At 52.1% G+C, this 115,343-nt stretch carries 100 protein-coding genes, 1 tRNA gene and 13 pseudogenes (1 of these 114 running past the window's edge); 30 read left to right on the top strand and 84 right to left on the bottom strand.

The window, feature by feature from the left end:
* The 5 genes from EB241_RS13810 to EB241_RS13790 form a co-directional block, all read right to left on the bottom strand.
* On the bottom strand, positions 1-873 hold the 5' portion of the coding sequence (locus EB241_RS13810; protein ID WP_124233716.1) for a fimbrial protein. The gene continues 141 nt to the left of window position 1, outside the view; the window shows 873 of its 1,014 coding nt (coding positions 1-873); its start codon is at positions 871-873; its stop codon lies off the left edge, out of view.
* A complete protein-coding gene (locus tag EB241_RS13805; RefSeq protein WP_124233715.1) occupies positions 873-3,404 on the bottom strand; it encodes a fimbria/pilus outer membrane usher protein in 2,532 nt (843 codons plus the stop codon). The genes EB241_RS13810 and EB241_RS13805 overlap by 1 nt, the downstream gene beginning before the upstream one ends.
* Positions 3,405-3,428: 24 nt before the next feature.
* A complete protein-coding gene (locus tag EB241_RS13800) occupies positions 3,429-4,127 on the bottom strand; it encodes a fimbrial biogenesis chaperone (protein WP_124233714.1) in 699 nt (232 codons plus the stop codon).
* Between the two features lie 49 nt (positions 4,128-4,176).
* Positions 4,177-4,776 carry a fimbrial protein gene (locus tag EB241_RS13795; RefSeq protein ID WP_124233713.1) on the bottom strand — a complete coding sequence of 200 codons (600 nt, stop codon included), beginning with the start codon at positions 4,774-4,776 and terminating at the stop codon, positions 4,177-4,179.
* A gap of 593 nt (positions 4,777-5,369) precedes the next feature.
* Positions 5,370-5,618, bottom strand: coding sequence for a GlsB/YeaQ/YmgE family stress response membrane protein (locus EB241_RS13790; protein WP_124233712.1), 249 nt, complete (start codon positions 5,616-5,618; stop codon positions 5,370-5,372).
* A gap of 173 nt (positions 5,619-5,791) precedes the next feature.
* Between EB241_RS13790 and EB241_RS13785 the strand changes: the two genes are divergently transcribed.
* Complete coding sequence (locus EB241_RS13785; protein ID WP_124233711.1) at positions 5,792-6,529, top strand: flagellar brake protein; 738 nt, start codon at positions 5,792-5,794, stop codon at positions 6,527-6,529.
* 145 nt (positions 6,530-6,674) lie between these two features.
* On the opposite strand, the gene emtA is transcribed toward EB241_RS13785, so the two are convergent.
* Entirely contained in the window at positions 6,675-7,310 is a 636-nt protein-coding gene (gene emtA / locus EB241_RS13780; protein ID WP_407644279.1) for a membrane-bound lytic murein transglycosylase EmtA, read from the bottom strand.
* 283 nt (positions 7,311-7,593) lie between these two features.
* Here emtA and ldcA point away from each other — a divergent pair, with 283 nt between their 5' ends.
* Positions 7,594-8,517 (top strand): muramoyltetrapeptide carboxypeptidase, encoded by a 924-nt coding sequence (ldcA, locus tag EB241_RS13775; protein WP_124233710.1) that lies wholly within the window; start codon positions 7,594-7,596, stop codon positions 8,515-8,517.
* A gap of 47 nt (positions 8,518-8,564) precedes the next feature.
* Here the strand turns inward: ldcA and EB241_RS13770 are convergent, their stop codons facing one another.
* A complete protein-coding gene (locus tag EB241_RS13770; RefSeq protein WP_124233709.1) occupies positions 8,565-8,972 on the bottom strand; it encodes a hypothetical protein in 408 nt (135 codons plus the stop codon).
* Between the two features lie 96 nt (positions 8,973-9,068).
* A complete protein-coding gene (locus tag EB241_RS13765) occupies positions 9,069-9,296 on the bottom strand; it encodes a YgdI/YgdR family lipoprotein (RefSeq protein WP_233592611.1) in 228 nt (75 codons plus the stop codon).
* Positions 9,297-9,404: 108 nt separating this feature from the next.
* Here EB241_RS13765 and EB241_RS13760 point away from each other — a divergent pair, with 108 nt between their 5' ends.
* Positions 9,405-9,650, top strand: coding sequence for a DinI-like family protein (locus EB241_RS13760; protein WP_124233708.1), 246 nt, complete (start codon positions 9,405-9,407; stop codon positions 9,648-9,650).
* Between the two features lie 324 nt (positions 9,651-9,974).
* Here EB241_RS13760 and EB241_RS13755 read toward each other — a convergent pair whose 3' ends face one another.
* From EB241_RS13755 to EB241_RS13740, 4 genes are all read right to left on the bottom strand, one after another.
* Complete coding sequence (locus tag EB241_RS13755) at positions 9,975-10,175, bottom strand: hypothetical protein (RefSeq protein WP_124233707.1); 201 nt, start codon at positions 10,173-10,175, stop codon at positions 9,975-9,977.
* A 345-nt stretch (positions 10,176-10,520) separates the two neighbouring features.
* A complete protein-coding gene (locus EB241_RS13750; RefSeq protein WP_124233706.1) occupies positions 10,521-12,272 on the bottom strand; it encodes an amylovoran biosynthesis protein AmsF in 1,752 nt (583 codons plus the stop codon).
* A gap of 147 nt (positions 12,273-12,419) precedes the next feature.
* The gene (locus EB241_RS13745) at positions 12,420-12,779 is read right to left on the bottom strand and encodes a DUF7940 domain-containing protein (protein ID WP_124233705.1); all 360 of its coding nucleotides are present in this window, start codon (positions 12,777-12,779) and stop codon (positions 12,420-12,422) included.
* Positions 12,776-13,243 (bottom strand): glycoside hydrolase family protein, encoded by a 468-nt coding sequence (locus EB241_RS13740; RefSeq protein ID WP_124233704.1) that lies wholly within the window; start codon positions 13,241-13,243, stop codon positions 12,776-12,778. The genes EB241_RS13745 and EB241_RS13740 overlap by 4 nt, the downstream gene beginning before the upstream one ends.
* A gap of 284 nt (positions 13,244-13,527) precedes the next feature.
* Here EB241_RS13740 and EB241_RS13735 point away from each other — a divergent pair, with 284 nt between their 5' ends.
* The gene (locus EB241_RS13735) at positions 13,528-14,217 is read left to right on the top strand and encodes an XRE family transcriptional regulator (protein WP_124233703.1); all 690 of its coding nucleotides are present in this window, start codon (positions 13,528-13,530) and stop codon (positions 14,215-14,217) included.
* Between the two features lie 727 nt (positions 14,218-14,944).
* On the opposite strand, the pseudogene EB241_RS22050 reads toward EB241_RS13735, so the two are convergent.
* The 5 genes and pseudogenes from EB241_RS22050 to EB241_RS21535 form a co-directional block, all read right to left on the bottom strand.
* Positions 14,945-15,268 (bottom strand): annotated as a pseudogene (locus EB241_RS22050) (phage tail tip fiber protein); the annotation flags it as partial.
* A gap of 211 nt (positions 15,269-15,479) precedes the next feature.
* Entirely contained in the window at positions 15,480-15,689 is a 210-nt protein-coding gene (locus EB241_RS21540) for a hypothetical protein (protein ID WP_124233701.1), read from the bottom strand.
* 581 nt (positions 15,690-16,270) lie between these two features.
* Positions 16,271-16,639: a DUF4225 domain-containing protein gene (locus EB241_RS13720; RefSeq protein WP_267431754.1), complete on the bottom strand. Its 369-nt coding sequence runs from the start codon at positions 16,637-16,639 to the stop codon at positions 16,271-16,273.
* Positions 16,612-16,800, bottom strand: a complete 189-nt coding sequence (locus EB241_RS21800; protein WP_267900669.1) for a DUF4225 domain-containing protein — start codon at positions 16,798-16,800, stop codon at positions 16,612-16,614. Before EB241_RS21800 ends, EB241_RS13720 begins: the two co-directional genes overlap by 28 nt.
* 69 nt (positions 16,801-16,869) lie before the next feature.
* On the bottom strand, positions 16,870-17,067 hold the full coding sequence (locus EB241_RS21535; RefSeq protein ID WP_233592610.1) for a hypothetical protein: 198 nt from the start codon (positions 17,065-17,067) through the stop codon (positions 16,870-16,872).
* Between the two features lie 81 nt (positions 17,068-17,148).
* Between EB241_RS21535 and EB241_RS13715 the strand changes: the two are divergent.
* Positions 17,149-17,631: pseudogene (locus EB241_RS13715) on the top strand (Hcp family type VI secretion system effector).
* Positions 17,632-17,686: 55 nt separating this feature from the next.
* Here EB241_RS13715 and EB241_RS22005 read toward each other — a convergent pair.
* A pseudogene (locus EB241_RS22005) lies at positions 17,687-17,941 on the bottom strand (antitermination protein Q); the annotation flags it as partial.
* Between the two features lie 30 nt (positions 17,942-17,971).
* Here EB241_RS22005 and EB241_RS13705 point away from each other — a divergent pair.
* A pseudogene (locus tag EB241_RS13705) lies at positions 17,972-18,387 on the top strand (tyrosine-type recombinase/integrase); the annotation flags it as partial.
* 255 nt (positions 18,388-18,642) lie between these two features.
* Here EB241_RS13705 and icd read toward each other — a convergent pair.
* On the bottom strand, positions 18,643-19,893 hold the full coding sequence (icd, locus tag EB241_RS13700; RefSeq protein WP_124233699.1) for an NADP-dependent isocitrate dehydrogenase: 1,251 nt from the start codon (positions 19,891-19,893) through the stop codon (positions 18,643-18,645).
* Positions 19,894-19,994: 101 nt separating this feature from the next.
* On the opposite strand from icd, the gene rluE reads away from it, so the two are divergent.
* From rluE to EB241_RS13660, 8 genes are all read left to right on the top strand, one after another.
* Positions 19,995-20,657: a 23S rRNA pseudouridine(2457) synthase RluE gene (rluE, locus tag EB241_RS13695; RefSeq protein WP_124233698.1), complete on the top strand. Its 663-nt coding sequence runs from the start codon at positions 19,995-19,997 to the stop codon at positions 20,655-20,657.
* Positions 20,658-20,685: 28 nt separating this feature from the next.
* Positions 20,686-21,162, top strand: a complete 477-nt coding sequence (locus EB241_RS13690; RefSeq protein ID WP_124233697.1) for an NUDIX domain-containing protein — start codon at positions 20,686-20,688, stop codon at positions 21,160-21,162.
* A 58-nt stretch (positions 21,163-21,220) separates the two neighbouring features.
* Positions 21,221-22,324 (top strand): tRNA 2-thiouridine(34) synthase MnmA, encoded by a 1,104-nt coding sequence (mnmA, locus tag EB241_RS13685; RefSeq protein WP_124233696.1) that lies wholly within the window; start codon positions 21,221-21,223, stop codon positions 22,322-22,324.
* Positions 22,325-22,387: 63 nt separating this feature from the next.
* Positions 22,388-23,032: a high frequency lysogenization protein HflD gene (gene hflD, locus EB241_RS13680; RefSeq protein WP_124233695.1), complete on the top strand. Its 645-nt coding sequence runs from the start codon at positions 22,388-22,390 to the stop codon at positions 23,030-23,032.
* Positions 23,033-23,051: 19 nt separating this feature from the next.
* Positions 23,052-24,422, top strand: a complete 1,371-nt coding sequence (gene purB, locus EB241_RS13675) for an adenylosuccinate lyase (RefSeq protein WP_124233694.1) — start codon at positions 23,052-23,054, stop codon at positions 24,420-24,422.
* 124 nt (positions 24,423-24,546) lie between these two features.
* Positions 24,547-25,215, top strand: a complete 669-nt coding sequence (gene phoP, locus EB241_RS13670; protein WP_124233693.1) for a two-component system response regulator PhoP — start codon at positions 24,547-24,549, stop codon at positions 25,213-25,215.
* Between the two features lie 4 nt (positions 25,216-25,219).
* A complete protein-coding gene (phoQ, locus tag EB241_RS13665) occupies positions 25,220-26,680 on the top strand; it encodes a two-component system sensor histidine kinase PhoQ (protein ID WP_124233692.1) in 1,461 nt (486 codons plus the stop codon).
* Between the two features lie 90 nt (positions 26,681-26,770).
* Positions 26,771-27,898: a ribosomal protein uL16 3-hydroxylase gene (locus EB241_RS13660; protein ID WP_124233691.1), complete on the top strand. Its 1,128-nt coding sequence runs from the start codon at positions 26,771-26,773 to the stop codon at positions 27,896-27,898.
* Between the two features lie 105 nt (positions 27,899-28,003).
* Here EB241_RS13660 and pepT read toward each other — a convergent pair whose 3' ends face one another.
* Positions 28,004-29,239, bottom strand: a complete 1,236-nt coding sequence (gene pepT / locus EB241_RS13655; RefSeq protein WP_124233690.1) for a peptidase T — start codon at positions 29,237-29,239, stop codon at positions 28,004-28,006.
* Between the two features lie 101 nt (positions 29,240-29,340).
* Positions 29,341-29,904 (bottom strand): helix-turn-helix domain-containing protein, encoded by a 564-nt coding sequence (locus EB241_RS13650; protein ID WP_124233689.1) that lies wholly within the window; start codon positions 29,902-29,904, stop codon positions 29,341-29,343.
* Positions 29,905-29,997: 93 nt separating this feature from the next.
* Between EB241_RS13650 and EB241_RS13645 the strand changes: the two genes are divergently transcribed.
* The 5 genes from EB241_RS13645 to EB241_RS13625 all read left to right on the top strand — a co-directional run bounded on the left by EB241_RS13645 (position 29,998) and on the right by EB241_RS13625 (position 34,770).
* Positions 29,998-31,188, top strand: coding sequence for a benzoate/H(+) symporter BenE family transporter (locus EB241_RS13645; RefSeq protein WP_124233688.1), 1,191 nt, complete (start codon positions 29,998-30,000; stop codon positions 31,186-31,188).
* A 147-nt stretch (positions 31,189-31,335) separates the two neighbouring features.
* Entirely contained in the window at positions 31,336-32,259 is a 924-nt protein-coding gene (locus tag EB241_RS13640) for a metal ABC transporter substrate-binding protein (protein WP_124233687.1), read from the top strand.
* Positions 32,256-33,062 (top strand): manganese/iron ABC transporter ATP-binding protein, encoded by an 807-nt coding sequence (locus EB241_RS13635; RefSeq protein ID WP_124233686.1) that lies wholly within the window; start codon positions 32,256-32,258, stop codon positions 33,060-33,062. The genes EB241_RS13640 and EB241_RS13635 overlap by 4 nt, the downstream gene beginning before the upstream one ends.
* Positions 33,059-33,928, top strand: coding sequence for a metal ABC transporter permease (locus EB241_RS13630; protein WP_124233685.1), 870 nt, complete (start codon positions 33,059-33,061; stop codon positions 33,926-33,928). The genes EB241_RS13635 and EB241_RS13630 overlap by 4 nt, the downstream gene beginning before the upstream one ends.
* A 2-nt stretch (positions 33,929-33,930) precedes the next feature.
* Positions 33,931-34,770: a metal ABC transporter permease gene (locus EB241_RS13625; RefSeq protein WP_324128831.1), complete on the top strand. Its 840-nt coding sequence runs from the start codon at positions 33,931-33,933 to the stop codon at positions 34,768-34,770.
* Positions 34,771-34,823: 53 nt separating this feature from the next.
* Here the strand turns inward: EB241_RS13625 and cobB are convergent, their stop codons facing one another.
* From cobB to lolC, 4 genes are read right to left on the bottom strand one after another with little or no spacing between them, the layout of a single operon-like run.
* Positions 34,824-35,657, bottom strand: a complete 834-nt coding sequence (gene cobB, locus EB241_RS13620; protein WP_124233746.1) for a Sir2 family NAD+-dependent deacetylase — start codon at positions 35,655-35,657, stop codon at positions 34,824-34,826.
* Between the two features lie 50 nt (positions 35,658-35,707).
* Entirely contained in the window at positions 35,708-36,952 is a 1,245-nt protein-coding gene (gene lolE / locus EB241_RS13615) for a lipoprotein-releasing ABC transporter permease subunit LolE (protein WP_124233683.1), read from the bottom strand.
* Positions 36,952-37,656 (bottom strand): lipoprotein-releasing ABC transporter ATP-binding protein LolD, encoded by a 705-nt coding sequence (lolD, locus tag EB241_RS13610; protein ID WP_124233682.1) that lies wholly within the window; start codon positions 37,654-37,656, stop codon positions 36,952-36,954. Before lolD ends, lolE begins: the two co-directional genes overlap by 1 nt.
* Entirely contained in the window at positions 37,649-38,848 is a 1,200-nt protein-coding gene (lolC, locus tag EB241_RS13605; RefSeq protein WP_124233681.1) for a lipoprotein-releasing ABC transporter permease subunit LolC, read from the bottom strand. Before lolC ends, lolD begins: the two co-directional genes overlap by 8 nt.
* A gap of 305 nt (positions 38,849-39,153) precedes the next feature.
* Here lolC and EB241_RS13600 point away from each other — a divergent pair, with 305 nt between their 5' ends.
* The gene (locus EB241_RS13600; protein WP_124233680.1) at positions 39,154-39,363 is read left to right on the top strand and encodes a hypothetical protein; all 210 of its coding nucleotides are present in this window, start codon (positions 39,154-39,156) and stop codon (positions 39,361-39,363) included.
* A gap of 75 nt (positions 39,364-39,438) precedes the next feature.
* On the top strand, positions 39,439-42,879 hold the full coding sequence (gene mfd / locus EB241_RS13595) for a transcription-repair coupling factor (RefSeq protein ID WP_124233679.1): 3,441 nt from the start codon (positions 39,439-39,441) through the stop codon (positions 42,877-42,879).
* A 127-nt stretch (positions 42,880-43,006) separates the two neighbouring features.
* Here the strand turns inward: mfd and EB241_RS13590 are convergent, their stop codons facing one another.
* The 22 genes from EB241_RS13590 to yceD all read right to left on the bottom strand — a co-directional run bounded on the left by EB241_RS13590 (position 43,007) and on the right by yceD (position 61,839).
* Positions 43,007-43,546 (bottom strand): glycine zipper 2TM domain-containing protein, encoded by a 540-nt coding sequence (locus tag EB241_RS13590; RefSeq protein ID WP_124233745.1) that lies wholly within the window; start codon positions 43,544-43,546, stop codon positions 43,007-43,009.
* A 286-nt stretch (positions 43,547-43,832) separates the two neighbouring features.
* Positions 43,833-45,137 carry an NAD(P)/FAD-dependent oxidoreductase gene (locus EB241_RS13585; protein WP_124233678.1) on the bottom strand — a complete coding sequence of 435 codons (1,305 nt, stop codon included), beginning with the start codon at positions 45,135-45,137 and terminating at the stop codon, positions 43,833-43,835.
* 392 nt (positions 45,138-45,529) lie between these two features.
* Complete coding sequence (gene ycfP / locus EB241_RS13580; protein WP_124233677.1) at positions 45,530-46,075, bottom strand: alpha/beta hydrolase YcfP; 546 nt, start codon at positions 46,073-46,075, stop codon at positions 45,530-45,532.
* A 26-nt stretch (positions 46,076-46,101) separates the two neighbouring features.
* Entirely contained in the window at positions 46,102-47,124 is a 1,023-nt protein-coding gene (nagZ, locus tag EB241_RS13575) for a beta-N-acetylhexosaminidase (protein ID WP_124233676.1), read from the bottom strand.
* A gap of 9 nt (positions 47,125-47,133) precedes the next feature.
* On the bottom strand, positions 47,134-47,982 hold the full coding sequence (thiK, locus tag EB241_RS13570) for a thiamine kinase (RefSeq protein WP_124233675.1): 849 nt from the start codon (positions 47,980-47,982) through the stop codon (positions 47,134-47,136).
* On the bottom strand, positions 47,963-48,556 hold the full coding sequence (lpoB, locus tag EB241_RS13565; protein ID WP_124233674.1) for a penicillin-binding protein activator LpoB: 594 nt from the start codon (positions 48,554-48,556) through the stop codon (positions 47,963-47,965). Before lpoB ends, thiK begins: the two co-directional genes overlap by 20 nt.
* A gap of 11 nt (positions 48,557-48,567) precedes the next feature.
* Positions 48,568-48,936: a YcfL family protein gene (locus tag EB241_RS13560; protein ID WP_124233744.1), complete on the bottom strand. Its 369-nt coding sequence runs from the start codon at positions 48,934-48,936 to the stop codon at positions 48,568-48,570.
* Positions 48,937-48,959: 23 nt separating this feature from the next.
* Positions 48,960-49,310: a purine nucleoside phosphoramidase gene (gene hinT / locus EB241_RS13555; protein WP_124233673.1), complete on the bottom strand. Its 351-nt coding sequence runs from the start codon at positions 49,308-49,310 to the stop codon at positions 48,960-48,962.
* A gap of 185 nt (positions 49,311-49,495) precedes the next feature.
* Complete coding sequence (gene ptsG, locus EB241_RS13550) at positions 49,496-50,929, bottom strand: PTS glucose transporter subunit IIBC (protein WP_124233672.1); 1,434 nt, start codon at positions 50,927-50,929, stop codon at positions 49,496-49,498.
* Positions 50,930-51,224: 295 nt separating this feature from the next.
* Positions 51,225-52,016, bottom strand: a complete 792-nt coding sequence (locus tag EB241_RS13545) for a metal-dependent hydrolase (RefSeq protein WP_124233671.1) — start codon at positions 52,014-52,016, stop codon at positions 51,225-51,227.
* A gap of 19 nt (positions 52,017-52,035) precedes the next feature.
* Complete coding sequence (holB, locus tag EB241_RS13540) at positions 52,036-53,022, bottom strand: DNA polymerase III subunit delta' (RefSeq protein ID WP_124233670.1); 987 nt, start codon at positions 53,020-53,022, stop codon at positions 52,036-52,038.
* Entirely contained in the window at positions 53,019-53,651 is a 633-nt protein-coding gene (tmk, locus tag EB241_RS13535; protein WP_124233669.1) for a dTMP kinase, read from the bottom strand. Before tmk ends, holB begins: the two co-directional genes overlap by 4 nt.
* On the bottom strand, positions 53,641-54,660 hold the full coding sequence (mltG, locus tag EB241_RS13530) for an endolytic transglycosylase MltG (protein WP_124233668.1): 1,020 nt from the start codon (positions 54,658-54,660) through the stop codon (positions 53,641-53,643). The genes tmk and mltG overlap by 11 nt, the downstream gene beginning before the upstream one ends.
* 11 nt (positions 54,661-54,671) lie before the next feature.
* Positions 54,672-55,610 carry an aminodeoxychorismate lyase gene (pabC, locus tag EB241_RS13525; protein WP_233592609.1) on the bottom strand — a complete coding sequence of 313 codons (939 nt, stop codon included), beginning with the start codon at positions 55,608-55,610 and terminating at the stop codon, positions 54,672-54,674.
* Between the two features lie 99 nt (positions 55,611-55,709).
* On the bottom strand, positions 55,710-56,951 hold the full coding sequence (gene fabF, locus EB241_RS13520) for a beta-ketoacyl-ACP synthase II (protein WP_124233667.1): 1,242 nt from the start codon (positions 56,949-56,951) through the stop codon (positions 55,710-55,712).
* Between the two features lie 79 nt (positions 56,952-57,030).
* Positions 57,031-57,267 (bottom strand): acyl carrier protein, encoded by a 237-nt coding sequence (acpP, locus tag EB241_RS13515; protein WP_124233666.1) that lies wholly within the window; start codon positions 57,265-57,267, stop codon positions 57,031-57,033.
* A gap of 154 nt (positions 57,268-57,421) precedes the next feature.
* A complete protein-coding gene (gene fabG / locus EB241_RS13510; protein WP_124233665.1) occupies positions 57,422-58,156 on the bottom strand; it encodes a 3-oxoacyl-ACP reductase FabG in 735 nt (244 codons plus the stop codon).
* Positions 58,157-58,175: 19 nt separating this feature from the next.
* Positions 58,176-59,099: an ACP S-malonyltransferase gene (gene fabD, locus EB241_RS13505; RefSeq protein WP_124233664.1), complete on the bottom strand. Its 924-nt coding sequence runs from the start codon at positions 59,097-59,099 to the stop codon at positions 58,176-58,178.
* A 16-nt stretch (positions 59,100-59,115) separates the two neighbouring features.
* Positions 59,116-60,069 (bottom strand): beta-ketoacyl-ACP synthase III, encoded by a 954-nt coding sequence (locus tag EB241_RS13500; protein ID WP_124233663.1) that lies wholly within the window; start codon positions 60,067-60,069, stop codon positions 59,116-59,118.
* Positions 60,070-60,074: 5 nt separating this feature from the next.
* The gene (gene plsX, locus EB241_RS13495) at positions 60,075-61,109 is read right to left on the bottom strand and encodes a phosphate acyltransferase PlsX (RefSeq protein ID WP_124233662.1); all 1,035 of its coding nucleotides are present in this window, start codon (positions 61,107-61,109) and stop codon (positions 60,075-60,077) included.
* Between the two features lie 23 nt (positions 61,110-61,132).
* Entirely contained in the window at positions 61,133-61,303 is a 171-nt protein-coding gene (gene rpmF, locus EB241_RS13490) for a 50S ribosomal protein L32 (RefSeq protein WP_016192161.1), read from the bottom strand.
* Between the two features lie 14 nt (positions 61,304-61,317).
* Positions 61,318-61,839: a 23S rRNA accumulation protein YceD gene (gene yceD / locus EB241_RS13485; protein ID WP_124233661.1), complete on the bottom strand. Its 522-nt coding sequence runs from the start codon at positions 61,837-61,839 to the stop codon at positions 61,318-61,320.
* Positions 61,840-61,981: 142 nt separating this feature from the next.
* On the opposite strand from yceD, the gene EB241_RS13480 reads away from it, so the two are divergent.
* Positions 61,982-62,566, top strand: coding sequence for a Maf family protein (locus EB241_RS13480; RefSeq protein ID WP_124233660.1), 585 nt, complete (start codon positions 61,982-61,984; stop codon positions 62,564-62,566).
* 147 nt (positions 62,567-62,713) lie between these two features.
* Here the strand turns inward: EB241_RS13480 and rluC are convergent, their stop codons facing one another.
* Positions 62,714-63,676, bottom strand: a complete 963-nt coding sequence (rluC, locus tag EB241_RS13475; protein WP_124233659.1) for a 23S rRNA pseudouridine(955/2504/2580) synthase RluC — start codon at positions 63,674-63,676, stop codon at positions 62,714-62,716.
* Positions 63,677-64,245: 569 nt separating this feature from the next.
* Between rluC and rne the strand changes: the two genes are divergently transcribed.
* Complete coding sequence (gene rne / locus EB241_RS13465; RefSeq protein ID WP_124233658.1) at positions 64,246-67,503, top strand: ribonuclease E; 3,258 nt, start codon at positions 64,246-64,248, stop codon at positions 67,501-67,503.
* Between the two features lie 599 nt (positions 67,504-68,102).
* On the opposite strand, the gene EB241_RS13460 is transcribed toward rne, so the two are convergent.
* Both EB241_RS13460 and EB241_RS13455 read right to left on the bottom strand, forming a co-directional pair.
* Positions 68,103-68,609, bottom strand: a complete 507-nt coding sequence (locus tag EB241_RS13460) for an Lrp/AsnC family transcriptional regulator (RefSeq protein WP_124233657.1) — start codon at positions 68,607-68,609, stop codon at positions 68,103-68,105.
* A 135-nt stretch (positions 68,610-68,744) separates the two neighbouring features.
* A pseudogene (locus EB241_RS13455) lies at positions 68,745-69,014 on the bottom strand (aminotransferase class III-fold pyridoxal phosphate-dependent enzyme); the annotation flags it as partial.
* Between the two features lie 64 nt (positions 69,015-69,078).
* Here EB241_RS13455 and EB241_RS13450 point away from each other — a divergent pair.
* Positions 69,079-69,471: pseudogene (locus EB241_RS13450) on the top strand (IS6 family transposase); the annotation flags it as partial.
* Here EB241_RS13450 and EB241_RS13445 read toward each other — a convergent pair.
* A pseudogene (locus EB241_RS13445) lies at positions 69,472-69,636 on the bottom strand (transposase); the annotation flags it as partial.
* 125 nt (positions 69,637-69,761) lie between these two features.
* Between EB241_RS13445 and EB241_RS13440 the strand changes: the two are divergent.
* Positions 69,762-69,884: pseudogene (locus EB241_RS13440) on the top strand (DDE-type integrase/transposase/recombinase); the annotation flags it as partial.
* Between the two features lie 264 nt (positions 69,885-70,148).
* Here the strand turns inward: EB241_RS13440 and EB241_RS13430 are convergent.
* Complete coding sequence (locus tag EB241_RS13430) at positions 70,149-70,439, bottom strand: helix-turn-helix domain-containing protein (protein WP_199737360.1); 291 nt, start codon at positions 70,437-70,439, stop codon at positions 70,149-70,151.
* A 66-nt stretch (positions 70,440-70,505) separates the two neighbouring features.
* On the opposite strand from EB241_RS13430, the gene EB241_RS13425 reads away from it, so the two are divergent.
* Positions 70,506-71,633 carry a DNA cytosine methyltransferase gene (locus EB241_RS13425; protein ID WP_124233656.1) on the top strand — a complete coding sequence of 376 codons (1,128 nt, stop codon included), beginning with the start codon at positions 70,506-70,508 and terminating at the stop codon, positions 71,631-71,633.
* Here the strand turns inward: EB241_RS13425 and EB241_RS13420 are convergent.
* The 17 genes and pseudogenes from EB241_RS13420 to nac form a co-directional block, all read right to left on the bottom strand.
* Positions 71,617-72,522: a type II site-specific deoxyribonuclease gene (locus EB241_RS13420; protein WP_124233655.1), complete on the bottom strand. Its 906-nt coding sequence runs from the start codon at positions 72,520-72,522 to the stop codon at positions 71,617-71,619. The two genes, EB241_RS13425 and EB241_RS13420, sit on opposite strands and share 17 nt — an antisense overlap.
* Before the next feature lie 269 nt (positions 72,523-72,791).
* Positions 72,792-73,157, bottom strand: a complete 366-nt coding sequence (locus EB241_RS13415; protein WP_124233654.1) for a hypothetical protein — start codon at positions 73,155-73,157, stop codon at positions 72,792-72,794.
* Positions 73,158-73,211: 54 nt separating this feature from the next.
* On the bottom strand, positions 73,212-73,658 hold the full coding sequence (locus EB241_RS13410) for a glycoside hydrolase family protein (protein ID WP_124233653.1): 447 nt from the start codon (positions 73,656-73,658) through the stop codon (positions 73,212-73,214).
* A gap of 890 nt (positions 73,659-74,548) precedes the next feature.
* Positions 74,549-75,463, bottom strand: a complete 915-nt coding sequence (locus EB241_RS13405; RefSeq protein ID WP_124233652.1) for a 2-hydroxyacid dehydrogenase — start codon at positions 75,461-75,463, stop codon at positions 74,549-74,551.
* A complete protein-coding gene (locus EB241_RS13400) occupies positions 75,463-76,305 on the bottom strand; it encodes a GNAT family N-acetyltransferase (protein WP_124233651.1) in 843 nt (280 codons plus the stop codon). The genes EB241_RS13405 and EB241_RS13400 overlap by 1 nt, the downstream gene beginning before the upstream one ends.
* A 168-nt stretch (positions 76,306-76,473) precedes the next feature.
* The gene (locus tag EB241_RS13395) at positions 76,474-78,138 is read right to left on the bottom strand and encodes an ABC transporter ATP-binding protein (RefSeq protein WP_124233650.1); all 1,665 of its coding nucleotides are present in this window, start codon (positions 78,136-78,138) and stop codon (positions 76,474-76,476) included.
* Positions 78,135-78,986: an ABC transporter permease gene (locus EB241_RS13390; RefSeq protein WP_124233649.1), complete on the bottom strand. Its 852-nt coding sequence runs from the start codon at positions 78,984-78,986 to the stop codon at positions 78,135-78,137. The genes EB241_RS13395 and EB241_RS13390 overlap by 4 nt, the downstream gene beginning before the upstream one ends.
* Positions 78,986-79,942 (bottom strand): ABC transporter permease, encoded by a 957-nt coding sequence (locus EB241_RS13385; RefSeq protein ID WP_124233648.1) that lies wholly within the window; start codon positions 79,940-79,942, stop codon positions 78,986-78,988. Before EB241_RS13385 ends, EB241_RS13390 begins: the two co-directional genes overlap by 1 nt.
* Before the next feature lie 14 nt (positions 79,943-79,956).
* Complete coding sequence (locus tag EB241_RS13380) at positions 79,957-81,561, bottom strand: ABC transporter substrate-binding protein (RefSeq protein ID WP_124233647.1); 1,605 nt, start codon at positions 81,559-81,561, stop codon at positions 79,957-79,959.
* A gap of 31 nt (positions 81,562-81,592) precedes the next feature.
* Positions 81,593-82,870: an NAD(P)/FAD-dependent oxidoreductase gene (locus EB241_RS13375; protein ID WP_124233646.1), complete on the bottom strand. Its 1,278-nt coding sequence runs from the start codon at positions 82,868-82,870 to the stop codon at positions 81,593-81,595.
* Between the two features lie 21 nt (positions 82,871-82,891).
* Complete coding sequence (locus EB241_RS13370; protein WP_124233645.1) at positions 82,892-83,560, bottom strand: haloacid dehalogenase type II; 669 nt, start codon at positions 83,558-83,560, stop codon at positions 82,892-82,894.
* 36 nt (positions 83,561-83,596) lie between these two features.
* A complete protein-coding gene (locus tag EB241_RS13365) occupies positions 83,597-85,066 on the bottom strand; it encodes an aldehyde dehydrogenase family protein (RefSeq protein ID WP_124233644.1) in 1,470 nt (489 codons plus the stop codon).
* 486 nt (positions 85,067-85,552) lie between these two features.
* Positions 85,553-85,900 (bottom strand): annotated as a pseudogene (locus EB241_RS21530) (aldehyde dehydrogenase family protein).
* Between the two features lie 105 nt (positions 85,901-86,005).
* A pseudogene (locus tag EB241_RS21525) lies at positions 86,006-86,301 on the bottom strand (aldehyde dehydrogenase family protein).
* Positions 86,302-86,333: 32 nt separating this feature from the next.
* Positions 86,334-86,534 (bottom strand): hypothetical protein, encoded by a 201-nt coding sequence (locus EB241_RS21520; protein ID WP_233592608.1) that lies wholly within the window; start codon positions 86,532-86,534, stop codon positions 86,334-86,336.
* Between the two features lie 170 nt (positions 86,535-86,704).
* Positions 86,705-87,667, bottom strand: a pseudogene (gene cbl / locus EB241_RS13355) (HTH-type transcriptional regulator Cbl).
* A gap of 118 nt (positions 87,668-87,785) precedes the next feature.
* On the bottom strand, positions 87,786-88,703 hold the full coding sequence (gene nac / locus EB241_RS13350) for a nitrogen assimilation transcriptional regulator NAC (RefSeq protein ID WP_124233643.1): 918 nt from the start codon (positions 88,701-88,703) through the stop codon (positions 87,786-87,788).
* A 455-nt stretch (positions 88,704-89,158) separates the two neighbouring features.
* Between nac and EB241_RS13345 the strand changes: the two genes are divergently transcribed.
* The 4 genes and pseudogenes from EB241_RS13345 to EB241_RS13330 all read left to right on the top strand — a co-directional run bounded on the left by EB241_RS13345 (position 89,159) and on the right by EB241_RS13330 (position 95,885).
* Positions 89,159-89,234 (top strand) — tRNA-Asn (locus EB241_RS13345).
* A gap of 172 nt (positions 89,235-89,406) precedes the next feature.
* Positions 89,407-90,677: pseudogene (locus tag EB241_RS13340) on the top strand (tyrosine-type recombinase/integrase).
* Positions 90,678-90,857: 180 nt separating this feature from the next.
* On the top strand, positions 90,858-92,915 hold the full coding sequence (locus EB241_RS13335) for a site-specific DNA-methyltransferase (protein ID WP_124233642.1): 2,058 nt from the start codon (positions 90,858-90,860) through the stop codon (positions 92,913-92,915).
* 9 nt (positions 92,916-92,924) lie between these two features.
* The gene (locus EB241_RS13330) at positions 92,925-95,885 is read left to right on the top strand and encodes a type III restriction-modification system endonuclease (protein WP_124233641.1); all 2,961 of its coding nucleotides are present in this window, start codon (positions 92,925-92,927) and stop codon (positions 95,883-95,885) included.
* A 564-nt stretch (positions 95,886-96,449) separates the two neighbouring features.
* Here the strand turns inward: EB241_RS13330 and EB241_RS13325 are convergent.
* From EB241_RS13325 to EB241_RS13250, 15 genes and pseudogenes are all read right to left on the bottom strand, one after another.
* Entirely contained in the window at positions 96,450-97,808 is a 1,359-nt protein-coding gene (locus EB241_RS13325) for a VasL domain-containing protein (RefSeq protein WP_124233640.1), read from the bottom strand.
* A gap of 73 nt (positions 97,809-97,881) precedes the next feature.
* Positions 97,882-98,352 (bottom strand): hypothetical protein, encoded by a 471-nt coding sequence (locus EB241_RS13320; RefSeq protein ID WP_124233639.1) that lies wholly within the window; start codon positions 98,350-98,352, stop codon positions 97,882-97,884.
* A gap of 38 nt (positions 98,353-98,390) precedes the next feature.
* Positions 98,391-98,840 (bottom strand): type VI secretion system baseplate subunit TssE, encoded by a 450-nt coding sequence (gene tssE, locus EB241_RS13315; RefSeq protein ID WP_124233638.1) that lies wholly within the window; start codon positions 98,838-98,840, stop codon positions 98,391-98,393.
* Positions 98,833-99,369, bottom strand: a complete 537-nt coding sequence (gene tssJ / locus EB241_RS13310; protein ID WP_124233637.1) for a type VI secretion system lipoprotein TssJ — start codon at positions 99,367-99,369, stop codon at positions 98,833-98,835. The genes tssE and tssJ overlap by 8 nt, the downstream gene beginning before the upstream one ends.
* Positions 99,350-100,450, bottom strand: coding sequence for a type VI secretion system baseplate subunit TssG (gene tssG, locus EB241_RS13305; protein ID WP_124233636.1), 1,101 nt, complete (start codon positions 100,448-100,450; stop codon positions 99,350-99,352). Before tssG ends, tssJ begins: the two co-directional genes overlap by 20 nt.
* A complete protein-coding gene (gene tssF / locus EB241_RS13300; RefSeq protein ID WP_124233635.1) occupies positions 100,405-102,168 on the bottom strand; it encodes a type VI secretion system baseplate subunit TssF in 1,764 nt (587 codons plus the stop codon). Before tssF ends, tssG begins: the two co-directional genes overlap by 46 nt.
* A 20-nt stretch (positions 102,169-102,188) precedes the next feature.
* Positions 102,189-103,784, bottom strand: coding sequence for a type VI secretion system protein TssA (tssA, locus tag EB241_RS13295; protein ID WP_124233634.1), 1,596 nt, complete (start codon positions 103,782-103,784; stop codon positions 102,189-102,191).
* Complete coding sequence (locus EB241_RS13290; RefSeq protein WP_407644278.1) at positions 103,784-107,002, bottom strand: ImcF-related family protein; 3,219 nt, start codon at positions 107,000-107,002, stop codon at positions 103,784-103,786. Before EB241_RS13290 ends, tssA begins: the two co-directional genes overlap by 1 nt.
* 181 nt (positions 107,003-107,183) lie before the next feature.
* The gene (locus EB241_RS13285; protein ID WP_233592607.1) at positions 107,184-108,092 is read right to left on the bottom strand and encodes a hypothetical protein; all 909 of its coding nucleotides are present in this window, start codon (positions 108,090-108,092) and stop codon (positions 107,184-107,186) included.
* 255 nt (positions 108,093-108,347) lie between these two features.
* Complete coding sequence (locus EB241_RS13280) at positions 108,348-108,614, bottom strand: PAAR domain-containing protein (RefSeq protein WP_124233741.1); 267 nt, start codon at positions 108,612-108,614, stop codon at positions 108,348-108,350.
* Positions 108,615-108,774: 160 nt separating this feature from the next.
* The gene (locus tag EB241_RS13275; RefSeq protein WP_124233631.1) at positions 108,775-109,542 is read right to left on the bottom strand and encodes a hypothetical protein; all 768 of its coding nucleotides are present in this window, start codon (positions 109,540-109,542) and stop codon (positions 108,775-108,777) included.
* On the bottom strand, positions 109,535-111,472 hold the full coding sequence (locus tag EB241_RS13270) for a lipase family protein (RefSeq protein WP_124233630.1): 1,938 nt from the start codon (positions 111,470-111,472) through the stop codon (positions 109,535-109,537). The genes EB241_RS13275 and EB241_RS13270 overlap by 8 nt, the downstream gene beginning before the upstream one ends.
* Positions 111,473-114,001, bottom strand: a complete 2,529-nt coding sequence (locus EB241_RS13265; RefSeq protein ID WP_124233629.1) for a type VI secretion system Vgr family protein — start codon at positions 113,999-114,001, stop codon at positions 111,473-111,475. It abuts the gene before it with no gap.
* A gap of 394 nt (positions 114,002-114,395) precedes the next feature.
* Complete coding sequence (locus EB241_RS13255) at positions 114,396-115,037, bottom strand: hypothetical protein (RefSeq protein WP_124233627.1); 642 nt, start codon at positions 115,035-115,037, stop codon at positions 114,396-114,398.
* Positions 115,038-115,039: 2 nt separating this feature from the next.
* Positions 115,040-115,343, bottom strand: a pseudogene (locus tag EB241_RS13250) (type VI secretion system ATPase TssH); the annotation flags it as partial.

Below are 115,343 nucleotides of genomic sequence, written 5' to 3'. Positions count from 1 at the left end.
GTGGATGTTCTCACCATTGAACATCAGCTGGATACCCACCCCGCTGGCGGCATTGCTTCCCTCTTCGAGAGCAATCACCGAATTTGCCTCATCAAGGAATCCTGAAACAGGTTGAAAAGCGATATCAATCTTTTTTTCCACTCCGTAGCATTTCTGTAGATCGATATAAAAAGGCACATTCGCTCCGCGAGTGCCAATACCCCTAAACGTTGATGTCGACACGGTTCCCATGGATACGACGGGGTTCGATTCAATAGTGCAGCCGCCGCTTTCAATGATGACATTGCCTGAAATATAGATCGTATATAACTGGCCAATCGCCACGCGATTCTCATCGGCTTCATCAACGCCGATAGATTGTGTGATGTTCCCGGCATTCTTGTATACCAGAGGCAATGAGGTTCTGACCACATAGAACTTATCCGTCAGGGTCGTCAAACCACGTCTGACCAGTCCCCTTCTTACTTTGCCTGCACCGATTAGTGCGCCACTCAGGCAAGACCAGCCATTCGAGCCTGAATTTCTTTGGATCCAGACCAGTCCCAGACCTGTCCCTTCCAGAGCAAATCCGCTGTCAACGATGGCACAGCTTATCCCCTCCGGCGTCATAAACGTTTCCCCCGTCGATCCCCAGACAAAATCAGGATCGCCCGGTTGCAGATAGGTAGAGACATCAGCGTCGCAGGTCACCTGAATATCTCTCTGTGACATGCTAACGATGTCACCGGTGGTGCTCTGCACTGGCACATAGATAGTGCCAAGCTCTATGGTATGAGCATCCACGGCTGAAGTGCAATAACCCGTCGCCAGCGCTGACCCGGAGTAGCAAAACACTGACAGGACAAAGAACGTGAACGCTAATTTTTTTTTCATTACTGACACTCCAGACTGGCGATGAGCAGGCCGCCCGATGTCCTGATGCCCGGACCACGTGTATCAAAATCAGCTTTACAGGATTTGCCGTCAGAGAGCGCTGCGGTGAGTACCGTTTTATCCGGCACGCCAGAAATAAACACCTGCCCATGTTCATCGGCAATGCCACTACTTTGACCGGCACTGACAACCGTGCCAAAAGGCAAAGGTTTACCCGCGTGCTGTAACCTGATGAAGAGACGATAACCAATCAGGGTCTGATAATCGGTCAGAACCAGCGCTTCACGAACCGGTACGGCACTGTGGGAAGGGTTAAGCAGGTCAACATTGTCAGAAAGCGTGCCCGTATCCAGACTGATTTCATTCTCACGGTAAGGCGTTAAAGTGGGAACCACGGCATAGCCACGACTGTCGGTGGCCACACCAGAACGGTTAAGCACTCTGACATCCTGTGCTCCCGGTGCGCGCACAAGGGCGTAGCTGCTACCCTCAGGCAGTGACTGAGCGAGCGTAATCCCGTAAGGATGGACCACCATCGAACCATTCACGCCCCACGTTAGCCGCTCATTTTGCCCATAAAAATTACTGTATCCGGCATTATAAGTGCCCTTATCACCCTGCCAGCTAAGTGACAGCGCGGTACCGTCACTGGTCTGGTTGCCGCTCTGCCGGGAACGGCTTTGCGCCAGTGAGTAAGAGAGGTTATTTTTCCCCAGCGTGCTGCCACTGAGCATGGTGGTCATGCTGGTCAGACCATTTGAGGAATGCGTGATGCGGTTACTCTGACGCAATGAGGTATTCTCACCACCCAGCCATCTGCCCAGAGGCAGGCTGATGCTTGCAGAGGTAACATTGTCCAGTTGTCGGCTTCGTGAAGACCGATTCTGGCTCTGGCTCAGACCAACTGCAATGCCATTGAAGTTTTTACTCCAGTTACCGGCAACCGATCGCGACGTGGGGCTATGCCTGCCGCGATATTGCTGTTGCCAGGCAGACAGGGATAGCGAGCCAAGCTGCCCCGCATTCTGGCTCATTGATATCTGGATCCTGTTTTTTATCTGGTTGCCGCTGTAACCCTGGGAAAAATAATTTTCGCTGGCCTCATCAAAGCTGTAGTACCCACCCGTGGAATACCGATAGCCGGCGACAGCGACATTGGTTCCGGTGGAATCGAAATTTTTGCTGTAGCGCAGGCGTAAAGATTGCCCTTTCTGCTGATTCTCATTAACAAATGTCGTCACGGCATGTGTGATATCCAGCGATAGCGCCCCTAAATCTCCCAGCCCCTGCCCTACGCCCAGTAATCCACTCTGGTAGTTGTCGGCTAAAATCGCACCGCCGTATAACGACGTGTTGCCGGAGATGCCATGCAACACCTCGCCCTGCCAGAAACGCTGAGTTTTGCCGGATGAGCGGGCAGATCCGGGGCTGTACTGCCCAAACGTGGTGGAAAAGCGGGTGACGCCGTTGCGGACTGAAACCGGCGGAGAGGCAAATGCCTGAGTAAATTCCCGAACGGTGCCATCTTCTTCGTGGACCCGTATCTGTAAGTCACCTGACGTTGAAGTGGCATACAAATCGTTGATCACAAAACTACCGGGCGTCACAAAGGTCTGATAAAGCAAATTACCATTTTGCAAGACTTCCACCATTGCATTACTCAGTGCAATACCCCGGATTTCTGGCGCGTAGCCCCTCATGCTGTCAGGGCGCATTTCGTCCTGAGAGGATAAAGACACACCATGGTAACTCATACTGTCAAAAACCAGCCCTGGCGTGATGGCTTCACCGACGGTCAGACGGGATTGCAGCCCCGGCAGATCGCGTTCAATCCAGGTCTGCATACTGTTCCATGATGTTCCTGCCGTATTGCTGTGTGCCAGATAACTGTAATTACGAATTCGCCATGCTCCCAGGTTAATCCCGTTACGCAGGTTCAGATACTGCATCCAGATGCTTCCCATACCCTCCCCGCGATATTTCGTTTGAGAACCGGTATAGCTGTATGATGAGAACAGCATTGGCAACCCATTCTCCCAGCGTGCGGGCGGAATATAACCACGGTGGCTGTTATCCATCACCGCCTGAGGGAAAGTGATGTTAAGCTGCTGCTGTTCGAAATCAAAAGATTCACGAAAGTCGGTAATATAGTCACCTGGATGGTTAAGCGGCTCATCATCGGATAAAGAAGAGAGTGCGGGGATGGCGGACAGCTTCACTCCCCATGTGCGCAACAGTGCCGGCGTCAGCATGGCACAGAGTTGATTTCCGCAGGGAAGAAAATGTAGCTTTTGCTTGCCAATATTGGTCATATTCACCCTCACACTGACGTCATATTCTCCCGGTAGCTGGGCATCCACGCTGGCCAGTCTGGAAAGGTCTGCCTGTTCCCGTTGCTGCTGATTAAGTCTGAGAGATTGCGTATTGAAATATAATTCGGCTCTGACGGAAACCGAACCACTCAAAAACAAAACAATGGCCGGCACGGCAATACGCCGTAGCCTGTACCATTGATTAGGCAATAGAGTCATATTAAATAAACGTATTCAGGATGTTTAAATATTGATGCTTTTCGCCGGAGAAAGACCGCCGTAATCATCAATAATGCTGAAAGTGACTGAACGAGGTGTTTTTATCTTCGTCTCTATCTTTTTCTCTGAATACGGCATAACCAGACCGGGCTTATCGATACTTTCATCGTTAATTTTCAGCCGGGTTAAGGTCACCACATAAGGTGTGGGATTGGCAACGGTAATATAATATTGTCCGCCGGAAATTTGCTGCTTATCCCATACACTGCCCGCTGCTCTGGCAGTTAACCCCTGAGGACGATAGATTAACTTAATAATATTTTGTGTCGACACGGTCATCCGGGTTGGATTAACCTGTTTTTCCACTGCCGGTATGGCACGAACATTCAGCAAAAATACACTTTCCCGATCCTGAGGTAACGCGTTTGCGGCATCTGGTAAATTAACCACGCGTACCACCGTTGACTTATTTTGCAGAAGTTTAAAGACCGGTGGTGTGGTGATAAAGGGAATATCTTCTGTTTTTTGCTCCAGATCTGATACCCAGGATTGAATCAAATAGGGGGTATTCTCTGAACCATTGGATAATGGTACCGTAGCTTCTCTGTTCCCCGCGGGATAAATCAACCGGGTTGCGCCCAAAGTTAATCCACCGGCATAAGAAAAAAATGAAGCGGCAAGTAACATGATACAGAATGATATTTTGGGGCTGTACAATTTCATGATTAGGTTACCAGTTTAATGCCGCACATTCAGGCGATGAGGCAGAACGTCAGGATTCTGTGTAATTGATGGTGAAAGTAACGTCTGTATCAATATCACCGGTTACCGTTCCCGTGCCGCTTGCCCTGACCAGATAGGCCCGAAATCCAGCCGTTGCGGAAGGGACCTGATCTTCACCATCATTAATATTAAGCACATTCAGTCCTGTGTTTGCCGTAGCAATACCGGGACGGTAGATCGTTGAAGTTGCGTCGGCGTCTTCAATTTGTATACCCACGCCCGTCACCTGAGTGGCAAAAAGGTCTCCGCTGGCTGAACTCACCGACTCGCCATTGAACGTAATGGTAGGTGCTGACGAGACCGCACAGTCAGTTAATACAATAGAAAAAGGCACGGCGGTTGTGGAATTACCTACCGCTGCCAGCGTTTTACTACTGACCACACCGAAATTGACAGTCCCCGCGCGTCCTGACGTTCCGGCAGTGGAGTCGACGGAACAGGCTGACGCAGAAACGGTGCCAATAAAATGAATAGTGCCATCGTCGTTAGCGCCAGAGGTAAAAACGGTTCCGATCCCGGCCAGCATAATAAGCGTGATTAGCGTTTTTCTTTGCAGCATATTTAAGCCCTGTTGATAAATTAAGTGCATATCGCACACCAGGATTTAATTCTACGAAATAAAATCGCCCTCAGAAAGCGGCAAGTATAAATATCAGATAAACGGATCGCGAGATTATAATTAACCACACTAATTCATAATAATAATGATTGATTCTTATATCAAAAAATCAACATCAGCACAATTTCCTCGGTCAATTCATGCATCATAACTGATAATTATATTTATAACTAACAATCATAATAAACGCAATTAACAAAGAGACATTCCTCATTTTAACTGACAGTACCCATCTTGAGTAAGATTAAAAAATGGACCTTATTTTTAGCATAAAAGACATTATTATTAAATGATTTCAGTGCCAGATAATTATCATAACAACCGACATATTATCCCTTTTAATAACATCCAAACCACCATCCTAATGACAGCTGTAAATAAAGCACGGCTGCAAACGCCGCTGCTAATGCTTCAGAACCGTGATAGGAGTATGGAAGACAATTATTGATAATAAATAAGATTATGCACATTTTTATCAAAGCAAAAATCCCGACCAGATGGCCGGGATTTGCCGTAACGAAAATGGAAACCTCGTCAACTTCAGTGCATCCATTACGCCTCGGTCAGCTTCTGACTTTACGATAGATCCAAAGCACAACGATGGCACCAATGATCGCCACCACAAAACTGCCAAAGTTGAAACCATCGACCCGACCAAAGCCAAAGAAAGTGCTGATCCAGCCTCCCACCACGGCCCCGACAATGCCGAGGATCACCGTGATAATAAAACCACCGCCATCACGGCCCGGCATAATCCATTTTGCAATAATCCCTGCAATCAAACCGAAGATAATCCATGACAAAATACCCATTTACTGCCCCTTTGTTCTGATTATTGAAACGCTCTAAGTATAAGCCAGGATCCTGAAACTTTGATGTAAATCCAGACTTTTTTCACCACAGACTAAAGGCCGTCGCGGTCGTGCCGATACTCTCACCTGATAGCACAGACAGCAGGTTTTTTGACATTCAGCGGGAGTTATAAGTGAAACAAGAAGAAAAAGAGAAGTATCTGAAACGGGGTCCGCTGGCCGTACTGGCTGTGTTAAAAAACCTGCTGAAAAATCAGACCCCACTGCTGGTTTCGTACGCCCGTGGGCAGTTTATCACCAAACTGCTGGCTGCCGATCGCGATGGAATTGTAATTGATTACAGCAGTAACGATTACGATAACCAGCTAGTGCTGGAAGCAGATGAGCTTTACCTGCTGGCCGAGACGTATGGGGCAAAAGTTGAATTCGCTCTCGGCTCGCCACAGCCGGGTAGCCATCAGGGGCTCCCCGCCTTTTTTGCTGACCTGCCAGAGTTGCTCTGGATGATACAGCGCCGTGAGTTTTTCCGCGTCACCGCCCCACTTAACCCCATTTTCTACTGCTATGTACAGTGGCCCGATGGCACAGGTGAAGGCCGGATGCGCCTGCAGGATCTCTCTCTCGGTGGACTGGCGGTGCTGGGGGATTCAGCTCTGCCGGAAGGCCTGAAAGGTGGAGAACAATTCAGAAAGCTGCGGGTGGAACTGGGCGAATATGGTCGCTTTGAGGTGGATGCAAAGCTTATTAACATCGGCAAGCGCAGCGTGGTTAGCACGAAAAATGAAACCGTGGTCACCCCCCGCCTGAGCTTCCGCTTTGAGAAACTGAACACAGGACAGGAACGACAGTTACAGCAGGTGATCTTTCAGCTGGAGCAACTGGCGCGCGACAAGGCTAACCGTTTTCAGTAAGCGCGCTTCAGGTATCATCACTCGGCCTGGCTCTTGCAGAAAACAGGCGCTGTGCTAATCAGGTTCCCTGAGTGTTCAGAGAACCGCAGAATATCCTTAACCTGGGCCGGTACTGACTACTGGCCGTGAGGAAAAGTCTGCAAGATCAGATAGTGCGGTAAGCGGTGGTGACTTTCCACAAATAACGTGGTGCCTGAGCAGCCGGGTGTTTATTCTGCACATGCTGATAAAATTCATCCGGCGACATGGCGTTGATCATCGCAATTGCACGGTCCCTGTCGGAAGAAAAGGTTCTCAACAGCGCCCCGGCACCATTGGCATAAGAAACGATGGTGGCATAGCGCAGGGTTTCCGGGTTGCGAATGCCTGCCAGCGAACGATCCTGCAAAATTTTCAGGTAAGCGGTGCCGATATCAATATTTTTCACCGGATCGCGCAGTTCTGAACTGCTCGGCTGACCGCGACGCCCTGTCGCCCGATAGACTTCACGCCCTGCCGTGGAAGCTTTAATCTGCATCAATCCAATGGCATTCGATTTGCTGACTACCGTTGGATTGCCGCCCGATTCGACCGAAATAATGGCATCAATCAGCTTCTGGTCAACGCCATAGTTATGGGCCGCATCCTCAGTGAACAGTGACCAGGCCTGTGCCACTTTTTCAGGTGGTGCTTTGGTTAATGGTGTTTGCTGCTGCTGGATAATCGTCTGCTTATGTGGCTCACTGGCACACCCCGCCAGCAGCAACACGCCCAGCAGTGCAACCTTATTCACGCTTCTCACGCTATATTCTTCCTCTGAGCTTTAACCCCGAATGTTATCTTAGCGGCTGTCTGAGTTATGAAAATTACCGTCAATCTGAATTTAAAGGCAAACGCAGATGACTTTAGTCCGACTTTTCGTCATTATCACGTTCACCGGACCGTCAGTGACACAAAAGGGTCCACCAGACCTGCATAAAAATCACACAATCTGCCATAAAAGGCGACTTTTTTATTTACGCGCGGCTTAAATTCATTGAGAAATGGTCATTTTTTGCGCAGCATTAAAGGTAAAAGTGAATATTATGTCCGTTATTCCCCGCTCTTTTCATCTGATTGCGCCTTCCGGCTATTGTCATAATCAGCAAGCCGCGTCGCTTGCCGTCGAACGGCTTCGGTCACAGGGTCATCAGGTAGAAAATACCGCGGTTATCACTCGCCGCGAACAGCGCTTTGCTGGCAGTGACAGCGAACGTCTGGCGGATCTGCATCAGTTAATCCAGCCTGACTGCCAGCCGGATATCGTGCTGGCGGTTCGCGGGGGTTATGGTGCCGGTCGCCTGCTTCCCCATTTTAATGCACACGCCGTGGCGGCACGGCTGAAAGCTGCTCCGCTGGCGATATGCGGCCACAGCGACTTCACGGTACTGCAAATGGCCCTGTTACAGCAGGGGGCTATTACCTTTAGCGGCCCGATGCTGGCCGGTAATTTTGGTGCCGAAAAACTGTCTGACTTTACCATTAAACACTTCTGGCACGCCCTGACCTCGCCGGAATTTACCCTGGAATGGGCAGCCGACACGCAGCAGACCATCGATCTTGATGGCACGATTTGGGGAGGTAATCTCACGATGCTGGCGTCGCTGGCAGGCACCCCGTGGATGCCAGATATCAGTGATGGGATTCTGGTGATTGAAGATGTAAATGAACATCCGTTCCGGGTTGAACGAATGCTGTTGCAGCTGGCACAGGCAGGCGTGCTGGCGCGGCAAAAAGCCATCATAACCGGGAGTTTTACCGGAGCAACACTGACTGAGTATGATCATGGCTACGATTTCGACAGCGTTTGGACGCTGATTGGTCAGCTCACCGAGCTGCCACTGGTTACCGGTCTGAAATTTGGTCATCACTGGCATACCGTAACGTTACCGCTGGGCGCACACGCCAGATTACAGGTCAATATGGGTCACAGCACCCTGACGCTCTCCGGGCATCCGACGTTACCATAATGTGCTGACAGCCCGCAGGGTGTGGTTCAGTGGCAAAAAGCGCTGCTTCAGGATGTCACCCTGGGCGAATCATCAGTATGTTGCAGCGTCACGGTGCTGTTCTCACGTTCCCCGCTACGACTGCACTCAACCAGTTTCTGACCTCCGCTCCAGGAAAACCACGTCTGACGATTGGTTTCGTTCACCATCATCTGGTCGCCATTGCGAAACAGGGTAATCGCCACCTTTACTCCGTCGCTGGTGTGAGATTGTTGCGACCCGACGGCGATCTGAAAATTGTCTCCTGCCCACATGACCGTGGTCAGCCCGAACTGGGCATTGGTAACGGTCATGGTCGGACGACCGGGGCAGTTAATTTGATATTCGGTATTCAACACCGGCGGCGTGGTTTGTGATCCACAGGCTGCAAATGTGATGCAGGCCAGCAGAACACCGGTGACGGCAGTCGGCATCATGGGCAAAAATCTCCGGGCTTTCTCTCTGATTTGATTGATATTCAGATGATCCTGCCGCCGTTATGCCTCCGGGACAATCAGACTGAACCTGGAGTGTCAGTTTTTAAGATTGCTTATATCTTTTATATCCGCCTTGCTCACCGCCTGCTGCGTGCCGTTTTCGTCGGTATAGATAACCATACCGCTGGCTTTGTCAGTATGTGGTTTACCCTGTACCACCACGGTATTACCGTTTTTCATATGCATGATATGGTTGTCGGCGCAGCCCGTTAACCCTGTGCCAGCCAAGGTTATCAATGCAATTATCAGTCTGCTTTTCATCATTACTTCTCCTGGTTATAAGTTGAGTACACAGTGTAACCCAATAAAAAATGATTGAAGGCCATTATGAATAACTGTATTTTTATACAGATAAAATAAAAGGACCCCGATATGTTTGTTGAACTGATTTACGATAAACGCAACGTTGCCGGATTGCCAAATGCGCAACAGCTTATCCATCGTGAACTGGAAAAGCGAATAACGCGCGTTTTTCCCGATGCGCTGGTGAAAGTCAAGCCAATGCAGGCTAACAGCGTGAAGACAGACGCGAGTAAAAGTGACAAATCTGTCATGCTGAGGTTGATTGAAGAGATGTTTGATGAAAGCGATCAGTGGCTGACAGCAGAAGAATTCTGAACCGTTTCAGAAAATACACGCATTTTATTTCAAAAAATTTGCCCAGGCTTTGCATTTCGCAGCCATTGTGCGAGGCTCACTTATCAAGTTCCCTGGTGTTAGCCCGTATTATCGTTTTTGCGGGCATTTTTTTACTCAGGCTGTGCGCATCAAAAAGCAGTGAGACGTTATCCCATCTGTACTTCAGACATGTAGCAGCATCCCGGTTCAGTACAGTCAGCCCCCAACCTGTTAAATATCCTCCCCACACGTGCATCAGCATTGTTTAATCGCCATGGCGGATGGTGCAGAGCCGCCGGGGCTGTAGCAGTTATGCGACAGCGGCTATTTTCTGGCTTTTTCGCTGATTTCAGTACACAGCAGTTCGTAAACCGTCGCCGCATGATCGGCGCTGTCCCGCAGCAGCTGAACGGCATCTTCCAGCGTATGAGGCGTTATCTGGCCAATCATACGCCATCCTAAGGCGATGTTTTTTGCTTCTTCCAGTCGGTCGGGGTGATTCCCAGCGGACGCAGCTTCTGACACGGCATTCTCCTGATTTGCATTTATGGCCCATTTTACGGACCAACGACTTAGCATCTCAACCCTGATCTTATCAGTCGCTACTGTTTGATATCTTTAATCATATTCGACCAAATAATCATCAGGTATACGACATAATCGGCCAGCTAAACGTACAGTACAGCGTAATAAAGAATGTTACCTTACCTCTTTTCATACCGGCTTCCTTACTTAATTTGTTAAAAAATCACTCTTTTTCCTGTAACAGGATAAATCTGTCATCGGCGTCACCTCAGTAAAAGGTGGATTTTTACGCCGTGCGATACAAAAAAACCGCCCTGTACGGGCGGTCAATAGTCACTGGATCCTTCAGGTATAATATGGAAATTTACGATCCGTGCCGTTAACATTAAGGGTGATATATCCTGATGGCACAGTGCCTGAAGGGGCCACGGCCTCGCTGGTTGCCAGAGTGACTACGCCCTTTTCATTTGCCCCCAAACCGGCAATGCCGTTATGAAAACTCAGCCGGGCATTAGGCGTCGAAGTACCGATAGTCGTTTCATCGCTCACTTCTGACAGGTCGGGTGAAAAGAGAGAACAGGACCCGGCATCAAAACGGGTCGGTCCGGTTGACCTGACGTTAAACATGGTGTCACCACTTCCCGCTTTCAACTTCACCCACACTTCAACAATATCTGAGTAACTGGGCTTATACTTCACATCCACCACGGCGCTCAGACCACGATGAAACATATCGGCAGCCACCGCACTGGCACAGCGTTGCAGATTAAGATAAGTCACACCGGAAGAAACCGCCTGTAACGGGTTAGCAGCGACCCCTGATGGACTGGCCGTGGACAGTTTGCTGATGATTTCCAGTGTCCACTGCTGGTTTACCTTGGGAAAGGTGAATTTACCGATGCGGAACCATTTATCCGCTGTTGAGCTGTTGCTCAGCCTGAAGCCACTGTACCAGCCCGCTTTCATTGAACCCGTCATCACCGTGCCAAAATTCTCGTCACGACGCCAGCCACGTTCATAGCCGGAAAGCCAACTATCGGCAGTCGAGTCATTAGTTACCGTTGAACCCGCCTGAAGATTAAGCTGGCGAATCAGTACCCGGCTGTTATTCATTGACAGGGCATTATCACAGTCTTCCACGCTGAGTGCGTCAACTATCCACTGGCCGTTACTCAGATCGCCGGGAAAGCGGGTGTGCTCTATCCAGACATTCCGAATAACCCCCTGCGTCAGACGGGGCATCATCAGCGTTGCATCGCCATAGCCATACTGAAAATTGGCGTTGGATAACTCAATTGCCGTGGCATGATCCCAGACGCCATTGGGAGAGTTTGACCAGTTGACATCAAAAACCCGTGCATAGGTGTTCTGGGTATAAATCTGATTGAAACGCGTATCCAGTGTGTCCAACAGCTTAATGACAGTGCCACCATTGTATTGCGCACGGAAACAGTGGACATGCACAAATTCTCCCTCGATGGTGATATTTTCAAAGAATGGCTGAACATTCGACAGCATGTCAGCGGTAATCGCACCGGTATTGGTTGTGGTGTCGGCAGACGCCTGACCGTTCCAGGCTATTCCCTGAATAACACTGCGCCGGGCATTCACTTTGAATACCGTATTGGCAGATTTATCAGAGATGATGGTTGTGCGCGGCAACACGCCATAAGGAGAATCATCGCCATAGAGTGCAAAACAGGGAATTTCACTGGCGCTCAAATCCATCGGAAAAATAAGGAATTTACCGGCCGGAAAGCGGACACCAATATCTTTGGCAATGCTGTCATAGCTCTGTGACCACGTAAGCATTCGTTTGAACGCATCGCTGTCATCGGTCGTTCCATCCCCCCTGGCACCAAAATGATAAAGATTAACCTGGTCGGTATCATTGATGATGCGTTTCCAGTAAAAGCCACTGCCTTTCGCGATGGTGCCGCTGTCATCAGCCAGCGTGGGCGTACCGAGGAAACCAACAAAGTCGCCCCCACCATGAAAACTGGAATCTTTATCGTAGTAGCGTTTGAGGGCAGCGATATCCCCCGCTTTGGTTGGTACGGTGGTTCTCAAATCAGCAAAGCAATTTACTTCGATCATGATGACCTCCAGATGGATAGCAGGTGATGCGATTAGCCCTTGTGGGCTTGTTATGACAAAGCGAATGCAAAACGCTCTGAAAGGGAAAAATTCTCTACAACCATTTGGCATCCGTGTACGGGCAGACTGCCGCGACATGATTACGCTTTACTGGCGGCTCAGGTTGGCGGGCTGTTCCAGTTGTTGCCGCTGTTCTGCCAGGGCTGGCTGCCGGATAAACTGTGCGATCACGGCCATAGCCACCATAAATGCACCGATCATGCCGAGATAATGTTGCGGAATAATCGCTTTCACATCCGCAGGAAGCAGTTGCCAGGCACGCATGGCTGAATCAGGAAACGACCCTACCCAGGCACCGAGCGCGGAACCCAGTGAAGCCAGCCATACCGACCATGTTTTAAACAGCAGATTTGCGTGTCGCACAAATTCAAGTGCACTGTATCGTCTGACCAACATCAAAACGATAATGGCCAACAGAATTGCACCGAGATAAAAAATAAATTTCATAGCAACCCCCGATAAGTGTCCCAGCAGCCATTGCGCATTACCGCAGCATGACGTTTTGCTCTTTCCGGCGTCTGTTTTGCCCACAGACTGTTAAGCATATTGTCAGCCGCAGAAGAAAAATCCCCCCGGCTGACGGCAGCCAACATTTGCCGGAACGCTACCAGGCCATCAACCCCAAGCTGGTAAGCCATGCTGTACAGAATGTCGGTGCGAGGCTGGTTACACTGCGTCAGCGCTTCCACCAGCAGAGGCTTTTGTTTCATATCATAAATTTTGCTCATCACCAGCGTCTGCATCCACAGCTCACCAACCACGGCAGGCATACGAAAGATATAACTGGTCAGCGGAGCACCTTTCGGTCCGATTTTGATGCCGCACCCTACGGTGGGATAGCCCTGCGTGTCGATAAAGGGCACATCACGATAACCTTCTTCAAATTTCAACAGCGCAACGATTTGACTCATAGCATCCTCTCCACGTGGCAGGCGGTAGGTAAACCCGCTGAGACTGACTGATATCAGGATGTGACGCCCGGAGACGAACACCTGACCAGAACGAACAGCACAAAATCGCAAAATATGCGTATACTCATTCAGCTATTTCATGATGCTGAATAACCTGAACACCAGTACGTCAGCATCCACTGAAGCAGGAACGACATTTAATGCGTATTACGCATATTAGTAATCATAATCAAAAACCGCAAGGAAGTTTTGTGCATTACGCATAACAGAGGTGTAACAACCCAATGAAACCTGGAGAACGTATCAGACAGCTTCGTAAAGCGAAGCACCTGACTTTAAATGAACTCGCGCTGCTGGTTGACAGCGACGTGGGTAATCTTTCACGCCTTGAGCGTGGCAGGCAGGGTTACAGTGACAATCTGCTACAAAAAATTGCCGATGCACTCTCAGTACCAATTTCTGAGCTATTCTCATCAGGAGAACCCAGTGATACTGTAAATCCATACAGTGCCAGTTCATTAACCGGGATGGGGAGAGATGATGTGTTTCGTGTTGATCTTCTTGATGTTTCAGCCAGTGCAGGTCAGGGCTCTCCGGCCAGGGAAATGGTTCAGGTTATACGTTCCATAGAATATGTCCGTAAAGAAGCCAGCATAATTTTTGGCAATAAACCTGAAGGCAGCGTTAAGTTGATTAACGTGAGGGGGGACAGCATGGAGGGGACTATCGAACCAGGCGATCTGATTTTCGTCGATGTAAATGTGTCATTTTTCGATGGCGATGGCATTTATGTTTTCGATTTCAATGGCGATATGTTTGTAAAAAGATTGCAAAAAGTGAAGTCAGAGCTGCTGGTGATTTCAGATAATCCCCGCTACAGAGAGTGGTCAATTTCAGAAGATGAGATGGCAATGTTGCATGTTGCTGGCAGAGTGATCCTGAGTCAGTCCCAGCAGTGTCGTCGTCACGGATAGCATCAGGGAAGCTCTTCCCGGTGCCTGGGGCATCGGGCCTTTCATCTACAAATGCCCGGCAGAGTGGTGCTGGCACTAACTTTTGGCAGCAAACTGGCGATATCGTAAATATCATTTAAAAATACGCTGATATTAAATAACGGTTCCTGATAGCGCTAACCTGAACAAACTGGTTATAAATCGACCGATTTGTTCAAGTGAATGTAATGCCCTGGTATGCCTGCATTTCATGCCAGTCATGAGCAACGCCTTATTTGGCAAGGCCAGATACAAAGTGAAGCACAACCAGGAACACTTATTTAATATAATACCCAAAAAGAATAAGTTATATTGAGAGTAAACAACGGCACCACACTGCGCCGGAATAATGGCTTTCTTACCCGCCACAGTCTCATTAAGGTAATCTGCCGTACCTGCGTTGCCAGTCGGGCTGACGATATTGATCCCCCTGAGTACCCGCGTTTCATTGGTCAGAATGCATTTACCGGTACTGTCATTTATCTGAATACCCCATGCAGGTACCGTTTGCACTACTGCACCAAAAACATAGATGGTCCCGCTCACCGTTGGGCTACTGAATGCCCCGACTTCCAGACCATGTGTGCCTGATACGGCCTGCTGACAGGCCCAGCCATCAGACTGGTCGAACCTGACAAAATACAGATATGGCGTCCCGGTTGACGCATCAAGAGATATTCTCTGACCGTTGCCTGAATTCAGCGTTGCATCAGCTGAGTTTCCCCATTCTTACACGCAATACGCCATTCGCATCGTAAACACTGATTGTGGTGTTGGTCATTGTCATTCGCCCAGTGCTGTCAGAGCCGTTATTTTCAAAGTTACCCGCCTTGTCCCAGCGCCATCCAACAGAACCGGCCACATAGTTATTGGACTGGATATAGCTCCCGATCATCGCATTGGTGATCCACCCATCCCCAATAAACGTCTGATTGATAAATGTCTGCCCGTCCTTAACGACGAATGGCGAATAGATATTTCCACCCGTTCCGCTGACGATAACAAACTGGTTAGCATTGATGGCTACGCGGGTATCGTTTTGATGTAAGTAAGAGAGTCAGCGTTACCTAACTTAAAACTGGATGGATAACCAGTATTTTTCATGGGTAGCATGGGCCTGATCTGATAGGCTCATTCTCGCTTGTCGACTAAGCGGTGGGCCGTGGTTCGCCCGTGGCCTCTCAAATGGGTGAATGGCAGGTCGGATGCTACCAACATCCACCAGCCGCCCATTTCACAGCATGTTACCGCGAATATTCGCAGCGTCTGAATTGGTTACCCTCCCCTGACTTGTCTTCCGCAAGCCCCGCCATTGGCAGCTGCGTCAGTATTAACTGACAACACGGCATAGCCATGCCCGTTATCCGGGAAATATCGCCTGGGGTTGTCCATTCAGAAGGAAGGAAGTGCAGGACTGCTTCTGCGTTCTCTGTTACAGGTGTCTGTTTTAACATGGTTATTCCCGTATCTCGTCAAGTGACACACAAATAACTCTGACTCATTAAACCAGCAACTTTTATCTGACCACAGAAAGCAAAAAAGCCCCGTCAGAGACGAGGTTTATAATTTTCAGTGTCGCACACATACGATGTTCACTATCTGGGTAGAACACGCCAGTTTTATGCAAAAGCAACTCATTTCAGAAAGTTTATAAGTTTTTGGTTGAAATGATTTGATGTAAGGTAAGGCTAATGAATTGGATGATTATTGGTAAGAAAAATGAACAATATCAAGATAGAAGAAGACCTGGCTAACAATGGATTTACTGGCAAAGACCTGGCTGAAATGCGTAAGAGACTTACTGAATACGGTAAACGTATCCAGCATTAATAAAAGCTTTGCACACTCAGTTCATTTTCATTATGGCAATAATTGTTTTTTTTATGGGTGTATGGGCGTACATAATTATTTTTGAAGACAAAGGTTCAATCATTACTTATTCAATCACCATGATGGTGGTAATTCCTATAGTTTGTCTGTTTGGTGCCATAAGGTTAAGCTTTAAATCATTTAAATACAGAAGGATGCGTTGATGTCACTTCTTATCATCGCTTTCCAATAGTGATTTTATAGTCATTGACTCATTGTAAACTTCAACGCCTAAATCAAACCGACTCATTTCTTTTATTCCCCTGACATAATCAGTTGGTAGGTCTCTGAACAGACGCCAGCTTTCTGGTTTTATTATGAGCCTACCCATTCCGTATGCGGAAAGCCCTAAATCCATGATGCTATAAGCCAGTTCACCTGTTTTCTGATCAAACCCCAGAAACTCTGCCCCAGCTATGTATGCTTTCTTCATAAAGCCTTGTGAGTCATCTACACCGTAATATAAATTTAATGCTGACTCCTGGACGCTGTTAGCCCCATGAGCGACTAATAAAGCACCAAATCGGCGCCGAATACCATTCCTGTGGCTAAAGATGCTTCTGTAACTCCGACACCTGCTATTACCTGAAGGCTACCAGGCACAATGCCAACACCGTTAATAACATAGTGACAGACTTTATCACTCTTGATGAACTGAACAGAGGCGTGGAGAGCGGCCTGCCCGGAACGCAGCATCTGATCCTGTATGGACAAGTTTTTATGTTCCTCTTGCAGGTGAATAAGGCATTGCTGGCATTCTGAGTCTCAACTGGAAGACCGGATGGTGCTCAATTGTGCATCAATGAAGCGCTGCACATCATCCTGAAAAGCCATCTGAGTAAATCCATCCTTCAGATGAATATTAGAAACATAATTCGCAGTGGAGGCCAGCGCTGCTGCCTCAAGATTTGCCATCGTGAGAAAGTAATTGCGGTCTTTGTTTCGGTCGAGATAGTTGTCCATTTGCGTCCCTTCGTGTGAACATAACAATCATTAGGGCATTTAATCAAACTATGAGCGTACTGAAAAGGAGAAACATCCCCTATGTCCACTGATTTATTCCTTAAAATTGAAGGGATCACGGGTGAATCGCAGGATGCGAATCACAAGGGCTGGATCGGCGTTGATTCATTCACATGGGGCGCAACACAGCCCGGCAATATGGCTACTGGCGGTGGTGGTGGCGCGGGTTAAGTGCAGTATCGGGACCTTAACGTTCAGGCGAAAATTGACAAAGCCACGCCCGGAGTGATGCGTTATATCTCCAACGGCAAACACATCAGCAAGGTAGAAATATCAGTCTGTAAGGCGGGAGGAAGCCAGATTGAATATTGCCGCATAACACTTGAGGAAGTACTTATCACTAACGTCCTGTTCAACGGAGCAACCCAGCGTGACCTGATTGGCATAACTTATCAGTTTCAGGCGGCAAAGGTAAAAATTCAGTACTGGAAACAGTCAGCAGCAGGAAGCAAAGGCGCGGAAACTCAGTCAACATGGAATATCAAAGAAAACAGGGAAGGTTAACATTCAGACAGGCTACTGCCTTGTCAGGGCAGTAGCAGTAGCAGTCACTCTGTGATTATCTGGTCATCCCACGAAATACTGAGTCAGCATAATTTTCTTCAATCTCACATTTTGCCACCAGCATTTCAAAAAAGGGCTTCCGGTTGCGGGAGCACGAAACCTGCGTCAGGTCAGGTTCAAGCAAAGTCTTAGCCTGGAATGCCCTGCTGGCTGGCATTCGTTTAAATCCCCGCCCTGAACAGCGCTCACACTCCCTGTCTACGGGCGCACCCTGCCGGGCTGATTCTGCAAGGTCACGCACCCGGCCTGCTCCGTTGCAGCGTCAGCGGGCTGTTACTTTATCTGGGATGACATGCTCCACGTTGAGCAGGAGAAAACCGGCTCTAAAGTGGCGCTCCCTTTATCACTTCGTTGTGAAGCGCTGGACATTTCTCTACGAGAAGTTGTCGGTAAGTGCCGGGATGCCGTAGTCAGTAATTACCTTGTGCATTTCAGGCACAGCACATCTCTGGCAACCAGGGGAGACCAGGTTTCCACCAGCGCCATTACCACTACATTCAAAAAGGCCAGAAACAGAACAGGAATGTCATGGCCTCCACGGAAAGCACCAACGTTTCACGAACAACGTTCACTGTCCGAAGATTATATAAGGCTCAGGGGATTAATACGCAAAATTTGCCTGGTCACAAGTCACCTCAACAGACCGCAAAATATCATGATGACCGTGGAAAAGACTGGAAAGTGGTAACCGTCTGAGGGGATGTTGACATTTTGAATGGAAATCATCATCCACAGCGACGACATAAAAAACATGACTCTGGAGAGTCATCGTCAGGGCTGGGGAAAACGCCAGAATCATGAGCAAAAAACACCTCAAAAACTGATTATTCTCTAACCAGTTTCGGGGAAGAGTTTTGGGGAAGTTTTGGGGAAGTTTTGGGGAAAGATTTGGAGATCAAAAAGCCAACATAAAATTAACAAATTATGTTGGCTTGATGTTACAAAAAACGATTACATATGCTTAATAATCGCTTCGCCAAACTCTGAAGATTTCAGCAGCTTAGCGCCGTCCATCAGACGTTCAAAGTCATAGGTGACGGTTTTGGCAGCAATCGCCCCTTCCATCCCTTTAACAATCAGGTCGGCGGCTTCGAACCATTCCATATGACGTAACATCATTTCAGCGGAGAGGATCACTGAACCGGGGTTCACTTTATCCTGGCCCGCATACTTCGGTGCTGTACCGTGGGTCGCTTCAAACAGTGCACATTCGTCACCGATGTTCGCCCCTGGCGCAATACCAATACCGCCCACCTGTGCCGCCAGGGCATCTGAAATGTAGTCGCCGTTCAGGTTCATACAGGCGATAACGTCATACTCAGCCGGACGCAGCAGGATCTGTTGCAGAAATGCATCAGCAATAACGTCTTTGATGACGATTTCTTTGCCGCTGTTTGGGTTCTTAATCTTCATCCACGGGCCGCCATCAATCAGCTCGCCGCCGAACTCATCTTTCGCCAGCTGGTAGCCCCAGTCTTTGAAAGCGCCTTCGGTGAACTTCATGATATTGCCTTTGTGCACCAGGGTGACAGAATCACGGTCGTTAGTGATCGCATAGTCAATTGCCGCACGGACCAGACGTTTAGTACCCGCTTCGGAACACGGCTTAACGCCGATACCGCACTGTTCAGGGAAGCGAATTTTCTTCACACCCATCTCATCGCGCAGGAATTTAATCACCTTGTCGGCTTCAGCAGAACCGGCTTTCCATTCGATACCGGCATAAATGTCTTCTGAGTTCTCACGGAAAATAACCATATCGGTATCTTCCGGGCGTTTTACCGGGCTGGGTGTGCCTGTGTAGTAGCGTACAGGACGCAGACAAATATAGAGATCGAGCTGCTGGCGCAGTGCCACGTTCAGTGAACGGATACCGCCACCGACCGGGGTGGTCAGTGGACCTTTGATAGCCACGCGATACTCTTTAATGAGGTCGAGGGTTTCCTGCGGCAGCCATACATCCTGGCCGTAAAGCGCTACCGATTTTTCACCGGTATAAATTTCCATCCAGGAAATTTTACGCTCGCCGTTATAAGCTTTCTGCACGGCGGCATCGACAACCTTGATCATCACCGGAGAAACATCGACGCCAATACCATCACCTTCGATAAATGGGATGACAGGGTTGGCAGGCACATTAAGCCTGCCGTTTTCCAGGGTGATTTTCTGACCTTCCGCCGGAACAACTACTTTGCTTTCCATTAACCTCTCCTTCGAGCGCTTTTTTGTTAATGACTTGTAAGATACGGGACAATACTACTGCAATATTCCCCCCGCGCCAATCCTCACCGGTTTACGTTATAATGCGCTCATCGTTAACAAGTGCAAAGACTATGCTTAAATCTTCTGTTAAGAATCACCGCGTTAAACGGTTCAGCCCATCCTCCGCTGCCGCCAAAGCTTCCCACAGGCCACGGCGGGTAATCGCTTTTAACAAACCGTTTGACGTACTGCCGCAGTTCAGCGATGACGCCGGGCGTGCCACGCTGAAGGATTTTATTCTTCTGCCGGGGGTATATGCCGCAGGCAGACTTGACCGTGACAGTGAAGGACTGATGGTGCTGACCAACGACGGTGCATTACAGGCCACGCTGACACAGCCGGGCAAAGGCACCGGCAAAATCTACTATGTCCAGGTCGAGGGCGTACCGACAGAGGAAGATATTGTGCCACTGCGAACTGGCGTTCTGCTTAAAGATGGCCCTACCCGGCCCGCAGGTGTTGAACTGGTCAACGAGCCGCAATGGTTGTGGCCACGCAATCCGCCTGTGCGTGAACGCAAGTCCATCCCCACCAGCTGGCTTAAAATCACGCTGGTGGAAGGACGTAATCGTCAGGTACGGCGAATGACCGCACACATTGGTTTCCCGACGCTACGCCTCATCCGTTTTGCGTTAGGTAAGGTGACGTTGCAGGATTTACCGCCAGGTGAATGGCGCGATATCACCAGTGAATTTCCCCGTTAAGCCATTACTGGCGAAAAAGGAGTCAGGCATGTTTAAACCGCACGTCACCGTTGCCACCGTGGTGCAGGCTGAAGGGCATTTTCTGGTGGTCGAGGAGATGGTTCGAGGCCGGGCGACATGGAATCAGCCAGCCGGTCACCTGGAAGCCAATGAAACCCTGTTACAGGCGGCTTCTCGCGAACTTTATGAAGAAACCGGCCTTGAAGGCGTACCCGAGGCTTTTTTACGGCTGCATCAATGGATTGCCCCGGATAATACGCCTTTTTTACGTTTCCTTTTCGTGCTGGATTTACCAAAAATGTTGCCAACATGGCCACAGGATCGCGATATCGATCGCTGCTGGTGGCTACCACTGGATGACATCCTGACGACGAAAAAACTGCGTTCGCCGCTGGTGGCTGAAAGCCTGCGTATTTATCAGCAGGGCCAACGATACCCGCTGGAAATGCTGAGCGCGTTTCAGTGGCCATTTAGCGAGGATGCGCCCGCGCCGGGCGCATGGTAGACTACTGCGCAATTTTAAAGGGCAGCCTTTAACTGCCACTCAAAGTCAGGTATTTCTCATGTCATCAAGTCAGAAAAAAGTCATCGTCGGTATGTCCGGCGGCGTGGATTCTTCCGTTTCTGCCTGGTTGCTGCAACAGCAGGGCTATCAGGTGGAAGGTTTGTTTATGAAAAACTGGGAGGAGGATGACGGTGAGGAATACTGTACGGCGGCGGAAGACCTGGCGGACGCTCAGGCGGTATGCGACAGGTTGGGTATCGTTCTGCACACGATAAACTTCGCCGCAGAATACTGGGACAACGTTTTTGAACACTTTCTGGCAGAATACAAAGCGGGGCGCACGCCAAATCCCGATATTCTCTGCAACAAAGAAATTAAATTTAAAGCCTTTCTGGAATTTGCCGCCGAAGACCTGAATGCCGACTTTATTGCCACCGGTCACTATGTCCGCCGTGAGGATGCAGAGGGTAAAAGTCGCCTTCTGCGTGGTCTTGATGATAATAAAGATCAGAGCTACTTCCTTTATACCCTGGGCCACCAGCAGATTGCCCGCAGCCTGTTTCCCGTGGGTGAGTTGGCGAAACCTGAAGTGCGCCGCATCGCTGAACAGTTGGATCTGGTGACCGCGAAGAAAAAAGACTCTACCGGCATCTGTTTTATTGGCGAACGTAAGTTCCGCGATTTTCTGGGCCGCTATCTTCCGGCGCAGCCTGGCGTGATTGTCAGCGTCGGGGGCGATATCGTCGGTGAGCATCAGGGGCTGATGTATCACACCCTGGGGCAACGCAAAGGGTTGGGTATTGGTGGTACCAGGGAAGGCAGTGAAGATCCGTGGTATGTGGTGGATAAAGATGTGGCAAACAACCGGCTGGTGGTGGCTCAGGGCCATGACCACCCACGACTGATGTCAACCGGGTTGATTGCACAGCAGCTACACTGGGTGGATCGTCAGGCCCTTACGGCACCAGTGCGTTGTACGGTTAAAACGCGCTATCGTCAGTCGGATATCCCCTGCACCCTCACTCCGCTGAACGACGATCGCCTTGAAGTGCGTTTTGATGAGCCCGTCGCAGCGGTCACTCCGGGCCAGTCCGCCGTATTCTATCTGGGTGAAATTTGCCTCGGTGGCGGCATCATAGAACAAAGACTGCCGCTGCTTTAATCCTTTTCCAGGCAGGGTACGTACCGGATTTGCAGTGGCACACAGGTGTATACAGGAGTTACCTTGGCGAAAAATTTTTACGACATCACCCTGGCTCTGGCAGGTATCTGTCAGTCGGCGCATCTTGTGCAGCAAATGGCCCATCAGGGGCACTGTCCATCAGAGGTATTAAAAGTATCGCTAAACAGCGTGGTGGATCTCAATCCCACCACCACTCTGGCGGTATTTGGTAATGATGAAGCGCATTTACGCTTTGGGCTGGAAACGCTACTGGCCGTCCTGCACAGTAATCGCCACGGCGCGGTAGCCGAACTGACCCGCTACACGCTGAATCTTATGGTGCTGGAACGCAAGCTCAGCGCGAAGAAAAGCGCGATGGACCAGCTGGCACAACGTATCAGGCAGCTGGATCGTCAGCTGCTTCACTTTGATTTAGATTCAGAAACGCTGCTTGATGCAATGGCAGCGATGTATGTCGATATCATCAGCCCGCTTGGTCCGCGCATTCAGGTTACCGGCTCCCCCGCCGTGCTACAAAATTCGCTGATCCAGAATAAAGTTCGTGCAACGCTGCTGGCCGGCATCCGTGCGGCGGTGCTGTGGCATCAGGTAGGCGGTGGCCGCCTGCAACTGATGTTTTCCCGCAATCGCCTTGCCAGTGAAGCGAAGCAAATATTATCCCGTATTACCGGGTCATCCTTATGTTAACCTTTCAGGAGTTGCACCGATGGAATTATCCTCTCTGACAGCCATCTCCCCCGTTGATGGCCGCTACGGCGACAAAGTAAGTCCTCTGCGCGATATTTTCAGCGAATATGGCCTGCTGAAGTTTCGCGTCGAAGTGGAGGTCCGCTGGTTACAAAAACTGGCCGCCTGTCCAGAGATCGGCGAAGTTCCTGCATTTGATGCTGACGCAAACGCTTTCCTTGATGCGATTGTCCGCGATTTCAATCAAGACGACGCCGCGCGCATTAAAACCATTGAGCGTACCACCAACCACGATGTGAAAGCCGTGGAATATTTTCTGAAGGAAAAAGTGGCAGGCAATGCAACGCTGCACGCCGTTTCCGAGTTTATTCACTTTGCCTGTACTTCCGAGGACATTAATAACCTGTCCCACGCGCTGATGCTGGACACCGCGCGTCGTGAGGTGATTGTGCCTTACTGGAACAACATCATCGCCGCGGTCAAAGATCTGGCGCTGCAATACCGCGATATTCCGCTGCTGTGCCGAACGCATGGCCAACCGGCCACCCCGTCAACACTGGGTAAAGAGATGGCAAACGTGGCCTGGCGCTTTGAGCGCCAGCTGCGTCAGCTGGAACGCATTGAGGTGCTCGGCAAGATTAACGGTGCCGTGGGTAACTACAATGCGCATATTGCCGCCTATCCTGAAGTGGACTGGCACCAGCTGAGTGAAAGTTTTGTCACTTCACTGGGCATCACCTGGAACCCGTACACCACGCAAATTGAACCGCATGATTATATCGCGGAGCTGTTTGACTGCATCGCCCGTTTCAACACCATTTTGATCGACTTTGATCGTGACGTGTGGGGCTATATTGCGCTGAACCACTTTAAGCAGAAAACCATCGCCGGCGAAATCGGTTCCTCCACCATGCCGCACAAAGTAAATCCGATTGACTTTGAAAACTCCGAAGGCAACTTAGGCCTGGCCAATGCCGTTATGCAGCATCTGGCCAGTAAACTGCCGGTTTCTCGCTGGCAGCGCGATCTGACCGACTCCACCGTACTGCGTAATCTTGGGGTTGGCGTGGGCTATGCGCTGATCGCTTATCAGGCAACGCTGAAGGGGATCGCCAAACTGGAAGTGAACCGCGAGCGGCTGCTGGACGAACTGGACCAGAACTGGGAAGTGCTGGCCGAGCCGATCCAGACGGTAATGCGTCGTTACGGCATTGAAAAACCTTATGAGAAGCTGAAAGAACTGACCCGCGGCAAGCGCGTTGATGCCGCTGGCATGAAAGCGTTTATTGATGGTCTGGATCTGCCTGAAGAAGAGAAAGCCCGCCTGAAGTTAATGACTCCGGCGAATTACCTTGGTCGTGCAGTGCAGATGGTTGACGATTTGAACTGACACACCTGCGCTGGCGGACACAAGTCAGCCAGCGTTAACCTGCTGTTTATCTGCGTTCACCTATACTTTCTTAAGTCAACTTATACTGCCTCGCGGCCCCTGAACAGACAGAAAGGATTAGATCATGCGTGTATTGATTGTGGAAGATAACCCTCTGCTACGCCATCATCTCGCCGTACAGCTTCGTGAAATGGGCCACCAGGTCGACGCGGCGGAAGATGCCAAAGAAGCAGATTATTTTCTGGATGAGCATACACCCGATATTACCCTGGTCGATTTGGGCCTGCCGGATGAAGACGGCATGACGCTGATCCGCCGCTGGCGCAGTCAGGACGTTAAACAGCCGATTCTGGTACTGACCGCCCGCGAAGGCTGGCAGGCTAAAGTGGAAGCGCTCGAAGCCGGGGCTGATGATTATGTCACCAAACCGTTTCATATCGAAGAGGTGGTCGCGCGCATGCAGGCGCTGATGCGTCGTAACAGCGGCCTCGCCTCGCAGATTATCACCCTTGCCCCTTTTCAGGTGGACTTTTCACGCCGCGAACTGACCATTGATGAACAACAAATCAAACTGACCGCCTTCGAATATACCATTATCGAAACGCTGATCCGCAACGCGGGTAAAGTGGTCAGTAAAGACTCGTTGATGCTACAGCTTTATCCCGATGCTGAACTGCGCGAAAGCCACACCATTGACGTACTGATGGGACGTCTGCGTAAGAAAATTCAGGCACTTTACAGCAACGATGTGATCACAACCGTGCGTGGTCAGGGTTACAGGTTTGATCTCTGATCTGATGTTTAAACTCACGCCTCAGACACCCTTTTCCCTCCGCGCCCGATTCCTGCTGGCAACCGCCGTGGTGGTACTGATCCTGTCACTCTCCTACGGTATGGTGGCAGTGGTCGGTTATGTGGTGAGCTTTGATAAAAATACCTACCGGGTGATGCGGGGCGAGAGCAATCTGTTTTTCACTCTGGCGCAATGGCAGAACAACAGGCTGAGCATTGTTCAGCCAGAGAGCCTCACCCTTAACTTCCCCACGCTGGTGTTTATCTACAATGAAAAAGGCAAGCTGCTGTGGCAGTTGCGTGACGTGCCGGATATCCGTGAAAAGATTAATCATGACTGGCTGAAACGTTCCGGCTTTTATGAGATCAATACCGATAACAGCACCAGTCGCCAGGCACTGGGGAACGACACCGATGCTCAAAACAAGCTGACGGCTTACGATGATGACAACAACGATACCTTTACGCACTCTGTGGCGGTAAATCGCTACGATGCTACGCCAAGCCTTCCCGCATTAACCGTGGTGGTTGTCGACTCTATCCCGCAGGAGCTGCAACATTCCGATGTGGTCTGGTCATGGTTTAGCTACGTTCTGCTGGTTAACCTGCTGCTGGTGATACCACTGCTGTGGCTGGCCGCACACTGGAGCCTTGGCCCGATTGGATCGCTGGCCAGTCAGGTTCGGGAGCTGGAAAATGGTACCCGTGACACCCTCGATCCGCAACCGCCTCAGGAGCTGAGGAGTCTGGTTCGCAACCTCAACCTGCTGCTGGATAATGAGCGACAGCGCTACACGCGCTACCGGACCACGCTGAGCGATTTGACTCACAGCCTGAAAACGCCGCTGGCGGTTTTGCAGAGCACCCTGCGTTCGCTGCGTGGTGGCCGCACTATCTCGATTGAACAGGCCGAGCCGATTATGCTTGAGCAAATCAGCCGTATTTCGCAGCAAATTGGCTATTACCTGCACCGTGCCAGTATGCAGGCCGATCACAATGTGCTGAAACGTGAATTGCATTCAGTACCTGCGCTGCTCGACAGTCTCTGTTCGGCGCTCAATAAGGTTTATCAGCGCAAGGGCGTGTCTCTGACACTGGATATCTCACCGGAACTGACCTTTATTGGCGAACAGAACGACTTTATGGAAGTGATGGGCAATGTGCTGGATAACGCCTGCAAATATTGCCTGGAATTTGTTGAGATCACCGCGCGCCAGACGGATAACGAGCTGCATCTTATTGTGGATGATGATGGTCCCGGTATTCCGGTCAGTAAACGCGATCTGATTTTTATCCGTGGACAGCGTGCCGACACGCTGCGCCCCGGACAAGGCCTGGGACTCGCTGTTGCCAGGGACATTCTGGAGCAATACACCGGAGATATTATCGCCACCACCAGCGAGCTGGGCGGCGCGCGAATGGACGTAATTTTTCAGCGGCAGGAAGTGCTCCACGGCGACGAGTAGCGGCTTCTTCCGCTCCATCAGCGAATAGGTTAACACCGATGTTACCACCGCTGTTATAATCGATAAAAATCAGCGACTCAGGAGCAGTCCATGACGTATCATATCGAACTGAACTGGCCCGACTTTATACAGCGTTACTGGCAAAAACGGCCGGTGCTGTTAAAGGGTGGTTTCAAAAACTTTGTTGATCCAATCTCACCGGACGAGCTGGCCGGTCTGGCAATGGAAAACGAAGTCGACAGCCGTCTGGTCAGTCATCAGGGCGGCAAATGGCAGGTCAGTCACGGCCCATTCGCGAGCTTTGATCATCTCGGTGAAAATAACTGGTCGCTGCTGGTTCAGGCCGTTGACCACTGGCACGAAGCCTCTGCCGCGCTGATGCGTCCTTTCCGCCATCTGCCTGACTGGCGAACTGACGACCTGATGATCTCCTTCTCTGTGCCGGGGGGTGGTGTCGGTCCGCATCTCGATCAGTATGACGTGTTTATTATCCAGGGAACCGGGCGACGCCGCTGGCGGGTTGGCGAAAAAGTGGCAATGAAACAGCACTGTCCGCATCCCGATCTGTTGCAGGTAGAGCCTTTCGACGCGATTATCGATGAAGAGGTCGAAGCGGGCGATATTCTCTATATTCCACCGGGTTTCCCCCACGAAGGCTACTCTCTGGAAAATGCGGTCAGCTACTCGGTTGGATTCCGTGCGCCAAACGGGCGTGAACTGTTGAGCGGTTTTGCCGATTATGTCCTTTCTCACGAACTCGGCAGCTATCGCTTCAGCGATCCTGACGTTGCCGCGCGGGAAAACAGCGCTGAAATCCTGCCGCAGGAGTTGGAGAGCATGCGTAAGATGATCCTCGACGTTGTTAATCAACCAGACCATTTCAGCCAGTGGTTTGGCGAGTTTATTTCCCAGTCACGCCATGAACTGGATATTGCGCCTCCGGCGCCACCTTATCAGCCGGATGAAATTTATGATGCCCTGCAGCAGGGGGATCGCCTGAAACGCCTCGGTGGACTGCGGGTACTGTCGATGGGTGAGACGGTATTTATTAATGGTGAGCAGATAACATCGCCACATCATCAGGTACTGACGTTGCTGGCCAGGCAGTATTCGCTGGGGAGAGAGGACTTCGCGGCGGTACTTGACGATCCTGCCTTCCTTGCCCAGCTAACCGGGCTGGTTAACAACGGCTATTGGTATTTTGGCGAAGAAGAGTAAAACGCAGGCGGGATAAACGCTGTTGCCCGTTGCTAAAACGCCGCGCCATAACGGCGCGGCGGGGATGATTATCAAACCACAGATTGTGCCGTCTGGCGACCCCGGCTAAGACGTTTTCGCTTTTCTGGCAGTCAATGCAGCAATACGCATAATGACCGCCACCGCCTTCTCCATATTATCCAGCGACGCAAACTCATGTCTGCCGTGGTAATTATAACCACCGGTAAACAGGTTCGGGCAGGGCAGCCCCATAAAGGAAAGCGCTGCACCATCGGTTCCCCCGCGAACAGGTTTAACGTTTGGTTCAATATCGCACTCCCGCATCGCCTCAAGCGCATATTCAATGATGTGTGGCCAGGCTTCAACCTTTTCACGCATATTGAAATAACCATCGTCAATATTCACTTCAATGGCTGCACAGGAAGGCAAATCTTCAGCCAGTTGTGCAGCTATCCGCGTCATTACGTTCTTACGCTGCGCAAAGCGATCGCGGTCAAAGTCCCGGATGATATAATGAAGCTCAGCTTTCTCCACGCCGCCTTTGATGCCATGCAAATGATAAAAGCCTTCATAACCAGCTGTGTGCTCAGGCACTTCCTTTTCCGGCATCGCGGCATGAAAGCGCATCGCAAGCGTAAGGGCATTAACCATCACGCCTTTTGCCGTACCGGGATGCACATTGTTACCGGTGATTTTCACCGTCGCTGAAGCGGCGTTAAAGTTTTCATATTCAAACTCACCCACCCCGCCACCATCCACGGTGTAACCCCATTCCGCACCAAATGCCGCCACATCAAAGCAGCTGGTGCCTTTACCTATTTCTTCATCCGGCGTGAAGGCGATACGGATGTTACCGTGAGGAATATTTTCTTTTTTCAGTCTGGCCATCGCCGTGACAATTTCCGCAATACCCGCTTTGTCGTCAGCACCCAACAGCGTTTTACCATCGGTGGTAATCAGCGTATGCCCGATCAGGCTGTGCAGCACAGGGAACATTACCGGTGAGAGGATCTCATCACCGATACCCAGCGCAATATCACCGCCACGATAATTTTCGACGATTTGCGGTGTGACATTTTTAGCGGTGTAATCGGGCGAGGTATCTATATGAGAGATGAAACCGATCGTTGGCACTGGCCACGCCACATTTGAAGGCAGCGTCGCCATCACAATGCCGTTTTTACTGAGTGTGACATCACTTAAACCCAACGCTGTCAGCTCTCTGCACAACACTTTAGCCAGCTGCAATTGTCCTTCGGTGCTGGGGATCTGTCGTACATGGCTCCTTGATTGCGTGTCATAAGAGACATATTGCAAAAAGCGATCGAGTAAATTGTTCATCTTCCTTCCCTCTGAATGACAGATTTCATTATCAGCAACTTTTGCCGGGCAATTATTGCTTCAGGTCAGTTAAGCAGCTGGCTTATCTCTCAACACGGTTCTCACTGCTGTGGATAGTGGATAAGACTGAGGAATTTAACCGTCTTAAGACTCACGTTAAGATAGCTGTGTGGGCAATCCGCCTGAAAACGCAACCCCTCACCCGCTTTAAGGGTATGCCATTTACCGTTTACTGCCAGTTGCAACTCACCTTCCGTCACCACCACATGTTCAATCACCCCGGTTTCATGCGCTGATGACTCACTGACTGCACCGGCAATCAGTTCCACCGCCAGCACATCAAAGTGCAACGCTGTATCATAAGGAAACAGCGGCGTAGCCTGCATCGCCACAGTGCGTTGTCGACGTGGCACAGCCTGCCCGCTTCGCATGACCTGTTCCGGCTCCTGTGGTTCAGATACGGGAATAAAATGGGAAAAAGGGACGTTAAAGCCGGTGGCAATTTTCCATAACGTCGCCACTGTCGGGCTGGATTCACCTCGTTCAATTTGCCCCAGCATGGCTTTACTCACGCCCGTCTCTTTCGCGGTGCGGGTCAGACTCCACTCACGGGAAAGACGCAAAGACTTCAGGGTCAGTCCGGTTTGAAAACTGGGATTTGTCATGTCACCTCCTGGTCGGGAAAGTCAGTCTATCACTTGCATGCTATGACGCACACTGCTAGCCTGCACGTTATAACGCACATACGGGTAGCCATTATGCGCGCTCCTTTATCCTTGTCTTATATAACATTTCCTGCCCTGATGGCCGGTTTTGTTGCCGTACTGGTGGGTTATACCAGTTCTGCGGCCATCATTTTCCAGGCCGCCAGCGCAGCCGGCGCTTCTGCTGTACAGACTGGCGGCTGGCTATGCATGCTGGGACTGGCAATGGGGCTGACCTCTGTTGGGCTGTCACTGTACTATCGCGCCCCGATCCTTACCGCATGGTCAACACCCGGTGCCGCCCTGCTGGTCACCTCGCTTCCGGGTACTTCCCTGGCGGAGGCGGTCGGCGTGTTTGTCTTTGCCTCCGGTTTAATTTTTCTTTGTGGCATTACCGGGCTGTTTGCCAGGCTGATGCACTATATCCCGCAGGCGATTTCATCTGCCATGCTGGCCGGGATCTTATTGCGTTTTGGCATCGATGCTTTTGCCTCTTTTAAGGTTGATTTCGTGCTGACGGCCTGTATGTGTCTGAGTTACCTGATAGCTATACGCTGTCTGCCACGTTACGCCATTGTGACGGCGCTGCTGGCTGGTCTGGCGGTGGCTGTCGTTCAGGGTGATATTCACTTTTCAACGCAACCATACTCTTTTGCACTACCGGAATTTGTCGCCCCTCATTTTACGCTCAGCACGCTACTGGGCATTGGTATGCCTTTTTTTGTCGTCACCATGGCTTCACAGAATGCCCCAGGCATCGCGACGTTGAAAGCCGGCGGCTGGCAGGTGCCGGTTTCCCCTCTGATCAGCGTAACCGGTCTTACTTCTCTGCTGCTGGCTCCCTTTGGTGGATTTTCTGTGTGCATCGCCGCAATTACTGCGGCCATCTGTATGGGAAAAGAAGTACATCCCGACCCGCAGCGACGCTACTGGGGAACCGTCTGTGCCGGTCTTTTTTATCTGCTGGCCGGCCTGTCTGGCGACATGATTGGCCTGGTGTTTAGCATTCTCCCCGCCTCCCTGATCCACGCTATCGCCGGGCTGGCGCTGCTCGGCACTATTGCCGGCAGCCTGCAACAGGCACTGGCGAACGAGAAACAGCGTGAAGCAGCGATCATTACCTTTCTGATAACAATATCTGGCCTGACACTGTTGGGCATTGGGGCTGCATTCTGGGGGCTGGCAGGGGGCATTATCGCTTATCTGCTGCTCTCACTCCCCGTGCGTCGCATATCGGCAAAGTAAGCCCGGGCCGCCCTGCTGCTCGCTATCCAGTGAGCATCCACCCGATGCAACGTTTTCACATTTCTCATATGAGAATCATTGCCATTTGCATATAGCAAGTGCTATGTTTTATAGCCATCGCTATTTTGCGCAATCAGGGAAACAATAATGAAAAAATGGCTACTACATGCAGGGAAACGTCGCCTTCTGCACGGACTGGTTCTGATTCTGCTAGTCAACGCACCCGCCGTGATGGCGCAGGAGAAATTCAGGGTCATCACCACCTTCACGGTGATTGCTGATATGGCAAGAAACGTGGCGGGAGACGCAGCCGTGGTGGAATCCATCACTAAGCCAGGCGCGGAGATCCACGAGTATCAGCCAACGCCTGGCGATATAAGGCGCGCTCAGGGGGCGCAACTGATCCTCTCCAATGGCCTTAATCTGGAGCTGTGGTTCAGAAAGTTCTATCAACACTTACCCGGTGTGCCAGAAGTGGAAGTCTCCTCAGGGATTGTCCCACTCGGGATCACCGCGGGGCCTTACAATGGGAAACCCAATCCTCACGCCTGGATGTCACCGGAAAATGCGCGCATTTATGTCGATAACATCCGCAATGCGCTGGAGAAGTACGATCCGCAAAATGCAGCAATTTACCGTAAGAATGCGCAAATTTATCAACAAAAAATTGCCAACACGCTGCAGCCCCTGCGTGCAGAGATCGACCAAATCCCGGCGGATAAACGCTGGCTGGTGACCAGTGAAGGCGCGTTCTCCTATCTGGCTCGCGATCTCGGTCTGAAAGAACTTTACCTGTGGCCAATCAATGCCGATCAACAGGGCACGCCGCAACAGGTACGCCAGGTCATTGATATGATGAAAAAACACGCCATCCCGACAATATTCAGTGAAAGCACCATCTCTGATAAACCTGCCCGCCAGATTGCCAGAGAGACCGGGGCACATTACGGCGGCGTGCTTTATGTTGACTCGCTCAGCAATGCCGACGGACCGGTTCCGACTTATCTCGATTTACTGCACGTAACCACGGCGGCAGTGGTTGATGGTATTAATGAGGGGCTGAAACCATGAAACGCGCCCTGTCCGACAGTCCAGGGATCAGTGCACGAGGCGTCACCGTGACTTATCGCAATGGTCACACCGCCCTGAGGGATGCCAGCCTGAGTATACCAACAGGCACCCTTGCCGCACTGCTGGGGATCAATGGCTCTGGAAAGTCCACGTTGTTTAAAGCGATTATGGGGTTTGTGCCGCTGACTGAGGGCGATATTAGCCTGATGGGCGTACCAACCCGCACCGCGTTACGGCAGAACCAGGTGGCTTATGTTCCGCAGTCGGAAGACGTTGACTGGCACTTCCCGGTACTGGCCGAAGATGTGGTAATGATGGGCCGCTATGGTCACATGGGCATGTTGCGCATTCCGCGCAAAGCCGACCATGATGCGGTGGCAGCCGCACTTGACCGGGTAGGGATGAGTGATTTCCGTCACCGGCAAATTGGTGAACTTTCCGGCGGACAGAAAAAACGCATTTTTCTCGCCAGGGCCATCGCCCAGGGAGGAAAAATTGTGCTGCTGGACGAGCCGTTCACTGGCATTGACCTCAACACCGAACGACAGCTTATTTCCCTGTTGCAACAGATGCGGGATGAGGGCTGCACATTGCTGGTCTCCACCCACAATCTTTCCACGGTCAACAGCTTCTGCGATTACACCGTGCTGGTTAAAGGCACGGTACTGGCCTGTGGACCGACCGCCGACATCTTCACCGCGTCGAACCTGAGCAGAGCCTTTGATGGCATTTTACATCCGCTGATGTCGAATGATGTGGTGCACAGGGGTGAAGATCCGCTGCCCTTAAAGGAAAAAAGATGACAGGCACACTGCTGGAACCGTTCAACTATCAGTACATGCTCAACGCCATGTGGGTTTCAGCACTGGTGGGTGGCGTTTGCGCCTTTCTCTCCTGCTACCTGATACTCAAGGGCTGGGCGCTGATTGGCGATGCGCTGTCGCATGCCATCGTTCCCGGCGTGGCGGGGGCCTGGATGCTCGGATTACCCTTCTCTCTGGGCGCTTTTTTCTCCGGTGGTCTCGCGGCCGCAGCCATGCTGTTTTTGCATCAGCGAACCCGCCTGCGTGAAGACGTCATCATCGGCCTTATCTTCTCATCGTTTTTCGGTTTTGGGCTGTTTATGGTGTCGCTGAATCCAACCTCGGTAAATATTCAGACCATCATTTCAGGCAATATTCTGGCCATCACACCGGCTGATACCTGGCAGTTAGCCATCAGCAGCGTTGTATGTCTGATGGTTTTATTGCTGAAATGGAAGGATCTGATGGTCACCTTTTTCGACGAGCAACATGCGCGCACCGTTGGACTCAATCCATCCCGTCTCAAGGCGCTATTCTTTGTCCTGCTCTCCGTCACCACGGTAGCGGCGCTGCAAACCGTCGGCGCATTTCTGGTGATTTGTATGGTAGTCGCCCCCGGCGCCACCGCCTATTTACTGACTGACCGCTTTTCCAGGATGCTGGTGATAGCGATTATCATTGGCGTGGTAACCAGCTTTTTCGGTGCCTGGATAAGCTTTTTTCTCGATGGCGCAACGGGGGGCATTATCGTGGTAACCCAGGCGCTGATCTTCCTGCTGGCCTTTCTGTTTTCACCGAAATATGGCTGGCTTACACGGCACAGGCGGACGGTTGAGGTACTGACCGGCGAAGGAGAAACGCCATGAGCCTGCTCACACTTATGCTGCAACCCTTTCAGTTTGATTTTATGATCAATGCGCTACTGGTAGCCGTTCTGCTGGCGGTTCCAACGGCGTTAATTTCCTGTCTGCTGGTGCTGAAAGGCTGGGCATTGCTTGGCGATGCCATGAGCCATGCGGTGTTTCCGGGCGTGGTACTGGCTTACCTGGCCGGTTTACCTTTTGCCATTGGTGCTTTTTTCGCCGGGCTGTTCTGTGCGCTGGCGACGGGTTTTTTAAAAGAAAACACCCGCATCAGGCAGGATGCGCTGATGGGCATTGTCTTTTCGGCCATGTTCGCGATTGGGCTTATCCTGTCCGTTGCGGTTAAGGCGGAAATCCATCTCGATCATATCCTCTTTGGGGATATGCTGGGGATCAACGGTGACGATTTGATACAGACCGGGCTTATCGCGCTGCTGATTATGCTGATTTTCCTGATGAAATGGCGCGATTTTCTGCTTCATGCCTTTGATCCCGTTCAGGCCAGCGCCTGCGGGCTGAAAACCTCACTGTTGCACTACGGGCTGCTGTGCATGACCGCGCTTACCATTGTGGCGGCGCTGAAAGCGGTCGGCATCATTCTGTCGCTGTCGCTGTTGATCGCCCCCGGCGCCATTGCCCTGCTACTGACTAGAACCTTCGCCGGTATGATGCTGGTGGCGACGGTGCTCACTGTGGGGGTTGCCTTCTGCGGCGTTTATTTGTCTTTCTTTATCGACAGCGCCCCTGCCCCAACCATTGTGGTGCTTTTTTCGCTGGTATTTGTCATCGTGTTTGTGTTGACAGGCGTAAAGGCCAGACAACGCCACATCAGCCTGCCGGGATAGCGAGGAAAAACGTTACAGGGTCGCCGCGAACACCTCCGGTACGCGGCATCCGCTTAGCAGCGAATCTTATGCAGCAGGCGTTGCACAAACCCCGGCACCACCTCAGTGGCCGGCCCGTAATCCTTCTCTTCAAATTCGCTGCCGACCTGGCTGGGTTGTAGATTCAGCTCCACCGTCCAGGCCCCCTGTAATTTTGCCTCGTGAACGAAGCCCGCCGCCGGATAAACATGACCGGATGTGCCAATCGCCACAAAATAATCAGCGTTTGCCAGCGCCGTGTAAATTTCATCCATCTGTAATGGCATCTCACCGAACCAGACAATATGTGGACGCAACACGGAGGGGAACTGACAGCAGTGGCAGCGATCGCCAGGATTAAGGTCTTCCTGCCACTGCACCACCTGCCCACTGGTGGCACAGCGTACTTTTAACAGTTCACCGTGCATATGAATGACATTGCGGCTACCCGCGCGTTCATGCAGGTTATCAATATTTTGCGTCACCAGCAGAAAATGGTCGCCCAGCGCGGCTTCCAGCTCCGCCAGCGCCAGATGCGCCTGGTTTGGTGCGATATCGGGTTGCTGCAACTGACGACGGCGGGCATTGTAAAACGCCTGTACCTTATGCGGATCGCGGGAGAATCCTTCCGGGGTCGCCACGTCTTCCACCCTGTGATCTTCCCACAGCCCCTCATCGGCGCGGAAGGTGCGGATACCGGATTCAGCGGAGATCCCCGCGCCGGTCAGCACCACCACCCGTGGCAGGGGATGACGGGCAATTTCAATATTACGGTCGCGCTCAAAAATGCGCTGACGAAAGCGCTGATGCACCTGACGTCGGGTTTTCTTGTAACGTGCCAGTCTCAGGCGGCGACGGGGGGTACGCATCATAACTTCTTTACTCCTTAACGTGCCGGAAAGGGAATGCGGGCCTGTGCTTACTGGCCACTCAGTACGCGAGCAGGATCGATTCGACTCGCTCTTCTGGCCGGATACCAGCTGGCAATCAGGCTCAGTAATAGTGACGTCAGCAACACAGTGACCACATCAAGCCAGTGAACTTCAGATGGCAGAAAGTCGATAAAGTAAATATCGCCAGAAAGGAAATGGTAACCGGTGAGGGTTTCAATGCCATGGATAATCGTCGTGAGGTTCAGGGCCGCCAGCACGCCGACCACCACACCACTGACGCTTCCCAGCAGCCCGGCCATCAGGCCATACCAGACAAAGATCGCACGGATCAGCCCGTCCCTTGCGCCAAGGGTACGTAACACAGCAATATCGCTGCTCTTGTCTTTTACCGCCATCACCAGCGTGGAAACAATGTTAAAGCAGGCGACGCCAATCACCAGCACCATCGCCAGATACATAATGGCGCGGATCATCTGGATATCCCGGTACATATAGCCGTAGCTGCCGATCCAGCTGCGAATGTACACGTAGGAATGGGTCACTTCACCGGCATCGCGCACCAGTTTCTGTGCGGCAAACGGGTCAGACATTTTCAGTGCAATACCCGTGACGTTGTCACCCATATTGAGATAGTGTTGCGCGTCGGCCAGCGGGACCAGTGCGAGACTGTGGTCGAGCATACCACTGAGCGCCAGAATACCACTCACCTGAAGGCGTACACGCTTTGGCTGTAACAGTTTCTGTCCCTGGCTGCTGTCGGGGATCAACACCGTCAGCCAGTCACCCTGCTTCAGGTTAAGGCTTTTGGCCACCCCCTGCCCCAGAATAATCTGCTGCTTATCGGCGCCAAAGCTCTGCCAGGCATGGTCCTGCACATAGGCGGGCAGCGCGCTTAATTTCATTTCCTGCTGCGGGTCAACCCCTTTAATCTGGATCGCCTGCAACTTAACGCCGCTTTCAATCAGGCCGGTGAAATTAATATAGGGCGCGGCAGCGGCAATGCCTTTGACCTGCTCCACCTGCGGCAACAACGACTGCCAGCCGGTAAACGGCTGCTTCACCGGTTCGATCTCACCGTGCGGCACCACCGCGAGAATGCGGTTGTTCAGCTCACGCTCAAAGCCGTTCATCGCACTGAGGCCAATGATTAACACCGCTACCCCCAGCGCGATACCCAGGGTGGAGATCGCTGAAATCAGCGACACCATACCGCCACGACGACGTCCACGACTGAAGCGCAGACCCAGCAGAAGAGAGAGAGAGTTCGCCATTACATCAGCCCTGCCAGGGTCAGGGTGTCGCTCAACTGACCATCGCGCATTTCCATCTGCCGTTTAAGGCGTTTTGCCAGTTGCAAATCGTGGGTCACCACCAGGAAAGCGGTTCCCTGCCTGACGTTCAGCTCACCAAGCAGATCGAAAATGGCATCAGCATTGCGCGCATCCAGATTACCGGTTGGCTCATCGGCCAGCACCAGACGCGGGTTATTCACCAGCGCACGGGCAATCGCCACGCGCTGGCGCTCTCCACCAGAAAGTTCAGAAGGTCGGTGATGCGCGCGTTTTTCCAGGCCAACGGCGCTGAGCATATCGAGTGCTTTTGCCTGTGCTTCCCCTTTGGCGACGTTGCCAATCAGCAACGGCATCACGACGTTTTCCAGCGCGTTGAAATCCGGCAAAAGATGGTGGAACTGATAAATAAAGCCCAGTTCGCGATTACGTAACCCGGCTCTGGCCGTCGGGGACATCCGGTTGAGTGACTGGCCGTCAAACACCACTTCGCCGGAAGTGGGTGTATCCAGCCCGCCAAGCAGGTGCATCAGGGTGCTTTTACCGGAACCGGAACTACCGACAATCGCCATCATCTCGCCGGGCGCAACGCTGAAAGAGACATTCCGCAGCACATCGGTTTGTACGCTCCCTTCCTGGTAGCGCTTGCAAAGGTTGTCGCACTGTAACAGGGATGAATTACTCATAACGTAAAGCCTCAGCGGGTTGAACGGCGGCAGCCCGCCAGGAAGGATACAGGGTGGAGAGCAGCGACAGCACCATTGCGACGATCACAATGGTCAGCACCTGTGGCAGGGAAATGTCGACAGGTAGCGCCGCGCCATCGAGGAATGCGCCAATCAGCGGCATCAGATTGTTAAGCTGGCTTGCGAGCAGTACCCCAAGCAACGCCCCCAGCACCGAACCGACAATACCGGCGGTTGCGCCCTGCACCATAAACACCATCACAATCTGGCGACGCGTCAACCCCTGGGTTTGCAGTATCGCCACTTCTCCCTGTTTTTCCATGATCAGCAAACCCAGCGAGGTAATAATATTAAAGGCGGCAACAGCGACAATCAGACTGAGTAATAAACCCATCATATTTTTCTCCATTCTGACCGCCTGAAACAGTTCGCCCTTTCGCTCTCGCCAGTCTTTCCACACCAGTCCCTGTGGCAGCGTTTGCTGGCTCAGGGCATCAACCTGCAGCGGTTTGTCAAGCCACAGACGCCAGCCGGTGATGTTACCCGCCTGATAACGCATCAGGCGCGAAGCGTCCTGCTGGTTCACCAGAATCTGGTAGCCATCCACCTCGCTGTTGGCAGCAAAGGTGCCCACCACGGTGAACAGGCGCTGGCTGGGCAGGCGACCCATCGGCGTGAACTGGCTGGCGGAGGGCACCATCAAACGCAACGCATCGCCCTTGCTGACCCCAAGCTGCTGTGCCAGCTGTTCCCCCAGAATCACGTTGTACTGCCCGGGCTGAAGCACACTCTGGCTGACGTTATTCAGATAAGGCGTCAGTGGGTCGGGCTCATCAGGCGCAATCCCCAGCATCACCCCCACGCCAACACTGTGGGCGCTTTGCAGTACCACATCGGCCGTGGTCAGCGGCGTGATGCGGTTCACTCCGCGTAGTTTCAGGGAGGCAGCAGGAATTTGCTGCGGATCGATGGCACCTTTTTCACCGGTGATAAGCGCCTGGGGCATCAGGTTGAGCGTGCTTTTTTCCAGTTCATGCTCAAAACCATTCATCACCGACAGCACGGTGACCAGGGCCAGCACGCCCAGAGTGATACCAATGGCTGAAAGCCAGGAGACAAACCGTCCGAAACGGTCGGATGCTCGTCCACGCATGTAACGCAGACCGATAAATAACGCGACAGGTTGATACATGTAATCCGTCTTTTGGCGATGGATAAAGTAAAAAAGTGATCGAGGATGATAAAGGACAGTCCGGCGTTATGGAACCTCCAGACCGCAGAGTATGCACGATTGTTTTGTCTTCCTGTCCTTGATCGGCGTAAATGCCGCAATATCGGACAAAAAACACCCATTAACTGCGGCATTGTTCGACAGCCATCGGCATACACTGTTTTTACCGACGCGCAACAGGCCATGCAGCATCGCGGTACTGCCCCGCACCGGGCTGACCAACAGAACAGCCTCTACGACAGGCGCTGAATGTGAGAGTGATAAAAATGTCCAGATACCCCAAAGGCAGTATTGTCAGACACACCACCGGCAATATCAAAGGGACGGTGCTTAATGTTTTCGAACAGGATAATAGCGCAGCGGGCTATTACATCACCTGGGATGACGGCAATCACAGCTATCACGGTGAAAAAGAGTTGATATGGGCAAACATTGACCACCCCGGCGTGCACAACAGGCAACAATCGTCAAAATAGAGGTATACTCCGTTAGCCGAATGGGGACCTGAGGTTCCCTGCTCTCCTTATCGTCAAGAGACAGCCTGACTGATTATGCCTGAACAATACCGATACACCCTGCCCATTAAAGCAGGTGACCAGCGCCAGCTGGGGCAACTGAGCGGTGCAGCATGTGCCGTTGAGGCCGCAGAAATTATTGCACGTCATCAAGGACCGGTAGTGCTGATTGCCCCGGATATGCAAAACGCCCTGCGTTTGCACGATGAGATCCAGCAATTCAGCAACGAGACGGTTCTCAGCCTGGCCGACTGGGAAACCCTGCCCTTTGACAGTTTCTCTCCTCACCAGGACATAATTTCTTCGCGTTTGTCCACGCTGTACAGCCTGCCCACTCTGGAGCGCGGCGTGCTGATCCTGCCGGTGAATACATTGATGCAACGGGTGTGCCCACACAGTTTCCTGCATGGCCATGCGCTGGTAATGAAAAAAGGACAGCGCCTGTCCCGTGATACCTTACGTTCACAGCTTGAACAGGCTGGCTACCGCCATGTGGATCAGGTGATGGAACATGGCGAATACGCCACACGCGGTGCGCTGCTGGACATCTTCCCGATGGGGAGTGTGCAGCCTTACCGCATTGATTTTTTCGATGAGGACATCGACAGCCTGCGTCTGTTTGACGTTGACAGCCAGCGCACGCTGGAAGAGGTTGCGGTAATTAATTTGCTGCCAGCACATGAGTTCCCAACCGACAAAACCGCCATTGAGCTGTTTCGTACACAATGGCGGGAACATTTCGATGTACGGCGCGAAGCAGAGCATATTTATCAGCAGGTGAGCAAAGGCACCCTGCCTGCCGGGATTGAATACTGGCAGCCGCTGTTTTTCGATCAGCCGCTGCTACCGTTATTCAGTTATCTGCCAGCCAACGCCCTGCTACTCAGCTATGGCGACATCGACAGCAGTGCCGATCGTTTCTGGCTGGACGTGATGGCGCGTTTCGAAAACCGCAGGGTCGATCCCATGCGTCCTTTGCTGCCGCCAGACACGTTGTGGCTTCGTACTGAGCAACTGTTCAGCGAAATGAAAAAATGGCCGCGTGTCCGGCTTAATCATGACACGCTGCCTGAAAAAGCGGCCAATACCAATCTCGGCTATCAGCCACTGCCCGATCTGGCTGTGCAGGCCCAGGCGAAAGCGCCACTGGATGGCCTTCGCCATTTTCTTGAATCATTTTCCGGCCCGGTCGTGTTTTCGGTGGAGAGTGAAGGCCGCCGTGAAGCATTGCAGGAGCTGTTGGCCCGAATCAAAATCGCCCCAAAGACGATCCTCAGCCTGCAGGCGTTACACCAGCCGGGCCAGTATCTGATGATCGGTGCCAGCGAGCACGGCTTTATCGACAGCCTGCGTCAACGCGCTTTGATTTGTGAAAGTGATTTGTTGGGTGAGCGGATTAGCCGCCGCCGTTCGGACAGCCGCAAAACCATTAACCCGGATGTGCTGATCCGCAATCTGGCAGAGCTGCATCCCGGTCAGCCGGTGGTCCATCTTGAACACGGTGTTGGACGCTACATTGGCCTGACCACGCTTGCAACCGGCGGCATTACCGCGGAATACCTGATGCTTGCCTATGCCGGCGAGGCAAAACTCTATGTGCCTGTCTCCTCACTGCATCTGATTAGCCGCTATGCCGGGGGCGCTGATGAAAATGCGCCGCTGCATAAACTGGGCAGCGACGCATGGACCCGCGCCCGACAGAAAGCAGCCGAAAAGGTCCGCGACGTGGCGGCTGAACTGTTGGATATTTATGCCCAACGCGCCCTGAAAACGGGTTTTGCTTTTAAACACTGCCGTGAACAGTATCAGCTGTTCTGCCAGAGTTTCCCCTTTCAGACCACCCCGGATCAGGCTCAGGCGATCAATGCGGTGTTAAGTGATATGTGCCAGCCGCTGGCCATGGACCGGCTGGTGTGTGGCGATGTCGGTTTCGGTAAAACCGAAGTGGCAATGCGCGCGGCCTTCCTCGCGGTGGACAATAACAAGCAGGTTGCCGTGTTGGTGCCGACCACCCTGCTGGCACAGCAGCATTACGACAACTTCCGCGATCGCTTTGCCAACTGGCCAGTGCGGATTGAAATGCTTTCCCGCTTTCGTACCGCCAAAGAACAGACTCAGGTGCTGAACGATGCCCAGGAAGGCAAAGTGGATATTTTAATCGGTACCCATAAGCTGTTGCAGGGCGATATTAAATGGCGCGATTTAGGGCTGCTGATCGTTGATGAGGAACACCGCTTTGGCGTGCGGCATAAAGAGCGTATCAAGGCGATGCGGGCTGATGTGGATATTCTGACGCTGACCGCCACCCCGATCCCGCGCACGCTGAATATGGCAATGAGCGGTATGCGCGATCTGTCAATTATCGCCACGCCACCGGCCCGTCGTCTGGCGGTGAAAACCTTTGTCCGGGAATATGATGATTTGGTGGTGCGTGAGGCTATTTTGCGTGAAGTGTTGCGTGGTGGCCAGGTGTACTACCTGTACAACGATGTGGAAAATATCGACAAGGCCACCAGCCGCCTGGCGGGACTGGTGCCTGAAGCTCGCATTGCCATCGGGCACGGTCAGATGCGTGAGCGCGAGCTGGAACGGGTAATGAACGATTTTCACCATCAGCGTTTTAACGTACTGGTCTGCACCACGATTATCGAAACCGGCATCGATATTCCCACCGCTAACACCATTATCATTGAGCGTGCCGATCACTTTGGTCTGGCACAGCTGCACCAGCTTCGTGGTCGCGTCGGCAGGTCACATCATCAGGCCTATGCCTGGCTTTTGACACCGCATCCAAAAGCAATGACCACCGATGCCCACAAGCGTCTTGAAGCGATTGCCTCGCTGGAGGATCTGGGTGCCGGTTTCGCCCTGGCCACTCACGATCTGGAAATTCGCGGCGCTGGCGAACTGCTGGGAGAGGATCAGAGCGGGCAGATGGAGTCGATTGGTTTTTCGCTCTATATGGAGCTGCTGGAAAATGCGGTAGATGCCCTGAAAGAGGGGCGCGAGCCTTCGCTGGAGGATCTGACCAGCAATCAGACCGAGGTCGAATTACGCATACCGTCGCTGTTACCGGATGACTTTATCCCGGATGTTAACACCCGCCTGTCCTTCTACAAGCGTATTGCCAGCGCGGAAGAAAGTGAACTCGACGATCTCAAGGTGGAACTGATTGACCGCTTTGGCTCGTTACCGGATGCGGCCCGTAATCTGCTGGATATCGCCGCGCTACGTTTAACCGCGCAAAAAATTGGTATCCGCCGGGTGGAAGCCAGCGAGAAAGGCGGCTTTATTGAGTTTGGCGCGAAAAACAAGGTCGATCCCGTCTGGATGATTGGTCTGTTACAAAAAGCGCCACAGCACTGGCGGTTGGATGGCCCGACAAAGCTCAGGTTTATACGCGATCTGAGCGAACGCAAACTACGGATGAAATGGGTACGTGAATTGATGGATCAGCTGCTGGCGAACGCTGCATGACCTGCTGACTCAGCGCTTCACCGGCGGTGAGTCTGCTGTCAACACATGAACGTTCAGGCTGACCATGTACCCGGATAGCGAGCATAAAAAAAGCGGCTGATGCCGCTTTTTTTGCCATGACCGCAGATTAAGTCTGATTGTTCAGAACCAGATGACCATTGCTGTCCAGCGGAATACGGGTGCCGGGATCGTTATCCATACGGATTTTTCCCTGCTGGTTACCGATTTTATAAGTCACATCGTAACCCATCATTTTCTCCTGTCGGTCATAGACAGTCTTACAACGCTGTTCGGTGGTGGTATAGGTATCACGCTCCTGCAATGCGCCCTGTACCTGATTACCACCATAGCCACCCGCCAGTGCACCTGCCACCGTCGCCACGCTGCGGCCACGACCACCACCGAACTGGTGTCCGAGCACGCCACCGGCAACCGCACCGAGCACCGATCCGGCAATGCGGTTTTCATCCTGCACCGGTCGACGGTGCGTTAACGTGACGTTACGGCAATCCTGACGAGGGTTTTTGCTGATTTCTTTAATTGGCGTGGCTGACAATACCTGCGCATATTGCGGGCTACGGTCAAACACGTTCATACTCGCCACCGCAGCCACACCAAGCGCTGCTGCTACACCAATACCCACACCTGCCAACATTGATTTATTCACAGGATGACCTCCGAAATTGTTATCACGCATCAGAGTCCCGGCTGGTTACTGTGCGGAGACTGTTACCTGGCGTGCGTGAAGCGCCGTATCTGGTTGCGTTGAATTTTGCGCAGAGAGGTCAAATGTGACAATAAGAAAACAGGAAGAAATGCGTATTAACAGTAATAACCCTCTGTCTTTAAGAGTCTTCCTGGCAGGTAACCGCTAACAGAAAGTGACTTATGTTGTCAGCGACAACATAAGCCAGGTTTACACAGTCTTCACGGCTTATCAGGAGTTAATAGATTCAGTGCAGTTTCAGACGGGGACGGATCACACGGTTAAGGCTACCCACCAGCATCATCAGGCCGGTTTTAAAGTACCCATGCAGGGCAACCTGATGCATACGGTACAATGATATATACACCATGCGGGCAATTCGCCCCTCAACCATCATTGAGCCTCGCATCAGATTGCCCATCAGACTCCCCACGGTACTGAAACGGGAAAGTGATACCAGCGAGCCATGATCCCGGTAAACGTAGGATTTCATCTTGTGCCCTTTCATCTCTGCGAGAATATTATTCAGCACCAGGGTCGCCATCTGGTGGGCAGACTGGGCGCGCGGTGGCACAAATCCTCCGGCGGGCAGCGGACAGGAAGCACAGTCGCCAATGGCGTAAATATCAGCATCCCTGGTCGTCTGTAGCGTCGGCTGTACCACCAGCTGATTAATACGGTTGGTTTCCAGTCCGCCGATCTCTTTCATAAAGTCCGGTGCTTTGATTCCGGCAGCCCAGACCATCAAATCAGCGTCAATAAACTCGCCGGATTTCGTATTGAGACCGTTGTCATCCGCGCTGGTGACCATGGTCTGAGTCAATACCCGCACGCCAAGCTTGGTCAGCTCCTGATGCGCCGCACTGGAGATACGTGGCGGCAGGGCTGGCAGAATACGCTCACCGGCCTCCACCAACGTAACGTTCAGCGCCTTGTTATCCAGCCCTTTATAACCATAGCTGTGCAGCTGTTTCACCGCATTGTGCAGTTCAGCGGAAAGCTCAACGCCGGTTGCCCCTCCACCCACGATAGCGATATTAACTTTTTCCTGTGTGCCCGCGCTGGCAGAAAACTTCAGGAACAGGTTAAGCATTTCATTATGGAAACGACGCGCCTGATGTGGATTGTCGAGAAAAATACAGTGCTCCTTCACCCCCGGTGTACCAAAGTCATTCGAGGTACTGCCTAACGCCATAACCAGCGTGTCATACTCCAGTTCACGGGCGGGCACCAGCACATCGCCTCCGGCATCACGGATTTCGGCCAGCTGTAATTTTTTGCTTTCGCGATCGATATCAGTCAGCGTCCCCAGCTGGAACTGAAAATGATGGTTCCGTGCATGAGCCAGATAGCTCAGTGCATCAATTCCCTCATCCAGCGAACCGGTGGCAACTTCATGTAATAACGGTTTCCACAGGTGGCTGTGATTACGATCCACCAGAATGATTTCCGCTTTTTTTCTGCGGCCTAATTTATGACCCAGCTGTGTTGCCAGTTCAAGTCCACCGGCGCCTCCGCCAATAATAACAATTTTTTTCATGGCTTTAGTCAAATGACCCCTCAAAATGTAAACCAATCGTTAATTAAAAGTTAAGTTAATATCCTTAATTAACATAGGGTTGGCGTAGTAATTACTGTCTGATGGCAGGATAACATGAGGAAATTCGGCAGTCCTGAAAAAATTGATACAGGTCAACTTTTTCAGGTCGTGTCTGAATAAAACGCCTTTTATTCCCGATACTTTATAATGTTATTAAGCATTTTTTTACCCGGAATAATTCCCTGCAAATGAATTTATTAATTAATTTTATTTAATAATCTTTTTATTAAATAAAGTCACCTGCCTGCACCGCTGACAAATAAACAAGGCAATACCGGCCTGAAATCAGCATTAAGCAGACTGAATTCAGGCTATTAATGATAAGAGGTGGATAGGGTCTTTGTTTACAAACGTGGTGACTTGAAGGTTTTAATACGCTGTAAATGAGGAGATATATTTTTGAATTTATGTCCCTCAACCTCATCCCAGATAATCGGATAGTATGGCTGTAAGGCCTGGGCGGAACGCTGATTGTCCAGGATGTCGTCATGACGGGAGAGTACCACCAGGCAGCGATCGCGGTTTTTCTCGCGGAAATTACTGATGCATTTGGTGGCAATGTCAACATACTCTTCCGGCCTGTCAACTTTTCCCGACATGTTTTCCTGCGGCCAGAGGTTAGGATTAAAAATAACCTGTGGAATGCTGCAGAGGAAGCCAATCCGCTCGGCCCAGAATCCCCCCAGCCCGACGCCACAAATCAGTGGACAGTCATCCTCACTGCCACGCAGGACCCTGTCAGTTTCCTTTAATAAATGCTGCATATCATGCTTCGGATGGAGCGTGCTGTAACTGAGCAACCGTACATCAGGATCGATAAACTGCAATTGCAACACCTTTTCATGGTTGCCAGGGCTGTTTGAATCAAAACCATGCAGATAGATTATCATTGCTATCCTCTTCAGCTTGTCGCCGATCAGTTGCTCCTGTGCTCCTGCCAGCGTGAATGCAACGCGGTAAGCGCCCGGTTAGCGTCTTTCCAGCGAGGGGATGCCAGCAACTGCTGGCGGGTAAACGATCGGCGATGATACAGGCTGGTGACCCGCTCTGCATTGATCGGTGACAGATTATCCAGCAGACTGACCGCACCCTGGCGGTTATTGCATACCAGAATCATATCGCAGCCAGCGTCCAGGGATATCTGTCCACGTTCGGCATAGCTCCCCATGATTGCCGCCCCTTCCATTGACAGGTCATCAGAAAAGATAACCCCCTCAAAGCCCAGCTCTTTTCGCAGTATGTTTTTCAGCCAGTGGGACGAGCCGCTGGCCGGATTATCATCAACCTGAGTGTAGATAACATGCGCTGGCATTACTGCATCCAGCGCTTTTTCACTAATCAGCTGTTTGAAAATAGCCATATCATGCTGTCGAATTTCCTGTTCGCTGCGCGTGTCCCGCGGCGTCTCCTTATGAGAGTCCGCGCTGACCGCACCGTGACCGGGGAAATGCTTACCGGTGGCCTTCATTCCGACCTCATGCATACCACGGATAAACTCGCGCGCCATTTTCAACGCCACATCCGGGTCCTGGTGAAAACTGCGCTCACCGATTGCGGCACTGTGATGACCAATATCCAGCACGGGTGCAAAGCTGATATCAATATCCATCGCCAGCATTTCTGCCGCCATCAGCCAGCCCGCCTGCCGTGCCAGCGCCGCCGCCTCTGCTTCGCCGTTCAGCGCCGCGAAGGCCTGCATGGCAGGAAGACAGGTGAAGCCTTCACGGAAACGTTGCACGCGTCCCCCTTCCTGATCCACCGCCACCACCAGACGGTGCCGTGAGGCATCACGGATCTGTCTGACCAGTTCAGCAAGCTGCTCAGGATGATGATAATTACGGCTGAAAAGGATCAGCCCACCCACCAGCGGATGCTGTAAAATTTCACGTTCTTCCGCATCCAGCTCGTAGCCGTGCACATCTAACATTACCGGTCCCACAAACACCTCTTATTCTGAAAACACACGTTGCCAGCTCTCTGCTGCCAGCGTTTTAAAAACCATCTCAGCGCTTTGCTGAAAGCGCATTTCATACCAGCTGGCGACCAGCAAATTGAGCCAGGGCTGCCAGCGGCGCATTTGACTACGCAACGCCCTGACATCCATGTTCTGCAGGCGGGCGTAATCCTCAGTCAGTCTCTGCGCCTGGCGGGCAGAGAGCGTATTGCTCATCACCACCGCGGCCAGTTCCAGCGCAACATCACCATCGCTGGCATACTCCCAGTCAATGAATTTTATCCCGTCAGCGCCCCGGACAGTATTACCGGCATGAATATCCATATGCAGCAGCCCCAAACGCAGAGGCTTAGGCTCCCCCTGACGCTGTAACCGGCGTAATGCTTTCAGCCAGCCACAGTGTCGCCTGTGCGGCTGGCTAATCTGCCAGTATTGCTCCAGCAATCTGAGCATGTGCAGGCGATAACCACTTAACCTCTGTCGGTGTAGCAACGCAATGCACTCGGTTACCGGCAGCAGATAGTGCGCAAAATTATCCGCTGACAGCACCTCTCCGGGCTGCCAGGTTAGTAACAACCAGCCATCAGCACAGCCCAGCACATCAGGTGCCAGCCCGGAGACAGAAAGCTTTCGTAACAGAGTATATTCCCGGCGGCGATCCACCCCAGGCAGCATCCGGTCCGGGTGTTGATGACGGGCCACCAGCGTGGCGTTTTCCAGGACTATTTTCCTGCTGTTACCCGATAATCCCTGCAGTGGAAAAAAAGAACCGGCGGTTTTTTCCGCCGGAAACTGTTGTGCAATAAGCCGCTCAAGCGAAAGATCAGTGCTGTACGAGACCACTGCCTGACCAGATCAGTTCACCGGTCTGCACCAGCATCAGCTGCATTTGTAACATGGGTGATTTCACATCACCCTGGACGTTGCTGTAAAGCACATACTGCGCCCCAACATAACGGGCCAGACCAACCGCTTTACTGGGCGATCCCAGGCTGTCGCCTGCGGAAAGCCCCAGCGTTTGCCTGGCGGTCGCTAACTGCTCCGGTTTCACCAGGGTAAACTGGCTATTATTCTGCAGTGCGTTGTTCAGAGCAGCGGTTGCTTTCGAACGCTGCAGGCTACCATTGGTGCTGTTCTTCACACTGTCCACCAGCAAAACACTACCCGGCGTGACGCCATCAGCTTTCAGCATCTGAGCCACCAACGGCGTAACGCTGGCATCCCAGTTGATGGTCTGCATTTTAGGTGGTTGCGGCACCGTCTCCCCCGGCTGTACAGGAGGAGCCTTCTGCGGTTGAGCGGGCTGGGCCGGCTCAGCCGGTGAGGTTTTTACAGGCTGTTGTTGTGGCGTATTAACACAACCACTCAGAACCAGCGCCAGCAACATGACGCCAGAAAGTTTACTCTTCCTTTCCATGCAGGGATCTCCTAAAGATACAGGTGCAAGCGGACCTTACTTGCCGTCAGGTTACCCGTTTGCGATGATATTTCAACTTTGCCGTGTGGTGGAACGCTAACCGTCCGCGGCTGCTCAAAAGGCAGGATTTCAAGCCCCCTGTCATCATACCAGTAGAAACGGTAATGAACGCTAACCGTCTGTTCCTGCTGATTAATCACCACGGTTGACGCCCGTTGTTGTCCGTTACGTTCTGATATTACCGGCTCACCCGTGGTAAGACCGGCCGACAGAACCGGCGACGCCATTACCAGCGACTGGGATGTATTGATGGCGGTATGGTCATTACTGCATCCACTGAGCATTGCCAGCAGCACCAGCGCGCTGAATATAGTGCGCATCATCATGATAATTGGCTTCATCTTCAGCGAACCAGCATCGGCCCCAGAGGGCGACCACCCACCAGATGCAGGTGAATATGATACACTTCCTGCCCCCCATGCTGGTTGCAGTTCATAATCAGACGATAGCCTTCTTTAGCAATGCCTTCCTGCTTAGCGATTTTTGCCGCCACCACCATCATCCGACCCAGTGCCGCTTCATGGCCTGGCACCGTGTCGTTGGCGGTAGGAATAAGAATATTTGGCACCACCAAAATATGCGTGGGCGCTTGCGGGGAGATATCACGGAACGCGGTCACCAGTTCGTCCTGGTACAGGATGTCAGCCGGGATTTCACGGCGGATAATCTTACTGAAAATGGTTTCTTCAGCCATTACACCTTTCCTTCAGAGGCAAATTAATTTACCGCAGTATGAGCGAGATATTTGTTTTCTTTCAACCTTCCGGCGATTTTTCTTTTCGCTGCCCACCCCCTGGATACAAAAAGTCCCGGCCATGCGACCAGGACTTTATTACCAGGCACCGGGAAGCTACCTCCCCTGTTTACTGCCTCAGCGGTTTACATCTTGCGGATATAATCATCCATGTCGGTTTTCAGGTTATCTGATTTAGTCCCAAAAATAGCCTGAACACCTGAACCAGCAATCACCACGCCTGCTGCCCCCAGCTTTTTCAGTCCGGCCTGGTCAACTTTTGACACATCTGCCACGCTGACACGCAGACGGGTAATGCAGGCATCAAGGTTAGTGATGTTTTCTTTACCCCCAAAGGCGCTGACCAGACTACCAGCCATTTCGCTGGCGTTCGCGGATGACTGCTCGGCACCGCTTTCTTCACGGCCTGGCGTTTTAAGATTCAGTTTGGCGATAAGTAACCGGAACACGGTGTAGTAAACCAGACCGTAAACGATACCCACGATCGGGAACAGCCAGATTTTACTGCTGTTACCGCTCAGCACCACGAAATCGATCAGGCCATGTGAGAAACTCGTACCATCGCGCATCCCAAGCAGGATACAGATGGGGAAAGCCAGGCCGGCCAGCAGAATGTGAATGCCGTACAGAATGGGCGCCACAAACATGAAGGAGAATTCAATCGGCTCGGTAATGCCGGTGAGAAACGAAGTCAGCGCTGCGGAGATCATGATCCCGCCCACTTTCGCTCTGTTTTCTGGTTTAGCAGAATGCCAGATAGCAATCGCTGCCGCAGGCAGTCCATACATTTTGAACAGGAAGCCCCCGGAGAGTTTGCCCGCCGTTGGATCACCCGCCATATAACGGGGAATATCACCGTGGAATACCTGACCGGCTGCATTGGTAAATTCGCCAATCTGCATCTGGAAAGGTACGTTCCAGATATGGTGCAGACCAAACGGCACCAGTGAACGCTCAACCACCCCATACAGGCCGAATGCCAGTACCGGATTCTGGTAAGCGGCCCATTGCGAAAAGTCCTGGATTGCAGTTCCTACCGGAGGCCAGATGAAAGAGAGTACCACCCCAATAAAAATCGCGGTAAAACCGGAAATAATCGGCACGAAGCGTTTACCGGCGAAGAAGCCAAGATACTCCGGCAGCTGTATGCGGTAGAAGCGATTAAACATCCAGGCAGCGATGGAACCTGCAATGATCCCCCCCAGCACCCCGGTATCAGCCAGATGCTTCACCTCGATTTCGGCGGCGGGCAGGTGTAACACCAGCGGCGCAACCACCGCCATGGTTTTCACCATAATGCCGTATGCCACGACCGCTGCCAGCGCAGAAACACCATCATTATTGGTAAAACCCAATGCCACACCGATGGCAAAGATCAATGGCATATTGGCAAAAACGGATCCTCCCGCTTCTGCCATCACATGAGAAACAACAGTGGGTAACCAACTGAAATTTGCCGAACCGACGCCCAGCAAAATACCGGCTATCGGCAGAACCGAAACCGGCAGCATTAGCGATTTGCCGACCTTTTGCAGATTAGCAAAAGCATTTTTGAACATAGTGTTAAACTCCTGAGTAAAGGTGCTTTTTTTTTTACGCGCGTTGCGCGCCATAACGAGGGGAGAACCCGTTATGCTGGAGCGTTTAAGCGCTCTCGGTATTTATTACGAACAGTAAAATAAATCACAAAATATTTGTTTGATGACTGTCACGTTTCGTTAAACATCAGAATATCGTGCTGTTATTTGGCTTTTCATGGAAATTTATATTGGCCATTAAAAAGTACACCGCCCGGTTTCGGGCGGTGTACTTTACGTCTGTGGCGAGTTAATTACGAGCTAAAAAATAAAGTCTTTACTCGGTCAGGGACGAAAGCGGCACATGAAAAAGACGAGAGAAGTTTTCTGTGGTAGCACCGGCCAGTTGCTCAACATTTATCCCTTTCAGCACCGCCAGATATTCCGCCACATCGCGGGTGTAAGCAGGTTGGTTTTCCTTGCCGCGATGCGGTACAGGCGCCAGATAAGGCGAATCGGTTTCCACCAGAATGCGATCCAGCGGCACATAACGTGCTGCGTCACGGATACTGTCCGCATTGCGAAAGGTAAGAATACCGGAAAAGGAGATATACATTCCCCTGTCGAGCAATTTCTTCGCGGTTTCACGATCTTCAGTAAAACAGTGCAGGACGCCGCCACAGTCTTCGACCTGTTCCTCTTTCAGGATCGCCAGCGTATCCTCGCGTGCATCACGGGTATGAACGATCACCGGTTTATTCAGGTCACGACCAATACGAATATGTTCACGAAAGGAAGCCTGCTGTTGCGCTTTGGTTTCCTTCTGATAGTAATAATCAAGCCCTGTTTCGCCCATCGCCACTACGCGCTCGTCGGCTGCCAGACGACGTAGTTCAGCAAAATCATACGGTTGATCCTGATTCAGTGGATGGACACCGCAGGAATAAGCCACGTTGGCACGCTCGCCGATCAGCCCGGTCATGGCCAGATAACCTGGCAGCGTGGTGGCCACCGCCAGCATAAATTTGACATCCCGTGCTGCGGCTTTCGCCAGCACATCACTGACATCCTGATGCAGGTTTTCATAATCAAGACCATCAAGATGGCAATGAGAATCCACTAAAAACATAAATAAGTCTCTAATTTGGTTAACAGGCCAGCGGAGAATGCAGTATCTGCTCCCAACTCAGTAGCTGGTCGGTCAGTATCAGTTCCCGGTTAATGGCAACCACGCTGAGCCGTTCACGACAGTACATCCACAACCGGATGCTTTCATCCAGCACGCTGGCGGATACCAGCATCGCTATATCAGCCACCAGCGCCTGCTGATCGACATTGGAAATAAACTGGCCACCGCCCTGTTGCCATTTAAGCGCATCCACCAGCAATGCACAAAGCCAGCCGGTACGCTGTAGCACATCGTCATGATTAAGCACGCTATTAAGGGCAAGGATATCTCCGCGCAACGCCGATGGCAGCACACGGCAGAATGCCTGGCGGGCTGACCAGCTTGCTTCCTCTAATAATGATTGGGCGGCCACCGGTGCGCCACCGCTTAAACGCAGAGCCGTGATGGCATCTGGCTCCGAGACGGAAATCTGTTTCTGAAGCCACCCCAGGCTTTGTCTTTCATCCGGCACCGCGAGAGGGTAACGGAAACAGCGACTACGCAGGGTTGCGGGCAACCGGGAAGGTTGCTCGCAGAAAAACAGAAACCAGCAGTTTTTCGGTGGTTCTTCCAGCGTTTTCAGTAACGCATTGGCGGCAGCTTCAGTCAGCCATGACGCGTCTGGCAAAGAGACGATTTTAGCGCCGCCCTGCTGTGCGTGATGATAAAGTTTTTCTGTCACGGCACGAATCGCATCAATGCCCAGTGAACTTTTGCCTTTCTCCACGTTGAGCTGATACCAGTCAGGGTGTGTGTTTGCCTGCATCAGTTGACAGGCGTGGCATTTACCGCAGCTTTTCAGACCATCCCGCTGTTGGCACATCAGCCAGCGGCCAATACCCCAGACCAGAGATGTCTCCCCAAGGCCATGCAGGCCATGCAGCAACAGGGCATGATGAGCACGTCCTGCCTGGTGCTGCGTGATAATCTCTCGGTAGGGCTGATTCAGCCACGGATACCAGTTCACTGCTGTTCCCACAACCACTGCCGCACGGTATCTGCGATAGCCGCAGAAACCCGATCGATGGGCTGAGTGGCATCAATCGTTCTGATCCGCGCATCCGTGGCCGCCAGCGCCAGATAGCGTTCCCGCGTTCGGGTGAAAAAGGCCAGCGACTCGCGTTCAATACGATCCAGTTCACCCCGCGACCTGGCTCGCTGTAAACCAATTTCTGGCGTTACGTCGAGGTAGAGCGTCAGATCCGGTGCGAAATCGCCAAGCACACTCTGCTTCAACTGCTGCATCAGGTCTTTATCCATCTGCCGACCGCCGCCCTGGTAAGCCTGCGAAGAGAGATCATGCCGGTCACCGACTACCCAGCACCCCTGCTCCAGCGCTGGCTTAATGACGTTTTCAACCAGCTGCACCCGCGCGGCGTAAAGCATCAGCAATTCGGCTTTGTCGCTCAATACCTCACCTGTGATGCCCTGCTTGATCAGCTCGCGCAATTTTTCAGCCAGCGGCGTACCGCCTGGTTCGCGGGTAAAAACAATGTCTGTAATGCTCTGCTCGCGCAAAGTATTAACTACCACGTCACGCGCGGTGGTTTTACCCGCCCCTTCCAGACCCTCAATAACGATAAATTTACTGTGCATTCTTTTCCTTCAGGCCACGACGCCATGCCTGTACCGCCTGATTGTGGCTGGCAAGGTTAGTGGTAAAAGTATGGCCACCTTTACCGTCTGCGACAAAATAGAGAAAATCAGTATTTAAGGGATGCGCTGCCGCTTCCAGTGACGCTTTACCCGGCATGGCTATCGGACCCGGTGGCATACCGGCAATCACATAGGTGTTATACGCCGTCGGGGTTTCAAGATCTTTGCGCGTCAGCGTGCCGCTGTAGCTGTCCCCCATACCATAAATGACCGTAGGGTCGGTTTGCAGGCGCATCCCCAGCCGCAGGCGATTAATAAACACCGAAGCCACTTTGCTGCGCTCCTCACTGAGCGCGGTTTCTTTTTCCACTATGGAGGCCATGGTAACCAGATCGTTGCTCCCTTTATAAGGAAGCCCCTCTGATTTGCTCGCCCACAATTCTTCAACCAGTTTAGTCATGCGCTGATGTGCCCGCCTGAGGATCTCCACATCGGCCGTGTTCGCCGTGTAAGAATAGGTATCCGGCGAGAACCAGCCTTCAACATCCTGCTCCTGCAACCCCAACGCGCCAGCCACCGTCGACAGTTTGTCATCAGCCAGCGTATGCTTTATGTAGGGAGCGGCGCGTAACTCAGCCAGCCACTCCTTCATCCTGCTTCCTTCCACAAAACGCACGGGGAACTGAGCTTCTTTACCGCTGGCCAGCAGTTCCAGCATCTGGCGGACATTCATGCCAGGCGTGAAACGATAGGTGCCCGCTTTGAATTTTGCCAGTGCCGGCTCCAGCCTCAGAAGCCAGCCAAACCATACCGTTGGCGGCACAATCTTCTGGCGGTTAAGCCCGGCTTCAAGCACCACCCGCCCCGATCCGGCTGGCAGCGTGAAAATGGTTTCTTTGTTAATGGACAGCGGTGACTGTGCAAACTGCTTTATCTGCCAATAGCTGAAAGCGGCGGCCAGCAGCAACACCATTATGATCCCGGCGAAAACATTTCTTTTCAGTGTCATAAAATCCCTTATTAACTCCGGGAGACGATCAGATTGTACAGTTGTCTGGCGTGCCAGAACTGCTGGTCAATCTGGCAGACAGGCAGAACAGGCATCAGGGCATTGGTGATTAACACTTCGTCAGCCTCTGCCAGCACCTCAGGCGGCTGTCTGACTTCGGACACGCTGACGCCCTCGCCGTGCAGCAATCCAATCACCTGCTGACGCTGAATGCCATTGACGCCCGAATCGGTCAGACAGGGGGTGAAAACCGCTTTTCCCTTACGCCAGAATAAATTCGCCGCACAGCATTCCACCAGCATACCTTCAGTGTCAAGCACCAGCGCCTCATCGAAGTTGGTCTGCTCAAGCTCTGTACGGATGAGAATCTGCTCAAGCCGGTTAAGGTGTTTGATACCCGCCAGCAGAGGATTACGTCCCAGTCTGACACTGCTGAGTGTCAGCCTTGCACCGGTTTGCTTCAGATGATGATAACGCACGGGATAATCAGAGGTCATGACAATCCGTGTGGGCTGGCCACAGCCTGAAGCACCGTATCCACGTCCCCCCTTACCACGCGAAATAATGACTTTAAGTACCGCTTCGTCAGGTCCGGCGGCGGCCTTGACTATTTCCTGGCGCAACGCGATCCAGTCAACCGCCCCGATCCGTAAGCGTTGGCAACCTTTTTCCAGTCGCTCAAGATGCGCCTCCAGTGCCACCACCTGCCCCTCAATGATCCGCGCTGTGGTGAAGCAGCCATCGCCAAACTGCACCGCACGATCTGCAATCGCAATACTGTCCTGCGGTTGTCCATTTACCCACACGGCATGTGCCTCCTCAGTCAATCCTGCCTGACCCCAGAGATTACCTGCAATATCGTGCAGATTCATCCCGTTATCAGGACGAAACAGCACTTTTGTAGAGTCTGAAGGTTTCTGGCTTTTGCTGAAGAAAGATTGCAGGGTCATTTTCAGGCAGACAAATTTGCAGAGACGGAATACAAAAATGTCAGTCAGAGGTTAGCTGACTGACATTTTTAACAGGGCGGAACCATGCGTATAAAACGATCAGACTTTACGGAAAATCAATGACCCGTTCGTTCCACCAAAGCCAAAGGAATTACACAGTGTGTATTCCAGGCCTTTAACCTGTCGGGCTGTATGCGGTACAAAATCCAGATCGCAACCCTCATCGGGGTTATCCAGATTAATGGTCGGAGGTATCACCTGGTCGCACAGTGCAAGAATGGAGAAAATGGATTCAACCGCGCCTGCCGCACCTAACAGGTGACCGGTCATCGATTTAGTCGAACTGACCATCACGCTGTTTGCACTGGTGCCGAAAACGGATTTAACCGCCTGAGCTTCTGCTTTATCGCCTGCCGGTGTAGAGGTGCCGTGTGCGTTGACATAGCCAATCTGTTCTGGTGATAGCTGCGCGTCTTTCAACGCGTTTTCCATCGCCAGCGCCGCCCCTGTGCCATCTTCCGGTGGTGAAGTCATATGATATGCATCGCTGCTCATACCAAAACCAACCAGTTCAGCGTAGATTTTCGCGCCACGTTTTTTAGCGTGCTCGTACTCTTCCAGCAACACGATCCCGGCACCGTCACCCAGTACAAAACCATCACGATCTTTATCCCACGGACGACTCGCCGCCTGTGGATCATCATTACGGGTAGACAGCGCACGCGCGGCGCCAAATCCACCAATGCCCAGCGGCGTACTGCCTTTCTCAGCGCCACCGGCCAGCATGGCGTCCGCGTCATTGTAGGCGATCATCCGCGCTGCCTGACCAATGTTATGTACACCGGTAGTACAGGCTGTAGAGATGGCAATACTCGGTCCGCGCATACCAAACATAATCGTCAGATGTCCGGCAATCATATTAACAATGGTGGAAGGCACAAAGAACGGACTCATCTTCCTTGGACCACCGTTAATAAGCGAGAAGTGGTTATCTTCAATCAGGCCAAGACCGCCAATACCGGAGCCAATGGCAGCACCGATGCGGGAGGCGTTCTCTTCAGTGATAATCAGACCAGAATCCTGCATGGCCTGAATGCCAGCGACAACTCCATATTGAATGAAAGCATCCATCTTGCGCTGATCTTTGCGCGAGATGTACGCTTCACAGTTAAAGTCCTTTACTAAGCCAGCAAAACGCGTTGCGTAGGCACTAGTATCAAAATGGTCGATCAGGCTGATGCCACTCTGACCGGCAACAAGAGCATTCCAGGTAGACTCTACGGTATTGCCGACAGGAGACAACATGCCAAGACCGGTCACAACAACACGACGCTTAGACACGTTCATCCTCCAGGGAGGGAAAAAAATTACTGCTGCAGATAAAACTCAGGCGGTCAGATGACCGCCTGGAGATGTTCACTTATCCCTGGTGACCATTGATGTAATCAATAGCGGCCTGGACAGTGGTGATTTTCTCAGCTTCTTCGTCCGGAATCTCAGTATCAAACTCTTCTTCCAGAGCCATTACCAGCTCAACGGTATCAAGAGAATCAGCGCCCAGATCTTCTACAAAAGAAGCAGTGTTAACGACTTCTTCCTGCTTAACGCCAAGCTGCTCGCCAATGATTTTCTTAACGCGTTCTTCGATAGTGCTCATACTATTAAATTTCCTATCAAAACTCGCTTTCGCGATGGTTTTCGTAGTGTATAAAATGTTGAAAAAGATGCAACTAAATCCCGGCTGGTCCAACCACGATTTAGCGCTATTTTGCGGTCACAACTGCAAATAACGCAAATAGTTTTCATGATCCTCAGACCATATACATTCCGCCATTGACGTGCAGCGTCTCACCAGTGATGTACGCTGCTTCGTCAGAGGCTAAAAATGCAACTGCGCTGGCGATTTCCTGCGCGCCGCCAAGACGGCCCGCCGGCACTTCCGCCAGAATGCCCGTACGCTGATCTTCACTCAGCGCACGGGTCATGTCTGTTTCAATAAAACCCGGTGCCACAACATTAACGGTAATACCGCGTGAGGCAATTTCACGCGCCAGCGACTTACTGAAGCCGATTAGCCCTGCCTTTGCTGCAGCGTAATTTGCCTGCCCGGCATTACCCATAGCACCAACCACCGAACCAATAGTAATGATGCGGCCCGCACGTTTCTTCATCATAGCGCGTAATACCGCTTTTGACAGGCGAAACACGGAAGTAAGATTAGTGTCCAGAATATCCTGCCACTCATCATCCTTCATGCGCATCAGAAGATTATCCCGCGTGATACCGGCATTATTAACTAAAATATCCACTTCACCAAATTCAGCGCGAATATTTTCAAGCACGCTGTCAATGGATGTGCTGTCGGTCACATTCAGCAGCAGGCCTTTACCATTGCTGCCAAGATAGCTGCTTATCGCATCAGCACCGCTCTGGCTGGTCGCCGTCCCAACCACGACAGCACCACGTGCAACCAACGTTTCCGCGATAGCCCGGCCGATGCCACGGCTTGCGCCGGTAACCAGCGCAACTTTTCCTTCGAAGCTCATCATCATCCTCTTTTGTTTGTTAAAACGCCGCTGACAGACTGGCGGGGTCGTTAACCGCTGCCGCTGTCAGTGTGTCAACAATACGTTTGGTCAGCCCGGTCAACACCTTACCTGGCCCAACTTCCAACAGGGAGGTCACTCCCTCATTAGCCATAAACGTAACGCATTCAGTCCAGCGTACCGGGCTGTACAGCTGGCGTATCAGCGCGCTTCGTATCGCCTCTGCCGACGTCTCACATTTTACGTCAACATTATTCACAACCGGAATGAGCGGAACGTTAAAGGTCAGTTTCTCCAACGCCGTTGCCAGCTTATCCGCCGCAGGCTTCATTAAAGCACAGTGTGACGGCACGCTGACGGGCAGAGGCAAAGCACGTTTGGCCCCTGCGGCTTTACAGGCTGCCCCGGCACGCTCAACCGCCTCTTTATTGCCAGCGATAACCACCTGCCCCGGAGAGTTAAAATTCACCGGTGAAACCACCTGCCCCTGAGCAGATTCTTCGCAGGCTTGTGCAATGGCGGCGTCATCCAGGCCAATAATGGCCTGCATCGCGCCCGTACCGGCAGGAACAGCTTCCTGCATAAGCTTGCCACGCAGTTCAACCAGTTTGATGGCATCGCTGAAATCGAGAACCCCGGCACAAACCAGCGCACTATACTCGCCAAGGCTGTGCCCTGACAACATTGCCGGTGCCTTTCCGCCTTTTTCCTGCCAGACGCGGAAAATAGCCACAGAGGCGGCCAACAGCGCTGGCTGCGTTTGCCAGGTTTTATTCAGCTCTTCCGCTGGCCCCTGCTGCACCAGCGCCCACAGGTCATAGCCCAGCGCATCTGATGCCTGGCGAAAAGTCTGCTCAATCAACGGGTTCTCTGCCGCCAGTTCAGCCAACATGCCGACAGTCTGTGAACCCTGTCCTGGGAAAACCATTGCAAATTGCGTCATTTTTCTTTCCTGATAATCAAAAACGGACCAGCGCCGAACCCCAGGTGAACCCGCCACCAAATGCTTCCAACAGAATCAGCTGACCGCGCTGAATGCGACCATCCCGTACGGCTTCGTCCAGCGCTGAGGGCACGGAAGCGGCGGAAGTATTGCCGTGACGATCAAGCGTCACCACAACTTTTTCCATCCCCATCCCCAGCTTACGAGCCGTGGCACTGATGATACGCAGGTTGGCCTGATGCGGAACCAGCCAGTCGATTGCTTCACGTTCAAGATTGTTGGCCTGAAGCGTTTCTTCAACAATATGTGCCAGTTCAGTCACGGCGACCTTAAACACTTCATTACCCGCCATCGTGACATAGGACGGTTGTTCCTGATGTTCGCGATCCTGGTTAGCCAGCGTCAGCAGCTCACCGTAATTTCCGTCGGCGTGCAGATGGGTCGAGATAATGCCGGGCTGTTCACTGGCTCCAAGCACCACCGCGCCGGCACCATCACCAAACAGAATAATGGTGCCGCGATCGTTTGGATCGAGCATCCGCGCCAGAACGTCAGCACCAACAACCAGCGCATTTTTCACCGTACCGTTTTTAATGTACTGATCGGCAACGCTCAACGCATAAGTAAAACCTGCACAGGCAGCCGCAAGATCAAATGACGCGGCGTCTTTGATGCCCAGCTGCTGTTGGATCATGCAAGCTGAACTGGGGAAAGCGTGGCTGGAAGAGGTGGTCGCGACCACAATCAGACCGATATCTTCCCTGTTGATACCCGCCATTTCCAGCGCTCGTTCAGCGGCGTGAAAACCCATTGTCGCCACGGTTTCACCCGGTGCAGCAATACGGCGCTCGCGGATGCCGGTGCGGGTGACAATCCACTCGTCAGAGGTATCCACCATTTTTTCCAGATCGGCGTTAGTCCGCACCTGTTCGGGCAAATAGCTACCCGTACCGATTATCTTCGTATACATGTACGTCAGTCACTCTTAGGTAATACAGCTTGAAGGCGTGCGGCAATTCGCCCCGGAACCTGCCGCCGCACCGACTGCTCTGCCTGTTCTATTGCGGCTGTGAAGGCTTCCTGATTGGCGCCACCGTGACTCTTTATCACCGTTCCGCGCAATCCTAACAGACAGGCACCATTGTACTGGTCTGGATTAAGATGACCAAAACGCTTGACCAGACGTTTTTTTAACAACCGTCCGCCCAGGGTCAGCCACCAGGCCCTTTTTTTACCTTCTCCCTGTGATTTCAACAGAGAAAGAAACATTCTGATCACGCCTTCCAGGGTTTTCAGCGTAACGTTACCGACAAAACCATCACAGACCAGCACATCCGTTTTTCCGGTCAGAAGATCGTTCCCTTCGAGGTATCCAATATAATTAATGTCCGGCAAATCACGGAGAATGGCAGCAGCCTCACGGATGCTGTCCAGCCCTTTGCTCTCTTCCTCACCAATGTTGAGTAAGGCCACTCGCGGCGAACGAATAGCGAGGACTTCTTCCGCAACCACCGCGCCCATCACCGCAAATTGCATCAGCATAGTGCTGTCTGACGCTACATTCGCACCTAAATCAAGCACCACGGTTTTACCCTTCTGCTGATGGGGCAACACGGTCATCAGTGCCGGCCGTTCAATACCCTCAAGCGGCCTGAGCAATAATTTTGCTAATCCCATCAGCGCACCGGTGTTACCGGCGCTGATGCAGGCCTGTGCTTTTCCCTCTTTCACCAGCTCAAGCGCCATGCGCATTGAGGAGCCCTTGCTCTGGCGAATCGCCTGAGAGGGTCTGGCATCACTGGCAATAACCGACCCGGCAGGGAAAATCTGCACACGCGCCATTAAGGCCGAATCCGCTGTTGTCAGTAATGTCGAGATGGCGTCGGGATCTCCGACCAGAAGAAGATGCAGCTGCGAATGAGAAGCCAGTGCCTGCATTGCCGCAGGCACTGTTACGCAGGGACCGAAGTCCCCGCCCATGGCATCTATCGCCAGGGTCAATCGTGTCAAAGTATCGCCGGCTGGGCCAGAAATTACTTGGTGATGACCTTGCGACCGCGGTAATAACCATCCGCAGTGATGTGATGGCGCAGATGAGTTTCACCAGAAACTTTATCTACGGAAAGAGTGGTGGTGGTCAGTGCATCGTGTGAACGACGCATACCACGTTTGGAACGGGTTGGTTTATTCTGTTGTACGGCCATGGACCTTACTCCTGTTACTTACGCTTTAAACTGGCTAATACGGCAAATGGGTTTGGTTTTTCCGCCTCTTCAGGCAGTTTACCAAAGACCATGTCCGCCTCGGACACTTCACAGTGTTCAGAATCATGAACCGGAACGACAGGCAGCGCGAGGATGATCTCATCTTCAATCACTGCTAACAGATCGATTTCGCCAAATTCATTGACGTCGACCGGTTCGTACGCTTCCGGTAAAGCTTCGGCCTGTTCGTCAGTGACGACCGGGCTGAAACAATAGTTTACGTGGACATGATGTGGAAACGACTGGCCGCAGCGTTGACAGGACAGCGTTACAGAAACTTCAGCGGTACCTTTCAGCACGGCTAAACGCTGATTATCAATGGCAAACGACATGGAACAATCCACATCTGTGTCCACACTGACTACCGATTCAGCAACACGCCCCACCTGTTCAGAGGTGTAAACGCCCTGATAATCAAGACGTTTTTGAGCGGTACGTACCGGATCGAGAGTCAGAGGTAATTTTACTTTTTGCATAGGGCGCGAATATTAACTTTGTCATGACGCAGAGTCAAAGAAAAAGGCTGTATCAGCGCATCTTTCTCGCAATAACTCGCATCCGCTGCGGCACAGCGTTTAAAATGTCCGGCACTGAATCGCTATCCGTTACGGGAAAAATATGACACAGCTGATACTTGCTTCCACTTCACCGTTCAGGAAATCCCTGCTGGAAAAACTGGGTATCCCTTTTATTGCCGCCGCGCCGGAGACAGAAGAGGCCGCGAGACCGGATGAGTCCGCAACGGACCTGGTTACCCGTCTGGCGGAGGCAAAAGCCAGGGCGCTGGCGGCGCGCTATCCGCAGCACCTTATTATTGGCTCAGACCAGGTATGCGTGATCAACGGCGAAATAACCGGCAAACCCCATACTGAAGAGAAAGCATACCAGCAGTTACGCCTCGCCAGTGGACAATGCGTTATTTTTTACACCGGTCTCGCCCTGCTTGACGCAAGGACTGATAATCTGCGGGTGATTTGCGAACCCTTTACCGTCAAATTTCGCCCGCTGAGCGAAGCAGAAATCATGCATTACGTGCGCAAGGAGCAACCGCTAAATTGTGCAGGCAGCTTTAAAAGCGAAGGTCTGGGCATCACTCTTTTTGACAGCCTGAGCGGACGCGATCCTAATACGCTGGTGGGACTGCCGCTGATAGCCCTGTGTGAGATGCTACGCGAAGTGGGGGTTAATCCTCTGGCAGAGTAGATGGCCCTGCGAAAGGCTATTTCCGCGCCGCCATATCCGGCAACGTATTAACAGGCAGCTTCATGGATTGGCTGAGGCGGGATGCTCAGATAAACAGCCGTGTGGCTCAGATACGCCACGCCGACGATTCCACTTATCCACTGCCCGTTATTTTAATGACGCGCTTTTGCGCAATACGGCCAGGCACTGCTTCAGTTCATCATCCAGAGGTGCCTCCATCCGCATGACTTCTCCGGTAGCAGGATGCGTAAAACGTAAAGCCAGCGCATGAAGAAAAAGACGTTTCAGCCCGGAGCCTGCCAACTGCGCATCAAAATCTTTCTCGCCATAACGATTGTCAAAGGCAATCGGATGGCCGGCATGTAAGGTATGCACACGGATCTGATGAGTACGCCCCGTGATCGGACTGGCCCTGAGCAGGGTCGCATGGGGGTAACGCTCCTCCACTTTAAAACGTGTTTCAGAGGGTTTACCTTCCGCACTGACCCGCACCACACGTTCGCCACTTTGCAGAATATTCTTCAGCAGGGGTGCCTGCACCGCTTTAAGATGCGAGGGCCACTGACCGCGAACCAGCGCAAGATAATCCTTCTGCATTCCTTTTTCACGCAACTGCTCATGAAGCGAACGCAAGGCCGAACGTTTTTTGGCCACCAGCAAAATACCGGATGTATCGCGGTCAAGACGATGAACCAGCTCCAGGAATCGCGCGTCCGGTCGCAGCGCGCGCAACCCTTCAATGACGCCAAAGCTCAGCCCACTTCCACCATGCACCGCCGTGCCTGAAGGCTTGTTCATCACCAGCAGGTGATCATCCTCAAATAAAATCGCCTCGGCCAGCGCGGCCACTCTGGCAAGTTTCGGAGAAACAGCCTCGTCCTCACGCTCTGCCACCCGCACCGGAGGAATACGTACTTCATCGCCTGCTTCCAGCTTATATTCTGGTTTTATTCGGCCTTTATTGACACGTACTTCACCCTTACGCAGGATGCGATAAATCATGCTTTTGGGAACGCCTTTTAGCTGCGTACGCAAAAAATTATCGATACGCTGCCCTGCTTCATCAGCAGAAATCGTCACCATCTGTACTGCCGGAGTATTGGTTTTCATGGTCCGCGATTCTAAATAGAGTGCCCGGATAGCGCCACCTCTTTTTCTGTGCTTAACTGAACAGTGGCCTTAATCTGATGACGCCTTATGCCCAGTTTTTAGTCGCTTTGCGGAGCAGGGGTTGCAAAATCACGCCAAAAGCTGGAATAAAATTTGCGTAGCGAGAAAAGTCACCTTGCTATCACGAGGTTAGCAATGGAATAATGTTTCTGTTTCCCATGTTAAACCCTGGTGAACAGAAAAATTGCTTAAAAAAATTTCGCCTGATAGCCCATACACGCAGCAATGGCATAAGACGTATTGTGTAATCAGGCATTTAGCGGGCTGCGGGTTGCAGCCTGGACGACAGATGGGATTGGTTCATTCAGGTTTACACTGGCGGTTCCCTCCTTTAAAAGTGCTGTTTTTCCAGTTGAAAAACAGACTACCGAGATTCTGCGCCCCTTTAGCTACCGACATCCGGGAGGTTGACGGCCTGGCGATAAGACATGGGGCCATCGGTTGACCGCGTCCAGCGTTATTACTGCCCGTAGCTTTGTCACTAATGCAAAAATAATGAGTAAGTTACGATGAAAAGAATGTTAATAAACGCGACTCAGCAGGAGGAGTTGCGTGTCGCACTCGTTGACGGACAACGTTTGTACGATCTGGATATTGAAAGCCCCGGACACGAACAGAAGAAAGCCAACATCTACAAAGGTAAGATCACCCGCATCGAACCCAGTCTTGAAGCAGCATTTGTTGACTACGGTGCAGAAAGACACGGTTTCCTCCCTCTGAAAGAAATCTCCCGCGAATACTTTCCTGGCAACTACAGCTCCCATGGCCGTCCGAATATTAAAGACGTGCTTCGTGAAGGACAGGAAGTTATTGTTCAGATTGATAAAGAAGAGCGAGGCAACAAAGGTGCAGCGTTAACCACTTTTATCAGCCTCGCGGGAAGCTATCTGGTACTGATGCCTAACAATCCTCGCGCCGGAGGTATTTCGCGCCGGATTGAGGGTGACGACCGCACCGAGCTGAAAGAAGCACTGTCCGCCCTCGAACTGCCTGACGGCATGGGCCTGATTGTTCGCACCGCAGGGGTTGGCAAATCTGCCGAGGCATTGCAGTGGGACTTAAGCTTCCGAATGAAGCACTGGGAAGCGATCAAAAAAGCCGCTGAAAGCCGCCCTGCTCCTTTCCTGATCCATCAGGAAAGCAACGTTATCGTTCGTGCCTTCCGTGACTATCTGCGCCAGGACATCGGGGAAATCCTCATCGATAACCCGAAAGTGCTGGAACTTGCCCGTCAGCATATTGCAGCGCTGGGACGTCCTGACTTCAGCAGTAAAATCAAGCTCTACACCGGTGAAATTCCGCTGTTCAGCCATTATCAGATCGAGTCACAGATTGAGTCTGCTTTTCAGCGTGAAGTGCGTCTGCCTTCCGGTGGTTCGATTGTTATCGATACCACTGAAGCACTGACGGCGATCGACATCAACTCCGCAAGGGCAACACGTGGTGGTGATATCGAAGAAACTGCGTTCAACACCAACCTCGAAGCCTCAGATGAAATTGCCCGTCAGCTGCGTCTGCGTGACCTGGGTGGCCTGATCGTTATCGATTTTATCGATATGACCCCGGTTCGCCATCAGCGGGCGGTGGAAAACCGTCTGCGTGATGCCGTTCGTCAGGACCGTGCACGTATTCAGATCAGCCATATTTCCCGTTTCGGCCTGCTGGAAATGTCCCGTCAGCGCCTCAGTCCTTCACTGGGTGAGTCCAGTCATCACGTGTGCCCTCGCTGTAGTGGTACAGGGACTATTCGTGATAACGAGTCACTGTCGCTCTCCATCCTGCGCCTGATCGAAGAAGAAGCGCTGAAAGAGAACACCAAAGAAGTTCACGCTATTGTACCGGTGCAGATTGCATCCTACCTGCTGAACGAGAAGCGTGAAGCGGTAAGCGCCATTGAAAAACGTCAGGGTGGCGTGCGGGCGATCATCGTACCGAACGATCAGATGGAAACCCCGCACTATTCAGTACTTCGTGTACGTAGCGGTGAAGAAACCCAGACGCTCAGCTACCACCTGCCAAAGCTGCATGAAGCAGAAATGGCCCTGCCCTCAGAAGAAGAACACGCCGAACGCAAACGTCCTGAGCAGCCTGCCCTTGCGGCCTTTTTGATGCCCGATGCGCCACCTGTACAGCACGAAACCAGCGCAACGCCGCAGTCGGCCAGTGCCGGGAATGCCGGTGGCAAGGCAGGCACGGAGAAACCGGGACTGCTGGACCGTATTGTCCGTGGCCTGAAAAGCTTCTTCGCCGCTGAAAAACAGCCGGATACACCATCAGAACCTGTTGCTGCCAGTACAGAGAAAACGCCGGAAAGCAGCGCGCCACGTAATGAGCAGCGTAATAACCGTCGTCAGAACAACCGCCGCGATCGTAACAACAATAATGACCGCAGTGAACGCAATACGGAAAGAAACAGCACTGAGCGTAGCCAGCGCAACGAGCGTAACGGCAACCGTAACGAGCGCATGGTGCGAGACCGCGATACCTCCACAGACGATAACCGCCGGAATAAACGTAACAACACGGCACAGGACGATCGTCAGTTATCGGAAGAGAATCGCATTCAGTCGCAGGATGAAAATCAACCTTCCCGTCGCAACGACCGTAAACGCCGCCCGGAAGATAAACGTCAGTTGCCTCAGGAAGAGAAGGTCGCAGAGGTTGCACAGCCTGAGCAGGCCGAAGAAAGCAGTGAAGAACAGGTTCAGGTGATGCCGCGCCGCAAACCGCGCCAGCTGAGCCAGAAAGTGCGTATCGAAACGGCTGAACAGACCGCCGCCCGCTCTTTTGCAACTGAAGCCCCGGTTGCTCAACCGCCGGCGGTTGAAAATGTGGCAGAGCCAGAGGAAGCGGATACTAACAGTATGCCGCGCCGTTCGCGTCGTTCACCGCGTCACCTGCGTGTCAGTGGGCAACGCCGCCGCCGTTACCGTGATGAGCGTTACCCGGTTCAATCGCCGATGCCGTTGCATTTCGCCGCCGCCTCCCCGGAGATGGCTTCCGGTAAAGTATGGATCTCCTATCCGGTCGCTCAGGTGGCGGAAGAGAGTGAAATTGAGCAGTCCATCGTGCCGGATTACGGCCATCAGGATACGGCTGAGGCCGTTGCTGTTGCCGCATCAGCATCAGAGGAAAACGCCAGCGTAAAAACCGCTCAGGATGAAACTCAATCCGTTCACCTCTCGGCACCGTTACAGGAACAGCAGTCAGTCATCACGCCAGTTGACGGCAGTGAAAGTGACGCCATCGCGGCACCGGTCAATGAAGAACCTGTCGTTATCTCTGCCGCAGACCGTGCGGTTGCAGCAGAGATTGTTGCTGAAGCGCAGCCAGCTTATCAAGCACCGCTGGCAACCGAAACCGCAGAACAGAGCACGGATAAGGACAGAGCGGATGTCAGTGAAGCCGCGCGTACTGAGCTTGACGATGGACAAAACGTGCCAGCAACGCAGGCCGCTGAACCGGTTGCGCCGCAAGCCGTTGTAGCGTCGGCACAGACCTCCACGTCGGCTGATGCCGCAGTCAATAAAACGGCGTCTGTTCAGACTGAAGACACCGCGACCGCAGCCAAACAACAGGTTGCCGCACCGGCGTTTAAACACCATGCCATGGCACCGATGACCAAAGCGCCCGCACCTGCCTGGCAACCGGAACCCGTTCGCCACAGCGACTGGGTTCGCCCGGTGTTCAGTTTCGCCGGTAAAGGCTCCGCAGGTGGTCATTCAGCAAGCCAAAAGGCCACGGCACCGGCGACGCGTCCACAGTAGTCATTTGTTAAATAAAAAGCACTGACCATTTAACTGCACCCCAAAAGTTGGTTACCCAACTGAGTAAGGTGCAGTTTTTCGTGGTAACACCCTCATTTCTCCTCTGTACAAACGGTTAACGCATAGTGGGTAACCGCCATCATGCGAAATCCTGGTAAACCTTAGGACCTATCTCCTGCACTGGTCGGAGATACCTGATCCACGGTGGTAGCGGGAATAAATGCATCCTCGCTCATGGTGAGCTTGCTAAGCCGGTAGTTCTGTTCAGAAGGACGCTCTGAATATCGTTCATCGGTCTCTGATGGATGCAGGCCCCGGACAGAAACAGGAAAACCACAACGCCCCTACAAACAAAAACAGTGGCTTAACTCTGTAGCGAAAACAGTGAAAATCCTGCGACTAACGATGAGTATGCCCGGGTATTGTCTGAGGATACTGCCCGAAATATCATCCCGTAACAGGCGTTCATTGATAAAGTATCTCTCTGACTTATCCTTTCATCGGTGGCATTGATTCTGTTTTGATAACCTGTCCGTAGTAAGCGGCACAGGCCTGCACTCACCCGGAGCAGTTACGGTACAGCGCCAGCTCTGGCGCTGTCAGATTTCGATCTGGGTATAACAGGCGATGAGGGAACGCAACGGGACGCTGCTTTTTATAATCGGTGATTTAATGACGATGTAACTGAAATATTTATCAATCCCCACGCTACCATCCAGCAGACCTTCTATCACTTGCTGATAGTGCTCAATACTCCGGGCGATAAAGCGCAGCAGATAGTCATAACCGCCGGTGATCAGATGGCACTCCATCAGTTCATCCACCTCACGAATTGCCGCCTCAAAACGCATAAAATCTTCCCGCCGGTGGCCGGCGAGCGTCACCTCAGTGAAAACCGTGACGGAATCGGTGATTCTGGTCAGATTGATATGGGCCTCATAGCCGGTAATAAAACCGGCGGCTTCAAGACGCTTTACCCGTTGCAGGCAGGGGCTGGGAGAGAGTCCGACAGCATCGGCAAGATTGACATTGCTGATGCGGCCATCTTTTTGCAGCTGAACCAGAATATTAATGTCGATGCGGTCCAGTTTCATCAAGCCGTTCATAACGCCCCTCATTATCATAGTGTCACCGGATACCAGTGGTATAGCACGCTTGTTGCCAGCGACGCCAGCCTTTACCGTCGCTTCCCCCGGCGAAGGCTCCTCCCTAAACGCAATAATATCAATGAGAAAGAATTATCATCCCAGGCGACCGCTGGCAGTTGCCAGGGCGATATCAAAAATATGCAGCGCTTCCTCCATCTGCGAATCACTGGTCACCAGCGGCGCCAGAAATCGGCTGGTATTGCGCTACACGCCGCACTTGATCAACAGCAGCCCTTCCTGGCAGGCACAGTCGAGAATGTTCTGCGTCAGTACCGCACCCGGCTCTCCGCTTTCACTGTCGATAATTTCAACGGCCTGCATCATTGCCAGACCGCGCACCTCACCAATGCAGGCGTATTTTTTGGTTCTGTCGCATTAAGGCATAGTCAGGTAACATACTGTTTTTTTTCTGCAATGTTGCCTGACCATGACTCAGTTCCGAAAAACCTTCAGTCACCTCCATTATCCCGTTGATGTTATTGCTCAGTGAGTCCGCTGATATCTGACGTATTCACTCAGCCTGCGCAATCCGGAGGAAATGATGGCAGAGCGAGGCGTGGTGGTTGACCATTCCACCCTTCACCACTGGACTATTCGCATGGTTCCCCTGCTGGACAGGGCGTTCCACCGGCACAAACGTACTCCTGGTCGCCGTGGGCAAATGGATGAAACCTGTATCAGGGTCAGGTGGAAATACCTGTGCCGGGCGGTTGATACCGAAGATCAGACCATCGATTTTCTGCTGAGAGCGAAGCGGGATGCGACAGGCGCCCAGCGCTTCTTTCGCAATGCTATCCGCCACTATGGTTATCCGGAAGTAGGCCAGCTGGCGTTTGAGGCGGGCATTTTCAGCAGCCAGTTCGTTCTCACGCTCAGACGATGTCAGCTGTTGCTGTTATTTACTGCGCCAGGCGTAAAGCTGTGATTCATACAGGTTGAGTTGGCGAGTGACGGCAGCAACCGCGATATGTTCTGCCAGTTTCAGCGCTTCCTGACGAAATTCAGGCGAGTGCTGCCTGCGGGGTTTCTTGTTGGTTTATACGGGTTTTGTCATGTGAGCTACTCCTGGTTGAGAGTTTACTCACTTAGTCGCGTGTCCACTATTGGTGGGTAAGATCAGATCACCGTAACATCAAACGGAGGATAAAACTGATGACGGGATTCAAATCGTTACGGCGGGTGCAGACAATCCTTGCGAGTACTGAGCTGGGACATATGATCCGCAAGGGACAGGGACAGGGACAGGGACAGGGACAGGGACAGGGACAGGGACGGGGACGGGGACGGATTGTCCCCGGCAGAACATTTTCATCAGCTGGCAGCCTGCAGAACAGGGAGCGCACTTTCTGTCGGCCCACTGCCGTTAATGCGACAGAGCCGTTTTGGTGACGGTGCTCCTCCAAGCCAGTTACCTCAGTTCAAAGAGTTGCCAGCTCTGAGAACCTTTGAAAAAACCGCCTTGCAGGGCAGTTTTTTCTTTTCAAGAAGATGATACCTTCAATGACCTAACAGATTAATAGATTCCTCGGTCCTGGCATTCTTTCTTCTGATAAAGATCCCGATTATCTCACCGCCTTCCTCAATGAAATCCAACCCCTTATTTTCAAAGGCAATAATTATAGATTTCAGGTTATTTCCATGAGGTTTTCTCGCGCCACGTTCAAAATCAGCGATAGTTGGCGTCGCAATCCCAGCCATAAGAGCTAGCTCTTTCTGAGTCAAATTAACTAAGGCTCTGGAGGCCTTACAAATTTCAGGAGTCATATTTTTAATATGATTTTGTATCAAAATATTGACCTCTAGTCATAATTTACGCTATCATACATGTAAACGGCCCCTTGTAGGTGAGACATCATGCCACACAGAAACACATCTAATAAACTAACGTGCATTGAGGGCTTTTGTGGTGCCGGGGGGATGTCCTTCGGGCTAAAACAAGCAGGTTTTGATGTTAGGCTGGCATTTGATATTAATGAAAATGCTGTAGAAACCTACAAAAAAAACATTGGTAATCATTGCGAAAAATTAGATGCTTCTATTGTTAGTGGGAAGTTTCTTTTAGAAAAAGCAGGCATAAAAACGAGACTTGATCTTTTCAGTGGTGGGCCTCCCTGTCAGGGTTTTTCAAAACAAAAAAGAGGCGCCCATCTTCTTGATGATGATAGAAACAAGTTAGTTCTTGAATATTCCAGGTTAGTTAACGAATTAAAACCCAGGGCTTTTTTATTTGAAAATGTGGAAATTTTTGGTCAAAAAAGAGGCAGATTTCTTATTGAAGAGATTAAGGTTAAGTTATTTAATTATAACATATACACATATTTCATCTGTTCATCTGATTTTGGGGTTGCGCAAAAAAGAGGCCGTTTTCTAATGATTGGAATAGACAAATCAGAAGGTAAAGTCATACCCCAACTATTAAAATCGAATAAGCCCCTTACAGTAAGAGATGTAATTGGCCAGTTACCGCCTCCACCAGAAGACTATAAAGAGCACCAAGAAATACCTAATCATATAAAATGTAAAATAACAAAGATTAATGAAGAAAGGTTTTCACATGTACCGCCTGGCGGAGGATGGAAAGATATACCATACAATTTAAGGTTAAAATGCCACCAAAATGTTGATACAGCATCGGGAGGATGGCCTGACGTTTATGGAAGACTTGAATGGGACAAACAATGCCCAACCATAACAGCAGGTTTCGATAGCTTCACCAGAGGTCGGTACGGACACCCATCACAGGATAGAGCAATAACATTAAGGGAGGGCGCAATGCTACAAGGATTCCCTGTAAATTATAGATTCTATGGTAACCGTGATGCTATCAGGCTGCAAATTGGAAATGCTGTCCCACCGCCAGTTTCCTACGCAGCAGGAACAGCAATAATAAATTGTTTAGATACGATACAAGATAAAAGTAACTTTAACTTCCAAAACCCAATGGAGTTGGATAAAGATGGGCAATTTAGTCTTGCAGTCTAAAGAAAGAGTAGATGTCGAATAAGAAATCCCCCATAGATCTGACTGGTATTATGTCGGTCAGATCTCTTTCCAAGTAACGCTCTGGAATATCGCAGTAATACATACCAGAGAGACTGGATAGATATTTTTGATATAATTTTATTGTTCCCGGAACGCATATATGATCAACCTTTTTTTTCTTTTTGTCTTGTTGCGTCTCGCTAATGCATGCTAAGAAAGAAAAATAAATACCATTCCCAAAGTATGAGTCTAATATCCTCTGCTGAGCAAATGGTTGAACGATCCTCTCTCTTGTAGTTATCTTTAAAGGAATAACTGCACTAGTATTTTTGTATTTAGACTTTATAACAATGTCAGTAGACACACTTGATGGATCGATTGATTCATCATCTGATTCAAGTTGGTCTATTAGTGGTATGTGCTTTGAAAAAATTTCATCTGAAATCATCCATTTCAACACTGCCGCCATAAAAATTTCAAAAAATGTTCCAGGAGTCTTTCTGCTGCCACTTTTCCAAAGATCAAAACAGCATGCAACAAACATTACAGATGTATAAATTATTTTATTAGCTCTTGTGGAATCAAAGTGTGACCATCTGCTACCAATATTTCTCAAACTTTCATTAAATTCTCCGAATCCTGAAACAAAGCACTCATAATCTGTGATAAAGAGATCATCCCTCACTGGTCTTGAATGCTCACCATTGAATGTAAATGAATGATATTCCTGTTTATTTTTTCCATTGAATGAACCAAAGTAACCATACCCTGCATTGTTTTTTAGTAACAACATTGCATGCTCTATCACCTGCAACGTTCCAGGAATATGATCTAAGTTTAAATTATAACACCGTGAAGCAAGGTCAATTTTTTCTTTCAAGATATCCATATATTTCTCATTTGTTTTCTGCATTAATTTTTTATCAGTGAATTTTTTTCATATAAATAAAGCCATTTTCATTTACCATAACATCTCAAGAACGCACTGGATGTCTTTTATGCTGGAAACGCCGGTAACCGTGTTTTCCTGGTCGGTAGCGGGAGGTGAGACTGTCGGGCAGTAAAAATATCCCGCTGTTAATTATTTATTTGTATGATTTTGATATCAAACTTGCTGCAGTCTTTAACGGTGCACAGGCAGCTGAACCACAGCTCTCCCTACGGGCCGATCATCACACCTGTACTGTTGACGAACAGGTCTGCATACGTCTGATGCAAAATGATGTTAACCAGCCTGTCAGTGAACACGCTATCGTATGCCTTAACAAAATGGCTGTCAGCAATATCAGTTTCTTTATAGCTGACGATGACAGTAATGGGGTAGTCGACCATTGCAGCCACGGTTTTTTTATCCTTTTCTTTGACCGCTTTCTGCAGCTGGTTCGAAAACTGATGGTATTGTCCGTACGAATCAGCTCCCGTCAGGGTATTCCGCCGGGCATCTGTTTCTTTATCGCTGCCGGCAAATACCGTGGTGGATACACACAGTGTTAACAGAAGAGCGACTGATAATTTTTTAATCATATTATTCCTGTCCGAACAAAGCCACGTCTTCAAGTCTTCTTAAGTCAAGCGGGGCTAAAATTTTCGGGTTGCCGACTTTGCGGCTTTAGCGTCATGTTTAAAAACATAAATATACTGCAGCATCTTATCGTGTACCGCTTTCATGTCGCCACGATCGGTCGTTTCCATCACAGCCGACGGATCAGATACGTTGTAAATGAACGAGACCAGTCCGTCGAACTGGGCCTGGGTCAGAGGATGGTGGGATATTTTACGGCGAATATACCGTTCGACTTTATGTACATGCTTCGCCAGCGCCGTGTTGATATCGCTGGCGGTCACGGGCCTGTTAAGTTCTTCGTCGGTACATACGCCAAAATGAGCCAGCGAACCCACTCCCCAGGAACAGTTTCCTGAATGGGGCCCCAAATCGTTGTAGTAGCGGTAGACCAAGCCTTCGCGTATTCGTAACTGACCATATCCTGCCGTACTGAAAGACAGTGAATCGTTAACGCTTGCCATTCGCCTGTTTATTTCGGTGCGATATTTTCATAACGAAATCGCACCATGAATGATTAGTAAAATTAATGTACTATGCCCGAAGGGGGCATTTCGCCGCATCCTCACCGGTTACCCGTGAGCCGTAGGATACTCATTCCGATCATGCCAGCCCGGAGCCTGCGATGGCGGACATGCGGAAAGAGGAAGTCACGACAGGCACGCTTTCATAACGGGTTCCGTATTCAGCATCCTCCTCACTGCCATTCTCAAATAACGGCCAGCTGGCAGCGTTTTATGACCCTGTCAGCCATTCGTTTTTAATATAAAATCCCGGCCACCTACTTACCGACGCCACAAGCCTCAACGTGTAAAATCGTTCAATTAAGTAATTAAACCCTAAATACATTTTGACTGGCGAGCAAGTCTTGCTACGCCGCATGGAGGCATAGAGGCACCAACAGGTGTTGAATGATTAACTGGCTCCGTGACCCGGCAACGCCAGTTACAGGCTTGACAGATATTCCCTATCTAATCCCTTTCCCTGCAAAGCCATACCGCTGTCAGCTTCAAAGAATCTATTTTTGCGCCGTCGGAGTGGTCCGGTCGAAGACCGGGTGTAACGATTCTCTTCCACATCCCATACTTCAGCACCTTTTTCCCTGGCAAACACCGCGGGGGACATGTGCCTCGCAGGCATTCAGTCAAAGAGTGTTATCAGAAGATGTCTGCTGTTCAGCCAGTAAATTGTGCATCTCTGTGGCTCATCGGTATGACATTGATGCAGCCGGTATTTCAGACGTTGACGGCCAGACTGCCGTAGCAGGGTTCACCGGCGCAGTGACAGATGACGTTTGCCGGGATGTGAGAGGGACATTTTCGCCACGCCCAGCGGCCATAACACTCGCCTGTATTCAGTAACCGCGCGCGCGATCCACCAGGCCGTGCATGGGCTCACCGCGCTCAAAACGACGGATATTATCCAGCAATGCCCGCACCGCACTTTCCGCCTGGGGCTGGCTGGCACTATGCGGCGTCAGCCAGATTGCCGGGTGATGCCAGAACGGGTGGCCTTGCGGTAACGGTGCAGGATCGGTGACATCAATTACCGCCGCACTCAGTTGCTGACGCTCCAGCGCCAACAACAGATCCAACTGATGAAGCTGCCTGCCGCGACCGGCATGGACCAGCCCCGCCCCGTGCGGCAACTGACTGAACAGTTCGGCATTGAGAATATTTTCCGTCGCCGCCGTCAGCGGCAGCAGACAGACCAAAATATCGGTTCTGGCGAGGAAATCCGGCAGCTGTGCCTCACCGACATAACTGTGTACACCGGGCAGATTTTTTGGCGTACGGCTCCAGCCCGCGCACGGGTAGCCAAACTGCACCAGCGGTTGCAGCACCGCTGTCCCCAGCTCACCCAGCCCCATCACCCCGACGCGGCAGTGGGCGGCCGCTCTGACAGGCTGTTCAAGCCAGCGCTGCTGATGCAGATAGCGCGGCATTCCCCGGTGCAACCCCAGCACGCTCCAGGTGATATATTCCACCATCCCACGGGTGAGTCCCGGTTCGACCATTCTGACCACCGGCAGTGCAGGCGGCAGGCGGCGGTAATCAAACTGGTCGGCCCCGGCACCCACTGAGAAAAGCACGTTCAGGTTGGGGAACTGCATCAGATCATCCGGCGGCTGCCATGCCACCAGATAGGTCACCTCGCGGGGATCGCCAGTATCCGGCCACTGGCGAAAGGTAAGATCCGGGGCCAGTTCTGCCAGTAAGGTAGCCCAGACGGCACCCCGTGCCGGCGTGGATTTGTAGAGGATAGTCATCAGGCCATCGCCTGAGTCATTAAGCCGAATGCCCGCGCGCCATCCGGTTGCCAGGGCGTGCCACGGATCATAATGATCGGATGGTCCACCTCCGGCATCCCCTGGGTTGTCAGCCAGTCGCCAAGACCGGTTTGCCTCTCGGTATCCATGCGCACAAACTGACCGCCCAGTCCACTGAGAAGGTGGCTGACCAACACTTTTGCCTGGGGGAGATCCTCCGCAATAACCGGCCCGATCGCCTCACCGTGACCAAACGGTCGTTGGCAGGCAAAACCGACGATACGGCCGGCACGCTCCAGCAGCAAAAAACGCGATGAACTGTTGAGCAGGCTGTCGATAAGCATCGGACGGTGCTGCCCGTGGGCCAGTTGCTCCAGCGCCACCAGCATTGCGGCGTCCTCGCGGCAAGCCGGACGTAACAAAACGCCCTCGGCCGGAGAAACAGCCTTCACTTCTGGCAGCTCGCGACACTGATGCTGCTCAATCACCCCGGTGGCGATAAATCCCAGCGTTTCATACAGCCCTTTGCCCATGACCGTGGCATGCAGACGCACGTGGTATCCTACAAGCTTCGCCAGTGCGGCCTGCATCAGTCTGCGGCCTATGCCTTTGCCCTGCCAGTCATCGGCCACAATCACCAGCCCCAGCGAGGCATACGCATCCCCCCAACGCCACCACAGAATGGTGCCCACCAGTTTGCCATCCTCTTCAGCCACGATCCCCTCTCCCAGCGAGAGTGCCTGTTGCCAGTCATCAAGGCGATGAGGCCACTTCAGGTTCTGCGTCAGGCTGACAGCCTGTGCCAGATGCCGTGAACTCATTGCGCGAAACTCTGTGCTCATCTTTTCTCCTTTACATCATCTCCGGCCCGTCAGGGCCGGAAGCGTCAACCCGCCAGGAATGGCGAGGTGGCCCAGGATTAGCAACCGACGCGGCTCAGCTTGCCACATCGGCATGGGGTTTTAACGCAGCGCAGGGCAAACAACCCGGCGTGAGAAACCGGCTGGCTGTTACAGTGCAATATCACCGGACTGGTATTCATCCAACCAGCCCTGACGCAACTCGGGCACGGCGCGTTTCAGGCGCTCGTAATAGAGTTCACCAGAAGGTTTATCGTAATCGGCACGTGCCACCTGTGTCACGCAGCGGCCATTTTTCACCACCATAATTTCATCACACACCGATCGCACGGCATGCAAATCGTGACTGATAAAAATCACCGAGAGGCCCAGATCGCGGCGCAGGTCGGTAATCAGATCCAACACGGCAGCGGCCACCACCGTATCCAGTGCCGAGGTCACCTCATCGCAAAGGATCACATCCGGCTCTGCCGCCAGCGCCCGCGCCAGATTGACGCGCTGCTTCTGCCCACCCGACAGCGCCCAAGGATGTCGTCCAAGCACGCTGTGCGGCAGCTGCACCAGATCTAACAGTGTCGCCAGCTGCTTTTGCAACGCGGCACCGCGTAGCCCGTGAAACAACTTCAGTGGACGACTTAGAATAGTGGCAACGCTGTGCGCCGGATTCAACGCGGTATCAGCCATTTGAAAAACATACTGAATGCGACGCAGCTCATCCTGCGGGCGCTGCTGCATATCGCCAGCGATATAGTGCCCGTTGAACAGAATATGGCCGGAGGAAGGCGCGTTCATCCCGGCAATAACATGGGCCAGCGTAGTTTTGCCTGAGCCGGATTCACCAATAATGCCCACAGCCTGGCCGCGCCAGAGGCGGAAACTGATATCGTGCAGGATGGGAATTTTAGGTATGCCTTCGCGGTTGAGCGGACCATAACCGGCGTAAATATCCCGCACCTCCAGAAGTGGTGCTTCGCGGCTGTCCGGCATTTTCCAGGGACCAGCTCGAATGTGCTGCTTCGCCGCCGCAAGCAGCAGCTGACTGTATTCTGCCTGCGGTGAACGCAGTAGCTGTTCCGTGGTGCCATATTCCGCCACCGTCCCTTGCAACAGGACCAGAATGCGATCGGCCATCTGTGCCACCACCGCCAGATCGTGACTGACATAAATGGCGGTCATGCCGCGCTGGCGTACCACACGGCGGAAGGTTTTTAACACTTCCACCTGGGTGGTCACATCCAGCGCTGTGGTAGGTTCATCCAGGATCACCACTTCAGGTTCGCCGATCAGCGCCATCGCCGTCATCAGGCGTTGCAACTGTCCCCCGGAAACCTGATGCGGGTAGCGTTTGCCGATATTTTCCGGGTCCGGCAACGCCAGCTCACGAAACAGCTGCACGGCTTTTTGCTCCGCCGCGGCCCGCGTCATCACCCCGTGTATCACCACCGGTTCAATCACCTGTGCCATAATCTTTATCGCCGGATTGAACGATGCGGCGGCGCTTTGCGCAATATACGCCACCTTATTACCGCGAAACTGGCACAGCTGTTTCGCGTTAAGCGTGGTGACATCGGTGCCAGCAACGTGAATATGTCCGGCGGTAATTTTGCAACCGTGGCGGGCGTAGCCCATCAGCGCCAGCGCAATGGTGGTTTTCCCTGAGCCGGACTCCCCAATCAGCGCCAGCACTTCTCCTTTCTGCACGGTAAAACGGATATCACTGACCAGCGGAATGTCGCGTCCATCGTCCGTATGGGCGGTGACACACAGGTTCTCCACTGCCACCAACGGGCGCGCCGCATGTGGGGTGACATTCATACCCCCTCCTTCACCGCACTGAGCGGTCGCATGGTTTGCAGGCTGTCAATAAACAGGTTGGCACCAATAGTCAGACTGGCGATAGCCAGCGCAGGCATCAGCACGGCAGGTGCGGCATCAGGCAGACCTTGCAGGTTCTCGCGCACCAGCGTGCCCCAGTCGGCATAAGGAGGCTGGACGCCAAGCCCGAGAAAGCTCAGCCCGCTGAGCAGCAGCACGATATAGACAAAACGCAGGCCAAAATCCGTCAGCATCGGATGCAGCATATTGGGCAAAATATCATGAACGGCGATATAAAAGCGGCTTTCACCACGCAGCCGTGAGGCGCGAACGTAATCCCGCGAACGCAGGCTGGAGGCCATTGCCCAGGCAATGCGATAGGCTCCCGGCCAGTAGGTAAACATCGCCGTTAATATCAGCATCGGCAGCGACGATCCGAATACCGCGACAATCATCAGCGCAAGGATTTTGCCTGGCAACACCAGCATCGCGTCGTTGATACGCCCCAGAATCTCCTCCAGCCAACGTCCGGTTACCGCTGCCAGCAGGGCCAGCAAGGTGCCGGTCAGGCTGGCGAGCAGCGCCGCACCAAGCGCCAGCCCGATTGAGTAACGTGCGCCATACAGAATACGGCTGAACATATCGCGGCCCAGGTAATCGGTTCCCAGCCAGAACGTCCGGCTGAAACCGCTCAGTAGCGCGCCGGCACCAATATCGTCCAGGTTATGGGGGGCAAGCGACTGACCCGCCACCGCCAGCACAATCCATGTTAAGGTGATCAGCAAACCGGTTCTGCCACTGACGCTCAGCGACAGAAAGAAACGCCAGGGGAAAGTTATCACGTTCATCAGCCTCTCCATCTGGGGTTGAAGGCAATAGTGAGGATATCAGCCAGCAGCAGCAGCAGCAGCAGATAGCACACGGCAAACAGCATCACGCAGAGCTGAACGACCGGCAGATCGCGGTTGCTGACCGCATCCACCAGCTGGCTCGCCAGTCCCGGATAGCTGAAGATACTCTCAATAATAATCACCCCACCAAACAGATAAGCGAGGCTGAGTGAGATGGCATTGGCTATCGGACCTGCCGCATTCGGTAGCGCATGGCGTAATACCGCCCGCAGCGGCGCTACCCCTTTCAGCAGGGTCATTTCAAGATAGGGACTGTCCATCTGGTTGATCAGCGCCGAACGGGTCATCCGTGCCATCTGTGCCACCAGTACACAACACAGCGTCAGCACCGGCAGCGCGTATGTTTTCAGGTAGCTCAGAACATCAGTGGCGGGTGTACCCAGCGACATCGCGGGCACCCAGTGCAACTTAACCGCAAAAATAATTACCGCAATGGTCGCCACCAGGAATTCCGGCACCGCCACCATTGCCATCGTGGCTATCATCAGCGCACGATCGAACCGCGATCCCCGTTGCATCGCCGCCGTCAGGCCAATCACCAGCGCCAGCGGCACCGAGACCAGCGTGGCGATCGCCGCCAGCTCAAAGGTGGCGGGCATTCGTTGCGCCACCAGCTGGGCCACCGGCAGATGACTGGCAAATGAGGTGCCAAAATCGCCGTGCGCGATACCCACCAGCCAGCTGAAATAGCGCGCCATCAGCGGCTGATCCAGACCCAACTGTTGGCGCAGTGCGGCAACGGTCTCTGACGTGGCACTTTGTCCCAGCACCATTTGTGCCGCATCGCCCGGTAGCAGGCTGGTGATAAAAAAGACCAGCGCCGAGACGATAAGCAGGGTCAGAATGCCGGCACCGCAGCGTCGGATAATCAGTAACAGCATGTAGCGGTTCATTACACGTCTCCTTATCAGGACGAGAGCCAGGCAAATTCGTGAAAGCGAAAGCCCATCATCATCCCTGACGGCCAGGCCTCGATCCCTTTCACCTTCTTACTGTAGCCGTCCAGCGAGCTGATAAAAGACGGGATAAGCGTACCGCAATGGTCATAGATCAGCCGCTGCATATCGCCGTACATCTGTTTACGCTTCGCGGTATCCCGCTCCCCTCTGGCAGCGATCACCAGCTGGTCAAACTGCGGGTTTTTCCAGCCTGATTCATTGTTCGGGGCATCGGAAAGATAAAATTGCGAGAACAGCAAATCGACGGTGGGCCGTGGGTTGACAGACCCGTAGCCAATGGGATCTTTGGTCCAGTGCGTCGACCAGTAGCCATCGTAAGGCACGCGCCGCACGTTGAAATTCATCCCGGCAGCGCGCCCCAGCTGCTGGATTAGCTGTCCGCCCTCCACCGAACTCTCAATATTCTGGGTGGTGATAATCTCGGCAGTGGCACCGGCCATTCCGGCTTTTTTAAAGTGGTATTTCGCCTTTTCCACATCCAGCGGACGCTGCGGAATATCCCTGTTGTACATGGGATGCCACGGCGGCACCGGAATATCATTGCCCACCTCAGCAAAGCCCTGCATTACCGTTTTGACAATAATTTCACGCGGTTGCAGGTACTTCATTCCCAGCACAAAGTCCGGGTTGCTACCGGGTTTGATGTCAGTGCGGACAATCAGATTACTGTACATGCCCGATTTACTCTCCAGCACATCAAACTGACCTGACTGTCGCAGGCGCTTCACGTCGCTGGTGTTAAGCGCCGCAACCATATGCAGGTCACCGGACATCAGTGCATTCACGCGGGCAGCCTGATCGGTGACGCCGAGCAGTTCCACCTGTTCGAGATGCGGCAGGCCGGGCTTCCAGTAATGTGGGTTTTTGGTGCCTACGGTGCTGACGCCGGGGGTAAAGCTCTGACAGATAAAGGGTCCGGTACCCACCGCTTTGCTGAAGTCTTTGGTACCTTCCTGCAGGATCAGAAACGGACTGGTTGCCAGCACGGTTGGCATATCGAAATTGGCCAGGGTCAGCACCAGCTTCACTTCCATTGGGTTGACAGCGGTGATACTGCTGAACTGCTTCGCCTGGGTTATTGCAGAAGAGGCCACCGCCGGATCTTTATGGCGGTTGAGCGACCAGACCACATCGTTTGCGTTCAGGGTTTTGCCATCGTGGAAGGTCACCCCCGGACGCAGTTTAATCTGCCAGGTGATACCGTCGCTGCTGGTGATGGACTCCGCCAGCGCGGGCTGTACGGTGAGATTTTTATCCAGCTCGGTCAGGCCGCTGTAAAACATAAACTGACGACAGTAATCCGCACTGTTGCTACCTTTCGCCGGATCGAGGGTGTCGGTAGCGGACGCATTCGCCAGCGCTGCGCGTAATTTGCCTCCCCTGGCTGGCGTATCTTCAGCAAAACTCAGCGCCGGAAAGCCGCTAAGCCCAGTGCCAATTACCGCCCCTGCCGACAGTAGCCTGATCATCTGACGGCGTGACAGTGTCACACCATCGATAGCCTGAGTGAAAGACGGGTCAACCTGGTTGAATACTTTACGAAATTTACTCATCTGCACACCCTCAGAATGGAACGTGAATGGCTCAGGAGAGCCGGTCCTTTGCCTTGTAATACAGGCCCGCGACAGGCAGAAACCAGGGTTTACCAAAATAGCCGGGGACGGCAGGCCAGCTGTCCCGCTGCCAGGGATTCTCACGGCTTTTTTCCGTCAGCAGATTTGCCATCACCTGCCCCATCCACACCGACATCTGGGTGCCATGTCCGCTGTAACCCAGCGAGTAAAAAACCCCCTCATGTTCACCGGCGTGCGGCAGGCGGTCTGCGGTCATGTCCACCAGACCGCCCCAGCAGTAGTCAATTTTTGCCCCGGAGAGCGACGGAAAAATTTTGCACATCCCCGCCTGCAGGACCTTGCCACTGCGTGCGTCCGAGGTGGGGCTGCTGATGGCAAAGCGGGCACGTCCACCAAATACCAGCCGGTTGTCAGCGGTGGTGCGAAAATAGTTACCAATATTCATCGAGGTCACGCAGGTACGGTTTCCGGGCATTAGCGATGCCAACTGCCGGGCGGGGAGAGGCTCGCTGACCACAACAAAACTGCCCACCGGGATAATCCGACGCCGGAACCACGCAAACGGGCCAACATCCGAACAGCCGGTCGCCATCAGCACTTTTTCCGCCACGATATCGCCTTTCGCCGTGCCAACACGATGCTGATAACCCTTCAGCCGGTGCAGATGCGTTACCGGCGTGTGTTGGAAAATTGCCGCACCACTGCGTGCCGCCGCTTCTGCCAGCCCGATACCAAATTTTCCCATATGCATCTGACCCCCACGATGCTGGATCAGGCCGCCGTGAAAGGCGGCAGAGCCGACCTCGTGGCGGACCTCATCCGCGCTGAGCAGCGTGACATCGGGATCGACATAACGTTGCAGGGCCTGATAAGTGGCCTGTAATCCGGGAAAATGTGATGGTTTACTGGCCAGTTTGATTTTGCCGCAGCGTAGAAAATCGCAGTCGATCTGCTCATCAGTGACCAGCTGTTCAACATAGTCCACCGCGTCGGCAAAGGCGCGATAGTAGCGGCAGGCCTGTTCAACCCCCGCCGATGCCACCAACGAGGCAAAGTTTTGCGACACGCCAGTATTGCAGTGACCGCCGTTGCGGGATGAAGCCTGACTCATCACCGTGCCAGCCTCCAGCACCACCACATTCAGTCCACTTCGAGCCAGTGACAGTGCGGCTGATATGCCGGTAAAGCCTGCGCCAATCACCACCACATCTGCCGTGGCGGGCAGATCCCGCTGTTGCGCACCGGTAAATAACGGTGACGTTGCCTGCCAGAAAGATTCCAGTTTCATCACCCTGCTCCTGTGTCGGATTTACAACCCCACCACTGCCGGAAGATCATTAATACCCTGCACTTCGCTGTAGCCATAGTAAGGATTACCCGGCCCATGCCCACGGTTAACAAACACCTTATGGGTGATGCCAAGATCGTGCGCGGTCATCAGGTCATAGCGCAGGCTACTGGAGACGTGCAGGATCTCTTCAGGACCGCATTCAAGCTTGTCGAGCATGTACTCAAAGCCTTTCATCTGCGGTTTATAGGCTCCCACCTCTTCGGCAGTGATGGTCATATGGATTGGCGCACCCAGACGCGGCACATGGTGTTTAATCAGTTCGTCAGTGGAGTTGCTCAGCAGTACCAGAGGAAATGCTTCCGCCACTTTTGCCAGTCCTTCGGGAACATCCGGGTGGGGTCCCCAGCTGGCACAGGCGGTCATGATTGCCGCACAATCATCATCGGTGCACTCCACGTCCCATTTTTTGCAGGTACGCCGGAGCGCACTGGCCACCACCTGCGGATAAAGTTTGAACGCGCCCAGCACTTCATCCAGACGAAAGCGGGAGAAGTCTTCGGTAAATGCCGCCATCTGTTGTGGATCAACACGGTCTGCAAAGCGGCTGGCCGCCGCGCCCAACATATCAAAGTTGATCAGCGTGCCGTAGCAGTCGAAGGTAATGTATTTCGGTTTAAACACAGCCATGACGCATCCTCTTCAGGTTCAGGAGTGGGTGAAATGTCAGAAGTCAATCAGTACGCTTTTGTAGCGCTGGCAGGCTTCGAAAGCATGGCGTCCCAAATCTTTGCCGATGCCAGAGCCGCCAAAACCGCCAGTGGGAATAATAAAATCGCCAGAACGACCATAGCGGTTAATCCACACCGTCCCGGCGGCAATGCCGCGCGTGGCGCGCAGCGCCCGATCAAGACTTTTGGTGTGCACGCCCGCGCACAGTCCGTAGGTCGGATGGGCCGCCAGCGCCAGCCCTTCCTCTTCCTTATCGAATATCTGCACGGTGAGCACCGGGCCGAAAATCTCTTCCTGCACCGCCGGACTGTCCGGTGACACATCCGTGATAAGCGTCGGCTGCCAGAACCAGCCTTCACCGGTGTCGGCAAAACGTTCGCCGCCCACCAGTACCGTGCCGCCCTGCTGGCGGGTGGCGTCCACCAGCTGCTGAATTTTTCCCGCCTGACGGCTGTCAATAACCGGTGCGTAGCGACTGTTCTCATCCCAGGTGACACCGGGGCGAAACCCCTGACACAGTGCGATCAGCTCGGCTATCAGGGCATCGGCAATGCCACGCTGCACGATCAGCCGGGTGCCTGCCACGCAGGCCTGGCCGCCGTTGGCGGTAAAGCCGCGCAGGATACGCCCCGCCACCTCTTTCACTTCGCCCGCGTCGTCAAACACCAGCTGGGGACTTTTCCCCCCCAGCTCCAGGGTCACCGGTTTCATGCCGTGGCAGGCCGCATCGCTCATGATCCGCGCACCGGTGGCGGTCGAACCGGTAAAGGAGACTTTACGTACCAGTGGATGCGCCACCAGCGCGCTGCCGGTGATCGCGCCGCTGCCCTGCACAATATTCAGCACCCCGGCAGGTAACCCAGCCTCCACGGCCAGTTCCGCCAGACGAACGCTGGAATACGGCGTCAGTTCAGATGGCTTCAGCACCACGGCATTCCCTGCGGCCAGCGCCGGGCCACATTTCCACGATGCCATTGACAACGGGAAGTTCCAGGGGGTAATAGCCCCGATCACGCCATACGGCTCCGGTATCAACATGCCAAGGCTGGCAGCACGGGTGGGCAGCAGATCGCCACTGTATTTGTCGGCACACTCGGCGTAAAAACGAATGGCTTCCGCGGTGAAGGGAATTTCATGATTTACCACGTCATAAATGGGACGTGTCGAGGCCAGCGCCTCCAGTCTCGGCAGGTACGGATCTGAAGCAATCAGATCGGCCCACCGTTGTAATACCGCGCCGCGCTGACGGGGAGAACAGCTTGCCCAGCCGCTCTCTTTTGCTGCCCGGTCGGCCACGCACACTGCCTCATCCACCACGGAAGGGCTGGCGCTGCCCAGCTCACCCGCCACCTGCCCGTCTGAGGGGCGGCGGACGGGAAAAGAGTCAGAGTGGCTTTTACTTCGCTGTCCGGCAATATAATGCCCATCGGGCAACGTTATTTTATCGGGATCGAAACTTAACATAAATAACCCCATATTTTACCCGCACCAACAGGATAATTTCCCTGCAGGCAACGTGTTTATTTTGCTAATAACCTGCTGCGCTTTTCCGCCACGATGATTAATTCAATGCAGAAAACATGCCAGCCCGTGGAAAAATTAAAATGCATAAAAATGGCATAAAAAAAATTTTATGCCGTAATTTAAGCGCAAACTCCACGGATACGCCGCTTAACTAAATTAATGATTTTCATGGCATTAAACACGCACCATCGCAGGGCGCACCCCAGTCAGACTGCACCATTGCAGACAGGCCAGCGTTTCTTTTTAACACAGCAAAATAAACACCAGCCTTTATATTTATGTCCCGCCACAAATCATCCTGATAAGGCACCACTGCCTGCGCGGTAATATTTCCGACGTCGCAAATGGCCATTTCTCTCAGTCATAAAAAAACCGGCTCCCCTCTGATGAGAGCCGGTTTAGTCTGCACGCGACAGCTGAATAATATTAACTCAGACTGCCAAAATGGAATGTTTTACTCTCAAGGTATTCCCTACCCAGATATGAGCCTTCCCGCCCCACGCCGGACATGTTAATGCCGCCAAAGGGAACCACTTCCAGTGAGACAACGCCGGTATTGTGGCCGGGCATACCAAACTCCAGCGCTTCCCCCACCCACCCTGTGCGGCGGCTGTCCTCAGTGAAAAAACAGGCGGCCAGCCCGTAAGGCGTGTCATTGGCCAGGGCTACTGCTTCCTCTTAGGTACCGAAAACAAACAGCGGTGCCACCGAACCAACGGTGTCTTCATGGGCGATGCGCATCGCCGGGGAGACCTTGCCCAGTACCGTGGACATCACAAACGTGCCTTCTCCGTGGCTTCCGCCAGTCAGTACCTCTGCCCCCAGGACCGATCGCATCTTCACTATCCGCGTTCACTTTTTCGACGGCGGCAGCATTAATCAGCGCCACGCGCTGAGCGGGGTCAGTTCGGAAGGGTTAACAACTATTGGGCAGCCTGCCGCCAGCGCCGGGCCAACTTTGCGGGTGATCATGGCAATAGGGAAATTCCACGGCGTAATGGCCCGCGCGACGCCAACCGGCTGTTTCAGTACCTGAATACGTCGTCGTCGGCGAAAACCGGGATAGTTTCGCCACAGATACGCCGGGCTTCTTCGGCAAAGCACTTCACAAAGCTGGCACCATACAGCACTTCCCCTCTGGCCTCCGCCAGTGGCTTGCCCTGCCCGGCGGTCATCAGGGTTGCCAGATCCTCCACGTTGTCCAGGATCAGCGGGTGCCATTCTCCAGCAGGCGCGCGCGTTGCGCGTCAGGCGTTTTTGCCCAACTCAGACGCACCGCATCGGCAAAGGTGATTGCCTCACAGGTTTCTTTACGCCCAGTGACGGGCCAGTGGCGAGGATATCGCCGCTGGCCGGGTTGATAACCGGGATGGTTCCGCCGCTGGCGGCCGCCTGCCAGCGACCGCAAAGCAGGCCTTCTGACACAGCAGCTCAGGATCGTAGCGTTGCATGAACATAGCATCCCCTTGTTATGCTTATATTCACTGTAACCTGAGCGTAACGGTGGATGAAACTGAAACCGCTTTGCGGGTTTACGCGCCGGCACAACATTTTATGCCGTGCTACGGCAGCACCTCTTCAGATCTGAAAATCGATGGCGGATTGTCCGCTTTCCGGTTCCATTGCAAGTGCCTGACGCCTGATCTCTTCCAGCGACAGATTCGCATTGCACAGCTCAAGGAACTGCCAGACATAGTTACGCTGCAACTGCCCGCGTTTCAACCCCAGCCACACGGTGTTGGATTCAAAAAGATGTTTGGCTTCCAGCCGGGTCAAACCGGAATGTGGATCCAGCTGGCAGGCCTAGTCGGCCAGAATGCCCACCCCTAATTCCAGACTGACATAGGTTTTCACCACATCGCTGTCCTGGGCGCTGAGTACAATATCCGCTGTCAGCCCTGCGGCATGAAAGGCATGGTCGACCCGCGATCGTCCGGTAATACCCTGTCGGTATGTGATCAGTGGATAACGACTGAGCGCGGTAAGAGAAACCGGCTGTGCGGATTCCAGTGGGTGGCCCTTTGGCACCAGCAGAGCGTGATGCCAGCTGAACCAGGGGAAAGCCGCCAGCGAGGGTACGTTGACCACCTGCTCACTGGCAATACCAATATCCGCCTCACCCGCCAGCAGCATGGCCACGATCTCCTGCGGAGAACCCTGATTCAGCTCCAGCCGTACATTGGGGTAAAGTGCGCGAAAAGATTTGATCACTTTTGGCAGGCTGTAACGTGCCTGGGTATGCGTGGTGGCAATCGACAGTACGCCGCTGGACTCATTGGTAAAAACATCCGCCAGACGGCGTACTTTTGACGCCTCATCAAGAATGCGTCCGGCAATGGTCAACAGTGCCTTGCCAGGTTCAGTCATTCCCAGCAGCCTTTTGCCTCGGCGGATAAAAATTTCCACCCCCAGTTCTTCTTCCAGATCGCGAATGTGGCGGCTGACACCGGACTGAGAGGTAAACAACGCGTTGGCTACATCGGTGAGATTAAAGTCACAGCGTGCTGCTTCCCGGATGATCCTGAGCTGCTGAAAGTTCACGCTGGTCCCTCTCTTTGTTATCTGTCAGTTTGCATCATGTTAAGGATGCAAATCGGTCGCAACAAATAATAAAAAGAGGTTTTATATGCTTTTTAGTGATAACAGCAGAGCATATCCGTTAACTGACCAGCATCAGCTCGCGATCTTCAGGCAGCGGCCTTGTGAGCAATGACAGCAGAATATTTTTCACTGCCAGCGCCGGAGGTGATAACGGCATTCGGGCAGAAACATTCAGCGACAGCGGCAGGCTCAGTGTCGGGCTGTTGATACGAGCCATCCAGGCATGGGTGGAGCTGACCAATGCACGCGCGGCAGATTCCGGTAACACCGTCACTCCCATACCGCTGGCCACCGCGGCGGTAAGCGTGGCGATGGACTCGATCTCACCGATAATACGGGCGCTCAGACGACGCAGCGAAAAAGCCTCATCCACACGTTTACGCACGGCGCTGTAATCCCGCGGCAGGAACAGATTCATCTGCGCCACCCCGGCAAGATCGATACTCTGTCCCGGACAGTCGGTGGCACCCACCAGATAAAGATCTTCTTTCATCAGCGCCATACTGGTGATCCCTGCCGTCGGTGCACGGTCGTAAAGCACCGCCATATCAAGCTGTCCATTCATCACTTTTTCGTTCAACGAGGTGCCGCTGTTTTCATGCAAGTAGACCAAAATATGCGGAAACTGCTCACGCACCGTTTGCAGCAAAGGCATGGTCAGAGAGGAAGCAGCGGTCCCCGGAGCCAGCCCGATGGAAACCTGCCCGTTCATAGTCTGGCCGGCATTGGTCACCGCTGCGTGAGCCTGTTCACATTGACGCAATATAGCGCGGGCATGTGAATAGAGAATTTTGCCGGCCTCGGTCGGCGTCACACCGCGCTTGGTGCGGATCAGCAGTTGCTGGTCCAGCTCATTTTCCAGCGTTGCGACCTGCTGACTGAGTGCCGGTTGCGCAATGTGCAGAACCTCTGCTGCCTGCGTCAGACTGCCAATGTCGACGATTTTCACGAAGTATTTGAGTCGTCTTAAGTTCATTTTGCCTCCGTTACGGGTCTTTGACTGCCATTATCACCGGCGGGAAGGAATACGTTTTATGCTGTGACAGGGTAAGAATTGCAATCGCCATGCCAGAATTTTCCTAATAACATCAGATAAAGGCCTGCTTATGGTTAACCGACCGTAAAATAAGTGAATCTGATAATCAGGCGGTGAACAGGCATCATTTTTCGTCTCTTCAGGGCACGCCTCCCGTTCCGTCGCGCACTGCACTGGTGCAAAAATGCTGCCCGGGGGTGCAGACGACAATAATGACCGGACTGAACGCCTCTTCGGCCCTCTGCCGTTTATGCCTGTGGGCCAGATCGGTATTTCACATAACAGGGCGATAAAATCAGCAGATCGGTGTTTTTGCCAGCAAACACACCTCAGAAATGCATAACGCCTTTGACAACATCCGGGTGCGTAGATACCATTTGCCCCGTTCAAGCGATTCCTCTGTAGTTCAGTCGGTAGAACGGCGGACTGTTAATCCGTATGTCACTGGTTCGAGTCCAGTCAGAGGAGCCAGATTAAAGAAAGCAGACGTTCCATGACGTCTGCTTTTTGCATTTCAGTCAGTTGGTTATCTCTCTTCGGTCGTTCATCCTCGTTCACTAAAAACCACTCAAAGCCATATTATTTTGCCGGTAAAAATGCTGGTTCGATTTTCTTTTTACCAGCATACGAGGGGGTTGTTTTCATGTCGCTGACTGATATTAAAGCAAAAAATGCAAAATCCCTTGAGAAGGAATGCAAGCTGACTGATGGCTTTGGTATGTTCCTTCGCATTACCTCCGGGAGTTCCAAATACTGGCCAATGGCTTACCGCTTCGACGGGAAGCAAAAAAATCTTCTCTACAGGTGTTTACCCTGTTGTTTCTCTTTCTGACGCAAGGCAACGCCATGATGAGGCCAAAAAGCGTCCTGCTCAGGAAGCTGATCCTAATGCCAGCAACAGGCGGACGCTAAAGAGCTAAAAGCAAAACGCAACAACACTCGTTCTTACAAAGCTGTTGCCAAAGCGTGGTTTACTCCCAAAAAGAAAGGGTCTGAAGATTACCAGAACACTGTCCTGGCCCGCCTTAAAACCTCCCTCTTCCCGGATATTGGCGATAAAGCCATTACTGAGCTTGATACGGGTAATTTGCTTGTCTCCATTAAAAAAATGGAGGCTCCTGGCTATCCTGAAGTAACAACAAAGGTTAAACAGTACGTCACTTCTATCCTGCGTTATGCCGTCCAGCAGCAGCTTATCCGATATAACCCGGCTTACTATCTGGAAGGCTCCATCCAGAAGCCTGCAATCGAACATCGCCCGGCGCTGGAGCCTCAAGAAATACCTCAGCTACTGGCGCGTATCAATAGCTACAAAGGTCGCAGACTTACCACTCTGGCGATTCAACTTGACCTGCTGGGTTGGTGCGTTCCCACGAGCTGCGCTTCGCCAGACGGTCTGAGATCGATTTCAATAGCAAGCTGTGGGTTATCCCCAAACAGCGGGAAGCTATCAAAGAGGTAAAATATTCAGGCCGTGGCACCAGGATGAAGCGTAAGCATTTCATCCCTCTCTGTCGTCAGGCAATCGTGTTGTTGAAGGACATTAAGCAACTGACATATGAAGATGGCAACGATGCTGGTTTCATCTTCACGGGCAGCTATGACAGTTTAAAGCCAATCAGTGAAAACACCATAAACAGGGCGCTACGTAAGACAGACTACGATACCCAACAGGACATTTGTGGTCATGGCTTCCGCACACTGGCCTGTAGTGCCTTAATTGAGTCGGGTTTATAGTCAAAAGGCGCGGCAGAGCTTCAGAGGAGCCACCAGGAAGGTAATATTGTCTGCGCTGCTTATATCCATCAGGCTGAGCATTCCGACGAGCGCCGCCTGATGTTGCAATGGTGGTCTGATTTTCCGGGTGCCAATACTGACGGCATGATCAGACCGTTTGAGTTTGCTGACAGGTGATCTTCATGGAGTGAGAGATATCTGCTAACCACTTGATATCCCGCTACATGACAACGTGTAACTCTTTGTTTTGAATATACTTGAATAGCCATCACCGGTTGATGGCTATGGCTGCATACCGTAGAATGTCTGCAAATTTCGGGCCGCGATTGCCTGTGCCCCAATGACGGATACTTTTCTATGAAAAAAATAACTTCTGATATTTCAGCACTACAGTCAATGAATATCACTGAAGATAATATCTGTAAGCTTAAATCATTGTTTCCAGAAGCATTTAATGAGAGAGGCATTGATTTTAATGTGTTAAAACAGCTTTTGGGTGAAAATGTAGACGCAAAAGAAGAGCGTTATGGTCTTAACTGGCATGGTAAGCGTCAGGCTCGTCAGCTTGCACTCACCCCTTCCCGTGGCACCTTACGCCCATGTAAAGATGAAAGTGTTGATTGGCATAACAGCAAGAATCTTATTATCGAGGGTGATAACCTTGAAGTGTTAAAACTCCTTCAAAAAAGCTATGCCGGAAAAGTTAAGCTTATTTATATCGATCCACCTTATAACACCGGGAAAGATTTTGTTTATCCTGATAACTTCCAGGATAGCATGAAAAATTATCTTGAAATCACAGGACAAACAGAAGAAGGCGCACGCTTAAGCACAAATACAGAAACCAGTGGGCGTTATCATACCGACTGGTTAAATATGATTTACCCACGTTTAAAAGTCGCGCATAACTTACTCATCAAAGATGGCGTAATATTTATATCAATAGATGATTCAGAGTTATACAACTTAAAGGAAATATGTGATGAAATATTTGGAAGTGAAAATTTCATTGCAACATTAATATGGGAAAAAGGGCGTAAAAACGATGCCAAACTTATTTCCGTTGGTCATGAATACATACTGGCCTATGCCAAAAACAAATCATATCTACTTGAAAAAGAAGTAAGATGGCGCGAAGCTAAACCCGGAGCACAAGAAATTCTCGACCAGTACTCACAGCTCAGAAAAAAGTATGGTAACGATAATAAGGCCGTTGAGAGTGGAATCCGTAATTTTTATGAAAGCCTTCCTTCGAACCATCCATCGAAGAAACATATACGCTACAATAAAGTAGATGACCGTGGTGTGTGGCGTGATGATAATATGTCATGGCCCGGCGGTGATGGTCCGAGGTATGATCTAATCCACCCTAAAACAGGGTTGCCATGTGCTGTCCCTGAAGGTGGCTGGCGTTATAGCACACTCGATAAAATGCTTGAAATGATAAAACTCGGCAAAGTTGTTTTCCGGCATGATCATTCTGAACCTCCTGTCAGAAAAACTTATCTTATAGAGGTTGATGATCTACCAGAGGATGATGAAAATGACTCTGATGAGCAAAACGAGGATTTGCCTATTCAGGTAGCGGGAAGCTACTTCTATCGAAGTGCATTGCAAGCGACTAAAGAACTAAGTTCTTTATTTGGGAGTAAGGTTTTTAATAATCCTAAAGATAAAGAAACACTTATAAGATGGTTTTCCTATGTCAATGTACAATCAGATGACATCATCCTGGATTTCTTTGCAGGCTCTGGAAGTACAGGACATGCCGTATATGATTTGAATGTTAAAGAAGATAAAAACATTCGTTTCATTCTCGTTCAATTACCAGAGATTATTGACCCTAAATCAAAAGGTGTAAAACCAGCTATTGCGTTTTTGAATAATCTTAAAAAACCAGCAAAGATAAACGAAATAACCAAAGAGCGCCTCCGTCGTGCAGGTAAAAAGGTTCGGGAGGATAATCCAGACTGGAAGGGTGATGTCGGTTTTCGCGTGTTTAAACTTGATACATCTAACATCCGACCGTGGGAAGCGACTGCAGAAACCCTTTCAGAGCAGCTTGATGCCTATGTAAGCCCGATCCTTGAAGGCCGGAGTGAAGAAGACTTGCTTACAGAGTTGATGCTTAAGCGTGGCATTGATCTGAGTGTAAACGTTGATACCCGGCAGTTTAATGGATTAACTGTCTCTTGCATTGACGGTGGTAAATTATTTACCTGTTTTGCTAAACATATCCCTGTATCTTCAGTTGAAGGACTGGCTAAAGGCATTATCGACTGGCATAAGAGTTTGAAGGCTGGCAAAGATACAGTCTGCTATTTCCTTGATGACGCATTTGAAAACAACGTCGCTAAAACAAATCTTTGCGCCATTCTGGAACAGCAGGGTCTGACTAACCTGCATAGCCTGTAAGAGATTGAAATGAAAATACATTTTGAGCCTGACCTTACTTATCAGAAAGACGCGATAGCATCGGTCTGTGACTTATTTGAAGGTAAAGAGAACTGGCAGGGCGAAATGACTGTGCTGGCTCCCGTTCAGGGCGCACTCTCATTTGAAGGCGCAACAGGTTCAATGCCTGTCAATCCGCAGATCCCGGAAGATGATATTCTGCTGAAAAACGTAAATAATGTTCAGTTAAGAAACCAGATCCCCCCCTCACCTGCTCTTGACAGTCATAATTTTACCGTTGAGATGGAAACAGGGACAGGCAAAACGTATGTTTACCTGCGCACTATGCTGGAGCTGAACAAACGCTATGGCATGAGCAAATTTATTATTGTGGTCCCTTCCGTTGCCATTAAGGAAGGAGTTTATAAAACGCTACAGATCACGGAAGACCATTTCAAAAGCCTGTATGCCGGTGTTCCTTACGAATACTACCTTTATGATTCGGTAAAACCGGCTGATGTGCGAAATTTTGCAACCAGTTCTGTTATGCAGATCATGGTGATGACGGTTGGTGCGATTAATAAAAAGGACGTTAATAAGCTCTATCAGTCCAGTGAGAAAACAACCGTTGACGATCTGGATAAGCCAATTGATCTGATCCGGGCAACACGTCCAGTTATCATTGTTGATGAGCCACAGAGTGTTGATGGTGGCTTAAATGGTGCGGGCAAAACTGCACTTGACGCAATGCACCCCATGTTTACCCTGCGCTATTCAGCAACCCATGTGCATAAACATCATATGGTGTATCGCCTTGACGCGATTGACGCCTATAACCAGAAACTGGTCAAACAGATCGAAGTTGCCGGGCTTGAAATTCACAATGCCAGCAACAGCCCCTATGTGAAACTGGTTAGCATTAACAGTAAGAAAAATATCATCAATGCCACCGTTCTTGTTGATATAGCCGATAAAAAAGAGCGGGTAAATCGTCAAGAAATTACTGTATATGCCGGTATGACGCTTGATGACGAGACCGGGCGTGACATTTACAAGGGATACCGTGTTAGCGAGATTCGCACGGGTAAAGGAGGCTATCTCACGCTGGAAACCCCGTCTGACACAAACTATATGAATGTCGGTGATGTTGTGGGTGATATTGATCCGTTGCTTATCCAGCGTCATATGGTCAGACGCACAATCCGTGAACATCTGGATAAAGAACTTCATCTCAACAATCAGCAGATCAAGGTTCTTACCCTGTTTTTCATTGATAAGGTTGATTTCTACCGCCAGACCAGTGAAGAAGGACAGCGTAAGCCGGGTGAATATGCCCGTATCTTTGAAGAAGAATATCTTAAAGCCATTAACAGCCCCGCATATAAAGCGTTGCTGCCATCTCATCCTGAGAATGCGAAAGAGGTTCACGATGGTTATTTCTCCATCGACAAAAAAGGTGCATGGACTGAGACAAGCGAAAGCAATAATGCAGGTCGGGAAAATGCTGAGCGTGGTTATAACCTCATTATGAAGAATAAAGAGAAACTTTTAAGTTTCTCCAACCCGGTGAGGTTTATTTTCTCACATTCCGCATTAAAAGAAGGCTGGGATAACCCCAATGTATTCCAGATCTGCAGTCTTCGTGAGATGGGTAGTGAACGGGAACGCCGTCAGACTTTGGGCCGTGGTCTTCGCCTGTGCGTTAACCAGGACGGTGAACGGGTCCGGGATGACAGCATTAACATTCTTACCGTGGTTGCCAGTGAAAATTATGAAGCCTACGCCGAACGATTACAGGCTGAAATTGAGGACGAAACGGGTATTCGGTTTGGAATCATCGAGAAAGATGCTTTTTCTCATCTTATATTCTCTGAAATCAACCAGTCAGTTGGTGTAGCTGGTTCACATGAAATCTGGTCTGAACTACAGAATGAAGGTTATCTTGAAAAATCGGGAAAAATCACAAAAAATTTGAAAGAAGTTCTATTTGAAGGCACTTTCGCTATTGGCGAGAAGTATACCCCCCTACAGGAACAAATAGAAACCATCCTGCGTAAATCCGCAGGACGACTGATCATTAATAATGCTGATGAGCGTAAAACAATCAGATACCGTAAAGAAGTCATAAACAGCGAGGAGTTCAATGCATTATGGCAACGCATCTGTCAAAAAACGCTTTATCGGCTGTCATTTGATGAAAGCCTGCTGATTTCAGCATGCACCAAATCGCTTTCTGAAATGCAGCCTGTAGTAAAGGCAATGGTTAGTTTCAGCAAAGCAACAATCAAACAAAACCAGTCAGGTCTTGATGTAAAAGCGCAGTCTGGTGGGACGACAAGCGCTGTTATTGATGTTGCTGAACAACCGCTACCAGATATTCTTAGTGTCCTGCAGGAAAAAACAGGACTGACAAGACGCAGTTTAAGCACCATACTGAAAGACAGCGGAAGGCTTGCTGATTTTACTAAAAATCCACAACAATTTATCAGTGAAGCTATAGGTCGAATCAACTACTGTAAGCGCCTGTCTATAGTAGATGGCATTAAATACTCTCCTCTGAAAGGTGAGATATATGCTCAAAGCCTGTTTATGGATAAAGAACTGACAGGATATGCTCGTAATCTTTTTAAGACCTCGGCTAAATCAGTTTATGAATACGTCCCAAAAGATTCTGATGTCGAAAGCCGTTTTGCCCAGCAACTCGAAGAGCAGGATGAAGTTAAGGTTTACGTGAAACTTCCCGGTTGGTTTAAAATTCCGACCCCATTAGGCACTTACAACCCCGACTGGGCTTTAGTTGTCGAAAACAATGGTCAGGAGCATCTTTACTTCGTCGTCGAGACAAAAAGTAAACACATTGGCCTTGGTAATGAAGAAGAGGCTAAAATCATTTGTGGTAATGCCCATTTTAACGCGATCGGCGAGAAAATGAATAATCCTCCAAAATATATGCGCACCACAAATTTAAATGAATTTTTGAGCAGTATATAAAACTCCAAAAGGGCCTTTCGGCCCTTTATCACACGTCCATTCGATCAATATTATCAAGTGTGTCTTCCTTTCATCATCTCAAGATATAACAGGCCATTCCCTCGGTAAGTCTTCACCGCATCAGCGTGTAATAATCGAACATCCGGCAGTAAACCCAGCGCCGTAGTGATGTGATGGATGCCCCTTCCCAACGCAGTCAGTGCCATACTTTTTACTGACTGAATGAATCCGGGAGTCATATCACATGAACAAGCTCAGCGTTGTTGGTATCGATATTGCCAAATCTGTTTTTCAGGTATGTGTCTGGATGATTGATGGTTCCGTTGCCTGAAACAGAAAAATATCGCGTCATAAATTCCCGGATGCGCTTCGCCAGTTTGAGCCGGGTACGTTAATCGCGATGGAAGCCTGCTCAACCTCTCATTTCTGGGGCGAACTCTCAGTTTTGTAGGGTAACCGAATGCCGCCTCGTAATTACAACAGACTCAAAAAAAACCACCCGGTGTTATCATTCGGATGATAAAAGCAGGATGCGGGTGACGAATAAAACCAGTCAGGGCTGGATTATAGCCCCCGGTTCAGTGCGGAGTACCCCGCGATCAGTTGCTTAAGATGCTGTTCGGCCTTTACCCGCTGGGCCTCCGGTATCGTTTTCGGGTCCGGGTTTGCCGACATCAGGCGCAGCTGTTCCTCAACGGGAACCGACTGATTAAAAGCCTGGGTTGCAGAGAACACCTGCGATTTCAGCTCGCTGACGGTGAGGTATTTTCCTTTCTGGCCATCCAGGGCATTGAGCTGCCTCGTCAGTTCCTGCAGTCTGAGCATTCCTTCATGCCAGCCATTCAGCGTCTCCACCGACATCCCGTTCAGCGCCAGATGATGTTGCCACTGGTTCCCCAGATGCTTTACATCTGAACGCTGTGGCCACAGCGCATTAGCCTGCGACACCAGTCCCTGTCCGTAGCGAATATTCCAGTCCGGCGGCAGCGCGGCCAGCGCATCCAGCCGGGCAGATGCCTGGCTTATCCATTGCGTCGCCAGTTCATTTTTCTTTTTATCAGCCCTGAGCGCCGCTATCTCCGCTGGCGTGAGCGCCTGGGGGAGCGGCTGCAATGCGGCATTGAGCACCTGCACAGCCGAAGGCTGACGGATGACAGCATACCCGCCAGCAAATGCCGCCGCGCTGAGCACAAAGGCGGTCACCATTCCGCCGATAAATGCGCCTCCCCTTTTGGGCGGGGGCGGAACATTATCAACCACCTCGACCTGAACATCCGTCTCCTGCCGGATGACATACAGTAACCGGGGCGAGCTGAACGCCGACTGTCGTCCCGCCAACTCATCTTCTGAGAGCACCGCTCCGCTCAACGTGATACCCGTCGAAGGCGGTTCAGCGGATGGCGTATTTTCCAGACGCGTGATGGTGCTGCGTACCTGCTGTAATAAAGGTGCTATCTGACTCACCTGCTGCAACGTCCGGCGAACCAGCGTCTCATTCAGGGCGCTCAGGGTGGTTTCCAGTTGCAAAAGTAACGGGCGATCGTCATGGCTGAGCAAAAAAGTGCGAAACACATTCTGCAACCGCTGAAACAAACCGGCCAGAATTTCCACGCGCGCGTGGGGACTTTGAGGCCAGAACTGCGTCCACTGATGGTTCAGCATGGCACTGAGAATATTCAGCCCTTCGTACATTCCGCTACACCGCGCCAGATGACTGCGGGCCAGCGTGTACCAGGCTCCGGTCTGTAGCTCAATGCCATTTTTCTCAAACAGTGACAGCGCCAGTTGCTCAACCTGGTCCCAGATAATATCCGGTCTGGCCGGATGGGTCTGTTTACTCATTTCATCGCGTAGCGCGGTGAAATCCGGGAACGATCGCGGATCGCCCCCCGTACGGATATGTCGTGGTTCTGTGCGTTGCATGATGGTGTTATTCCTGAGCTGTCAGGTAAATAAAGAAAAGGGATCTGGCTGCTGATAAAAGCCATACTGCCGGTCAGGGCAGCAGGGATTCAATCACCCTGAAGAAGGCGTCTTCATTGAACATCGCCCGCAGACCACACGGCTTGCAGACCGGGGTGTAGGTCCAGCCTGGGCTTTCTGCCGACCGCATAAACAACCGGCACAGGCAGGCTGTCTGCCCGTCGGCAACAAGGGTTACTTCCACACATCCCGTTACCCCCTGACCATACAAAAAGAGTGGCGTAAACTTCACTGCCCGGCGTTCAAAATGCAGCTCAAAACCGGGAACCATGAAGGCGGCGTTGCTGATAAGCATTTCCGTCAGGGCGCTGCTTTTTTCGCTTACCCGTATCCCGGTTCCCGCCAGCCAGGTTACGACGCTTTCCTGAAGCGCCCCCATACCACGGTGAAACGCCGCGATATCGGCCTCACTCTTAACGTTAATATTGCGGGCAGGTGCCTGCTGTGCCTGAAGTTTTTGCAAAAAGTGTAGTTTGGCTGACATGGGGTATCGGATGCTCCTTGCTGAATACCAGTCGTCACTCAGAATCGGGGGCGGGTGTCGAGGTACTGCTGCTTCAGGTGACGCAGGAGCACCCTGCCTTCGGGCATAAACTCCGTTCCATAGCGCACCAGACCCAGGCCTTTTAGCTCGGCGTCAATGGCATAGCGCAGCTCGCCGGGCTGGGTTTGTTTCAGCAGCACCACCTCAATTTTTTTCAGCCGGGGTTCATATTTCAGCAACACGGCAGAGAGTGTGGACATCAACTGATGGGCGGTGCCAGGCATCCCCTGCAGGATTGTGGTCATATCCGGCAGGCCATAGTCCGGCAGGTGCGCCAGCGTCCCGGCCCGACAGTTTAGGATGCGCTGCATATTGTCCAGCACGGACAGGATGACCTGGTTTTCTTCGCTGACCTGCTGGAGATCCAGCCCGCCGGTAAAGTTACCAAACAGCGTGTCATACAGCGAAGGACGTGGGGTATCACTCATCTTTCAGGCCCTTCAGCGTCAGCCGGTTGTTCCCGGCTTCAATCACCCGGGCCTTATCGGGGTTAAGGTCATCGCGGGAGAGAACGATCCGCCAGGTGTTATTCGCATGGTCAGGCGACATAAACATTCCGGCCACCGCCACATACTGTGCGCCCTCCTCCATCGGCATATCCACCGTCACCGCCCCGCCAGGCTGCAGGCGGATATCTTTCTCCGCCACCAGGTCAGTTTTGATGGCATGGCTGTCGGCCTTAAACAGGGACGGGTAGTCCGTGCTGTCGAAGCTTTTCTTGTCTTTTAACTGATAAATACGCACCACGGTGGACAGCGCCACACCGCCATCGTTGTTGTTAACCGCCTCGCGGGCGCGAATGTCGAGATGCAGGGTTTTCACCTGTTTATAAAAAATCGATTTGGTCACGGCAACGGTGCCGTCCGTGACTTTCTGGGTCAGGCCACAGCCCGCCAGTAACAATGCGATGCCTGATGCCAGCCCCAGCATTGTGTTTTTACCAGTGATAATCGCCATCTTCGTCGGCCTCCCTGCGGTGAATATTCTCCCGGACACGCGCATAGCGGCCCAGATTGATGGTTATTGTTTGAGATTGTGGTGTCGCTGCCGGATTAAGCGGCCGCATCACGGCGGTGCGCCCCAGCTGCGCCGCGCCTGTTTTGGGTTTACTGCTCATCGTCGCGTCAGGAAGCAGGCTGCGGTCGACACACAATTGCAGCCGGACATCAAGCCGTGACCCGAGATACACATGCAGCAGGGCCATTAAATCCGCGTGCAGGTCTCCCCCCGGTAGCCAGCCCTGCACTTCTGCCGGGTCAGTGGTGGTCAGGCTCATCAGCACCTGGCTGTTCACATCCGTGGCATAGTTGCCCATGACCGGCCGTTTTTTTAACGTGACCGGCTGGCTGACGCTCATGGTCAGGGACGTCTTCAGAGGCACGCGGCGTTTATCGTGGTGCCAGATTTTCGCCTGCGTGTTGGGTGCCAGCAGACGCACCAGCGACGCCATGCCTTCTGCAGTCCGTCCTGGCAACAGCATGACCGGCAGCAGCGCCAGAAAGCGTGAAGCCGGAGCCGCGATACTGTCCGTGCAGCCGTTAATACCGAGCCCGGCCAGCCCCAGCAGATACTGCGAGGTTTTGTCTTTTCCCCCTTCCTCAAAGGTCGCCGGGTAGGAGTATTTACGCCAGATACGGTAATACTGGGCAATCAGCCGGTGGTTGAAGATATCGAGAAAATCGGCTGTGGCTTCATAGCCTTCGCGGCGCTGGGTGATGTCATCGATATAGTGCGTCGGTAACGGAGACTCCACGCCGTAAAGTCCCATAAAGGTGATACGGACCGTGGGGGGAAGGTGCGGATGTTCAGGTGGCTCTGCCCCTTTGATTTCGGAGGCAGGGAACCCCATCCCCGGATGGGGGCGAAAGCGCACCGGCTCATGTCGTACCTGCCAGGTGCTGCCGGTGACCGGTTTATCCGGCTGGCTCTGCTCCAGCAGCTGGCAGAAGCGGTAAAAATTCATGTGCGGCAGCCGGTCACCCAGCTGCGCTATCAGCCGGGCAGGCGCGGACTGTGGTTCTCTTTCCACCGGATGCATTTTCCTTCTGGCTGAACGATAAGGGTAAGCTGATTAAACTGGTTCATGTCGGCATACAACGCGAAGAAACGGTTGAGCATTTCACCGAACAAATGGATGTCGCCCTCACCGGTGAAACCGTTGCTGTCGAGGGTCACTTCGATATCCAGCCCCCGAAGCAGGTAGCCCTGTTCAAAACGTTGAAGGCGATGGTGCTCCACATGCTGAATCGCCTCCAGACGCCGGGTGTTCAGTTCATCTTCCTGCCAGTTATAGAGCGCCAGCGTCCCGCGCAGCACTTCAGCCGTGCTCATCATATTCAGGAACCCGGAGCCCAGGTGACTCAGTACCCGCCAGTGAAAGCGGTCTTCCGCAGGCGGATAGACCGGCAGCGTCGGCCTGCAGAGGTTTACTACCGACAGTGACGTCTGCACCACCTGTTCGCAGCGGTCAAGCAGCGTGCTGGTGAGCGCCCGGCGCGGCAACTGACCGTTGGTGCCGGTGATTTGCAGCGACACCGCCTCACGCTCAAATAACCGGTCATCTTGCCACTGGTGCCCCCCCAGAATCAGCCAGGTGTCATACAGCCCGGTCACGCTGCGCTTCACGCGGGTATGGTAGTACCGGGGTGGCGCATGGCGGCGCATCATCCCTCCCTTGTGCCGGAAGCTGCTGAACGGGACATACTCCGCGTCATTCGTCCGGTTTGAGCCAGTGACCGAATCCACGGAGTAAATCTCAGTGTGCCCATCCTGTAGCCGTTTAGGGCGTAGCAGGTATTCACTGTCCAGACCTGAAATGGTGAGCGGGTCAGCCTCCAGGGTGAACAGATTAATCACCGGCACACAGTGAAGGCGAACGGCGTCTCCGGTAACCGGCAGGTCAGACGGCCATGGCGTACTGAACACCACTTCAATATCGAAGTACTCTGCCCCGGCGGGCGGCGTAATGCCATCCAGGCCGTTAAGGTGGACAAACATAAACTTGTCGCGGAAGGTGAAATACTCCAGTAGCAGCTGGTAACCACTGAAGGCGGTATCGCCCTTCGGCCACAGCCCGTCTTCCTCCGCAAACCCGCCCGGTGAGAAATATCCGTCAAGCCGGATGCGGTCAGTTTGACCAGGCAGACGCATATAGAGTGCGGCCTGCCGTTTGGTCAGCATCAGATGCAGCTGGCTGCTGACGGGCGCGTCAGCCCCCAGATAAAGACTCAGGTGGCTGAGATCAGCATGGGACCAGTCCGCCTGGGTGCTGCAGGCAAAGCGCATCCGCAGCAGCGAGCGCCCATCAGGCTCAGTGGTCATGGTTACCCCTGAGATGTTCAGCGGATTGAGCCTCACATCCTGCGTAGTACGATAGCGGCACACGGTGTTCTTCGGTCCCATCGGATGGGAATACACCTCAAGGCCCGCGGGTACCACTTCCGCCATTTTCATGGCATGAAGGGCCGGAGTAAGAGCCACCACCGAGAGCGACGGAATGGTGCGCAGGTAATGAGGCCAGAGCATACTGACCAGCCCTTCGGTCAGCTCCGGCAGGTCATCATCAATTTTCTCCCGCAGCCGCCCCATCGAGAAGGCAAAGCCTTCGAACAGGCGTTCGACATAGGGGTCAGGTGTGCCGGCCTTATCCAGGTCGAGCATCGCTGCACGATCGGGATGGGTTTGTGCAAATTCTTTTGCCGCTTCACGCAGGTAGCGTATTTCCGCGTCGTAATAACGCAGGGTCAAATCTTCCATTTATTTCTGCTCCTGTTGATTTAACCGCAAAGCACGGCGGCACGGGCAGGATCGACGGCGATCAGCCCGGCAAGTAACTGGTCCATTACCGGCGCAAGGCGGGCCTTATCAGCCTCACTGCGACCGGCTTTCAGGCGCAGGAGTTTCAGATGGCGGGCCTGTACCTCGAACAACAGCTCAGGCTCCCAGTCACTGAGGGTCACCTCACGGGTACGCTCGCCCAGTTCGGCAAACAGGTACACCGCCAGGTCATTTTTACCGTACTGCTCCGCAATCCGTCCCATCAGCAGACGCAACAGCCACTTCTGACGATCGGTGGTCATGCCCGGCCGGGTCTGGAGCCAGCCCAGCGCGGCATCCGGGCCTTCGCTGTCCGCCAGCGCCACGGCTTCCGGCTCCAGCGCCAGAATGTCATCGTTACCGGCGGTGACCGGCGCGGATGGGGTGCCGTTGCCCCAGCTGCCGACCGTATCCAGCACACCCTGCTGGATCCAGTTCAGCGTCACTTCGTCCGCAAACGGAGTACCGTCACTGAATGCCAGCGTCTCCAGCCCGGACAGTCGCGACAGCAGCCCTTTCAGATCAGCGGCAATAATGTCGGCCAGCGTCTCCTGGCCGGATTTCGTCAGCGCCTGGTGGATGTACCACTGCAAATCCAGCCACAGATGATTGGCACCGCGGGAAAAGGTGCTATCGGCCGTTTCCAGCATTTCAGCCCAGTTCTGTTGCAGGTAGAGACGCTTGAGTAACGCACGCTGATCCGCCCTTGGCGGCTCGATGCGTGTGCGCCCCAGCGCATCCGGGGCCGGGATAGCCCGCAGGGTGTCGTGACGCAGGCTCTTCATCAGATGGTGGGCTGACAGCCAGCCGTCCGGCTGTTCACGCAGATACTCGGTGAGCGTACGGGCCTGGGCCAGCAAATCCTGACCGGAGGTGATCCGACCGATGGCCGGGGCATCGATGTGGCCAGTCATGGAAGGGGTTTCGCTGGTACTGGCGTTCTGCGGTACCACCGCATCCACACCGCCCGCTCTCTGCAGACGGCTTTCCAGGGCACCATACAGCGCGTTCAGCTCAGGGCGCGTTTCATCGGGCTCATTTTCGGTAAGCCCGGCGATCAGCAGCAGCGCTCCGGTGGTTCGCATCGCATCGATCCTGACCACTTCCGGGTACAGGGAAAGGGAGTCAGTCATGCGCGACCCGGCCAGCCATTCCAGTGCCGCCTTACGGCTGCGGTCACGCTGCGGATGCAACTGTGGTCCAAAGCGCTCCAGCAGACCAGCCAGTAGCTCGAGTCCTTCGGCCAGCCCCTGCTCACCTTCGCGGTGCAGCTTCGCCCAGCAGTAGTACGTCGCCACACGGATATCTTTGGCGGTGGTGGTCAGCAGCTTCTCAGCAAGCCGGCAGATGAGTTCTGTATCCGCACCGGAAATTTTGTTGACTTCCTCGCGCATCTGCTGGAAGTCATCGTCATAGGCCGGGTCTTCGCCAGCGGGCGATTGCCCGGACAGCGGCTGCAGCCAGTTATCCCACTGCGCCACGCGCGCACGGGTGGCGGCAAGCAGTGGCGTCTGCTCAATCTGGCAGGCGCTCAGCAAGGTATTAAGGGTGCTCATCAGTAGACCTCCTCTGCATCACTGGCCACACTGGCGGCCTGGTCTGACGCTGCCACGTCGGTGGTGCTGAAGATGGTATCCGGCAGGCGAAAGTTACGCAGCTTCAGTAGCGCCAGCGGCCCTTCGCCCGCTTCGGTACGCAGGGTGTAATTGAGCATGCGACCGTCCTGTGCTTTCCAGCTCAGGCCGAAGCTGCTTCCCACGCCCGGATACGCTTTTACGCTGGCTTTATCAAGCAGGCGTATCCAGCCCCAGGCACCCGGAATGTCCGCATACTGACGGGTTCCGGCCTGCGTGCTAATCCAGCTTAAGTTAGCCCCGGGGGCTTCCGTATCCGCAGGCCACGAGAAGCGCTTCCATGCGGGTAACTGGTTCATATAAGTCAGCTTCTGGCTGTCGATAATCATGTCAGTCTGCATCACGCCATCAGCGGTACCCGGACGCAGCTCGAAGTTCATGCCCGCATTACCTTCGGTGAAGGCCACATCCGAGATATGGCTCAGGGTGTTAATGGCACTCAGAAATGCCGGGTTAAACACCAGCCCCTGCGAGTTGATGCTGTCCGGCACCCAGTGGTTGCCTTCCTTGTGCAGTACCCCTTTCAGGCGGGTCTGCAGGTACTGGGCGATACGCCCGGAGTCCGCGTTAAGGTATTTAGCCAGCAGCGGCAGGGATACATCACTGCTGGCATTGTTAAACGGATAGCGTCCGCCGAAAGCACTGTTCCACTCAGCCACCACCGCCTGCTGCCACTGGGCATTGAGGCTGTCAGCCGCCGGGGTCAGCACCTGTTGCCAGGCCTGCTCCATCGGGTTAACAAACACCGTACGGCCAAAACCGCTCCACTCCTGACCCAGACCGGCTGCAACCAGGCTGCCGTAGTCACGGGTTTCGGTCAGGTCCAGGGCCTTGCCCTGGAATACGGTCCGGGCAATGGTCTGGGCCATCGCCAGCGGGTCAGCGGCGTTGGTCACCTGCTGCAGGCGCAGACGGACCTGCGTCACCCGGGTCAGATACGACTGCAGGCTCAGCGACTGCGCACCGGTGTTGCTTTTATCCATCAGCGCCAGTACCGGACCAAAGGTTACATCCAGCGGACCGTGAACGCCGGCACTCTGGTCAATGGCATCCTTGTTATCACCACCGAGCAGATTCTTTGCTGATTTCACCAGGGAATCCGAAATGGCTTCACCAGTCTGCCCGGTGCGCCCCTGCACATTCAGGGTATTCATCAGCGCCACCAGAGGCGACTGGCGCACGTCGGCCATCAGGGTTAGCTGGTCAATCGAATCCGACAACGTGGTAGCCCGATTCCAGCGCAGACTGTTGAGGAACTCCAGCCATGCCCCACCAAAGTCGGCAAAGTAACGCTCCGTCAGCCGTTTCTTCAGCGCTTCCGGGGAAGCCTCATCCTGTGACCTTACCTGTCTCTTGCTGTCGGTCAGTACCCAGTCCATTTCATCCCGCCGGGCTTTCACCACCTTTTCAATGGCGGGCTGTACAGCCTGCTCCCAGGCCTGACGGGTAAACATTCCCGGCACGATTTCGGTGGTACTGAACAGTCGAGCGGCGTCGGTATCACCTGTCATATCTTCAAGGCGCATATCGACGTACAGATGTGACACCTGTGAGAGCATCTTCTGGTAGAGGGTCGATTCACTGTTACGCACGCCCATCAGGCGAACCAGCAGGGAACGCGCCTGGCTGACCATGTTTTCATCGGCACGGAGTTTCCACTCCGGGTGCGCAATCAGCTGCGCGCCCCAGAACGCCAACAGAGAGGGAGCAATCCCCTGCCAGATGCCGTCTTTCACACCTTTACGCTTCGGCCAGTCGTTCAGTAAAGCAGAGCTGAACCATGCCGCATTCATATGCTCAGGACGCGCCAGCATCAGGTAGAGTTTCAGCTGGTCATAAGTCGTTTTCGCCATCTGCTCACGCAGCGGACTACCCGGCGGCAATGTATTAAAGGCATTGAGTTGTTTTTGCAAATGGCTGGCTGCGGCATCGCGCAACAGCGGCTGTGCACTGTCCTGATAACGGGGCCAGAGCGCGGTCAGCAGCGCATCATTCTGGCTGAGTCCGGCACGTTCATACCAGGGTACACCGTGCTCAGCACGGTACTGCAGGCGAGCCAGCACTTTCTGGAGTTCAGACAGCGCATGCAGGCGCTGCTCCGCCGGCTGATTCTGTCGGGTGGCAAGTTCGGCCTGAACATTTGCGCCAGCAATCTGGCTGCGGTTAGCGACATACGAGATACCCATCCAGCCTCCCTGGGCCACCATCGCCAGGGCGACGACAGAAGCCATGACCTTCAGCCACGGAATGCCCGGCCTGTGCGGACGCAGTGCCGCAGGCAACGCACGTATCGAATCCGGCAAAACATCCCAGCGCCTGTCCATACCCCAGTGGTGCTGCACGTTGCGCTCAGTCCCCGCAGAAGGCTGACTGAACACCACCCCCGCCAGCGGCAGCGGGCGATACGGGTTTAGCATCACCGACAACGGCGCGGTCACACTCTCTGGTTCACGAATGAGCTGGTCGGCAAGCGTCAGCAGGAAATTATGTTTCACTTCACCGCAGGTCTGTTGCAGACCCTGTGAAGTCAAATCTGGCGTCAGGGCAGAAAGTTGTTCTGCCAGTCCTTCGGTACGACAACCGGCAGGCAGCAGGCAGCCTGTCGCCTGCACGATGCGGCCTTCCGGCTGACCGGCGCGCGGATGCAGGGACCAGACGTACAGAGGAAGTTTCCAGCCAAGCGTTTCCATACGGGCGTTGATGGCGTGAGACAGGGAATCCATGGTGCTTTCAGATGGCACCGGTAATGGCTGTTCCAGCCCTGGTGCTGACAGCTGGTCGAACGCCGAGGTCACCCACACCAGGCCATCCACCGGGCGACGGCGCAGTTTGCGCAGTGCAGTCAGCCAGGCACTGTCGGCTGGCGTATTGAGGTCACCGCCCCACAGCAACAGCGTGCCCCGGTCTTCCTGCCAGAGCTGGCCCGTCAGGCCAGGGGTCAGTTGCTCCACCTCAGAGGCAGTACCGGTTATCAACAGGATGCGGGTTTTACGCCCCCAGCGGCGCCCATAGAGGTTGCGCATGGCGAGACGGATGGTATCAACGGTGACATTGCGTGGCGGAGTCCGGGCAACTCTTGATTCATCAGAAGGCAACGCATTGTTCTTCTGTTCCCGCCAGCGATGATATCTTTCCTTCATAAACCGGAACATGAACGGCATATAAAAAACAATCAGCAGGACTATCCATACGGCAACGAATGCAAGCACTTGCATCGGTCGGGTATCAAGGCCATGCGAGGGGCCGAAATGAAGGATCAAGGCCACTATAATCGCTGAGATGCAGGCTATTATGCCGGCAAGCCCTCCTTTGCTCCATGTACTACCCGGCATCATTATTTTCACTCCCTGAGGTAACAGTACTGACAAAACGATCAGCATCTGAGGTAAACAACCCTAAAACAGGTTTGTTGCTGACGGACACGATGTCGGCCAGTAATGTGGCTAGAAGCCACGCACTCCCGCCCCCTGGAATTCCGTTATATTTTTCCAGTACATCAATTTCCTGGGGCACCCACGGTGTCAGATATGATTGAGACGCGGTCATTAGATCAGCAAACCCGTCATTCCAGTGCCCGTAATCACAGAACACGTTTGACGTCTGACAGGCGATCGTTTGTGTTTCGAGGAACAACCCCATATCAGCCCTGAAATTTGTCATGTCCAGCGGCATCGGTCGCAATATGCGGGCGGAGTGTGAAAGCTGGTATTTTTCAGCAACATCATCGCTGGTAAGTACCATCGCTGCGAGTGCATCGGAATACTGTTCAGCCCCCTGATTCTGTAATATCAGGATCAAATCGATATCGAATACAGGTTTTTTAAGGCGCTCTTCTACCCAGGCAAAAGAAAGGGTTTTGCAAAATGAAACTGAGCCTGTTAACACATGGCCAGGGTAATTTCGTCCCCATGATTCGCGAAATCTGGTTTCGAAGTCCGACGAAATCATGTCGCTCACAATGGTCACGTTGAACGGCACTGTCGCAGGCAACATCGCGATTGCGTTTTGTACTCCGGCCAGACCCAGTTCGAGCAACGAGGTAGAACTCGCCGATTGAGCATCAAAATGGCTGGTCAGTGAAAGAAATTGCGGTGCATCTGCAGCATCTGATTTAGCAATGGCATCAGAGGTCACCCCGGAAGGTAGCAGTATGCTGCTTCCAAGTACGGCCAGATAGCGTTCAGCCCAGGCCTCCCACTGTTGCTGTCCATATTCAGCTTCCTTCTGCAAAAACTGATGTACATTGACTGTTCTTCCCCACAGCCACCCCCGTAAACAAAACAGGAAAAACCAACCAAGAACCGGGCTGGATGCCAGCCACCAGATATTGAATACAGCCAGTGCCTTAACCATGTCTGACGCATGCAGAATAAACAGCAAAATACCCACAACCGCGGCAACACCACCTGCCAACAGCCATCCCGTAAAAGATGGCTCACGAGGCAACTCCATTGTTGTTGCTTTCGTCCTTTCCCAGCCCATTGATTATCCTACTGTGCTGTTCTGAGCACTTGAAATTAAAGTACAACCACACTGACATTTGCAGCCATCGACGACAACAGCGCGACCATTAAATGTCCGGTGCGGTGATCCTTCCACGATAGGATTAGTTCCATGCCCTTCTACCGGGCAACTAACCATATCACCAACTAATGCGGCTTTTTTCCCGTCAACAGTAATATTGGAAGAGGCGGAGATCACTTTTCCGCCGTGAGAAGTTTTATCACCGAGCAAAACGATGCCATTGGATATAATAAACACCTATATTTATTAGCAGTTACCTTGCATTGATTTTATTAAAATCAGAAATCTCGGATGATGGCGATAACATTCATTCATCTGCACTGATACAACTAACAATAAAGAATATTAAAGTATAGAGGGATAATTGATTTAGTCCCTTACACATAAATTAATCCTTTAACTTATTTACATCAGGGTGAGTTGTTCCGTCGGACACAACCGAGCCATCCGGATAGATAATTTTATAGTTTACTCCAACTTTATGCTCTTTTGGAGCAATCATTTTAACAAGTTTAGATTCATCAAGAGTTGGTTTAAATATCACCTGAATAGCTTGGGCAGGAGAAACCATCTTTATTTGCATGAAATCCTTCTCACCAAATAAATTCAAAGTATCATTCACATTTATATCTTTATTACTATCAATTAAAGGATAGTACACAGGAGATAAAACAAGTTCAGAACCTTCAAACACCTTAAATCGACCATTTTTGGTTGCATTGTCATCAAATGCAATTGTAGCACCAACGGCAGTTCCTGGAACTAAACCCTTCCCGAGGTGAGTAGCATCAACATATTCAATACCCAAATTGAACTCACTCAGTTTCCAGTTGCACTTACCGCCGCCATCTTTTGCTATTTTTGCAATCCATACACCGGATGAGTTCTTTTCCTGAAGAGGTATTTTTATTGGATTAAGTCCCACTTTCTCATAATGCTCGCCATCTCGCATACTCATCAATTTACGCTTGCACGTCGTTGATACGTACAACACTTCAAGAGGAAAAGGCTTTGTATACGGTGAAGGATTTTTTATCTCAATATTTACCCATTCAGTATTCGGTGGTGGTGATAATGTTCTGTCAGTTGCCTGAGCACATCCATTTAGCAAAAAAACAGCCTGAAGTAAGATGAATAAATTAAATCTCTTATACATTTTCTATGTCCTCTTCTCCATAATGGCCAAATCTTTTTACAGCATCAGAGCCGGATACAGCTGAGATGGTTGAGTTAAGCGAGTTTTTTAGTAAATCTTCGAGTGAAAGAAATTTTTTATTCCTGTCAAACTCATTCTTAGGAATCTCACCTGAATAGTGATCCATTTGTAATTCAAAGGAAGCTACTTTCTCCGCATGTTCAGTGAAGGTCTTTCCATCGCTCAACTCTTTTTCATAAGCTAACCCTAGTAATTTATTATTTATATAGGGCATATATGATGTCAGGAGATGATTTCCAACATTAGCTGGAATACCTCTATTTGGATTCATACCTTCAGGGAAAAATTCTTTAAGATCTTCCTTGGTAAGCGTTGCTTTAAAATCCTTTTGATCTTGCCCGGATTGTTTAGCTTCCTGAAGAGCCAGGGAAGGTACAAGATAGAGCTTAGCTTTTTCAGGAAGCCTTGCCTGAATGGTCATGCAATTTCTCGGATAAGGAAGTTCAATACTACATTGTTGCCACTTTCTGCTTTGAGTCGTGGTTAAAAATGCCACTGTTTTTCCATGGTGCCAAAAGCAGTCACCCCACTCTACTACTTGCCAGGCGGTGAGTTCAACGACAGACCATAAAAAACCAAGCGTTGTTCCCAATGGGCCCCATAACTTATATAACTGGTTATCCAAATCGGCCTCAGGTGGAACTGCTGGTACTGGATCTTGATCGTTTACATGTCGGTAGTGGATAATACTTGATAATGCATCCACAGCATTTTTTGTGAACGTTCTTGGCATGCCATATGTGTAAAGGAGTGGGTTCCTATTTTTTAACCTTGCAGAGTGAATTAATGCCAGCGCTCCTCCTAAACTATGCCCACAAATAAACAAATCTTTACCCGGTATTTTTCTCGTTAGTTCAGTAAGTTGCTTTTCGAATTTTCGTTCTATTAAGGTATAGCCTTCCCAAAAGCCAGTATGCACCTTCCCAACTGGAACTAATGAAGTACATTCAGATTTAATACTGCAACTATCGGACTCTACTGGCCTGAAAGAAGCATCAGTTATCCCATCTGTAAGGCTGGCAGTTCCGCGCCACGCAATGACTACTTTATTATTATTGTAGACATAATAAAGCTGAGTATCCCCTTCAGGATCATCAGCTTTTGTCGAATCAATATCTATCGGAAGAAAATATCTATCAGCATAAGGTACGTCAACGACTAAAGCATTAATAGTTGATTGACCAATCTTTCTGGATGGTATCGTCGATAGGTCCTTGAATTTATTAATAAAATACTTCGTGATGGTATCTATATCATCATAGGCTAAATCTGAGGCCAACCCTAAATTAATGGCATTTGCCATAGAGTAATCATTTTGGTGATGGAGCACTAACTCCCAGGCTCTAAATGGGCAAATTTCGATCACATGGCGTTTTTCAAGCTCATTTGTTCTGACCTTAACACCCTGAAATGAACTACTCATGGGGAAATGAAATAGTGGCAACACCTCACCATCTCTTAACTGCAAATCAGGTTTTTCATGACATAACTCACCTACGACAGCGTAGTGCCATACATAACCATTTCCCTCTGCTCTTGGGCGAACAATCGAATTTTTTATAGCATCCCTACCAACGCGAAGAGAGCGCTTTTCCATTTCCTTTGTCAGTTGATTACCATCTAACGTCAACCTCAGTTCAAGTCCATGCGGCATATCAATACGAATAAGCCCATTCGCATCGCTTTGGCCAGAATGCGTAAAGTTATCAACAGGGCCGGAGTCAGGATGAGCACTTTCCACAGTCCATGGCATATTTGCCACCGGATCGCCCTGCTCATCAACCAATTGAAACTCGACCCAGTAAGGCATTTGTTCGTCACATGGAGCATGGGGATTTTTACGGCAGAGTGAGGATACAGCTGTAGTCATTTATTCGCCCTCCTGGCTTTCAGGAATGTTTCGCGGATATTCGATTTTTAATTGTGAAGGCATGGATGTATAAATTGGTGCTGTTTCACCAGTCGCACTGGAGACACCGTTATAAACCTCACCTTCAGCAGTCGTAATTTTATATGTGGTGAAAGGCCTGACTGCTCCACTGGCTGATGACGTTGTGGTAAACCCTTCGCTGTATCCTTTCGGGAAAGTCACTGGTGGTGTATCTAAACTGGCAGGTCCGGTCTGATTAACATTTGCCGCTTTCAGCAAAATATTCCCCGGGCATCCCAGTTCAATATTTCCGCCGCTAAGCTTTATATAAGCGCCTCCACAACTTAAAACCAGCTCCTGGCTGGCATTCACCTTTACACTCCCCTGACCACTGATAATGGTGATGTCCTGTAACGCCGAGACATTCATGGCATCCGCCTGCGCCTGAATATCAACCTTCCCTGCCCCGGCATACATTTTCATTCCTGCCGCCTGAGCAAACAAACTTACAGCCTCGCTGGCCGCAACAGTGAAAGACTGGCCCGTACTAATATCCGTGTTTTTCCCTGACATGAGGCCAATACTTGCCCCACCAGAAGCAAGACGAACAGCTTCAGGACTGAGAATTCCGATTCCGGCCGGTGCGCTGGCCAGCATTCCTGGCATTTTCAGATATTTCAGTGAACTATTAAGTGCCTTCTGGCTGTCGATATCGGATACCGTTGCCTCCGCCCCTTTAGCCGCAGCCTGCAGGCTTCTTGCCAGCGTGAGAGCCTGTTCGAGTTGTTCAACAGCGCTGTCCATTTCAAGCATTTTACTGCCGACATCAGGTTGCGCATCTGCGGTAAGTAACATCCCCTTCCCACCGCGAACGCTTACCCAATCATTAGTGCGCAACTCCGCCCCCTCGCCCCGGAGAACCCTGGAAGCATTGACGTTGTGCCCCAAATTAAGCTGCGTTTTGCCCCCATACTCCGTACTCAGCTTAATGTGCTCTTCGCCGCGCTTGTCCTCCATCCGCAGTTTGTTCAGGCCAGCTGTACGGATAACATTGCGCGTGCTGTTAGCCTCAGTAACATGGTCAACGTGGCGGGAGTCGTGCATCGCATGAGCAATATACGGACGATCAGGATCGCCTTCGTGGAACGCAATGGCAACTTCAGTGCCCTGTATCAGCGGGAAGTGGAAGCCGTATTTATCGCCGCCGTAAGGCTTGGCGAAGCGCACCGGCATACTTTCCATACCCTGGCGTTTATCATCACGGTCAGCATCAAATTTCACCCGGTACATGCCCGACGCATCCTGCCAGGCGTAGATGTCGTTATCCCTGGCGCTGGTCACGCGGGCCGTCAGTGTACCGCTGACTACCGGACGCTTTTTAGCAGCAGGACGCCAGCAACGGTTCTCGTAGTACGGCATCGCTACCCATGCTACTTTCAGGGCATTCTTACGGCTGGCGTAGTAGCCAGTTCGGATAATAACAACTCCGTTCTCCGTTTCACGCGGCAGTGTTGGCGGGATAGCCATTTCGGTAATAGTCAGCACCTGAGCTGGACTGAGGGTGTGGTCGGTGCTGCTGCCGGTTACCGTAGTCTGGGTGGACAAGAAGCGTTCATGCTCCAGGCGCGCCCAGAAGTTACCGGTTTCTGCCGTCGGCGTGATTTTGTCGCCACGTTCAAGGTGACGTGGGCGGTAGTGATACACATCACCATAGGTGTTCCCCTCCCCATCGCCGCGGGTCATGTCAGCCGGTACGGACATCAGAATGTTCTGTGCTTCACGGTGGTTGTAGTCACTGGCGGTAACCGAACGCTCCACCACGTTATGCCAGACGTACACATCCCACACCGAGTCGGCCGCATTGTCATTCGTCCCTGACGGGCTGCTCAGCGGCAGTTTTTTACCGAACATCCAGGCGCTCTGCTTGTCCGCAAAGTGCACCACTTCGGTCTGCGTATCCGGCTGCAGAGTGAAGAAGTAGAAAATCCCCACCTCGGCCAGCAGGCGTTCAATGAAGGCGAGGTCGTTTTCCTGATACTGGTTAATCTGCTCGCGCTTCGGATACTCTGCCTTAAAGGTGAACTCATATTCCCAGCCTTTCAGCCCATGCTCCGTGAGCACCTCTGACACCACTTCCGGGACCGATTTGTTGACGAAAAAGCGATGGGTACGGTGCTGGTTGCCCAGCAGCGCCAGAAACGGCTCCAGTACGACGCAGTACTGCGCTTCATCAGCGGAGCCACCGGTACGTTCGAAATGGGTAACCACCCCATGAACCACCTTGCGCTCCGTCAGAGAGAGCAGGTTACCCGCGCCCATGGTCAGAGTTGCCGGCTTACTCAGCATCTGGCGGGCATCAATGCTCTTGTCGGCACTCGTGAAGTTGATGTTGTACCTGTACAGTGTACTCATCGCTTCTGAACCGCTGAAACCTTCCACATCGATATCAGCCGTGCAGGACGGAATTTCCAGGCGGTAACGGTTTAGCGGGGTTTGGATTAAACTGCTCAGTGTATCTGTCAGGCTCACGATCTTTACTCCATGTAATATTTCAGCATCCTGAGTGACCAGTGATGGAAAGAAAGACAACGATATAAGGTTTAAATTATTTTATTTAGCCGCTCCACCGTATAGCCACGTTATCTCTGTACCTGTTGGTGGAACATTGTAAATATCTTCCTGATCGATTTTCTTGGGGTGACAAAACCTTATGGTTATTCATCATAAACATATGTATAAGCGAACCGATATATAAGATAGCCTGCAAAAAATTCTGCTATCGAAAACGCACCCCAGATGTATCTGGACTCGCTTGAAGATAAGAAAAAAAACCAAATAGTAAATGCAATACCAGAAACACCCAGCCCCATCCCCGCCCCACGAATTAATCGGGAAAGGATTACCAGAAGAATCACCTTGATTTTCATAAGCCTCCAAAAAAGTATTCACATACTTTATCAAACTCGGCAGGGTTTCTATCTCCTACCTCACAAGCGGTTTCAAAAGGCTTAACGATATCTTCAACAATAAAATAAAGAAGATCCAGGTCACCAAGACGTTGGAGTTTATTGTGCAAAACAGGATTTCTGTCTTCGAGGTCTCTTGATGTATAAATTGCTCTGGATGTTTCAGCACCAACAGATAACAATAAGCCAGCCAGACTTCCGGCAAAAAAGGCTGTTACACCTCTGGATACTATTGCCTCACCCAGCTTCACACCCGTTAGTTCAGTAAACGCCATTTTCCCCATAAACGAACCGGAAACATTTTTCACGATAGAAGATATTTTTTCGGCGTGAATGCGTGAAATAAAATCTTCAAGAGAAGTCTTAATGATTTGCTCAATAAGCTGATGATTAAATACACCCTTTTTAACTAATCGCGCCAGCCTGAACTTATCATCCAGATTGTCCCTGCGATGTTCAGTATCAATGAAATCATACCCCAGATAGGCAAGACTGACTGGAAATGAAATAAAACCTTTTCCTATTGCACCCCAAAAACCAGAGCCATCGATATTAATGGCCTCCAGCATATCTCTGGCAATCTCTTTTGCACTGTCCATTATCACTCCCCCTCTATTACAGAGCCAGAGCGCACATCAAACGCCAGTACAATCCCTTCTTCATCATTCCAGCCAAGCGTCAGGGAGTGTGGTTTTTGTTTCGCGGCCATATGGGTCAGCAACTGCTGACTCAGTACCGGCAGGATTTGCTGGTTGAGCAGACTGTCGACGTTGCGTGCGCCGGTATCCGGCAACAGGCAGGCGGCGGTCAGTGCGTCATACAGGCTGCCATCAATATGCGTGGTCAGGCCGTAGTGACGGCTCAGGCGTTTGCTGACCTGAGCCAGTTTCATTTCCACGATGGTA

It is taken from the genome of Erwinia psidii, from assembly GCF_003846135.1.
GTDB lineage: Bacteria > Pseudomonadota > Gammaproteobacteria > Enterobacterales > Enterobacteriaceae > Erwinia > Erwinia psidii.
This window is presented reverse-complemented; position numbering and strand designations above follow the sequence as displayed.

Excerpts from the sequence above, each read along its gene's own strand:
- EB241_RS13635 (WP_124233686.1), top strand. The coding sequence starts at position 32,256 with ATGAAACGCGCCCTGTCCGACAGTCCAGGGATCAGTGCACGAGGCGTC.
- EB241_RS13390 (WP_124233649.1), bottom strand. The coding sequence starts at position 78,986 with ATGAACGTGATAACTTTCCCCTGGCGTTTCTTTCTGTCGCTGAGCGTC.
- pabC (WP_233592609.1), bottom strand. The coding sequence starts at position 55,610 with ATGACCCTGCAATCTTTCTTCAGCAAAAGCCAGAAACCTTCAGACTCT.
- rluC (WP_124233659.1), bottom strand. The coding sequence starts at position 63,676 with ATGAAAACCAATACTCCGGCAGTACAGATGGTGACGATTTCTGCTGAT.
- EB241_RS13800 (WP_124233714.1), bottom strand. The coding sequence starts at position 4,127 with ATGAAATTGTACAGCCCCAAAATATCATTCTGTATCATGTTACTTGCC.
- EB241_RS13335 (WP_124233642.1), top strand. The coding sequence starts at position 90,858 with ATGAAAAAAATAACTTCTGATATTTCAGCACTACAGTCAATGAATATC.
- EB241_RS13400 (WP_124233651.1), bottom strand. The coding sequence starts at position 76,305 with ATGAGCACAGAGTTTCGCGCAATGAGTTCACGGCATCTGGCACAGGCT.
- EB241_RS13745 (WP_124233705.1), bottom strand. The coding sequence starts at position 12,779 with ATGAAATTTATTTTTTATCTCGGTGCAATTCTGTTGGCCATTATCGTT.
- EB241_RS13320 (WP_124233639.1), bottom strand. The coding sequence starts at position 98,352 with ATGTCAGCCAAACTACACTTTTTGCAAAAACTTCAGGCACAGCAGGCA.
- EB241_RS13790 (WP_124233712.1), bottom strand. The coding sequence starts at position 5,618 with ATGGGTATTTTGTCATGGATTATCTTCGGTTTGATTGCAGGGATTATT.
- tssJ (WP_124233637.1), bottom strand. The coding sequence starts at position 99,369 with ATGGCGATTATCACTGGTAAAAACACAATGCTGGGGCTGGCATCAGGC.
- EB241_RS13750 (WP_124233706.1), bottom strand. The coding sequence starts at position 12,272 with ATGATCGAAGTAAATTGCTTTGCTGATTTGAGAACCACCGTACCAACC.
- EB241_RS13690 (WP_124233697.1), top strand. The coding sequence starts at position 20,686 with ATGTTTAAACCGCACGTCACCGTTGCCACCGTGGTGCAGGCTGAAGGG.
- EB241_RS13805 (WP_124233715.1), bottom strand. The coding sequence starts at position 3,404 with ATGACTCTATTGCCTAATCAATGGTACAGGCTACGGCGTATTGCCGTG.
- EB241_RS13330 (WP_124233641.1), top strand. The coding sequence starts at position 92,925 with ATGAAAATACATTTTGAGCCTGACCTTACTTATCAGAAAGACGCGATA.
- yceD (WP_124233661.1), bottom strand. The coding sequence starts at position 61,839 with ATGCAAAAAGTAAAATTACCTCTGACTCTCGATCCGGTACGTACCGCT.
- EB241_RS13395 (WP_124233650.1), bottom strand. The coding sequence starts at position 78,138 with ATGAATGTCACCCCACATGCGGCGCGCCCGTTGGTGGCAGTGGAGAAC.
- EB241_RS13375 (WP_124233646.1), bottom strand. The coding sequence starts at position 82,870 with ATGAAACTGGAATCTTTCTGGCAGGCAACGTCACCGTTATTTACCGGT.
- EB241_RS13270 (WP_124233630.1), bottom strand. The coding sequence starts at position 111,472 with ATGACTACAGCTGTATCCTCACTCTGCCGTAAAAATCCCCATGCTCCA.
- EB241_RS13385 (WP_124233648.1), bottom strand. The coding sequence starts at position 79,942 with ATGAACCGCTACATGCTGTTACTGATTATCCGACGCTGCGGTGCCGGC.
- EB241_RS13255 (WP_124233627.1), bottom strand. The coding sequence starts at position 115,037 with ATGGACAGTGCAAAAGAGATTGCCAGAGATATGCTGGAGGCCATTAAT.
- EB241_RS21535 (WP_233592610.1), bottom strand. The coding sequence starts at position 17,067 with ATGGACAACTATCTCGACCGAAACAAAGACCGCAATTACTTTCTCACG.
- mnmA (WP_124233696.1), top strand. The coding sequence starts at position 21,221 with ATGTCATCAAGTCAGAAAAAAGTCATCGTCGGTATGTCCGGCGGCGTG.
- hinT (WP_124233673.1), bottom strand. The coding sequence starts at position 49,310 with ATGGCTGAAGAAACCATTTTCAGTAAGATTATCCGCCGTGAAATCCCG.
- EB241_RS13740 (WP_124233704.1), bottom strand. The coding sequence starts at position 13,243 with ATGAGTCAAATCGTTGCGCTGTTGAAATTTGAAGAAGGTTATCGTGAT.
- mfd (WP_124233679.1), top strand. The coding sequence starts at position 39,439 with ATGCCTGAACAATACCGATACACCCTGCCCATTAAAGCAGGTGACCAG.
- cobB (WP_124233746.1), bottom strand. The coding sequence starts at position 35,657 with ATGCGTACCCCCCGTCGCCGCCTGAGACTGGCACGTTACAAGAAAACC.
- EB241_RS13415 (WP_124233654.1), bottom strand. The coding sequence starts at position 73,157 with ATGATTAAAAAATTATCAGTCGCTCTTCTGTTAACACTGTGTGTATCC.
- EB241_RS13650 (WP_124233689.1), bottom strand. The coding sequence starts at position 29,904 with ATGACAAATCCCAGTTTTCAAACCGGACTGACCCTGAAGTCTTTGCGT.
- rluE (WP_124233698.1), top strand. The coding sequence starts at position 19,995 with ATGCGCTCATCGTTAACAAGTGCAAAGACTATGCTTAAATCTTCTGTT.
- tssA (WP_124233634.1), bottom strand. The coding sequence starts at position 103,784 with ATGAGCACCCTTAATACCTTGCTGAGCGCCTGCCAGATTGAGCAGACG.
- acpP (WP_124233666.1), bottom strand. The coding sequence starts at position 57,267 with ATGAGCACTATCGAAGAACGCGTTAAGAAAATCATTGGCGAGCAGCTT.
- EB241_RS13460 (WP_124233657.1), bottom strand. The coding sequence starts at position 68,609 with ATGAACGGCTTGATGAAACTGGACCGCATCGACATTAATATTCTGGTT.
- EB241_RS13420 (WP_124233655.1), bottom strand. The coding sequence starts at position 72,522 with ATGGATATCTTGAAAGAAAAAATTGACCTTGCTTCACGGTGTTATAAT.
- lolD (WP_124233682.1), bottom strand. The coding sequence starts at position 37,656 with ATGAGTAATTCATCCCTGTTACAGTGCGACAACCTTTGCAAGCGCTAC.
- EB241_RS13640 (WP_124233687.1), top strand. The coding sequence starts at position 31,336 with ATGAAAAAATGGCTACTACATGCAGGGAAACGTCGCCTTCTGCACGGA.
- EB241_RS13795 (WP_124233713.1), bottom strand. The coding sequence starts at position 4,776 with ATGCACTTAATTTATCAACAGGGCTTAAATATGCTGCAAAGAAAAACG.
- mltG (WP_124233668.1), bottom strand. The coding sequence starts at position 54,660 with ATGACACTGAAAAGAAATGTTTTCGCCGGGATCATAATGGTGTTGCTG.
- lolC (WP_124233681.1), bottom strand. The coding sequence starts at position 38,848 with ATGTATCAACCTGTCGCGTTATTTATCGGTCTGCGTTACATGCGTGGA.
- EB241_RS13275 (WP_124233631.1), bottom strand. The coding sequence starts at position 109,542 with ATGTATAAGAGATTTAATTTATTCATCTTACTTCAGGCTGTTTTTTTG.
- nac (WP_124233643.1), bottom strand. The coding sequence starts at position 88,703 with ATGAACTTAAGACGACTCAAATACTTCGTGAAAATCGTCGACATTGGC.
- EB241_RS13560 (WP_124233744.1), bottom strand. The coding sequence starts at position 48,936 with ATGCGCACTATATTCAGCGCGCTGGTGCTGCTGGCAATGCTCAGTGGA.
- EB241_RS13370 (WP_124233645.1), bottom strand. The coding sequence starts at position 83,560 with ATGGCTGTGTTTAAACCGAAATACATTACCTTCGACTGCTACGGCACG.
- EB241_RS13600 (WP_124233680.1), top strand. The coding sequence starts at position 39,154 with ATGTCCAGATACCCCAAAGGCAGTATTGTCAGACACACCACCGGCAAT.
- lolE (WP_124233683.1), bottom strand. The coding sequence starts at position 36,952 with ATGGCGAACTCTCTCTCTCTTCTGCTGGGTCTGCGCTTCAGTCGTGGA.
- purB (WP_124233694.1), top strand. The coding sequence starts at position 23,052 with ATGGAATTATCCTCTCTGACAGCCATCTCCCCCGTTGATGGCCGCTAC.
- EB241_RS13480 (WP_124233660.1), top strand. The coding sequence starts at position 61,982 with ATGACACAGCTGATACTTGCTTCCACTTCACCGTTCAGGAAATCCCTG.
- rne (WP_124233658.1), top strand. The coding sequence starts at position 64,246 with ATGAAAAGAATGTTAATAAACGCGACTCAGCAGGAGGAGTTGCGTGTC.
- EB241_RS21540 (WP_124233701.1), bottom strand. The coding sequence starts at position 15,689 with ATGTTAAAACAGACACCTGTAACAGAGAACGCAGAAGCAGTCCTGCAC.
- fabG (WP_124233665.1), bottom strand. The coding sequence starts at position 58,156 with ATGAGCTTCGAAGGAAAAGTTGCGCTGGTTACCGGCGCAAGCCGTGGC.
- EB241_RS21800 (WP_267900669.1), bottom strand. The coding sequence starts at position 16,800 with ATGCTGCGTTCCGGGCAGGCCGCTCTCCACGCCTCTGTTCAGTTCATC.
- EB241_RS13290 (WP_407644278.1), bottom strand. The coding sequence starts at position 107,002 with ATGAAGGAAAGATATCATCGCTGGCGGGAACAGAAGAACAATGCGTTG.
- EB241_RS13425 (WP_124233656.1), top strand. The coding sequence starts at position 70,506 with ATGCCACACAGAAACACATCTAATAAACTAACGTGCATTGAGGGCTTT.
- EB241_RS13765 (WP_233592611.1), bottom strand. The coding sequence starts at position 9,296 with ATGATGAAAAGCAGACTGATAATTGCATTGATAACCTTGGCTGGCACA.
- ptsG (WP_124233672.1), bottom strand. The coding sequence starts at position 50,929 with ATGTTCAAAAATGCTTTTGCTAATCTGCAAAAGGTCGGCAAATCGCTA.
- pepT (WP_124233690.1), bottom strand. The coding sequence starts at position 29,239 with ATGAACAATTTACTCGATCGCTTTTTGCAATATGTCTCTTATGACACG.
- EB241_RS13660 (WP_124233691.1), top strand. The coding sequence starts at position 26,771 with ATGACGTATCATATCGAACTGAACTGGCCCGACTTTATACAGCGTTAC.
- EB241_RS13410 (WP_124233653.1), bottom strand. The coding sequence starts at position 73,658 with ATGGCAAGCGTTAACGATTCACTGTCTTTCAGTACGGCAGGATATGGT.
- phoP (WP_124233693.1), top strand. The coding sequence starts at position 24,547 with ATGCGTGTATTGATTGTGGAAGATAACCCTCTGCTACGCCATCATCTC.
- EB241_RS13770 (WP_124233709.1), bottom strand. The coding sequence starts at position 8,972 with ATGATGCCGACTGCCGTCACCGGTGTTCTGCTGGCCTGCATCACATTT.
- phoQ (WP_124233692.1), top strand. The coding sequence starts at position 25,220 with ATGTTTAAACTCACGCCTCAGACACCCTTTTCCCTCCGCGCCCGATTC.
- tssF (WP_124233635.1), bottom strand. The coding sequence starts at position 102,168 with ATGGAAGATTTGACCCTGCGTTATTACGACGCGGAAATACGCTACCTG.
- EB241_RS13545 (WP_124233671.1), bottom strand. The coding sequence starts at position 52,016 with ATGTTTTTAGTGGATTCTCATTGCCATCTTGATGGTCTTGATTATGAA.
- fabD (WP_124233664.1), bottom strand. The coding sequence starts at position 59,099 with ATGACGCAATTTGCAATGGTTTTCCCAGGACAGGGTTCACAGACTGTC.
- tmk (WP_124233669.1), bottom strand. The coding sequence starts at position 53,651 with ATGCACAGTAAATTTATCGTTATTGAGGGTCTGGAAGGGGCGGGTAAA.
- ycfP (WP_124233677.1), bottom strand. The coding sequence starts at position 46,075 with ATGATAATCTATCTGCATGGTTTTGATTCAAACAGCCCTGGCAACCAT.
- ldcA (WP_124233710.1), top strand. The coding sequence starts at position 7,594 with ATGTCCGTTATTCCCCGCTCTTTTCATCTGATTGCGCCTTCCGGCTAT.
- tssG (WP_124233636.1), bottom strand. The coding sequence starts at position 100,450 with ATGCATCCGGTGGAAAGAGAACCACAGTCCGCGCCTGCCCGGCTGATA.
- lpoB (WP_124233674.1), bottom strand. The coding sequence starts at position 48,556 with ATGGAAAGGAAGAGTAAACTTTCTGGCGTCATGTTGCTGGCGCTGGTT.
- EB241_RS13365 (WP_124233644.1), bottom strand. The coding sequence starts at position 85,066 with ATGTTAAGTTTCGATCCCGATAAAATAACGTTGCCCGATGGGCATTAT.
- EB241_RS13380 (WP_124233647.1), bottom strand. The coding sequence starts at position 81,561 with ATGAGTAAATTTCGTAAAGTATTCAACCAGGTTGACCCGTCTTTCACT.
- EB241_RS13500 (WP_124233663.1), bottom strand. The coding sequence starts at position 60,069 with ATGTATACGAAGATAATCGGTACGGGTAGCTATTTGCCCGAACAGGTG.
- EB241_RS13645 (WP_124233688.1), top strand. The coding sequence starts at position 29,998 with ATGCGCGCTCCTTTATCCTTGTCTTATATAACATTTCCTGCCCTGATG.
- EB241_RS13760 (WP_124233708.1), top strand. The coding sequence starts at position 9,405 with ATGTTTGTTGAACTGATTTACGATAAACGCAACGTTGCCGGATTGCCA.
- EB241_RS13735 (WP_124233703.1), top strand. The coding sequence starts at position 13,528 with ATGAAACCTGGAGAACGTATCAGACAGCTTCGTAAAGCGAAGCACCTG.
- rpmF (WP_016192161.1), bottom strand. The coding sequence starts at position 61,303 with ATGGCCGTACAACAGAATAAACCAACCCGTTCCAAACGTGGTATGCGT.
- EB241_RS13405 (WP_124233652.1), bottom strand. The coding sequence starts at position 75,463 with ATGACTATCCTCTACAAATCCACGCCGGCACGGGGTGCCGTCTGGGCT.
- EB241_RS13325 (WP_124233640.1), bottom strand. The coding sequence starts at position 97,808 with ATGCAACGCACAGAACCACGACATATCCGTACGGGGGGCGATCCGCGA.
- tssE (WP_124233638.1), bottom strand. The coding sequence starts at position 98,840 with ATGAGTGATACCCCACGTCCTTCGCTGTATGACACGCTGTTTGGTAAC.
- EB241_RS13630 (WP_124233685.1), top strand. The coding sequence starts at position 33,059 with ATGACAGGCACACTGCTGGAACCGTTCAACTATCAGTACATGCTCAAC.
- icd (WP_124233699.1), bottom strand. The coding sequence starts at position 19,893 with ATGGAAAGCAAAGTAGTTGTTCCGGCGGAAGGTCAGAAAATCACCCTG.